The sequence below is a fragment of the Bacteroides sp. AM41-16 genome (assembly GCF_003603495.1).
GTDB lineage: Bacteria > Bacteroidota > Bacteroidia > Bacteroidales > Bacteroidaceae > Bacteroides > Bacteroides uniformis.
Genome location: NZ_QTNE01000009.1, coordinates 1 through 115,343 on the forward strand (window position 1 = coordinate 1; position 115,343 = coordinate 115,343).

Genomic DNA, 115,343 nt, shown 5'->3' on the forward strand with positions numbered 1-115,343 from the left:
AACGTAAAGCTGCTTAGCCATTATCTCAAATTTTAACGAACTATTGTTTATAAGCTTACCAACCAAGCCGAGCAAGACCGACAGCACTATACCATAAGGTAGAACGATAAGCGGCATTAGCAGCTTGAGCAGCAGCAGAAGTGGCAGTGGAAGGTATATAATGGCTAACCCCATTTGCCCGCTTCATGGAGAACATACCAACAGACATCGAATAAATCATCGGCGTTTTTTTCCAACAGACAGAAGCTGCATCATATGCTTGCTTCCATTCATCCAAGGCAACTTCATCCACAACGAGTTTTTCCATCATTTCTACGAAATCATAATAGCCTACATAATAAGACGATCCTACTTTACGCTGATCATAATCAAAGACCGATGACCGAAGAACTTCTCTATCTGCTGTCACTCCCGACAAAGCATTTGCTGTAGCAGCAGCTAAGTTCTCAAGCTCAGAAGATTTCAGCACATCTATAGCAGTGCCCATTGTCCAATTGCTATTACTTCCTATTTTTCCAGTATAAATTTCATCATAAGCAGCAAAAGTCCCAATAGCCATTTCTACCGCTGCACCTTTCTGAAATATAAATGGAAACATTCTATCATAGGCAGCACCAGGACCAGGATTCTCAGCAGGGAAACCAATATAGTAATCGCAACAATCACGCAACTCATACGCGACTTCCACCGACTGCATAAAGCAAGCATCAAACATAATAAAATCAAAATGAGGAGCGTTCTGTAATACTAACTTCAAGTCCTCAATATTCATATAATGCCCTCCTCCAGTCTTATCATTTCCTATCCAGCGAGTAGAAGGCAATGGAGTAGGTATCCATCCTTCCCCATGCGACCAATAAATCAAACCATAACTTTCCGCTTTATATAAAGAATTCCCAAACACATCATTGAATACCTCTTGCGTCTCAGCGACTCCGCACGAATTTCTATCTTCGTATTCTTTGACTATTGTTTCAACAACAGTACCACCTTTATTTTCAATTTCAATCAAACGAGGAAATCCCGTATCTATATACACCAATAAATGCATATCAGATGTATTATCAATTGAAGCCATCCCAGCTTTCAATTCCTCCAAATCCCCATCCGTAAAGCTAGCCAATGGATTTATACTATTATCCGCTGCCATATATACCAGCACAGTACGTTTCCCATCAACCGGAGGATCAGGTATCGGGTCATCACCACGACACGCCGACATGAACAAGGGGAAAACGAAGAAAAAAAGAAGATATAGTTTTGTTTTCATACTTGAAATCTTATTCCTGCGGTTTTGCAAATGTGAAAGCCTCAGGCTTCACCACCTGCAAAACCATATGCTTACTCTTTTTATACTTGCCTTTTACCTTTACAGCCTCTTTTTCCAACTTTTTCTTGTTTTCAGCGAAATAAATCATGCAAGTATAATCAGGTTTCTTCAGATTGTACTCCAGATAGTTCTTAAGCTGGTAAGTGTATAAATCACGTTTGGGCAAGAATCCATTCTTATCCAGCTCTACGCTGTCCAATACCTGGATGTCTGTATAATATACGATGGAGTCATTGAAAGAAGCCGCCACCCCAAAAGCATATACAGCCTTTTCCTTATCTTTCATTGTAAAAGCCGAACACAACGCAAAAACCAAAGCTACGGCACAAAGTATACGAACGTATTTCATTGAGTTATGAGTTATAAGTTATGAATTATCAATGGGGCAAAGATATAAAAAAAACCGCACGCCTACTAAAGACGTACGGTTTTTAATTCCTTCTATTTGTCGGAAACTGATATTTCTTATTTATCCCAAATAAGATTTGAGCAATTTACTACGATTACTTTGTCTTAATCTTCTGATTGCTTTTTCCTTAATCTGACGCACACGCTCACGGGTCAAGCCGAATTTGTCGCCGATTTCCTCTAATGTCATTTCCTGCTGTCCGATACCGAAAAACATCTGTATGATTTCTTTTTCCCTATCGGTTAACGTAGAAAGAGCTCTATCAATTTCCCTCGCAAGAGACTCGTTCACCAAAGAGCGGTCAGCCATAGGGGAGTCATCGTTGACCAGTACATCGAGCAAGCTGTTGTCCTCTCCTTCTACAAAAGGTGCGTCCACCGAAATGTGACGACCGGACACCTTCAGCGTATCAGAGATTTTGTCAACAGGGATTTCCAGTTCATCGGCAAGCTCTTCAGGAGACGGACGACGTTCGTTTTCCTGCTCGAACTTGGAGAAGGCCTTGCTGATTTTATTCAGCGAACCTACCTGGTTCAACGGAAGACGTACAATACGCGACTGCTCTGCCAAAGCCTGCAGAATGGACTGACGTATCCACCATACTGCATAACTGATGAACTTGAAACCACGTGTTTCATCGAACTTTTCGGCAGCCTTGATCAGTCCTAAATTACCCTCGTTAATCAAGTCGGGCAAACTCAAACCTTGGTTTTGGTACTGCTTGGCCACAGATACAACGAAACGCAGATTGGCACGTGTCAATTTCTCCAGTGCAACACGGTCACCCTTGCGGATGCGCTGAGCGAGCTCCACTTCCTCTTCAACAGTAATGAGGTCTTCGCGACCGATTTCCTGCAAATACTTGTCAAGAGAAGCGCTCTCTCTGTTAGTGATACTTTTTGTAATTTTAAGTTGTCTCATTCTTATAATACAGATTTGGGTTGCAAAGGTACGACAAATTATTTTGTTACAATAATTTCATCCCAACTTTTTCACCTTATTTATATCTTATCCTATATAACAAAAAGGATGCCGGTATGTATTGTACCGACACCCCCTTTTTCGCTATTGTTAGCTAATATTACAATCTTCTTACCTAACTATCCCTATTTTTTATTCTTGAGTCAAATCAACGGCATACATTGCACGTTTTCCTGACGGGAACATACCGGTGATGAACAAACCTTGCTCAGGAGACTTTCTTGCCTCTTTCATCGCCTTTTCCAAATCGTCTACCGTCTTCATCGGCACTCCGTTGGCTTTCAGAATGATGAAGCCCTTGCGGATACCTGCATCGGCCATCTTGCCATTGGTAACCCCGGTAACTTCCAGACCGTAACCCAGGTTCAACTGCTTCTTCAGCTCGGAAGATACGGGCTTGAAGGCTGCACCCAAGATTTCCATTCCGGCATCCTTCACTACCTTCGTAGTGCCTTGCTCATTCTTCAGCGTGATTTCGAATTCCTTTTCCTTCTTGTCACGAACCACTGTTACCTTCACTTTGTCGCCCGGACGGTGTTTTGCCAGCATTTCCTGCAAATCCGAGAACTTGTGAATCTTCTTGCCGTTCAATGCTATGATTACATCATTTTCCTTCAAGATGCCGGCAGCGGAACCACCTTCAACAACTTCGGCCACATAGATACCCTCTTTCACACCAAGTTCGTCGGCCTTCTTCTTCAGTTCTTCGGTCCAGCGTTCGTCCATCTGCAGGTCTGTGCTCAAATCACTACCCTTGATGCCAAGGAGCGCGCGCTGCACGGTACCAAACTGTTTCAAGTCGGCTACCACCTTTGTCATAATGCTGGTAGGGATGGCAAAACCATAGCCGGAATAAGCACCCGTGGGTGAGTAAAGCATGGCATTGATACCAACCAGCTCGCCTTTGGCATTCACCAACGCACCACCACTATTACCTTGGTTGATGGCAGCATCCGTCTGAATGAAAGACTGGATGTTTGCAGCTTGTCCATTGGAGGCAGAAGAGCCAATGGAACGGGCTTTTGCACTGACGATACCAGCTGTTACGGTAGAGTTCAGGTTGAACGGATTACCTACTGCCAATACCCATTCTCCCACCTTCAACTGGTCGGAGTCACCAACCGGAATTGTCGGAAAGTCATCCCCTTCAATCTTAATCAATGCCAAGTCCGTGCTGGGGTCAGTACCGATGATGCGTCCTTTCAGCTCACGGTCGTCATTCAGTTTCACAGTGATTTCATCAGCACCTTCCACCACGTGATTGTTCGTCACAATATATCCGTCTTTGGAGATGATGACACCCGAACCGAAACCTACACGCGGCTGGGTCTGTATCTGGCGCTGGCGTCCACGACCGTCTCCAAAGAAGAAGTCAAAAATATCCGGCTGTTCTTGTACCGTCTGGGTCTTACTCAACTGAGTGGCACGTATATGCACTACAGCATGGAGCGAACTCTCCGCTGCTTGTGTCAAATCCACTGGCTGGGCATCCGTTGCATGGAAAGCCGCCGGTAGCAGATTATTGGGGTTCTGTTGGAACAACTCGCTGAATGCGGCAGGCTTTTCCTTATTCAGCATCTTATAAGTGGTCAATCCAGCCACTCCAGAGCTCAGGAGCACGATAGCCGCAACTCCAAGGATGTTTTTTGTTGTCTGTTTCATACTATTCTTCCTATTCTTTAAATTGTTAATATTCAAGTTTCGTTTAACATTACGACGTTAAAATAACGACAAAAAACGTTCAGTTATTCCGCTTGTCACTCTTTTTTGTTCTCTTTTAACAGAGGATATTTAGGGCTTAACAGCGGTTAACGGCAAAGACTGACAAATTAGCATTTATGTACGATTGCTGACTGTTAAAGAACTGACAGATAGGGTATAAAAAGACGCATCACCCGTTGCGGCCGAAACGGATGATGCATTTGGGGTAAACAGATGATGCGTTTATACCAAACAGATGATGTGTTCGGGCTGAACGCATCATCTGTTTTTAGAGGGCAGATAGCACCTTAATAATTCAAGTAATCAATGTCCATGTGGTAGCCCCACTGCGGGAAGTAGAGGTTACCTCCCTCCCACTCCACCTCGCCACGCTGGAAGTCGACGGTCTCGCTGCGGGGATACTGCTTTTCGGGCTGTAGCGGCATGCCGTAATCAGTGTTCACAATCATGCGCCAAGAGTCTATACCACCCAGGAAGAAATATTCTTCGTCGGCATTGCGGGCAAAGGCAGGAATGCCGAATGACTGGTCGACAGGCACCCAACCCACACCCTCGAAGTAGACTTCTGCCCAATCGTGCAGATTCCATGCACGGGGATGCATCATGAAGCCGCTCTGGAAATGTGCGGGAATACCACTGATGCGGCAAAGCGTAATGAACAGCAGGCTGACTTGGCCACAGTCTCCGTGACGGTTGTCCAACACATATTCCGGGATATTCTCAATGGTGGAATATTCGCGTGCAGAAGCCCACGGGAAGTTGTCATTCACCCAACGGAAGATACGTTTGGCTTTCAGGTAGGGGTTGGTTTCACCGGCTGTCAATTTGGCAGCAAGTTCGCGCAAGCGCGGGGAAAAGACGATATGCTTCTCACGCTCGGCAGTATATTCCTTATAAAGGGCGGTCGTCGTATCATAGGGCTGCACATCTTCCGGCTTCAGATTATGCCATTCGCCGTTGGCGGTAAACTCAAAGGTTTCGGAGAATACGGTCGGTTCGCCTTCGACAGCACGTTTCTCCATGTACAATGTACTGTGACGGCACTCGGGCGACGAAAAGGTGTATTGCGGTTCGCTGGCCGAAATGAACTTGACATCCTGCTGCCGGGCCTGGTCCTGACGGGGATAGGGTAACCAGCAACGGATGATTTTCCCGGCAGGCACGGCATTGGTATCTACGGTCAACGTGTAGGTGACGCGCATGCGCTTCGGCGCAACAATGGCCTTGCCCTCTTTCTTCACAGCAGAAATGATTTCGGGCAGGTTCTCCATATTCACTTTCTCGCTGCCACTCGGCGAAGTGCCTTCCTTGGCTATCTTGATGTCATAGCAAGTGGAGTCCACACGAAACAGATTAGGTCCGGCATTGCGGAAATAGCGTTTCTCTCCATCCAGCATCATGCACTCCAAAGCTTTGGAGGCTTCCCACTGGCGCATCTGCTCATCGGTCACGTCGGGAATATACTTGCGGATATAGTCCTTCACCTGGGATTCCGTCATACAGAAATCCGTAAGCAGACGTTGGTACAGGTCGTCCTCCCAATTATAGGGCTTGCTCTCGGGCTTCGTGCTGCATGCAGAAGCCATCACAAACAGAGCGACGGTATACAATAGCTTTCTCATAACTTCACCACTCCAATACCCGGCAAATCGGGCAACGTTATCTTACCTTTCACAACCTCCATACCCTTGAAACGGTCGTTCGCAATCAGCAGACTACCGTCCAAGTCGGCAAAGTCCACTGCCGGAGAGAATTGGGAGGCAGCGGTAATGGCACAAGAGGTCTCGGTCATACATCCTACCATCACTTTCATGTCCAATGCACGTGCCAAAGTCACCATCTTCCAGGCTTCGCGCATGCCGGTACACTTCATCAGCTTGATGTTGATGCCCGTAAAGGCACCCTTCAAGCCTGCCACATCCTTCAGACGCTGAATGGACTCATCGGCAAATATGGGCAACGGGCTTTGCTGGGTGACCCATGCAATATCGTCCAGTTGTTCCTTGGGCATCGGTTGCTCTATCATGACAATTCCTTTTTCGTGCAGCCAATGTATCATATCGAGCGCATGATGTTTGTCCTTCCAACCCTGGTTGGCATCAATGGCAATCGGAAGGTCCGTCACCGAACGGATGGTCTCTATCATTTCCTTGTCGTTCTCCCGCCCCAGCTTCACTTTAAGGATATTGAACTGGTCGGCACACTCTTTCGTCTTTTCACGCACCACGTCGGCCGTATCAATACCGATGGTGAAAGTTGTAGAGGGAGTCTTTTCCTTGTCCAAACCCCATATCTTATACCAAGGGGCTTGCAACAGTTTGCCCACAAGGTCGTGCAAGGCGATGTCCACAGCAGTTTTAGCAGCGGAATCCCCTGCCGAGAGGCTGTCTATATAAGCCAGTATATCTTCCAGCTGAAAGGGGTCTGAGAATTGGCCGATAACATCCTGCACCTTCTTCAGAAAAGCCAGTACACTGTCCATCGTGCCTAATTCGTGTTGCAGGTACGGGGGCATGGAGGCTTCACCATAACCGATAATGCCATCATATTCTATCTCGACTTGAACGTCGGGAGTGGTAGTACGCGAGTAGGTGGCCACTGTAAAGACATGGCGCAATTTCAGTTCATAGGGGAAGAAACGCAGTTTCATTTTGGGGGTTACACCTGCCCTACTGTTCACGTTGAACAAGGAAGGAGCGTCATTTCCTCCGGCAAATACATGATTGATTGCCATGCCTGAGCCGAGTGCGGCAAAAGCGGCGGTTTTCAGGAAATCTCTTCTGTTTGACATAATTGTGTGTGTATTAAATGTGCCAATATGCTAATGGGCTAATGTGCCAATGGGCTGCGCTATGTATATGCTACGTTATGTTTGCACCGTCACGCCGCAGGTCATTGGCATATTGGCACATTAGCACATTATTACATTGAATAAAATGGATTCGTTTCCGTTGTATTGAGCGACGCCTCCTTATTTATATAAGGTAACACGCGCGTAGCGAACAACAGTCTACCGAGGTTGTATTCATCGAACAGCTCGTCGTCGAGGCTGAAGCTATTGACGCGCACATCGCCTTGCGAATGGATGAAACGCTTGTTGCCGATATACATGCCGACATGTACCACACGTTCCTTGCGTTCCGGCGTCGCCTTGCGCCCGAAGAAAATCAAATCGCCCGGCTGGAGGTTACTGAAATCAGGAGTGATATCGATATGCTCGCCCACGTATGCCTGCTGGGAAGCATCCCGCGGAATGATGATGTCGTGCATGAAAAGAACGGTGCGCATGAAGCCGCTACAATCCACCCCTTTGGAGGAAGTGCCAGCCCAAAGATAAGGGATGCCCATCATGCTATGCGCCGTGGCTATAATGCTGGCGGCATCCTGCTTCAAGGTGGCACGCCATTTCTTCTCAGGCATGGAGATGGATTTGGAGATATATCCCTGACGGCCGTCGGGATAAGCCACCTTATAAAAGGCACCTTTTGTCCCCTCCCACTTCAGGCGGTTTCCTGCAGCAACATCAGAGACGGTCTGCGATGCCTGGCTGGGCTGTGAGTAGACAAAGCCATAATGCGAAGTCACCACTATTTTCTCTGCATTGTTCCAAGCGGTCAGCTCTTCCCGCGTGACGGGATGTATGCCTACTCGGTGTACCCATGCAATGTAGTTGTCCGGTGTCTGGATACGGTACCAGCCGTCGCGCTGCAACACCCGCACCGGCATACCCATCAAGCCTTGCGTCATCATTTCTGAAGAGAAATCCGGGGCTACCCGAAGATTGCACACAGACACATTGACAATGCCATACGTCTTGCCTTCAAGTCCGGCCTCATCCGGAAGCACTTGCAGACAATCCATCACCGCATATCCTTTCTTTGCCAAACCATCCAGCAAAGCCGTCTTTGCCTCTGCCGAAGTGGTGACACCACGCAACATCACATTCTTTCCGGAGAAAGAGTAATCCACATCGAACAAAGCCACGCGCTTGTCCGGTGCAAACTTTTGTTTCAAACTGTCAGCGAGTTGCGCCACTTCTGCAGGTATTGTACGGTCACCCACTTCCGAAGCGACAGCAAAAAGCGGGATTAACAGAAATAAAGAAAAAAGAGAGGATAACTTTTTCATTGGCCAAAAGGATTTGGGGGTTATTACTAATAGCAAAGCTACGAATTTATTCCGAAATAGATACATGTTTTTAAGATAATTAAGGGTAAAGAATGAAGAATGAAGGATTCATCCGTACTGCATCCGCACACTGCACAACAAATTCTTCATCCTTCATTCTTCATTCTTCATTAATATTCCGTATCTTTGTACCCTATAAAGCAGTTGGTCGGTCTGTCGCTTGCGCCTCGTGCGTATGAGGAAAGTCCGGGCAACACAGAGCGTCCCACTTCCTAACAGAAAGCTGTCCGTGAGGGTAGAGTAACGTAGAAGAAAATAACCGCCGTCGCCCTTGGGCTACGGTAAGGGTGAGAAGGTGGGGTAAGAGCCTACCAGTCTTGTGGCGACACAAGGGCTGTGCGTCTTGGGAGTTGTAAGGTCATGTAAACCGACGTTATGAGAGTTGCTCGCTCCATGTCGGAGGGTAGACCGCTAAAGCTTGTATGGTGACATGCGGCTCAGATAAATGACAGACACTTCTTTAATGGAGAATGGATAATGAAGAATGGATAATTCCTAATTAGGCTTTTTCAGAAACAGAAGAACAGAACCCGGCTTACAGACTGACTGCTTTTTTATTGACAATGGATAATCGAGATAATAGCATGAACAAGCGTATTGCTGCCCTTTGGAAATTCCTCACCTACGACATCTGGCGTATTACGGAAGATGAAGTCACGCGAACGACCTTTTCCGTATACAATATCATCAAGACGATTTATCTTTGCATCAACCGCTTCACCAAAGACCGGATAGTAAACAAAGCCTCGGCGCTGACTTACAGTACGCTGCTTGCCATCGTGCCTATTCTTGCCATTTTGTTTGCCATAGCCCGCGGTTTCGGATTCGATAATCTGATGGAAAGCCAGATTGTCAACGGTTTCAGCGGTCCTACGGAAACCACGGAAGTCATCCTGCAATTCGTGAATTCGTATTTGTCTCAGACCAAGAGTGGAATATTCATCGGAGTGGGTCTGATTATGTTGCTGTGGACAGTCCTGAATCTAATCAACAATATGGAAATCACCTTCAACCGCATCTGGCAGGTGAAAAAGGCGCGCAGCATGTACCGCAAAATAACGGATTACTTCTCTATGCTTCTGCTGATGCCCATTCTGCTGGTGGTGTCCGGTGGTCTTTCCATCTTCATGAGTACGATGGTGAAGAACCTCGAAGACTTTACCCTGCTGGCTCCCGTCGGCAAGTTTATGGTGCGCCTCATCCCCTTCGTGCTGACCTGGTTCATGTTTACAGCACTGTACGTCTTTATGCCGAATACAAAGGTCAAGCTGAAACACGCACTCATATCCGGTATTCTGGCAGGTACGGCACACCAGGCATTCCAATTCCTTTACATCAGCAGCCAGTTGTGGGTTTCCCGTTACAATGCCATCTATGGTAGTTTTGCCGCCCTTCCGATGTTTCTGCTATGGTTGCAGGTATCCTGGACCATCTGCCTATTCGGTGCCGAACTGACCTACGCCGGACAGAATATCCGGAACTTCAGCTTCGACAAGGATGCGCGCAATATCAGCCGGCGCTACCGCGATTTTATCTCCATCCTGATAATGTCTCTCATAGCCAAGCGCTTTGAACAAGACGTCCAGCCCTATACAGCCGAAGAGATATCCGAAGAGTGCCAGATTCCCATCCGGCTGACACACGAAACCCTTTATGAATTGCAGGAAATCAACCTCCTACATGAAGTGGTGACCGATGAAAAGAGTGAAGACATCGCTTACCAGCCTTCCATGGATATCAACAAAATGAATGTGGCCCTCCTACTGGACAAACTGGACACGCACGGCTCAGAAGATTTCAAAATTGATAAGGAAAATGAATTCAACAACCAATGGGGAGCATTGCTGAAGGCACGGGAGGAATACTACAAGAATGCAAGCAAGGTGCTGCTGAAGGATTTGTAAGCACGCGGAAGTCTTTCCGGAAACTCCGTATCTGCTTTCTTTTTGATTATTTTTTAGACGCGGATGACGCGGATGGGAATATTAAAAAAATCCGCGTCATCTGCGTCATCTGTGTCTAAAAAGTAAATCACCGATATTTCTCAGGCTCCACGGCACGAGTCATATCATAGGCACGGTCACTCTGACGGGATGCCACTAATTGCAGGAAATCGTCCATAGTGCCGTTACCTTATTTATATTGTATCATGCGGCTGATGTACTTACCAATGATATCGAACTCCAGATTCACCACACTGCCCACTTTGAAAGCATGGAAATTGGTATGCTCAAAGGTGTAAGGAATAATGGCCACCTGGAAAGTATCGTCGGTGGGATTGCACACGGTCAGGCTGACACCATTGACAGTTACCGAGCCTTTGTCTACCGTGATGTAGCCGCGCTTTGCCATCTCCTTGTCAAAAGCATACCGGAAAGTAAAGTAATAGCTTCCTTCCGCATCCTTTATATCGATGCAAGTGGCAGTCTGGTCCACATGTCCTTGAACGATATGGCCATCCAGCCGGCCGTTCATCATCATACTACGCTCCACATTCACTTCATCTCCCACCTGCAACAAGCCAAGATTGGAACGGTCCAGCGTTTCCTTCATGGCCGTCACGGTATAGGTATCATCTGTCAGACTGACTACTGTAAGGCAAACACCGTTGTGAGACACACTTTGGTCTATTTTTAATTCACTGACGAATGAACACTTGAAAGTAAAATGTACATTCTCCTGGTCTTTGACCATCGCCACCAATGTGGCACATTCTTCTACTATTCCGGAAAACATGGTTCTATATACTTTTAGGTTATACACGATTTATTATTAATATGCGCAAAGATACAAAAAGCCCTTCGTATAGGTACAAAAAAAAGGAAGCTTTTCACAAAGCCTCCTTTTTCAGTTTTCAATAGGTATTAGTTTTTTTTTAAGGTAAAAAGATTGTTTTCAGGATAACGATGCAAATATAGGCGCTTTTCGTGATACTAACCAAATTAAAAAACATGTCTTATAACATCTTTTTGAGAAATCATTTAAGTTTATTATCATTTCAAAGCATTTTTCTACACCTGCAATCGTTTTCAATGGACAAATATAAGGCTATTTTCCATGAAACACTGAAATTATCCTAAAATTTTGTTTATTTCTTATCATTTAAGTAGTGTTCGTCTGTCCGCCCGCTATGTTTTAACACTTTTGCGTCGATAAAGAACACTATTTCTTCGGCAATATTCGTGATGTGGTCGCCGGAACGCTCCAACTTGCGGAACACGCTCACCAGGTTCAGACAAGAGAGTGCACTCTCCGGATGCCGGCTGATGTAGTCGGCAAGAATGGCAGTGGCCTCAGCATTGATTTCATCCAGCATATTGTCCTTGGCAAACACGGCGGTAGCCAGTTCCTGGCTCTCCTCCTGAAGCGCCTGTTTTGCCTGTTCGAGCATGGAGAGTACCTGGGCTATCATCTCTTCGAGACGGAGTTGCTTGACCAGCTCAGTATCCAAAGCAGGTTCATGGCAGTTGAGGGCAAAGCGGGCAATGCCCTCTGCAAAGTCGCCCAGACGCTCCAGGTTCGTATTGATTTTGAGCATGGCAAGCACAAAGCGCAGGTCGATGGCAACGGGGTTGTAAAGGGCAATGATGTCTTCCACGTCGCTGTCTATTTTCAGTTCGAAAGCATTGACACGACGTTCGCGCACCAATACCTGCTGGGCCAGTTCCCGGTCCAGCGTAAGCACGGCATCACCTGCACGGTCGAGCTGATTATATACCAGGGTCCACATTTCGTCTATTTCCTTTTTCAGCAAGACGAGTTCAGATTCGATAAACTTCACCATAATGTTTCTATTTTAAGATTACTTTTGTACAACTTATTTTGGCCTGTATGGAACAATCCGCTACCCGAAGCGTCCCGTGATGTAGTTCTGCGTCTCCACCTTATCGGGATTCGTAAATATCTTCCGGGTATCTCCAAACTCCACCATCTGCCCCATATAGAAGAAAGCCGTATTATCACTGACACGCGCTGCCTGTTGCATGTTGTGGGTAACGATGACGATAGTGTACTGCTTCTTCAACTCGTGGATAAGCTCTTCCACCTTGGCAGTGGAGATGGGGTCGAGGGCGGATGCCGGCTCATCCATCAGCAGGACTGAAGGAGACACCGCCATGGCACGGGCTATGCAGAGACGTTGCAGCTGACCGCCGGAGAGGGCGTAGGCGGAGACTTTCAGCTTGTCCTTCACCTCGTCCCAAAGGGCGGCGCCTTTCAGGGTTTCTTCCACCCGCTGACGGATGAAGGCGTTATCGGTGATGCCATTCACACGGAGTCCGTAGGCAACGTTCTCGAAGATGCTTTTTGGGAAAGGATTGGGCCGCTGGAACACCATGCCCACGTTCTTGCGGAGTTCGTCCACTTGCACTCCTTTTCCATAGATGTCTTGTCCGTCAATGCGTATCTCGCCGGTCAGACGGGTGTCGGGAATCAAATCGTTCATGCGGTTCAGCAGGCGCAGGAAGGTAGACTTTCCACAGCCCGAGGGACCGATGAAGGCTATCACAGACTTCTCCTCAATGTCCATGCTGATGCCTTTCAGGGCATGGAAATCGCCATACCAGAAGTTCACGTCACGGGTTTCTATCTTGTTCTTCATACCTATTGTATATGTTTTCAATTCGTCTTAATCTTCTTCTCAAAGTATTTCCGCAGGGCGTTTGCCAGCAGGTTCACCAGGAGGATAATGAGTATCAGCACTAGTGCCGTGCCGTAGGCAATGGGAAGCTGCGCTTCCATATCGGTGCCGCTGGTAGAGATGACGTAGAGGTGATAAGGAAGCGCCATGCACTGGTCGAAGATACTTGTAGGCAGCTGTGGCAGGAAGTAGGCGGCACAGGTGAAAAGGATGGGTGCCGTCTCGCCCGAAACACGCCCCAGCGCCAGAATCAGTCCGGTAATGATATTGGGCATCCCCATCGGCAGGATGACATGCCAGATGGTCTGAAGCTTGGTAGCTCCCAACGCGCGGCTTCCCTCGCGCATGCTGTCGGGGATGGCTTTCAGCGCTTCTTCCGTGGTGCGGATAACCAAAGGCAGACTTAGCAGACCCAGCGTCAACGAACCTGCCAGGATGCTGTCTCCAAAATCCATATAGTTGACAAACAGCGCCATGCCAAACAGACCGAACACGATGGAAGGGATGCCGCTCAGATTATTCGTCATCATCCGTATGAAGCGTACCACCCAGCCTTTCGGCACATACTCATTCATATAAATACCGCTCATCACTCCCACCGGAAAAGCAAATAAAGCACTGCCCGCCATCAAGCAGAACGTACCTACAATGGCAGGAAGGATTCCGCCGGCAGTCATACCGTTGGTAGGAGCCGTAGTGAGGAACTCCCAATCGATGACTCCTATACCTTTATATATAATGAAGCCGAGGATTGCAAAAAGAATCCCCACCACACTTAGGCTCAACAGACGGAACAAGCCGAATGCCACGTTTTGCGAAAGATGCTTTCTATTGACCATATCTACCTTCTTTTATTTTCGTCTTGGCGAAACTGCTTCCACCGTGAAGTTTATCAATAAACTGATGAAGAACAGCACGACACCCAGCAGGAACAATGCTTCGTAGTGAGCTCCGCCGGCAGGCGCTTCGCCTAGTTCGGCGGCAATCGTTGCCGGAATGGTGCGCAGCGGTTCCAGGATGGTATGGGGAATGACGGCGGCGTTGCCCGTCACCATCAGCACAGCCATCGTCTCGCCCACCGCACGGCCGATGCCCAACACCACTCCGGAGGTGATGCCCGAAATGGAGTAAGGAATCACCACCTTATATATAGTCTGCCATTGCGACGCTCCCAGCGCCAGACTGGCTTCGCGCATGGCACGGGGGCAATTTCTCATCGCATCTTCCGTCACCGTAATGATGGTGGGCAACGCCATAATGGCAAGCACAATGCTGCCCGCCAGCCCGCTCTCGCCTACCGGCAAGTTGAACACCTGCTGCAAAAACGGCACAATGACAATCAAGCCGAAAAAGCCGTAGACCACCGACGGTATGCCACTCAGCAACTCAATGATGGGCTTCAGCAGATTCCTTACCCGGGAATTGGCTACCTCCGACATATAGATTGCCACCGACAGACCAAACGGCAATGCAAAGAGGATGGCAAACAGACTGACCCACAGCGTCCCCGTAATGAGCGGCAAAAAGCCGAACTGCGCAGCAGGTGTTGCCGTGGGAAACCATTCGGCACCAGCAAAGACGTCCTTCACCGAAATGGTGTTGTCTTTCAGCAGATGCACCGAGTCTGGACGGACAATGAACTGCTGCGGTACAAAGGCTATAATGCCAGGCGTACGCTCCACCAGCTCCGTAATGCAGGCACCTGCATTTTCGTAGGAAGCACCCAACTGCTCTTCCGTATAATACAGTGTGATGTCCTCCAAACGGAAAAGGCGGATAGGAAGGTCCTCCCCTCCCACTTCGTTCCAGTTTGTCAGCTCTTCATCAAAGACATCCTTTATCTGTGCCGGAGTCAGTTCGCCCACCCGATTCTCCTTATTCAAAGCCAATACATACCCTTCTTCTATCACCTTGCTGCTGAACAAGCCTAGCGCTTCGGAAAAGAGGAACACGACGATAAGTACGATGGTAAGACTCGTCACAAAGCCGCTACAAGCCAGTATACCTTCTACAATCTTCTCAAAAATCTTTTTCATGTTGCCTATTGATTTCTGTATGCAAAGGAACGGACCGGATGTTAAGGTAGTGTGACTAACGTTTGAAAGAAATGTTTCAAAGGTGTTACAAAACTATTACAACGACTCAAAGCACATTCCATGTAACACATTTGTAATATCCATTACCTTAATTTGCATCATGTGTTTACCCTATTTGCACCATGTGTTTTATGAAGACAAGAAAATTACTCCTACTCCTCGCCCTAGCAGCTGCCACCACTGGCATGCAGGCGCAACGCATCAAAGGCAGCGACACCGTGCTCCCCATAGCGCAGCAGACCGCCGAACGCTTTATGACCCTGAACCCCTCTGCCCGTGTCACCGTGACCGGCGGCGGAACCGGTGTCGGTATTTCAGCCCTGCTGGACCAGACCACGGACATCGCCATGGCTTCCCGCGCCATCAAGTTCAGCGAAAAGATGAAGGCCAAAGCCGCCGGAGAAGACTTGGCAGAAGTTCCCATCGCCTACGATGCCCTTGCCGTAGTGGTCCACCCCTCCAACCCAGTGAAACAACTGACCCGCCAACAACTGGAAGATATCTTCCGGGGCAAAGTCACCAACTGGCAGCAAGTGGGCGGAGACGACCGCAAAATCGTAGTCTACTCCCGCGAGACTTCCTCCGGTACCTACGAGTTCTTCAAGGAAAGCGTACTGAAAAACAAGAACTACATGAGCAGCAGTCTCTCCATGCCTGCCACGGGAGCCATTATCCAATCCGTCAGCCAAACTCGCGGAGCCATCGGATATGTGGGTCTAGCCTATGTATCACCGCGTATCAAGACACTCGCCGTTTCATACGACGGGCAGCATTATGCCGCTCCCACGCTGGAGAATGCCATCAATAAGACTTATCCGATAGTACGCCCGCTATACTATTATTATAACCGAAAAAACGCCTCGGTCGTAGCCCCTCTGCTCGATTTCATCTTGTCTGCCGCAGGACAGAAAATCATCAAAGAGAGCGGATATATCCCGGTACATAAAGAATAAATCTTCATTCTTCATTCTTCATTCTTCATTTTTTTACCCTATCTTTGTCCCCACGATACGAAAATAGTAACATTATGGCAGAAATAAAGAGCGAAGAAACAAGCGAAAAAAAGAGCTTGAACTTCATTGAGCAAATAGTAGAAAACGATTTGAAAGAGGGTAAAAACGGGGGAAAAGTACAGACACGCTTCCCGCCCGAACCAAACGGTTACCTCCACATCGGACACGCCAAGGCCATCTGCCTTGATTTCGGTATTGCCGCCGCACACGGCGGTGTCTGCAACCTGCGTTTCGATGACACCAATCCCACCAAAGAAGATGTGGAATATGTAGAAGCCATCAAGGAAGACATCCAGTGGCTGGGCTACAAATGGGGTAACGAATATTACGCTTCCGACTATTTCCAGCAATTGTGGGACTTCGCTATCCGCCTCATCAAAGAGGGCAAGGCATACATCGACGAACAGACTTCCGAGCAGATTGCCGCCCAGAAAGGAACTCCCACCCAGCCCGGTGTGGAAAGTCCCTACCGCAACCGTCCTATCGAAGAAACACTGGACTTGTTCCAGAAAATGAACAGCGGCGAGATTGAGGAAGGTGCCATGGTGCTCCGCGCCAAGATAGACATGGCAAGCCCCAACATGCACTTCCGCGACCCTATCATCTACCGTGTAGTGAAGCATCCGCACCATCGCACGGGCACCACTTGGAAGGCTTATCCGATGTACGACTTCGCCCACGGGCAAAGCGACTTCTTCGAAGGCGTGACACACTCGCTCTGCACACTGGAGTTTGTGCCCCACCGTCCGCTCTACGACCTCTTCGTGGACTGGGTGAAGGAAGGCAAAGACCTCGACGATAACCGCCCCCATCAGTATGAGTTCAACAAACTGAACCTCAGCTATACGCTGATGAGCAAGCGCAACCTGCTGACTCTAGTCAAGGAAGGCTTGGTAAACGGTTGGGATGACCCCCGTATGCCGACTATCTGCGGTTTCCGCCGTAGGGGATACTCTCCGGAGTCCATTCATAAGTTCATCGACAAAATAGGATATACAACCTACGATGCGCTCAATGAATTCGCCCTGCTGGAAAGCGCCGTGCGCGAGGACTTGAACGACCGCGCCACCCGCGTATCTGCCGTACTGAATCCGGTGAAGCTTATCATCACTAACTATCCCGAAGGGCAAGTGGAAGAGATGGAAGCCGTCAACAACCCCGAGCATCCCGAAGAAGGCAACCACGTCATCGAATTCAGCCGCGAACTCTGGATGGAGCGCGACGACTTCATGGAAGATGCCCCAAAGAAATACTTCCGCATGACACCGGGACAAGAGGTACGTCTGAAGAACGCGTACATCGTGAAGTGTACCGGCTGCAAGAAGAACGACGCCGGTGAAATCACCGAAGTATATTGCGAATATGACCCTGATACCAAGAGCGGTCTGCCCGGAGCCAACCGTAAGGTGAAAGGCACCATCCATTGGGTAAGTTGTGCCCACTGCCTCGAAGCAGAAGTACGTCTCTACGACCGTCTGTGGAAAGTGGAGAACCCGCGCGATGAGCTTGCCGCCATCCGCGAAGCGAAGAACTGCGACGCACTGACAGCCATGAAAGAGATGATCAACCCCGACTCCCTGAATGTGCTGCCCTGCTGCTACATCGAGAAGTACGCTGCCGGCATGCAGCCCCTCTCCTACCTGCAGTTCCAACGTATCGGTTATTTTAATGTTGACAAAGATTCTACGCCAGAAAAAATGGTATTCAACCGTACTGTAGGTCTGAAAGACGTTTGGGGTAAAATCAATAAATAAGAATATGAGTAAAAAAAACCTGCTGTCCGGAAGAGACAAAGAACTGCAAGAAATGGCAGAACAATATGAAGCTGCCAAAGCAGAGAACAGAACCATCTATCTGGACGCAGACGACTTAGCCGACCTCGCAGACTGGTATGCCGTGCATCATAAATATGCCATGGCTACCGAGGTCGTAGAGTATGGCTTGGGAATACATCCGGATAATACGGCTCTGTTGGTGGAACAGGCATACTTGTTCCTCGACACCCAGCATAAAGAGCAAGCCAAAGATATATTGGAACGGATTGCCGAAGAATCTTCCGAAGTGAAAGTGCTGAAAGCCAACCTACTGTTGGGCGAAGGCAAAGAAGAAGAAGCAGAAGCGATACTCGACAGCATAGACGATAAGGACGACCTGGCCAATATCGTTGATGTATCCTATATGTACATCGACATGGGATTCCCGGAAAAAGCATTGACATGGCTGACGCGCGGACTCGAAAAATATGCCGAAGAAGAAGCCTACCTTGCCGTCACCGGCGATTGTTACTATGCCCAGGGACTGTTTGAAAAAGCCACCTTCTTCTTCAATAAGCTGATTGACAAGAATCCGTATTCGGCTCCTTACTGGTTTGGACTGGCCCGTTGCTACTTTGACCAGCAGATGTTCGACAAAGCAATCGAAGCATGCGACTATGCCACGGTGGCCGATGACGAGTTTGCCGATGCCTACCTGATGAAAGGACATTCCTTCTTCCAATTGGGAAATGAGGAAAGTGCCATGGAGAACTACCTGCAAGCCGAAAAGTTCCATCTCGTCTCCCACGGTTTCATCAACACCTTCATCGGCCTGAACAAAACCTCCAAAGGAGAGTGGAAAGAAGGATACGACTATCTGGAAAAAGCCATAACGGCCGAAGACAGCCATGACTTCGCCTTGCCTTCTCTTTATGCCAATGCAGCCCTATGCCTGCACAAGATGGGAAAGAAACGCAAAGCACACCAGTATTGTAAAAAAGCATACGACCTGGCACCCGAAGAGATAGACCCGTATCTGATTGAGGGGCGCATCTACATGGAAGAAGGTGAGTATGAGAAAGGTGTGAAGAGATGGGCCAAAGCCTTAGAGTATGCCCCCTATGCGGATACCTGGCACGAAATAGGCATGTGTAGCATGGAAATAGGACAACTGAGCTATGCCAAGCTGGCCTTTGAACATGTCAAAGAGATGGAGCCGGACTTTGAAGGTATCAACGAAAGGCTGACCTCTCTGTATATGCTGCTCAAAGACAAAGAGAACTTCATGAAGTACAACCAGCTGTGCGAACATCCGTTCAGGCTGGAAGAGTTGGATAGATTACAGCAGATACTACAAGAAGATAATCAGGAAGAGCTGGCTCTAGTGATGAAGAATATTTTCAATGCATTACAATAACAGTAATTATATACCACTAATCTAGCAAATGGAATCAGTAGCCTTTATCCAATGGTGTCTCGACCACCTCAATTACTGGACCATCACTTTATTGATGGCCATTGAAAGTTCGTTTATCCCCTTCCCTTCGGAAGTTGTAGTCCCTCCTGCCGCTTGGAAAGCCGCCAACAATGACAACATGAATATATATCTGGTGGTATTGTTTGCAACCATAGGGGCAAATATCGGAGCCTTGATAAACTACTATCTGGCAAAATGGCTGGGACGCCCCATCATTTACAAGTTTGCCAACAGCCGTTTCGGGCACATGTGCCTCATCGACGAAGCCAAAGTGCAGCATGCGGAGGAATACTTTGACAAGCATGGAGCCGTATCAACCTTTGTCGGCCGCCTGATACCTGCTGTTCGCCAGTTGATATCCATCCCTGCCGGTCTGGCACGCATGAAGCTGGGAACTTTCTTGCTGTACACCACCTTGGGTGCAGGCCTTTGGAATTCCATCCTGGCTTTTATCGGCTATTACTTGTCCACAGTACCCGGCATTGAGAACGAGGAACAGCTGCTTGCCAAAGTAACGGAATACAGCCATGAGATAGGTTATGTATTTATCGGCATCGGCGTACTCATCGTGGCATTCTTCATCTATAAAGGCATGAAGAAGAAATAAAAAAGAAAACGGTATGATAATAAAAAAGCGGTGGACAGCATGATAAATTCTGTCCACCGCTTTTTATTGCTTATCCCAAATCCAAACTTTCTACTTTACAGCTGCAATAGCTTTATCATAGTCAGGTTCTTGCGTAATTTCAGGTACCAATTCCGTATAGGCAATCTTACCATCTTTGCCGATAACCACTACCGAACGCGCCAGTAGACCTGCAAGCGGTCCGTCGGCCATGCGTACCCCGTAGTTTTCATCAAAATCGGAAAAACGGAAATCAGACAAAGGAATCACATTCTCAATACCCTCCGTTGTACAGAAACGTGCATGTGCAAAAGGCAAATCCTTGGAGATTGCCAACACTACCGTATCGGGCAGGCCGGCAGCCAGTTTGTTGAACTTACGTACAGAAGTAGCGCACACACCAGTGTCAAGGCTGGGGAAAATATTCAAAATAACATTCTTCCCGTTCAGTTCCTTCAAAGAGAATGAAGACAAATCTGTTTTTACCAATTCGAAATCGGGGGCAACAGAGCCCACCTTTATAAATTCACCGATAACCTTTACCGGTTGTCCTTTAAATTTTGTTGTAGCCATAGTTTTATCAAATTATATGTATACATAACAAATTACATACAGAAAAAGTTCACCCGAAACTTTTTTCCGGATAAACTGTTATTCTACAGACGAATTAATGATAATCACTTAAAAAATTAAATTCACATGAAAACTATTTTTGACGAACTTCAGCAGGAAGTAAAGAATTGGTGGATTTCACTCATTCTTGGTATTCTTTATGTAATAGTGGCTATAAGCCTGATGTTCTCCCCTCTCAGCGGGTATGCGGTATTGAGCATTCTGTTCAGCGTCTCCATGTTGTTCAGCGGTCTGCTGGAAATATCCTTTGCAGTAAGTAACCGTAGAAGGGTATCCAGTTGGGGATGGTATCTGGCTGGAGGCATCATCGACATGATTCTGGGATTCTACCTGATAGCCTACCCGATGCTCAGCATGGAAGTCATTCCATTCATCATTGCCTTCTGGCTGATGTTCCGCGGCTTCTCATCCGTAGGCTATGCCATGGACCTCAAAAGATACGGGACAAGAGACTGGGGATGGTATGTTGCTTTCGGTATTCTTGCCGTCATCTGCTCGCTCATCATCTTGTGGCAACCGGCAGTAGGCGCCCTTTACGCCGTGTACATGATTTCGTTTGCATTCCTGATTATAGGCTTCTTCCGTATCATGCTGTCATTCGAGCTGAAAAACCTGCACAAGCGCGGGAAAGAGTGGAAGGAAAAGAAAGAAGTATCAGCCGAATAAGTAGCCCACACGAAGCGTGTCAAAAGGAATCCCACCTTTGACACCTTCGTTTAGCTGAATTGCTCAATAGTGTCTCAGAAAACGGAACATCGTAGTCCGTGACACTCCCATCTGCCGGGCAAGCTCAGCACACGACTCTCCTCTTTGGTGCTCCCTCACAAGTTTCCTCTTGTTCGCATAGAGTATCTTCATTTTGGGTGTGTCCCCTTTCTTCCTGCCCAGATGTTTTCCTTCTTTCCTCCGTCGTTCCAAGGCTTCTTTGGTGCGCATGGAAATCAGATTACGCTCTATCTCGGCCATCAGTCCAAAAGCAAATCCCAGCACTTTGCTATTGATGTCATTCTGGAACACATACCCCTCTTTGGTACTGTACAGCACCACTCCCCTTTTGATGCAGGAGTTAAGAATGGTCATTATCTCCAGCAGTGTCCGGCTAAGCCGCGAAATCTCCGTTATAATCAAGGAGTCTCCCGGTTTCATCCGGTCCAACAAGCCCGCCAGTTTACGCTCTTTGCTACTCACTTTTCCGCTGACCGTCTCCATGTACCATCTGTCGATGCTCAACCCATTCTTCTCCGCAAAGCGTATAATTTCCTCGCGCTGATTCTCTAAAAACTGTTTTTCTGTACTTACTCTTAAATAAGCTACTACTGCCATAATTGATAAACGTTTATTGGTTATTATTCACCACCAAAGAACGGTTATTCAAGTAAGAGTGGCAACACACAACTATGACTCTCTATCACAGAGGATCACATTATGGACATCCCCCAAAGTCAGGGAAGACTTCTCGGTAACTATCTCAAATATGCCTATAAACAAAGAAAACAGCCCCACTGAAGCTGTTTTCTGAAATTAGTTCATAAAAAATTGATACTATGTAGTTTCATAGTATACTCTTCTTCATTTCATTCACTATGTATCTCACATCCTCATCCGTCACATAAGGACCACTCGGCAAGCAAAGACCACGTTTGAACAAGCCCTCACTGACACCATTCACATAGGCAGGATTAGCCGAATAAACCGGCTGAAGATGCATGGGCTTCCATAAGGGACGGCTCTCGATACCGGCTTTATCCAAGCAAACACGCATGGCCTCTACATTACGGTTAGGCTCACAAGAAGTATGGGCATTCACTGACTCATGCGTAACACCGGCGGCACCACCTACAGCACCTTTCACTGTCTCACGATAGGCATCCTCCTCACCTCTCACATGCAGATTCCCGTCAAGCAGTACCGTGTTCAGCCAATAATTACTATCATAGCGTCCGGAAGGATTCTCATGAAGCGTGATTCCCTCCACATCGGCCAACAACTTACGATACAGACCGCACAGATGCTTATGGTGCGCTATGTGCTCATCCACCACCGTCATCTGACCGCGGCCGATTCCCGCACAAATGTTACTCATCCTATAATTATAGCCTATACGCTCATGCTGGTAGTAGGGATAGGACTCACGGGCCTGGGTAGCATAGAACATTATCTCACGTTTGGACTCTTCATCAGGGCAAATCAAAGCACCGCCACCGCTGGTGGTTATCATCTTGTTGCCATTGAAAGAAAGCACACCATATTTGCCAAAAGTTCCGAGAACTTGCCCGTCAAACTTGCTTCCAAAGCCTTCGGCGGCATCCTCTATGACCGGAATATCATATTTATCTGCCACCGACATGATTTGGTCTATCTTGTAGGGCATCCCATACAAAGCCACCGGAACAATCGCTTTGGGTTTCCGCCCGGTCTTGTTGACACGATCCCTGATAGCCTGCTCCAGAAGTACCGAGTCCATGTTCCATGTATCAGCCTCAGAATCCACGAATACCGGAGTGGCACCGAGGTAGGTCACCGGATGGGAAGAGGCACAAAAGGTAAAGCTCTGTACTATCACTTCGTCACCCTGACTAACTCCGCAAGCAAGCAGGGCCAGATGTACAGCCGCAGTGCCCGCACTCAAAGCCACCACCTTTTTATTCTGCCCCACGAAGCGTTCCAAATCCTGCTCAAAGGCATTCACATTCGGACCGAGCGGAACCACCCAATTCGTATCGAAGGCTTCCTGTATGAAACCCATCTCCTTGCCGCTCATGTGGGCGAGGCAAAGATATATTCTTTTATCCATAAATATATGTGATTATTCTAATGATTCGATTTCCTCACATAATGAGAAATAAAAAGAAAAGAAAGGATTTTATAAATCCTTTCCAAGTACTGTATAAATAATGATTTTAATGTCATACCAAAAAGACCAATTATCCAAATATTCAATGTTTATCCGTACTTTATCCGGGAACAAGACCTCATCATTATACTTCTGAGGATCGTCTTGTTCCGCCAACAGTTCTTCTTCATTTCGGTATTTTAAACTGGCAGGCCCCGTAATGCCCGGCTTCAATAGAAGCATCCTCCTATCCTCTCCTTCCAGTTTATCAGCATACCCCGGCACATCCGGGCGAGGACCTACAAAGCTCATGTCACCTATCAGCACATTCCACAGTTCGGGCAATTCATCCAGCTTATATTTCCGCAATTTGGCTCCCAAAGGAGTAATGCGGCTTTCCCCTTTCACTGAAACAGAACTGCCGGAATGACTGACCATCATAGAACGAAATTTATACATGGTAAATAATTTACCGTACCGCCCCACTCTTTTCTGTTTGAAGATAACAGGACCACCAGGCATTTTTACACGAATCAAAATGCCAACAATAAGCAATACTAGGGATAAGAAGATTAGGCCGAAAAGGGAGGCTGCTCGGTCAAAAAGGAATTTAAAAAACATTATATCTACAAGAATCTATTCTTTCTTATTTATTTCTTTAGCAGGAATACCAACCACAATAGAGTTGTCCACAACCGATTTATTCACCAAGCTGCAGGCTCCTATCGCCACATTCTCCCCTACCACTACCCCATCTTCACTGCGAGCAATATTAGGAAATTGTCACATTATCCCCAATTTCTATTTTGTCGTAACACATATCATCCAAATAGCAGCACATTCTGATGAAAGTATGTTTAGCTATCTTATAACCACACCATCTATAGTATTGTACCCTTAGATTAGAAAAAGGGATTATTGGTATTAGTACTGCCGAAAGCCATTTCCTTATAGGCTTTGAGACAAGAGTAAGTAAAGAATAACAACAACAATGTGAAAGAATGGTAAATTCTCTTTATAAGTTTTTCTCCATAGCCAAGAGAAAAGCGTTTCTTTACGTATAATATCCATAACTCAAATCCTCTTCCACACCGCATTTATTGCATACCCACAAAAACAATAGGCAGCATACCATACAGACAAGTTTTCTATTTCCTGATATACTCGCCAAACGTCCTTCGCAGCTTTCCATTTCTTCGCAGTATTGGATGTGGAAACCAAACGATAACCAGCCAAAACATCTTTCAGACCATACGCTTTAAATCCACGTTTCATTATCAACAACCACAAAGCCATATCATGGCTGCTCTTTATTAAAGGCATCTTGAAATCACCAGTCTGTTTCCTATCAATTATTACTGTCAGGCAGCCAATAATCGTATTTCGCAGATATTGCTGATAACTTAACGATGAAGGAACTTTTACAATAATCCCCGTCTTTTCTCCATTTTCTTCCATTACATAATAATTAGAAAATGTAAAGGCATAAGAATATCGTTCCATAAAAGCCAGTTGCTTCTCCAGTTTATGTTCGTCCCACACATCATCGCTATCCAAAAAAGCAATATATTGTCCTTGCGCATGTTCCATAGCCACATTACGTGCCGCGGCCGCTCCTACATTTTTGTCCAACGGAAACAGTTTTATTCTTTCATCTATATCGGAATACCTGCGAGCTACCTCCACAGAATTGTCTTTTGAACAATCATCTGCAATCAGCAATTCCCAGTGGGAATATGTCTGTAACAACACAGAATTTATACTTTCACCTATAAAACGTGCAGCATTATATGACGGCATTATTATAGAAACTAAACCTTCTATCATAACCCTTATCCAATCTTCAAATAATCAATCCCTTCCAAATCCGAAGCACCGAACACATTCCTACCGTCTATCAGTACCGGGTTTTCCTTCATTGCCTTCTTTATCACTCCCCAACTGGGCATACGGAATTCTTTCCATTCTGTCACATGGAAAATGGCATCTGCATCAAGTACGGTATCATACATATTCTTACCATAAGAAATCACATCGCCAATACGACGTTTGCACTCCCCCATAGCAACCGGGTCATATGCACAAACTTTGCAACCGGCTTTCAACAATCTATCAATCAAGGTCAAAGACGGAGCTTCACGCATATCGTCCGTTTCTGGTTTGAAAGCAAGTCCCCAAATGGCAACTTTCTTACCTCTGATATTTCCGCCAAAATGCTTTTTAAATTTTTCAAACAAAATGTTCTTTTGATCTTCGTTGACAGTTTCTACAGCATTCAGCACACGCATATCATATCCATTTTTAGCTGCGGTCTTGATTAAAGCTTTCACATCCTTTGGGAAACAAGAGCCTCCATATCCACACCCTGGATAGAGAAACTTACTACCAATGCGACTATCCGTACCAATACCTTTGCGTACCATATTCACATCCGCTCCCACCAGTTCGCACAAATTCGCAATATCATTCATGAAGCTAATACGGGTTGCCAACATTGAATTAGCCGCATACTTAGTCATTTCAGCTGAAGGGATATCCATGAATATCACACGAAAATTGCTCAGTAACATCGGTTTGTAAAGGCGGGTCATCAACTCCTTGGCCTTTTCACTTTCTACACCTACTACTACACGGTCAGGCTTCATAAAATCATCGATAGCATTGCCTTCTTTCAAGAATTCCGGATTAGAAGCCACATCAAAATCAATCTGAACACCGCGCCTATCCAACTCTGTTTGAATTGCAGCCTTTACCTTTTTAGCAGTACCAACCGGTACAGTACTTTTAGTTACGACCACCAGATATTTATTCATGTGCTGACCTACTGTTTTTGCAACTTCCAATACATAACGTAAATCTGCACTACCATCTTCATCAGGAGGGGTACCCACCGCACTGAATACTACTTCTACATCATCCAATACGGATGCCAAATCTGTCGTAAAATGTAAGCGTCCAGCTTTCATATTACGTGACACCATGCTATCAAGATTAGGCTCATAGATAGGAATCTCCCCCCGTTTCAAGTTTTCTATCTTCTGTGTATTCACATCTACACACGTTACATTAGCACCCAATTCTGCAAAACAAGTGCCAGACACTAAGCCCACATAGCCGGTGCCTACAATTGCTATATTCATAAAAAAATTGTATTTATTACTACGCTTTAACCAACAGCAAATCAACAGTTAATCCGTTGTTCATTCCTACTCAAAAGATTACCATCATTATCTAAAATCACACCATAAAAATCAAAAATCGCACGAATTTGCTTGTCATTTTGATGTTCAAACCTATTAGTATGTGTTAAAGCCGAACCTTTATGAAAATACTGGTATAAAGCATCAAAAGAATAATCTGAATGATTTTTATATATAACATGTTTGGGAGTTTGCTTTAACATCCCACAAAACCAAAACCACACATCATCCGCTAACGGGCAAAGTGTCAAGAACTCTTCCTTCTTTATTACAAGAGAATCTAACGAATAAGGCGGATATAAAACAGCACCGACTCCACATGGAAATATCAAATTCTGCCCTAACGTGTCTATTTTATATTGACGCCAAGTTTCGTACCTACAGGCATATCCATCTTTTAAAAAAGGCTTACTACCGTTCAGACAACATATCGCATTAGGAGTTTTACTATTTATTTCAACTAAACGCTTGATTGTATCCCTTGTATAAAGAATATCATCATCTACAGTAATAATACTATCATTAGGATATTTAACTAAACAAGGAATCAACTTTGTATAAGACCTCATATCTTCGCAAAATAAAAACTCAACACCTTTTTTTTTCAAACTTACAAGTTTTTTAGGCAAATTTTCATCATTCCACTTTATCCCATCTAGGCAAAGAATAATACGATCTGGCTTTACAGTTTGCCTCAAAATAGAAACTAATGAATAGTAAACTACCGACTTTTCCACTCTTCTTCCATAAGAGGTCATAGATACAATCAATTTACTATTAATATTGGGATTAGGAGATAAAGATGGGATTACAAACACTTTACAATCTATAAGCCACTTATAAATATAGCCCAAAACTACGTTTTTGAGAACTTTTAAATTACTTAACATTATTAGTAGACATTTAGAGTTGCCGTTTCCACAAATCAAGAATTTTTGCAAATTCAAATTCTTGAGCTTTCAATATCGCATTCTTTCCCATTTTTTTACGAAGTGTTTCCGACTCCATAAGTTTTGACAATTGGAGTTCAAAACTTTCATTATTCAGCTCCTGAATTAAATAGCCATTATAGCCATTCTGCACAATATCACGAGGTCCACTAGGTACGTCATAGGCAATACAAGGAATCCCTGATTCACAAGCTTCTAACAAAACGAGGGAAAATGCTTCAATTCTAGAAGTTGTAACAAAAATAGAAGACTTTATATATTCACTTTGTATATTTTCAACAGGAGCATGAAGTCTTATTCGCCCTTGCATATTATTTTCTTTTATCAAAGCATTTAATCGCTTTTTCTCACCATCATCCTGACCATAAATATCTAACACCCAGTCATCATATTCAGATAAAACTCTTGCACAACTTTTTATCATTAAATCAAACCTTTTCCATTTTTCCAAACGTCCTACAGCTATAAGTCGTTTCATATTACATCGTGATTTAATTTCTGTAGTAAACGGTAAAGGATTGGGAATCTTTATCACATCTGTTGCATATTTCCTATATTGCTCCATATCCATAGAATTAATGCAGACAATTTTAAATTTATAGAGATTTGACAACATTATTTTACGCAAATAAAAAGGAGTTGGATGATAAAAACTTGTATGAATCCAAGCCATTAGTCTTTCATCATCTTTATTCCCAATAATTGATGTCAAAATTATAGCCATAGACGAGCATGCAATAAAACGGCAGATATCGGTTTGATGAAGGAAACACTGTAATTTCCTTAATATGGGAAAGTATTGCAATTTCCTCAAGACACTTAATTTTCTATTTTTAAATCCAAGATTCTCAATGGTAATTCTCTCATCAAACGGATAGAAGCTTTCTGCTTCATAAGGAGTTAAAATTGTTATTGAAAAAGAGTCACATAGTCCATTGGCAATCAAGGAAAGCATTCGCTCCCCTCCTCCAACATTTGACAAATCCCTTGCTGTAAAAAATACTATTTTTTGTTTCATATGACATTTGAAAAACTGACATTTAAAGGAAGAATCTCATTAGCAAAGAAAAAAATAGGACCTATCGAAAAACAGCTAATTTTTCCCTATTCAGATGTAAATAATAAAAAAGAATAATCATCATATGTTCTGGACAATACATAAAAGATAATCCTTTGGCATGAATAACCAATAGATAAGCAAGCACTATGTATTCAAATAAATGTTGTCTAATCTTATATCGCTTACTATAATTAGTCAACATACGCCAAGTAAGTACAACTGAATATATCAAAAAAGCTATACCACCATACAAAATCTGACGCAAATAACCTACATCTATTTTGCCATAATAGGTGCCATCCGGATTCGAAAATCTTCCATCTCCTAACAAATAAGTAAAAAAGCCAATAGAAATCTGCCACATTTCTGCAACTCTATCAGAGCTACTCGTACTGAAAGAACCACTATCTTTATAATTATAAAATATTTGAAATGCATAAGCGAATACAGATTCGTCTATTACTTCTTTTAATGACGATGGCAATGCTAGATACAAAATAGAGATTAATAAAATAGTAAATACGAAAATCTTAAATAATGACTTAAACTTATTTTTTTTAGACGACAAAAACAAATATCCCAATGCTGCAAAAAATCCAATAAAACCTGTTCTTCCCACAAACATATTCGCAGCAAAAAAAACAAAAAAAACACCTATCCATTTAATGTTAGAACTTTCAACATAAAATTTCATTACAAAAATTGAAATTAGTCCAAAACTTGTAGTCAAGCCGTAAAATTGATCTCCAGCAAGAGCTAAACCTCTAAAGGTTCCATAATTTAAATAACGATCTGTTATTTCCGTTACAGACTCAAATTGAAATTGTCTAACAATCTCCAATAAGGAAGGCGACACAAACGCTGCTAATATAACAACTGACTGAATTAAATAAATATAAACTATAAATTCTAATTGATATTCTCTATATTGTCGGGGCAATAATGCCCACAATAAAAAAATATCTACCATGCAAATAAAAAAACGAATTGTTCCGGAAAGCATGGAAAAATCCATTGTCATAAGACAGATTGGTATTAACCAAACAATTATATTATATATAATTGTTGAGTTTAACAGCTTTTGAAATACACTATTTTTCAGCATTGGCAACCTAATCAATGCTGAAGAAACACAAATACAAGAAATCAGCAATAAAATTGTCGCCAAATATCTTGTATTGATACCGTTGATTTGAAAACCAAAATGTAAAAAAAACAACAAGACTATATATAATAATAATAGTATGTGATTTTTCATACCAAATTAGAATTGTAATAGATTGGATTTTTTCCAAATACAAATCTCTTCATATATCGGACAAATGCACCAAATCCCAATTTAAATACATCTGCTGAGAAAACATAATAAAGTAAACTACCTAAACTGTACCTCTCTAAAGATAGATAACATGCTTCAATCACTCTAGGATTGCTGATTTTTTGCTTAATACTCTTAACAGTCCATACTTTTATAGGTGATTCGAACAAATCTTTAATTTCATCTTCAGACAAATACCTTTCAAGATATTTCCGTCTACAAGCCATAACAGATTTTATAGTTTGTAAATTATACGGTTGAGACACTTGTGCATCTGATATACGATACTTAACTAACGCCTCATCCAAGTTGGCAAATTTCCCTAAACTAATCATATTAATCCACATACAATAATCCTCTGCATTTTTATAGTCATAATCATATTGCAACTTATTCTTTACTATTATGTCCTTTCTCATCATCACAGTAGGATGAGCAAAACAAGTTGAAAAAGCGAGCATTTCTTTTAGGATTTTATCTTTAGTAGGAAATGACAATTTAACATATTTATTACTCTTTGTGCCAAAATACTCTATTTGAGCACCACATATAATAACTTCAGGATGTGAATCCAAATATGCCACCTGCTTTTCCAAACGTGTAGACATACATATATCATCCGCATCCATTCGAGCAATATATTTACATTGAGCTATAGAGAGCCCTCTATTTAAAGTATAAATCAGCCCTCTATTTTTATTATTCTTTAAATACTTAATTCTATCATCTTTAAATGATAAAATTATTTCTTCTGTTTTATCTACGGAACCATCATTAATAATATAAAGTTCCCAATCTTTATAGGTTTGATTAATAATACTCTGAATCGTTTCTGAAATTGTCGATTCAGCATTATACACAGGTAGCAAAATTGAAACTATTGCCATTATTCAATTATGTAAATCATTTTTCAGCCCAACAAGTTTATATCTTACATCAAAAATGTAGTAACAAAAAATAATAAGATTACATCAAAAACTGATTTGGGGAATTTTCAACAATCCTATAGCTATCTTAAAACTTTTATTTATAACTATCTCTTAAAACTTTTCAAAATATTTTTTGCAAAATCTACTGAATCTTTGAATTCTGGAAAGAATCTATACATAATCAGAAGTAAGATCGGAGATAAAAATAGTGTAATAATACCTACACTCAATAATCGTATCCACAGAATTTCTAGGGAAAAGCTACAAACAAAATCCGTTACATAGCAAGCAACAGCAATCATAACTAAATATCCAACTTGCTTCATAACAAACGTCATAAAACTTTTGCCTTTAAAATAATAATGAAACACAATCCAACCTCCATAACCATGACCTATTAAAATAATGGTAATAATGGTAGCTAACAGAATACCATTTACTCCCCAAAAGTAACCAAGAACAAAATTCAATATCAAATTAGCAATGGCCTCTATCAAAACTCTATATCTTCCATACCACCAAAGACCCGCAGCATCTTTATATAGTGCTACAACGTCAGCAAGACTCAATAATGTGAAGTATAAACAGACAAGTACAACAGACACTTGAGAAAACATCATATTTGGTCCCATCCATAGCTCCATAAAAGGCTGAAACATACAATAAAGAAAGCATGTTGCCCATCCACAAATAAACATGTTGAGTAAATACATGCAATTGAAATCTCGGAAATTCTTATCTACACTCTCACTAGCAACACTATTGCCGACCGTTGCTCGTATAGAATCTGGAATTTGATAAAGGATATTGTGAATAGATATCATAATATAGTAGTAATTACTATATATGGCTATCATATTCAAACCCAGAAACATCGATATCACTATACTGTCAAGTGAGTTACGCGATGTCGAACAGACTTTTTGAAGTGCAATACCTTTGGTGTGCTGAATAATAACTTTTTTGTCTTCTGCCGAGATTCTACCATCAGCCTCAATATAAGGGAAATGTATTTGTGCTTTTTTTCCGATTATGATGTTTTCGGTAATTGTAGAAAAAATAAATACTGCAACATAAATATAGTAGTCCTTCAAAAGCAGTAAGACCATAATCTGAACCGTATAAACACAGATATTCAGTACAGTATTTACATTGCTAATAACATCACTTCGCTGATAGGCTATAAGAAGAGCCTTTTTGTGAGCAAAAATAAAATAACTGATAGATGCATTACTCAAATACATAATGTACAGAATATACAAATTCATGCTGGCAGGCACATCCCCTTTGATGATGGTATGTATGAAAGGCAAGAAGCAAAGACCAATAGCTAAAATAGCAACACCAATATAGGCATAGATTTTTTTATAGACAGCCAAAAGAGCTTTAATCTTCAGCATATCTTTTTCAGCCACAGGTTTATACATGCTATAAACCAAAGCGCTACCAATACCAAGTTCAGAAAGATTAAGCACCATCAAGATTGATGAGAATAAACTTCCCAATCCAAGGTACTCACTTCCCAACACATATACTATAACAGTACGCGTGACAAATGGAAGAAAAATCAATACAATCTTATTGATAAATCCTGCAAAAATGTTTCTTATTCCATTTTTAATTCTTGAATCCATCTATAGATACATTTTTCAGAACAAACCATTTCCACCTGTCATATAGATAGTATCACCCATTATCATACTGCCGCAGTTACTACACATAAAAACAGCAAGATTTGCTACTTCTTTAGGATCAATATACCGTCCACAAGGTTGGCTTTCACAATTCATATTCGTTTCGTTTTCTACAACCATCATTGAGGTGAAAGTTTTACCAGGTGCGATTGCGTTAACCGTGATTCCGTAAGGAGCAAGTTGCTCAGCTAATCCTACAGTAAATCCTCGGATGGCCCATTTCGATAGCTGATATGCATTAAAAGCCGGTTTAAGTGCCGAAGAAGATGATATATTAAGGATATTCCCTTTTACGCCGTTTTCTATCATATACTTTGATACAGAACGACTTAAAAAATATACGCCCTTTACATTTATCTCCATAATCTTATCGTACTCTTTTTCGGACAAATCATAAAAACTGCACTTTTGAGTTACTCCTGCACTATTAACCAATATGCTAATTTTCATACCGGGGAATAAAGAGGCGGCTTTCTCAATAGACGCATTCATTTCTGCAGGCTTTGCTACGTCCATAATTATTCCTCTTAGATTTTCATGTTGTAAAGAGTCCAACGCTTTTAAGTTTAGTTTCCGACGACCCGGAAATTACAACCTTTGCTCCTGTTTTTAAAAATGCCCTAGCTATTTCAAGTCCTATACCGCTGGTTCCTCCGCTTACCAAAGCAAGCCTGCCCTCCAACAGTTTATTGTTGTACACTATTGAAGGTACAGCAAACTTTTCCTTTCTAACTAATAAGCAAAACAGCCTTTTTACGATTCTTCTTATAAAATTATTCATTACAATCTTAAATTACTAATTTTGTTTGTCAAATCATCTCCTAAAATTTTTCTGCCTATTCGTTTAGCATGTTTTACAATTTCCATAGTAACATCAATCTTAAGATTGCAAATTATTCGAAGTGACTCACTCTCGTCATTAGTATCTGTAAACACCTCCAACACAATTGACTCCTCAATTTCCTTTTTAGTAAATTGAGGAATAATTTGTAGCAATTCCTCCTTATTAGAAGCAGAGAAATACCTAAATCCAAGGTCTTGTGCGAAATGCATCAACAAACTTTGCGACTGGTCTCCATTATGACCAGCAGCTGCAATATAAGTATCTGCAAATTCTCCAAAACTTCCACCTGCCGAATATGGATTGCGAAACTGCTGTCCACGTCCGTTGTTCACTACTATCAAGCGAATATTATTTCCGATGTGACGGTTTCCCAAAGCATTCATATCATAGAAAAAAGCCAAGTCTCCAACCACTCCATAGTACACCTTGTTTGGATAAGCCAATGATGCCCCAACCAAACTGGAAACACAACCATCAATACCAAACCCACCAGTATTGCTATAACCTAACAAATATTTTGGACCTTGTGTGAAATTCCATGTTCTCAAACTATTCTGAATACCATAGTGAATAATGGAATTATCAGGAATATGTTTCAAAATCTGCCGACCTACCCAAACATTTGAAAAAGGGAGCTCGGGAATACGGCTTTCCAACTCTTCACGAATTTGTTTCCATTCTTCTATAAAAGTATTCACAGAACAGCCATTACGGTTTGTGTAATGTTCAAAGAACTCATATTCATTCATTTGAAACACATGCGTCATTCCGCCAAACGAGTCACGAATTTCACCATCAATATTTACTCTCCAAACCTCTTTGGGGCTAAGGTTTTCATAATCTGTTCCATGTATGTTTCCAATATATACCATTAAGTCCAAATTACTGCACGCTGGTCTATATTGCTTTTGGCAAGTTATAAGATTATGAAACACTTCATAGTCTCCGTGATAGTTTGATAAATGATCACATAATACCACTGCATTATTAAGTCTGCAAAACTTTTCAACTGCATTAAGAAGCTCCTCCGTCCATACAGAATGAGCACCAACAAAAATACCAATCTTACCTTTAGGTAAAGTAGGGAATGAATCAAACTTTGAAATTCGTTGAATTACTCGAACCTTAGGCAACTCTTTCGTCGTATATTTACCAGTGTAGCCGTTGGTAAGATTAATATGAACAGGACCTCCACCATCTTTTGAAAGTTCAAGGATTGCCTTATTAATCAATGTAGTGTAGCGATCTTCTTCCTGCTTGTTATGGAGAGTAGGAAGATGCAGGCTGTATCTAACGATATCCTTAGGTTGCACACTTCTATCGATCTGCTGAGGCGAATTCTGACCGACCCAAGCAATATCACGGCACGATGTTACTGCCAAAATCGGTAATTTGCGATAGTAAGCTTCAGTGAGTGCTGGCATATAGTTACGAGAGGCAGTAGCACCTGTGCAACTAATCACAACAGGTTCCTTACTTTCTTCTGCTAAACCACAAGCAATATATGCTGCGGAACGTTCATCTACAGACGAGTAAATTTCGAAATAAGAATCCTGTTGAGCACTTGCTACAAATGTAATATTTGCGACTCCAGGGCTGGCTACAATCTTTTTAATGCCATGTGCCTTAAGAAGAGCCAATAAAATCTGTACATTCTTATCGTCTGAATAAAACTTTTGCATAATTATATTTATCTGTTATTGTCAAACTTATACGCACTCCCATTTTGGCTATCACCAACATTTAGAAAATATCATATTTCCAAATCATAAATGCGCTATTTTTTTTAATTTGTGTAATATGTAGAACGGTCTGTAATACTTCGCAAAAACATGTTTATCTTGTATCTGCAAATCTTCTAGGAGCTTGCTGTAGAATAAAGGTTGTCTTCCATTTTGAAGTATTGTATATTGCAGATTTTTGCACCTGTAACATTTAGGAACAAGTGAGAACTGACATGTTATCATAAATTCTCTATACTTTTTGCATCGAACAGTTAAGAGATAATGATTGAATAAATCTGTATGTATTCCTTTACAAGGAGTAGAAATATCACATAATTCCATTCTGTTTTCTGAATATCCTGGCAATCTATCCAACGCAGAAGCTAAGTAAGCTAAAGATTCCCCTCTTTGCTTGTTTAGGATAGTATCTACTTTAGAATAATCAATATGTTGATTAAAGGAATCAACACCTCTGTAAATGCCTCCTGTTATCTGCAACCGCTCAAACAAATCGGTGATTCGCTTATATTGAGTGTTTCCGTTTCCACCTAACTGTTTTTGAAAAGTTATCAACTGTCGATGGAAAATAATCGATAGTACTGCCACATGGAAAGAGTCTGTAAAAACAAACTCTGCATTATGTATGCAAAAAAGCATCTGTTCAGGAGTCAGTTCATCAGTATTTGCAAATGAAGTATCCTCTGTTTGAGTACAATGCAAAACTATAGGCTTCAATCTTTTTGCATTGGCTGCTTCAATAGATATCTTAATGTTTTTCTGATTATTTGCCAGAAAAAAAATCAGAGCATACTTACCTTCTGTGACAAATGGTTCTTCTAACTTCTGCCAATGTTCAGAATCAAGCATTATAACTGGATCAAACACATTGTACACATCTTTTCTTCCTATAAGGTTACGTACAATTTCGCATCCTGTTCTTTCTCGAATAGAAAGACTTGCAAAACGACTAATTTGATACGCCATCTGTCTAGCTACTTCTCGATCTGCAATCTTAGATACACCGAGACTTGGAGCATAAGAAATCAGCTTGCGTGCATTGATTACAAAGTCTAGAAAGAAACGCCCATCATACCAATTTGGTCCCCAAATCTGGTCACTACCACACACAAATCCATCATACAAATTATTAAGTTCTGCAAAATCCTGATTGTAATGGCACTCTTTGGTATAAGCAAATTTATTTGTATAGAAAGAGCCAAAAGTTTCTTTCCTAAATTCAAACACTCGCCTTTTCTTTTGAAAAATATTTCTACATAGAGATATAAATTTTGATGAAATGACAGCAGAAATATCAGGTACATTCATAGGTGCGCTATTCAGCCTATGATAGTCAATCAAATCCACCTTATAGCCTTGTTGTTCTATAAGCGTTTTCAAAGCATAAGCCTGATATGCTGTTCCATAGTTCTCAGCATGGTGCCAAGTCATTAATGCGATTTTTTTCATTTATGATAGTCAGGTAAACTAACGTCCAAATATAATTTTATGAAGGGTGTGACATTCTTTTATTAAATTTCCAAATAACAAGGACAATAATATTATCAGAGCTGTAGGTATCGTTATAATAATAATATCAAGTACAAGACTATTATCGTTAGTAAACGATTGTACAAACCAAAGTGGTGTATTGATTATTAAAAAATAATGGAACACATAAATATATAATGAATTCCTACCTAAATAACCTAATGTGTTTGTTACAACATTGTGAGTATCCTCCAATCGATACATAATTGCTATGCACAAGTATAGATAAGATAGACTTAATAAAAAGCCGTATCCTGCAATGTTCAATCCCGTTCTGACAAGAATCATTTTACAAAATACTACAATTAGTGCTGCCGTAAGAAACAGCTCTGATTCAAACAATTTGTCTGTATAATCACACTTCTTCACAATCGTTGCTACAGCAAAGTATGGATAGTATGTACATAAATGGCCTATGCCAACAATCCCTCCTATTGCTGTATTTCCCCATAGTTCATTAATACTATAAAGACAAAGATATGTGAAAATTGTCAAAAGCACATCGAATGTTAGTTTATTGCCTTTTTTCTCGTGTTGCACTAAAAGTTTTAAGCTATGTAGTATAAACAATTCAAAAAGAGTAAGAAGAAACCAATAACCGCTTTTCATTGAACTGGTCAATAAAGTTTCAATTCCTTTTCCATTTGCAATTGTCAATGCGCCTCCAATTATTAAGAATGGAACAAGTAGCTGCCTAAACTTCTTGTATGAAAATGACATAACTTCTTTAAAATTTTGAGATTGGTTTGAAACCAAAATTCCACTCAAAAAGATAAACAGTGGCATATGAAATGATTGCAAGAGAATGAAGATGGGGTGAGTATATGCCATACTATTGTTTTTACCACAAATACAATGATAAACTACATGTCCTATAACAACAAAAATAATAGCTATACCCTTGCTATTATCTATGAATGCCAAACGGGGAGGCTATCTCTCCTAAATTCGTTGTACTCTTAAACTTCATACCTGACTTTATTAACAATCAACTATTTTGTTAAATATTTGACTATATTTGAAGATCTTAGAAATTGCGCATGCAAATCCATTAGTTCTTGTTGCACTTATAAAAACTGCTATCAGCTCTCCAGATTTTTTACTGACAATTTTTCTACATAGAGATATAAATTTTGATGAAACGATAGCAGAAATATTAGGCACATTCATAGGCGCGCCATTCAGCCTATGATAGTCAATCAAATCCATCTTGTAGCCTTGTTGTTCTATAAGCGTTTTCAAGGCATAAGCCCGATATGCTGTTCCATAGTTCTCAGCATGGTGCCAAGTCATTAATGCGATTTTTTCATTTACAAATTATCTACGAAGTACTGAAAAAGTTTTCTTCAATGCAGTCAACAAGCCATCTTTAAACAAATAATTGATGAAAGCATCAACGTACAAGCCTAGTTTTTCTCCCAATATCTTCACCAGTCTTCTACGCCTAATTAATTCAGCTTTTACATCATCTGACAACCAAGAGGCATCAGCATAATGAATACAGAAAAGTTCTGGATACTTTGTAATCTTGCCCGTATTGGCATCTGTAGAATAAAAGTATTGTTTAGGATAAATAGCAGTTCCATCTGCCAGCTCTTGATACTGATAATTCTCAATTAAACCATACTTCTCTTTCAAGATCCTTAATGCCGGAACGTCCAAAGGAGTTGTATCGTATGTTCCATCTAGCTTTATGAAAGAACGCTTGTGATAATCATCAAGCATATCCGCAATAAAGTCCGTTTTAGCTTCGGAACCAAAAACAGGCAAAGTCAAACCGTCTGTAGCAAAGCCAAAGAATGCTTTATGCTTTCGCAGAGGTTCAAAAGACCGCACCATTTCCATATCCGTATCAAGATAAATGCCACCCTCATTATATAATACATAAAATCTAACATAATCTGCAACAAAAGCCCATTTTTTCTGCAAATATGCTTCTGCTACATATCTACAAGAATTAATATCAAAATTATGTTCATTCCACTCTTTTATTGCATATTCGGGACAAAATTTTTTCCAAGACTCTATATATTTTTTTGTGCTTTCAGGTAATGGATTTTCCCCAAACCACATATAATGAATAATTTTAGGTATCATTTTTCATAGTTTTTTTAACATAATAATCTTGACGTTCTCTTATCTGATATATTTGAGTATAAAACTCTGTAAATCTATTTTCAATAGGGAGATACGACATATAATCTTCAAATAGAATAGACAAATATTCGTCATAACCTGAAGGTATTGGAAATAATTCGCCATTAATTTCGATATCAATACTCTTCTCAAAAATTCTTGATGGATATACTTCAAATTCTTTATCTCCCCAATTAGCCTCAAAGCAATATGACATAAAATAAGAACTTTTCAAAATATCACAATAATTGAATATTTGCGCTTCCTTATACACAATGTACCTCTCTGGTATTACCTTATATTGCAATCTATATAATTTTAATAAACTCCTTTTTATTTTTGAGCAACTGAAATCACCATTTGTATGTTGATGTGCATATTTTTGAATTCTAAAATTAGACCATTTTCTTGCTAATTTCAATAATGGTACTCGTTTTTCTTTCGTTTCAGGACAGCCTACAAGAAAAAAGACATCCACATGAATTGACATATATGTATATCCTTTCTTACAAATACGTAAACATTCTGCGGGATAATTCGGCATAATATCAGTATATACATAATAATAATTTTCTGATAGATTAGTCTTCAAAATCTGAAGCAAACGATCTCTATCTGATATTTTAATATGTATATCTACATCATAATCCCAAGGTATTGCCCCACGATCGCGAATAGCTCCCAACAATGTCCCATAAGCAAGATAATATGTTAATCCATTTTCACGAAACAATCTATTTATATAAGATAAAATATCCCATGTTTCGCTCTGATATTCAAAGAATTCATTATATATATCACTTATATATTTTTTCACTTCTACCAGAAACTCTTTTTTATCCATTATATAGTAAATTAAAGAGTTTTAAGAATGCTTATCAGTTTTAAATTATCCTCTCTTCCACGAATAGCCAAACGGACTAAATTACGTCCATTCATATTATTTTTCCGTCCGCAATCACTAACAATAACGTCATGCTCAATTAATTTTTGAACTAACTCTGTAGAGGTATATTTATCTATCACTTCACACAAAAAATAATTAGCTTGTGACGGGACAACATATAAGTAAGGAATTTTACATAATTCATAATAAAAGGACTCGCGTTCTACAACAAAATTCCGACAAGCCTTAATATAATCCTTCTCGTATTTACCAAAAATCTGCAAATAAAATTCAGCAAAAGAATTGATATTCCAAATAGGAACCTCTTTCTTCATACGTGCAATCAATTCTGTATTGGAAGTAGCAAATACTCCCAAACGTAGTCCAGGTACCCCATAAGATTTACTAATAGATTTCATCACCATCATATGAGGATTAGCCTCTAGTATTTCATTTGAGAGCAAGCTATTACTCACACCATCTGTAGTAAAATCAACAAAGCTTTCATCTACAATCAAATGAGTTTCTTGTTCTTTACACCATTGAGCTAAACGGAGAATATCAGACTTAGAAATAAAATTACCTGATGGATTATCTGGATTTATCAACAATAATAGTGCAATATGCTTATCTGCATAAAAAGCCATCAAGTCATCCGCTGTATAAGCAAAATCTTTGTTCTGTGGGACATAACCTACAATTTGTTCTGATTTCAATCTATTAGGATATTCATCAAATGTTGGATAAATGATTCCCACTTTATCGCTCACATAATCTTCCATTATAATCTTAATGAGTTCTGCCGCACCATTACCTAATACTATATAATCCTGTTTAATACCAAAATATTTACCTGCTAACAATGAGTTTACATACATTCCTGATGGATATCCAGCTAGTAAAACATCAAAGTTGGCTCGTAATTCATCCTTCATACGTTTAGTTGGGAAAAAAGGATTCACTAAATAACAATAGTCTAATAGTTGTGGAAAACGCCAAAATCCGCCATACCTTTTATGATACTTTTCATATTTCATTTTCTTCTCAGAAAAAATAACAGAAGCAATATCCAAGTCCTGCACATCATCTATCTCATACCACTTTTGTCCATTCAACGTCAAAGCCTTAAAATTACAATTATCTAATAGCGTAACAACACGCAGCACTTGTTCATAATATTCATTATTACCCAGTGACTTAGTGTAAGCTTCCAAAAATGGCACATAAGTATTAATAGAAAAATCTCTACTAAACTTATAAATATTCACAGTTTTATAATAGCTATCTATATGTTCATATTTGAATGCTTCCTTGGGTACAAAATTCACTATATTGTTCTCTTCATCAATATGAACCATTGTTCCATCCATCCAAGCCTCGTACTTATCAACTAAGGCAACATTAGGATTAGAATCATCAAGAATCATTGAAAATAGCGAATCATCAAAAATAAGATCACTTTCAATCAAAAGAGTATCATCTTCCACCAACTTTCGTTTAGCCAAAGCTAATGAATAAATATTATTAGTCTGCTGATAAATTGGATTATTTATATACTCTATTTTCAATTTTGTATCGTATCGTTTACCGATATATTCTTGCAATTTTTCCCCCTCGTATCCTACAACAATTACCACACGAGCCAAATTAACTGAACATAATTGCGTAAGTAAACGATCAATCAATGAAATTCCATTCACTGTCACCATACATTTTGTATTACCTTTGGTAAGTTCCCCCAATCGCTTACCCATACCAGCTGCTAAAATAATTGCTTGCATAGTCAAATTTTCAAATTATATTATAATTCTTTTAGAGAATAGATTAGTAAACAGTCAACACTCACTTTAGAGCATCTACCTTTGAAAGAGCACATAAATGTGCCCTAAGCCGAGTTTTGTAATTAATTAGTTTGAATTTAACATTGGCTTGTAGCCAAAGGATTTTGCCAGGAACCATGTTAACATAGTCCCTGCAACCGTTAAAGATATTTTTGAAAAAAATTTCGATGTAGTTCCAATAACCCCCACTTGGGATTTTTACCCGGTTCCGCATAATGAACTATCTCGTAACGCTCCTCTACAAGAAGGGTACGTAAGCTAACTTCTTGAGATTAATTATGACCGATCGAATCAAGACGAAGCGTATCATCATAATCATCTTTCTCTTTTTGTCAATCAGAATCACTTTTGTCACCCTTAGTTTTTACCTTTTGTCGTCTATCACCAAAACGCTCTTGATTGGCGTAATCAAGCTTCTTGAAGAGACTTTATCACGTTCTGCCGATTTGCGGAGCTTACGTTCTTCAGAAGATAGCTTAAATTCGCAGCGAAGGTAATAATTTCAGTTTTGAACCTTTTTTTGAGTACTTACAAAAGTTCTAGAATCCGATATTTATCCTCCTCACACATATCTCAAATTTTTCTGAACAGATTGCAGCAAATAAGTGCCATCTAACTGTTTACACTTTCGTAACAAATCTACACTGCAACCCAGCATAGTTTCCAGTTCCGATTTCAAACGGCCTAAAGTAAAAAGCCCCATAGGATCCGCTTCAAAATAAACATCAATCTCACTTGTTTCTTTTTGTTCGCTACGAGCAACAGAACCAAATATTCCCAGCCGCATAATATGATACTGCATCAAATAAGCCTTACCGTTACGCAATATATGCAAATATTCCTCCGTTGTCTTCATAATTATAAACTTTTTAATGAGACAAATGTAACTAATTCAACGCAAACAACATATATTCTTCCAATTTTTATTCCTCAACTTCCTCAAACGGATACGGATTCTCCTCAATATTCCTTAACTCCTTCACCGCCTCTACCTGTTCCGTAATCATAGCCTCCTTATCCCAACTATCTACAATAGTATGAGCCTCCTGAAGCAAAGACTCTTCATAAACCTCGCCATACGTATAAGCCAACAAGCGGACTTTGAGCAAAGAAGCCGGAAGCCGACCCAAAAGCTCACAAGCACGATTCAAGGCAATCTGTTTCTTTTGCTCCTTATCACCATTATCATAAATAGTAGCATTATACCCCATCAAGAGAGCCAAACATACATTAGCCTCCTCTTCGGTACCAGAACCTTGAACGGGGAAAAGGGAATCGGACAGAACAAGCACTTCCTTGTTCAATCGACAGAACGTATCGGAATAGACGGGAGTACCGTCCATGCCAAAACACATCAGCTCATGAGCAATACGCTGCAGCTCAAGAGCACGGGAAAGTAAAGAATTCATCTTCTTATTTGATTTTATATTTATAGACAGATGGAGGGAACCTCCTACAAGCTCAGGACGACAAAGACCTATTTATCTTTTATGATTTTCAAGTAGGATTTGGGGACTTTGATACTTGCAGTCAAAAGGTCCTTAATACGGATGACGACGTATGTTTTATTGGCTTCGATGGCAACCTCACCTTCAATACCGCTGAGTTCGCCTTTGATAACTTTTACTTTATGCCCAACAGTAAGAATTTCGCTATCAAGGCTGACACCGTCAGGATTCAGATCCATTACGAACATAAAGTCCTCCATTTGCTTATCCGGTACCACTAGCATGGAATGCGTAGAAAAGTCCTTCATATAAAAAAGGGGGACATTATAGATGTTGGATATATCGCAGGCTGTCTGCTTGGTGGAATGAACAAATACCAGATTGCGGATTACCGGAACTTCACTGCGTTTACGACGATACTTCAATTGAGAAATGACAAAACGCGTAGGGAGATAATAGTCAAGATCTAAATCCTCTTCCGATTTAAGTCGGTCCAGAGATTTCCGGACTGTAAATTCCTGCTTGTCACGGGTGCGGGCTGCAAACCAATATTTCTGTTGTTCAGTCACTTAGAAATTTTCTTTCGAATGAATCAGCTCAGTTCCGGGTGCGCTTCGCGGTTTGAACGAGACATTTTCCCACTCAAACCGTATTGTACACTTTTGCAATAATAATAAGCTATTAAAGAAGATATTAGACTCATAGAAGTGTCCAATAAACGTTCGTTTAATAAACGTCTATTTTTAAGAAAATAAGTAGAGGTATAAAAGTTAAAAAGGAACAGAACTTTAAGATGTTAAATATTAGACGTACAATGCTGCAATTCAATATATTAATATAAAACAAAAATCACTTTGGGAATATTTTTATTAAACATTTTGTTAGTTCAAAAAATACGGCTTATCTTTGCGTCCATTAAACGAACGTTTAAAAAACACCTCATCATTTCCAATATATCATTCTACATTCCAATATCTTACCCTCATAAATGCATTATTGAAGTTTCGCAAAGATGCCTGCTGATAAATGGGAATTTATCGCACAAAACGCAAGTGAAATAAAAGCCCACTTCCATAATCTATGGAGAGAGAGTGCAAGCCCGTGAATTTCTATTTAAAACACAAGCATTCCTTTGCTTTTCACCCTTTGTTTGTCCACTGTTGCATAGGGAATTAATAACGCCTAACGGCTATGAACAGCTCTGCTTATGGCCATCAAACGATTGCTTCATGGCCGTTAGCAGAGCTGTTCATAGCCGTTAGGCGTCACTAACTCCAAGGCTTTTACAGATGAAGTACGTAGCCCGCGCCTATTGCGCACAAGGTGCAAACGTATTGTACAGCAACTTAAAAGACATCAGACTCCACTATTCATAGTCGGGCAAACTCGAAAATGCAGGAAAACTACACTGACCGATTTATGTAACCCACGCGCGGTATTATATTAAAGAACAATAAGTTACGACAAAACTCAGACGTTTTCGGCAGGTGGAAGCAAATTTTGCTTCCACCTTTTCAGGTTGCTTCCACCGCAGAGTAAATGCCGATGGATAGGGAGATGCAGGAGGTGGGTGGAAGTGTGGAAGCAAAACAGATGCAAATTTATGTTTCAGCAACACGCCTCAAGTTTTAAAAAAGATGTAGTACAAAGGCATAAAACATAATAAGTGTTACAAATACACATTTTATGCCCCGACACTCTTGCAAATGTCGAAAAAGTCCGTACCTTTGCAATGTGTTTTTCATAGTATTAGATTTAAGGTTAACAAAGGTTGGAGTACAGCGGTACTCCTTTTTTTATGCCCATACGTACCGTCCCGGTTCTCCAATAAATTTTTCACGTAAAATGCAAGGCAACTTTTTATATCCATTTAGTTTTTGGCTATCTTTGCACTGCTTTCGGCGGGCATAGGCACGCATAAAGCAACTTAACTAACAATAAATCAATAATTAAAAACAGAAAATTATGGCAATGCATACATGGTTTGAATGTAAGATCCGTTACGAGAAAACAATGGAAAATGGAATGAACAAGAAGGTGACCGAACCGTACCTGGTGGATGCCCTCAGTTTTACGGAAGCGGAAGCACGCATCATCGAAGAGATGACGCCGTTCATTTCGGGAGAGTTCACCGTATCGGACATCAAACGTGCCAACTATAGCGAATTGTTCCCCAGCGAAGAGGAAGCTGCCGACCGCTGGTTTAAATGTAAACTGGTTTTCATCACACTGGACGAGAAAAGCGGTGCGGAAAAGAAAACCTCTACCCAGGTATTGGTGCAGGCTGCCGACCTGCGTGATGCAGTGAAGAAACTGGATGAGGGCATGAAAGGCACAATGGCCGACTATCAGATAGCATCTGTAGCGGAAACCGCCATTATGGATGTATATCCGTACAGTGCAGAGCCCGACGACAAACCGGAAGTTTAATTTAAGTGATGAGTTATAAGTTATGAATTATTATTGCGAGCCATAACTTATAACTCATAACTCATAACTCAAAAAAACGATGATTGCAGAGAATTTAAAACAAGTACTGAGCGAACTGCCTGAAAAGGTACGGCTGGTGGCTGTTTCCAAATTTCACCCCAACGAGGCGATAGAAGAAGCGTATCGTGCCGGCCAGCGTGTGTTCGGAGAAAGTAAGGTGCAGGAAATGACTGCCAAATACGAAAGTCTACCCAAAGACATAGAATGGCATTTCATCGGGCATCTGCAAACAAACAAAATAAAATATATCGTTCCTTACGTAGCGCTGATTCATGGCATAGACTCCTACAAGCTGTTGGCCGAAGTGGACAAGCAGGCTGCCAAAGCCGGAAAAACCGTCAACTGCCTACTGCAGTTGCACATTGCCCGGGAAGAGACCAAGTTTGGATTCAGCTTTGACGAATGCCGGGAAATGCTGGCAGCCGGTGAATGGAGAGAGCTCAAGCATATCCGGATATGCGGATTGATGGGCATGGCCACAAATACGGACAATGACGAACAAATCAAAACAGAGTTTTGTTCTTTAAATAGCTTCTTCAATGAAGTGAAAGCCAAGTGGTTTGCCGATGCAGAGTCATTCCGGGAACTGTCCATGGGGATGTCTCACGACTATCACGAGGCCATTGCAGCCGGGAGCACCTTGATACGTGTAGGAAGCAAGATTTTTGGAGAAAGAAACTATTAACCATAAAAAATCATTATCATGGCAACATTAGAAACTACTTTTGCAGGGCTGAAACTCAGAAACCCCATTATCGTCAGCAGCTCCGGACTGACAGACAGCGCCGCCAAGAATCAGAAACTATCTGAGGCCGGCGCAGGTGCCATTGTGCTAAAATCACTCTTTGAAGAGCAAATCATGATGGAGGCTGACTGGATGGGAGACCCGAACATGTACCCCGAAGGCAGTGACTACCTTGTAGGATATATCCGCGAACATAAGCTGGGTGAATATCTGAACCTGATTAAGGAAAGCAAAAAGGTTTGCAATATCCCCATCATAGCCAGCATCAACTGCTATCAGAATGCCGACTGGGTGGAATTTGCCGCCAAAATAGAAGAAGCCGGCGCAGACGCACTGGAAATCAATATCCTTGCACTGCAGACGGATGTACAATATGCTTACGGCAGTTTCGAGCAACGCCACATCGACATTCTGAGCCACATCAAGAAGACGGTCAAGATACCCGTCATCATGAAGCTGGGTGACAACCTGACCAATCCGATAGCTCTGATAGACCAGCTGTATGCCAACGGTGCCGCCGCAGTAGTGCTGTTCAACCGCTTCTACCAGCCGGACATCAACATTGAGAAAATGATACAAGTATCCGGCAACGTATTCAGCAATGAAGCCGATTTGTCCAAAGCCCTGCGCTGGATAGGCATCGCTTCGGCAGCCGTAAACAAACTCGATTATGCTGCTTCCGGTGGTATCCACTCGCCCGAAGGCGTTGTCAAGGCAATATTAGCAGGTGCTTCGGCCGTAGAGATATGCAGTGTGCTTTATCAGAATTCAGCTACCATCATTGAAGAATACATCCGCTTCCTCAACTTGTGGATGGACCGCAAAGGTATGGAAACCATCAGCCAGTTCAAAGGTATTCTGAACGTAAACGACCCGAAGGGAGTCAATACTTTCGAACGTACACAGTTCTTGAAATACTTCTCTTCACATGAATGAGACAAAAGGCTGACAAGAAGACAATAAAATTGAAAGGGTGATAACACTACAATGACGTTATCACCCTTTCATTTTATACTATACCGCTATCTTTTTATTTCTTCTTATCCAGCGCCTCAAAGCAGGAATTCTTGCTCACGAATTCCGGAACAATATCCTTCATGGCAGCAACAATTTTCATCTGGTCATAGGTGTAACTTACATCAATCAGCTTCTGGATACGCTCCTTCACCTCGTCATAGTCATACTCACGCACCGTGGCAATCATAATCTTCTCATGATAGGTGGGCTTTGTAAGCTCCTTCACATTCAAGAGTTCCTCGTAGAGCTTCTCGCCATGACGGAGACCGGTAAATTCAATCTTCACATCCGTACGTCCGGAAAGGCTGATCATACGCTTGGCAAGGTCCACAATCTTCACCGGCTTACCCATGTCGAAGATATAGATTTCACCGCCGTTGCCCATACTGCCGGCCTCAAGAACAAGGCGGCAAGCTTCGGGAATGGTCATGAAGTAACGGATTATCTCAGGATGGGTCACTGTCACCGGGCCGCCACGCTGAATCTGGTCGCGGAAACGGGGAATGACAGAACCGTTGGAACCCAGCACATTGCCGAAACGCGTAGTGATGAACTGAGTGGCATGGCCTCCCTCCTTCTGCAACTTCTTCGCAAGAGACTGCACATAAATCTCGCAAATACGCTTGGAACAGCCCATCACGTTTGTAGGGTTAACAGCCTTGTCCGTAGAAATCATCACAAACTTCTCGGCACCGTATTTCACGGCAAGATCGGCAACGGTGCGCGTGCCGAATACGTTCACCTGGATGGACTCGGAAACGTTGTCCTCCATCATCGGCACATGCTTGTAGGCGGCCGCATGGAAAATATACTGGGGCTTGAACTCCCTGAAGATATCCTCCATGCGCGTGGCATTGGAGATGTCGGCTATGATGGTCTCAGCATCGATGTCGCGCCAACGGTCCTGAAGTTCCAGACGGATGTCGTGCAGAGGAGTCTCGGCCTGGTCCACTAAAATAAGCTTATAGGGATTGAACGAAGCCACCTGGCGCATGATTTCGCTGCCGATGGAGCCGGCGGCGCCTGTAATCATCACACGCTTGCCCTCCAGATGAGAGGCAACCTTATGGATATCTATCTCGATAGGATTGCGCTGAAGCAGGTCCTCAATCTGAATTTCCTTCAACTGTGTGCGGCTCAGCGCCTGACCGTTCCACTCGCTCAAAGGAGGCGCGGTCATCAGTTTGATGTTGTGCACCAGCAGGCGGTCAGCCATGTCGGACTTCTTCAGTTCCTCCATCTTGGCAGGAGAAATGATGATGGTCTGCACATCGCGGTCGTTCAGCACATCAATCAGCGTATCATCGTTGGGGAACACCCTGACACCCATCATCACCTTGTTGATAAGCTCAGGTTCGTCCGCAATGAATCCGCGCAGACGGTAGTGGTTGCGCAGATTGACACGCAATGCCTTGGCAATGTTGACCCCGGCTTCCTTGGCACCGTAAATAAACACATTGGCACTGTGGGTGCCGTCGAAGTTCAGCGCCTCGAAGAAAGTCTTGACAATCACACGGGAGCATGCCATCATGGCAAAGCTGATGATATAGGACATGAACAGCACGCTGACCGGAGCCAGGTTAAACTCCAAATAGCTTTCCGTCAGGACGCTCGTTATCATCAGCAGTGCATACGACACCGTCAATGACACAAAAATGCGCATGATATCCACAAAGGAGGAAAAGCGCAACACATTGGAATACGTACGGAAAACACGGAAGAAAATCAAGTTGACAACAACCGTCCATAAAATGGTCTTGTCAATGGTAGAGGATTCCAAAAAAATGCTTCTGAAATCATATCGGAGAGCATAGGCCAACAGACTGGATATGACGATGATAAATACGTCAATTAATAGAATAGTCCATATCGGAAGCACTTTCGCGGAAAGATACCGATGAAAAAAATTTCGCTTCATTTTGCTTGACAGTTTTGTTTTAGGCGAGGCAAAGATACACTATTTTAGTCAAAACGGGCAAAAAATCGATAAAAAAATGTTATAATAATTATCTATCCTCTATAAAGAAACCATCCCGCCTTCCCCTGTTTTAGCAGCCGGAAAGCGGGATAGAAATAGTTTTACCCCGGAAAATGCGATATCCGCTACATCAGATTACTTGCCAACTCGCTCAACTGGCTACGTTCTCCTTTCACCAGATTGACATGGGCAAACAAGTTCTGGTCCCTCATACGGTCTATCATATAGACAAGTCCATTGGACTGACTGTCCAGATAGGGTTGGTCTATCTGCTGAATATCACCGGTAAACACCATTTTCGTGCCCTCACCGGCACGGGTGATGATGGTCTTAATCTCATGTGGAGTCAGGTTCTGGGCTTCATCAATAATACAGTAGGTTTCGCTCAAGCTGCGCCCGCGGATAAAGGCCAATGCCTCGATGACCAATTGTTCACTTTTTTGCATATCCTCCAAGCGTTTCACTTCAGAGGAATTGGCAGCGAACTGATGCTTGATTACATTCAAATTATCAAACAAAGGCTGCATGTAAGGAGCCACTTTCTCATTGGCATCACCGGGAAGGAATCCAAGGTCCTTATTGGATAGGGCTACGATGGGACGTGCCAGAAGAATCTGCTTGTAGTCGGTAAGTTTTCCCAATGCAGCGGCCAGTGCCAGCAGGGTCTTGCCGGTTCCCGCCTTACCAGTCAGGGCAACCAGCTTGATGTTCGGGTCATTCAGCACCTCAAAAGCAAAGCTCTGCTCAGCATTGCGCGGTTCAATGCCATAGTTCTTTGTCTTGTTGACCCGGCAAATCGAATGGGTAAAGGGATTATAACGTGCAAGCACACTGCTGCGGTCACTCTTCAGCACAAAGCATTCATTAGGACGAATGATGTCCTTAAAATCAAACTCGTTGATGTCCAGTCCTTCTTTGGAAGAATAAATGCGGTCTATCAGCGCAGGGTCAATACCCTCGAACACTTCATTCGACTTTTCGAATATATCCACATTGATTACCTTATCATTGATGTAGTCTTCGCACAGCAGACCGATGGAACGCGCCTTCATGCGCAGATTCACGTCTTTCGTGACAAGGATGGTTTTCATTTTAGGCTTTTTGGTGGAAAGCCAGTCCACTACCGACAGAATCTGATGGTCGGGGATGCGTTCGGGAAAGGAATCACGTACCCGGGGAGAGTCCACCATGCCTGCCACCACAAACAGACGGCCCAAGCCCTCTCCCAATGGCGCCCCTTTGGTGAACAGATTGTCATCGGTAATCAAATCTAGCTCACGGACGAACTCACGCGCATTGAAATTAATCTGCTCATTACCTTTCTTGAATTTGTCCAGTTCTTCAAGGACTACGATGGGAAGATAAATGTCATTCTCTTGAAAATTCTTCAAACAATTATAATCGTGAAGAATCACATTCGTATCAATCACAAAATTTTTCTTAGCTCCCATACACGTTAGATTTAAATTGTTAATACCTTTGCATAAGCTTAAGATAAGCTACACTGCAAGCAATTTCAAGCAAGCTTGATTGCGTTCGGTCTGCATTATCTTTGTCGCTTTTAAAGATAACAAATTAATAGGGAGAAAGGATTGCTTCTCCGTTAAATATTATAAAAGATGGATTATCAGGACACTTTAACTTACTTATATAACAGTGTGCCCATGTTTCAGCAAGTGGGCGGCTCAGCATACAAGGAAGGATTGGAAAACACTCTGACCCTGGACGCACACTTCGAACATCCCCACCGCAGTTTCCGCAGCATTCATGTGGCCGGTACCAATGGAAAGGGCTCCTGCTCGCATACGCTTGCCGCCATACTGCAAGAGGCAGGATACAGGGTCGGGCTCTATACCTCGCCCCATCTGGTGGATTTCCGGGAGCGCATCCGGATTAATGGACAGCCTATACCCGAGGAATACGTCATCCGTTTTGTAGAGCAGGAACGTGGCTTCTTCGAACCCCTCCATCCCTCTTTCTTTGAGCTGACCACTGCCATGGCCTTCCGCTACTTTGCCGATGAGAAGGTGGATGTAGCCGTAATCGAGGTGGGACTAGGCGGACGCCTGGACTGTACCAATATCATCCGTCCGGATGTATGCATCATCACCAACATCAGTTTTGACCATACCCAATTCCTGGGGGACACCTTAGCAAAAATCGCAGGAGAGAAGGCAGGAATCATCAAAAGCGGTATCCCCGTTGTAATCGGCGAGACCACTCCCGAAACGAAACCGGTATTTCTGGAAAAAGCACAGACAACGGGTGCTCCCATCTACTTTGCCGAGGAGAATGACCGTGAAGACTATCCCGGAATAGAATACGAACTGAAAGGACTCTACCAGCAGAAAAATGCCCGGACCATCCTCACCGCCCTCCCGCTACTGAAAGAAGCCGGCTACCGGCTGGACGGACAAGCAGTGCGCAGTGGCTTTGCCCGTGTGGTGGAACTGACGGGCTTGATGGGACGCTGGCAAAAACTGCAGGACTCGCCCACCCTGATTTGTGACACCGGCCACAATGTGGGAGGCATCACCTACATTACAGAACAACTGAAACAGCAGGCTTACCGCCAGCTACACATCATCATAGGCATGGTGAATGACAAGGATATACGGGGGGTACTGGCCCTGCTGCCCCGGGAAGCGACCTACTACTTCACCAAAGCCAGCGTGAAGCGAGCATTGCCCGAAAGCGAACTACAGGAGCTTGCCGAAGCAGCAGGTCTGGAAGGACATTGCTATCCTGATGTACCTGCCGCCGTGCGGGCTGCACAAGAAAAAAGCCTCCCGGAAGATTTCATCTTCGTGGGAGGCAGCAGTTTCATTGTGGCCGACTTGTTAGCGAACCGCGATGCACTCAATCTCTACTAAGGCATCTTTGGGCAGCGCCTTCACTGCCACAGCCGAACGTGCCGGGAAAGCACCGTCAAAATAAGTGGCATATACCTTGTTCATATCAGCGAACAAGGACATGTCTGCCAGGAAAACGGTTGTCTTCACAATATTCGCCATGCTCAGACCTGCCTCTTCCAGGATATGCTTTATATTCTCCAAGGACTGGCGGGCTTGCGCTTCCGCACCTTCAGCCATCACTCCGGTAGCTGCGTCAATAGGCAACTGACCTGATACAAATACCATTCCGCCGGCTTCGATAGCCTGGCTATAAGGGCCTATGGCGCCCGGTGCCTTCTGGCTGCAAATCACTTTCTTCATGATTGTCAAAGTTTGTTTTTATTAATAATCGAGTCTATTTTCCTTTTTTGAAATAAAAAAATCCGAAGTATATGCAGTATTCCGGAAATCCACGCATTTTATAAATAAAACAACGTAATTTCACTCATAACCTGTTATACCTAGACTTAACTCATTTAACACGGGGGAGTTCCCCAAAACAGAGGCTCTGCTTGCGAAAGCAGAGCCTTTATTCTATCCCATCCCTTTACTTGCAATGCTTCTCAATCAAAGCATCCACATTGGGGTCACCCAATTCCTTTGCCTTGGCAAAGCTGGCACAAGCTTCCTTATCCTTCTTCATCTGCAGCTGGGCGATACCCATCAGACGATAGGCCTCGGCATAGTTAGGGTCTTTCTCCAAGGCAGTCTTCAGCACATTCAACGCCTCCTCGTAACGTCCCACGCGAAGATTCACCACTGCCAGTTCGGCACGGTAGGTCAAATCCTCCGGATTCAGTTCGATGGCCTTCGCCATATCGTCCAGCGCACGCTGGTACTGCTTGGCCTTCAAGGCAGCCTGCTCACGGTAATAGTAGAACATGTCGTTCACTTTACCGTTCACGGCATTGTAATAGGCGTCATAATCCAACATGGCATTACGCGCCTGGTCTGCATTCATGCGGGCTTGGGCACGCTCCAGCAAGTAAGGGGCAGCTTCCTCCGTATAGGGCTGGGTAAAGCGGGCCACACAGCTGTCCATCAGAGCCAGTACCTCTTCGGCAGGCGCCTGCATCAATTCCTTGGTCTTGGCGGCACTGAAGAAGGTAGCCGGAGAGGCCAGAATGGTCTTGTTCACTTTATCATAGCTGGTAAATGCCGACGGATAGTCCTGCTTGGCAAACTGGATGTCACCCTCCAATTGGACATAAACCGGAAGCTCGTCAATGGCTATCGCTTTCCGTACCTCGCCCAGAGCTTTGTCGAGCGACCAATCCTTATAAACTTTCTCGGGCTTGCCCAATGCATAATTATAGATTATCTTGGCCCGGTTGTAATACACATCATCTTTCTTTGCAGCAACCTCCAAAGCCTTATCCATATCTGCGGCAACCTTATCCATGGAAACATCTTCACGGGACATGAACAGATGCTGGGAAGCACGGCGCAGATAACCGTCGGCACTGGCAGGATATTGTGCAATGAAATCATTCAGAGTCTCCATATACTTCTCCGGAGACAGTTGGGAAGAAGCCATGTAGAGGAATACCAAAGCCTGCTCTTCGGTATCGGGCAATGCCTTCTTGATACCGATGCCCTTCAATGACATATCTCCATAAGACAATGCGGAGATATTCTGCGACATGGCGAAATTGGCATCAATAGCATAGCAGATGGTAGCCGTGTCTTGTCCGGAGGACTTCTGCGCAAGGCCGAAGACCTGCCCGTCCACAGTCATCAGCGGACAACTCACCATCTTGTCCTTCAGACGCATATCGAGCGTATAATAGGAATAGTTGCCGGAAATCTTATCAGCTTCCTTTACTTTCCCGGCAGTGTAGGAACGGTCTTTCTGGGTGGAATAAGGCAGCAGATATACATCCGCACCGGCAGCCGGAGCCACAGCAGCCAAAGTGAGTGCCGTGACTTTCTTTCCGGGGATACCGACACGGAACTTGACAACATCGTACATGTCATCGGCCCCCATAATGGCCTCCACCGGCATCTGTGTCCCGTCCGAGCTCATCACAACGGCGCGCTGGGCACCTTTGAACAAGGTGTAGTCAGAAAGCGCAACGCCATCTTCAGTGACAAAAAAGCCGTTTCCAGTATTCAGTATCTTATCGTTCTGGTCGTAGGTCACCACCGAAAAAACGGCACGTTTGGCTTTGTCTACCCACTTCGGGGCTTGTGCCACACTCCACTGAGCCAATAAACAGAGAGTGAGCATCAACAGCAATTTCTTTTTCATATCTTAGTTGGTTCTTTGTTTTACCGCTTCATAAATCAAAATGCCGGCTGCAACGGAAACATTGAGGGACTCGATGGTTCCCAACATGGGAATCTTCACCCACTCGTCACACAACGCCAGGTTGTCATAGGACACCCCCTTGTCTTCGGCACCCATAATGATGCACATCGGACCGGTATAGTCGGCTTTGGTATAGTCGTAATCGCCTTTCTCCGTGGCTGCCACGATATGGAAACCACTATTCTTGAGGAATTGCAGGGTCTCTTTCAAGCTGTGTTCGCGGCAAACGGGCAAAGTGTGCAAGGCTCCTGCCGAGGTTTTCATGGCGTCTGCGTTGACTGATACACTGTTCCGTGCAGGGATAATCACGGCATCTACCGCCGCACACTCGCAAGTACGGGCAATGGCACCGAAATTGCGGACATCCGTGATGCCGTCGAGCATCACAAACAGAGGATTCTTGCCCTGCTCGAAAAGGAAAGGTACCAAGTCCTCCGTCTTCTGGTAAGTGACTGAAGAGATGAAGGCAATTACTCCCTGGTGATTCTTCCGCGTCACGCGGTTGATGCGTTCCACCGGAACGCGCTGTACCGGTATCAAAGTCCCTTTCAAGACAGCGAACAGCTCTTTTGACAAATCACTCTGAATGTCCTTCTTTACCAATATCTTGTCTATCTCTTTTCCTGCCTGAATGGCTTCTATCACGGCACGAACGCCGAAAATCATTTCACTGTTATCAACCATATATGGGTATTTACTATTTGACGATTTACTATTTACTATTTGATACTTCCAGCAATGCTCTGGCATTGTTCAGTGCGGCTTCGGTCAGCTTAGCACCACTCAGCATATGGGCTATTTCTTCCACACGTTCATCGTCGGTCAGACGACGGATGTGACTGTTTGTTTCCGTCTCGTTGTCCTGCTTGTACACCTTATAATGGGCGCATCCGCGGGCAGCAATCTGGGGCAGATGGGTGATACTGATTACCTGGCGGTCCTGCTCGCCCATCTCCTGCATGATATCCGCCATGCGGTCGGCTATCTCGCCGGAGACTCCGGTATCTATTTCGTCGAATACAATGGTAGGAAGCTTGACGGCACCGGCTATCATTGCTTTGATGGAGAGCATGACGCGGGCTATTTCACCACCCGAAGCAACGGAGGAGACGCTTTGCAATGCCCCGTTCTTATTCGCGGAAAACAAGAAGTTCACAGTATCCGCCCCGTGTATGCCCGGCTCTTTGCGGGCACCTATCTCTACCTGGAAACGGACATTGGGCATGCCCAACGGAACCAGCCGCGCAGCCATCTGCTTCTCCACTTCACGGGCAGCGGCAGTACGCGCCTTGGTGAGGACGGCAGCCTGCTTTTTCACCTTATTATATAAAGCGTCGCAACGCGCTTTCAGTTCCTCGATGTGCTCGTCGGACGAAGTGATAGCGGAGAGTTTGGCGGCGTATTCATCCGTCAACGCCAGAAGTTCACCGACAGTGGAAACGCGGTGCTTCTGTTGGAGCGTATAAATCAAGTTCAGACGTTCGTTCACTTCATCCAGACGTTCGGGGTTGAACTCTATTTCATCCTCCTTACCCGACACTTCCTGCGAAATATCCTTCAACTCGATATAAGTGCTTTCCATGCGTTCGGCAAGTTCCCCGGCAACCGGATAAACCCTCTGCAGGCCGAGCATCGTATTCAGGCATTCCTTCAGCCCGGACAACAAGCCTCCTTCGTCCGAGTAGAGCGTCTGCCCTACCCGATAGAGTCCGGCCTTTATCTCTTCCGCATGGCTCAGCGTATCTGCCTCTTGCTCCAGCTCCTCCTGCTCACCGGCAGACAAGTGTGCCTCTTCCAACTGTTCCAGTTGGAAACGGATATAGTCTTCGTCCGACTTATCCTGATTGGCACGGGCAACAAGGGCCTCCAAATCCTGCTGTGCCTGCTTCCATGCTCCGAAGATATGCTGGTAAGCAGACAAGGCCTCTTCGTTATGCGACAAGATGTCCAGTACATTCAACTGAAATCCTTCCTTGTTCAGCAATAGGTTCTGATGCTGGGAATGCACGTCAATCAGCTGTTCTCCCAACTCCTTCATCTGAACCAATGAAGCAGGCGTGTCATTGATGAATGCCCGGCTCTTGCCCGAAGCGGACACCTCGCGGCGCAGGATGCATTCTTCCTCGTACTCCAACTCATTCTCCTCAAAGAAAGGCTGCATACCGTAAGCGGAAATATCAAAACGGGCCTCGATAATGCACTTCGAAGCTCCTACACGAATGGCTTTCACATCGGCACGCTGTCCCAGCAGCAGACCGATGGCACCCAGAATAATGGATTTTCCAGCACCGGTCTCACCCGTTATCACCGAGAAACCGCTGCTGAAGCTGATATCGAGCTTTTCAATAAGCGCATAATTCTGTATGTAAAGCGAACGCAACATAAGGATATTGACGATTTACGATTTACTATTTACTATTTAAATCTTTCACCAGACGGTCTACGATGTCGGCAGCCACTTCGGCTTTGGACTTCAAGGGGTAGTCCGTCTTTCCCTGGTGGTCTATGATACTGATTTTATTGGTATCGCAACGAAAACCGGCTCCCTTGTCGTTCAGGGAGTTCAGCACGATGAAGTCCAGATTCTTGCGGTTGAGCTTGTCTTCCGCATTCATCTGCTCGTTATGAGTCTCAAGGGCAAAGCCTATGAGGAGGCGCCGTTGGTGCTCTGTATCGTTCTTCAGATTGCCTAAGAAAGCGGCTATGTCGCGGGTAGGTTTCAAGTTCAAACTCATCTCCCCGGTCTTTTCGCGCTTGATTTTCTCATCCGCCACTTGTTCGGGGGTGTAGTCTGCCACGGCAGCCGTCAAGATGGCGGCATCGGCATGGACAAAGGCGGCGGATGCAACCTCGAACATCTCCTGCGCCGACTCTACCGCATGGTACTGGTGCATCGGGAAGTAAGTGCCTTGCTGCACCGGACCGGCAATCAGTATCACCTTGGCCCCTCTGGCGGTACATTCATCTGCCAGGGCAAGTCCCATCTTGCCGGAAGAATAGTTGCCGATGAAGCGCACCGGGTCTATCTTCTCATAAGTAGGTCCTGCGGTTATCATCACTGTCTTGCCCACCAGGTCGCCCTCTTTGGCAGCAAAGTACATTTCCAGATGGCGGATGATATTCTCCGGCTCCTCCATACGGCCTTTCCCCACCAGATGACTGGCGAGTTCTCCCGTAGCAGGTTCTATGATGTGGTTTCCATAAGAGCGGAGTGTATCCAGATTCTTTTGGGTGGAAGGATGAGCATACATGTCCAGGTCCATGGCAGGCGCCACAAACACCGGAGCTTTGGCGGAGAGATAGGTGGTAATCAGCATATTGTCTGCCACGCCATTCGCCATCTTGCCGATGGTGGAAGCCGTAGCCGGAGCTATCAGCATGGCATCTGCCCACAGACCGAGGTCCACATGGCTGTTCCAGGTGCCATCGCGTTGGGCAAAGAACTCACTGATAACCGGTTTGCTGGTCAGGGCAGAGAGCGTGATAGGGGTAATAAATTCTTTTCCGGCAGGCGTAATGACCACCTGCACCTCTGCACCACGCTTAATCAGTCCGCGAATAATATAGCATGCTTTATAGGCGGCAATGCTGCCCGTAATGCCCAATACTATTTTCTTCCCTTTCAGTATATTTGCCATTTATTTCTGAGTCATTTCACGCAGACGTATCTTGGTCAGCGTGGCTTTGGTATTCAGGGTAAAATCACTGTTCAGAATCCAGCTGTAATAGCCGGGGTCGCGCTTCAAGACATCGGATACCGACATGCCTTTGTACTTGCCAAAATTGAATACTTCCACACCTTTATCGTCGTAGACCATACGGCCGGCAAAGTCCACATTCTTGTTGAAGCTGGAATAGTCGGCAAGGAAAGCCACGTCATTCTGCAACTCCGGATAGCGGTCCAACTGAGACATCAGCACCTCGTAAGTGGCACGTGTATCAGCCTCTGCCGTATGGGCGTCTTCCAGATTCTTGCCGCAATAGAATTTATAGGCAGCAGACAGCGTGCGTTGCTCCATCTTGTGGAAAATGACCTGCACGTCCACAAACTTGCGGCGGCTCATGTCAATGTCCACACCGGCACGAAGGAACTCTTCCGCCAGGACGGGGATATCAAAACGGTTGGAGTTGAAGCCCGCCAAGTCGCATCCTTCAATGTCATTGGCAATGTTGCGCGCCACTTCCTTGAATGTGGGGCAGTCGGCTATATCGGCATCGTAGATGCCATGAACGGCAGATGCTTCGGCAGGAATGGGCATTTCGGGGTTGATACGCATGGTTTTGGACTCCTCATTCCCGTTGGGATATACCTTGAGGTAACAAATTTCGACAATTCGGTCTGAGTTGATATTGGTACCCGTAGTCTCCAAATCAAAAAAGACTATCGGATTTTTCAGATTCAATTTCATTGTTTTTTCGTTTTATAAGCTCTGGCTATGAGCTATAAATTATAAGTTTAACTTACAAGCCACGAGCTACAAGTACCGTGCGGCATAATTGCGCAGCCACTTGTAGCTCGTAGCTCATAATCCGATTGCTAATATTCATCAGTCATTCAGCATCATCGGCATCAGCAGCATCAGCAAGTCTTCGTTCTCTTCCTGCTCTACCGGAATAATGACACCTGCACGTGAAGGATCTGCCAGTTCGATAACGATTTCATCGGCAGAAATGTTATTCAGAATGTCAATCAGGAAAGTGGACTTGAAACCGATGCTCATCGGATTGCCCGCATATTGGCAAACCAGTGTTTCTTCGGCCGATGTAGAGAAGTCGATGTCCTGTGCGGAGATGACAATCAGATTCTCCTGCATACGGAGCTTGATAAGGCTGCTTGCCTGCGAAGAGAAGATGGACACGCGGCGCAAAGCACCGAGCAGTTGCAGGCGGTCTACCGTCACTTTATAAGGGTTGTTCTGCGGAATCACAGAGTTGTAGTTGGGATAGCGACCTTCGATAAGACGGCACACCATGCGGTAGCTTTCCAGTGTGAACACAGCGTTGCGTTCGTCGAACTCGATAGTCACCATGCCTTGCTCTTTCGGCAGCAGATTCTTCATCAGCGAAGCCGGCTTCTTGGGCAGGATAAAGGCGGCACGTTCGTTACCTTTGGCGGCCAGTGTCTTGCAGCGCACCAGCTTATGACCGTCTGATGCCACCATCGTGATGTCCTCCGTTGTGATATCGAAATAGATACCGTTCATCACGGGACGAAGCTCGTCATCAGCCGTAGCAAACACGGCACGGTTGATACCACCCAGCAACACTTGTGCATCCATTTCCACACGTACGGCATTGTCACCCAACATGGCAGACTGCGGGAACTCGTCCGCATTCTGCCCCATCAGGCTGTATTTACCGTTCTGATACTGTACCGTGATTTCAAGGGAATCCGTATTGATTTCAAAAGTCAACGGTTGTTCGGGAATTTCCTTCAAAGCGTCCAAAAGGGTTTTGGCTGTGACGGCAAAACGGCCGTCCATATCACTTTCATTCACTTCGACCGTAGTGACCATCGTCGTTTCACTGTCGGAAACAGTTGCAGACAAGGTTCCGTCTTGCAGTTCAAAGAGGAAACAATCCAAAATAGGCAACGCATTCTTCGAATTAATCACACGGCTGATAGCCTGCAAATGACTGGAGAGCGCAGTACTCGAAACGATAAATTTCATATCTTCTGTATATTTAAGTTTTTTATTTTGCTAACGTCTTAGAAACCGTTTTTATCTTTTTCAAACTGACGGACAAAGTTAAAAAAAGAATTCCCTACGACAAAGAAATAGCAAGAAAAAACAGCCGAATATTCGTCTCATATTCCTAAAAAATTGTAACTTCGCCGCATCATTTAAAAAGAAAACAATGGAATTTACAGGAAAAATCATCGCTATACTCCAGCCCAGAGGCGGAGTTTCCAAGTCAGGTAACGAATGGAAATCACAAGAATATGTGATTGAAGACCATGGCCAATATCCGCGCAAAATGTGTTTTGACGTATTTGGAGCGGACAAAATCGAACAGTTCAATATTCAGATGGGCGAAGAGCTGACAGTATCTTTTGATGTAGACGCACGCCAATGGCAAGACCGTTGGTTCAACAGTATTCGCGCATGGAAGGTAGAACGCGTAAGCACTGCCGCACCCGCTCCGGGCGCTCCCGTTCCGCCGCCGGCTCCCACTGCCGCACCGGAATTCCTCGCAGGGGATGCAAAGGATGACCTGCCGTTCTAAGAATATGTTATAATTCACCACAGATTGCACAGATTAACACAGTTCATTCTAGAATTTTGATAATCAAGATTTTTTAGCTGTTTTAATCTGTGCAATCTGTGGTGAGTGTGTATTTTGACTTTCCTCGTGCTTATTTTCCCTCAGCACTCTACAGAATGACCGATTAATCACCCTTTATAAAGCAATACGATATTCGGATAAACCACCCCTTCTGTACAAGTGAATTGTACTGCAAGCATGAAATGACGGAAGAAGTTGGATTGACGGAAGAAGAAGTTCGGTATCAGACGCACATACGTTTCAGGCTGGCTCAGCATCATCTCCATATCCACCATCATCACAAAATTATATATGGGTGAAAGACTGCCTATACCCTCTTCGTACACCGGTGTTCCGTCTAACACATCTCCACTCTCCACCGCCTCAATATAGGCCGAAAGGCTCAGTGCATCGGGAGCCAGCAACAGACTACCCCGATAGAAACAGGCAAAGGTATAAAGGGCAGACTCCGTGATGCCCGTCAGCTGGGTGAGCAGCGTGTTACGGGGCAACACATATTTAGGGAACTTCCTTGCTTTGGGATACAACGAATTATTTGAAACCACCTTCGGCATAAGCGGAGCGTCCTCTTCCTTGGGGGTACTGTAAAGCAGAGACTGCAAGCGGCGTTCCGCTGCCAGTTCATCCTTGAGAGGGATACACATCACGGCGCAAGGCAGCTTGTCCAACGTGTCTTTAGACTGGAACAAGCAAGACATCACGCTCTCGCCCGCATGCTCATTCAAGTAAGCAATCCACTCCTCGTCGCGCTGCTTGATATAGTCTGAATAGGTGGCCTTGGCATACTCCTGACTGGCAGTAAAGCCAAACCAGGAATTTCTGTCAGACATTGCCCAGCGATCGTAAAAGAAAGTGGAAGACGGAAGCAGAGCCCCGGAAAATCCGTCCTCTACCGGCTGCTGCACCCGCAAGGCATTGATAAACGTCTGTGTGGAATCCGACCCATGGCTGATGCCGGAGCAATAAATGGCATCTTCATTGAACTTCATGTCAAACTCCGCCCAACTGCCCAGCTGCGTCTGCGAACGGATACCGTCCGTAGGCTTCCCCATATCCACTCCTTTCATACGCACATAGACCGTGGCAGCCACGTTACTCTGCTTGCCCGCGTACATAGTGCGGAAAGAAGGGAGGTTCATCAGGGACTTTTTGCTGCGCCGCGCATCAATCACATGTTCTATCAAACGCTTCTGGAAACTTACAACCAGAAAATCGGGAGTGAAGTAGGCAGCCAGGAAACGACCGTCTGCCATGGGATAGATACGTATCTCCTCTCCCTTGTAATCGAAATACTTGGAAGGAAACGAACTGGAGCAGTACTTCTCCACAAAAGATTCCACCAACTCATAATCACCCGAACCCAAACTGCAATACAATACTTGGTTCATCGGTGTATCCGGCTCGTGAAAGCTAATCAGCATCTTGTTCATCTGTTTACTCAGTCCATGCGGAGTATCCTCCACCAAAGTATACAAATACTTCTTCAAGTAAACAAAAAGCTCCGATACGTATAGAAAATGATTGTCTTTGCTGCAATTCAGTTCATTGATATCCTCCACGAGGTCTGCCATACGGTCGGTTTCGAGTATGGCTGTGGCATCTTGCGGCACCAAAGTATAAAGATTGAAATCCTGCCGGTTCTCCACCGAATTCAACCGCAGGAAAGAATACACACCAAAACCGGTACATAGCAGCACTATGGACACAACGACAGCTATCTGTATGAGGAGTCGGAGTTTCATGGCATTTATTCATCAACTTTTGGCAAAAATAGCATTTTCTACTAATAAAACAAAACAAATGTTTCAAAAAGTTTAGAAATCTATTTCAAGTCCATCGTAGGCAAAGTGTACATGGGGTGGCAGCTGCTTTTCGATATCGGCATGAAGCCCTGCATGATGGCTCATATGGATGAAATAGGTCTCTTTGGCACCAATACGTCCGGCAGCCTCCAACGCCTCCGAAATACTCTGGTGCGTAGGATGCGGCTTTGGCCGTAAAGCATTCATTACCAAAACGTCCAAGCCCTTCAATTGTTCATAAGATTCCTCAGGCATCATGTGCATATCCGTGATATATCCCAGCCGGCCGCCAATGCGGTAGCCCAGGATGGGAAGCCTGCCGTGCATCACCCGTAAAGGCAGCACTTCCGTCCGGTTGATGTGGAACACCTGCCCCGCCTCCACTTCCTGCAGATAGATACGCGGAACTCCCGGATATACCTTATCGACAAAGCAGTAAGGCATCCTTGCCCGCAGATGGGCAGCAGTGTAGGCATCGGAATAGATAGGAATATCGGCAAAACGACCGAACGGGCGCAAATCATCCAGACCACCCACATGGTCATAGTGTTCGTGTGTCACCAGTACGCCGTCTATCTTCTCAAAAGAAGAAGCACGCAGCATCTGTTCCCTGAAGTCAGGACCACAATCTATCAATATCACCGCATCATCCGTATGCAGCAGGGATGACGCACGCAAGCGGTTGTCCCGCGGGTCAGTGGAAGTGCAGACCGGACAAGTACAGCCTATCTCAGGCACACCGGTCGAAGTTCCACTTCCTAATATTCTGAGTTTTCCCATTGACTAAATCAAATAAATTTCTAAAATCAGGTTATATACAACAATGTTTGGGTGTGTCAAAACTCTCTTACTATTTTATCAAACAAACTTCCGGGTGAATATCAATGCCGAATTTCTCGCGGACAGAAGCCCGCACGGCATCCGAAAGAGCGACAATATCCGCTCCCGTGGCACCACCCGAGTTCACCAGCACCAACGCCTGCCGGCCGTGCACCGCAGCAGGCCCCAGCGCCTTGCCTTTCCAGCCACACCGGTCTATCATCCAGGCAGCCGGTATCTTTACCCGACCGGCATCCACATCATAGTGGGGCATGTCCGGATATTCCCGTTGCAAAGACTCGAACTGCCGACGCGGCACGATGGGGTTCATAAAAAAACTACCCGCATTGCCCAGCACCTTCGGGTCGGGCAACTTGCTTTGACGGATGTCTATAATCACGCGGCGCAAAATTTCCAGATTCAGCACCGGATATTTCTCCAGCTCCTGCCGGATAGTACCGTAATCCAATGTATAATGTTCCCGTTTACCCAGGCAGAAGTTCACGTAAGTCACAAACACGGTCTTCATCTCCGGTTGCTTAAACAAGCTCTTTCTGTAGGAGTAGCCGCATTCGTCCACCCCGTAGATACGCTTCTCCCTTGCCATGTTTATGGTTTCCACGGATGTTATCAGGTCCTTTACTTCCACACCATAGGCACCGATATTCTGTACTGCGCTCGCCCCCACCTCACCCGGTATCAGCGAAAGGTTCTCGGCACCATACCAATGCCGCTCCACACAGTAGGCCACAAAATCGTCCCATACCACACCGGCGCCCACACGCACCGACACGTGCTCCTCATCCTCTGACGTCACCTCCAGGCCACCGATACGTGAATGCAGTACCGTGCCTTCATAATCCTTAATAAAGAGCAGGTTGCTCCCTCCACCGATATGCAGCCAGGGCGCAACGACCTGTCCTGCTGCAATCAGCCCCCGCAGTTCATCCTCCGAACCGTATTCCAGAAATCTTGCAGCAGTAACGTCAATTCCAAATGTATTGGGTATCTTCCTCAAACCTTTCCTCCTTTATTTTAAATGCTCGTGTCTTCATATTTGTACAGCTCCCATCCCTTACTGCGTTTGCGGAAATAGAAGATATTGGAGTATCCGTTGCCTATGCCATTTACCTTCAGTATTTTGGTATCCGACAAGTCCTCATTCTTCTGTCCGTAATTGATATTAGACAATCTGTCAGTAGGCATTACCGGACGAAAGGCATACCACTGGTCCACATCCAAAGTAGTTTCCAGAATAGAAAACTCGTCATCAGGGTCTATGGTGATGAATTGTAGCGGATGCCTGATATGCTTGCTCTGATAGACACTGTCCGTCACAAAACGGGTATAGAATTCCACGAAGTCCTCATTTTCACCTTTCTCCATCTCGCGCAGGTTAATGGCCTCAAGCATCCACATTCCCCGCTTCCGCTCAAAATAATAACGCTTCACCATACGCGTTTTCAAGAAAATCCACTCCACTTGCACCGATGTCAGCGTAGTATCGCCCACCATGTCCATATCCTCTTCCTTATCAAAAAGCAAGGTGTAATAGTTCTGCTTGGTAAACAGATAATCATGCTTCCAAAACTCTTCCTCTATCTTTGACGGCGTGTCACGATTGTAATAGGGCAAAGGAAATACCGTCCTCTGCCTTTGCAGGGCATCATCCGAAGCATAATTGAAGATAAAATCATCAAACAGCTCGTCTGCCTCCATCGGCTTCGGTTCTTCCTTCACTTCTGCTTCCAGCAGCGTATCGGCCTTGTGACCGGCCGAATCCACCATTTCCGTAATGGTAGCAAAGGGATCCATTTTCGCCTTTTTGTTTCCGCACGAAATCAAAAAGGTGAACAACAAAAATCCCAATAAAAGTTTTTTCATTCTTTACGGACCGCTTACGGTCACTTGTTTAATTTAGCTCTTAATTTCTCAAGCATGTCTACGGTCATGGACTCCAGGTCGTACTGCGGCATCCAGTCCCATTCCTCGCGTGCACAAGAGTCATCCAGAGAGTCGGGCCAGCTGTCGGCAATGGCCTGCTTCAGCGGATCAATCTCGTATGCCATCTCAAAATCAGGCATATGCTTCTTAATTTCCTGATAAATCTGTTCCGGGTCAAAACTCATGGAGGCGATGTTGAAAGCGTTGCGGTGCTTCAGCCTTGCCGGTGCCGCTTCCATCAGCGAGATGGCCGCGTTCAGTGCGTCGGGCATATACATCATATCCATATACGTGCCGGCCTTCACCGGACATACGAATTTTTCTCCCTTCACGGCAGAGTAGAAAATATCCACCGCATAGTCCGTAGTGCCGCCACCCGGAGGGGTCACGTTCGAAATGATTCCCGGAAAACGTACCGAGCGTGTATCCACACCATATTTTGTATAGTAATAGTCACTCAACAATTCAGTCGTCACTTTTGTCACCCCATACATGGTACGCGGACGCTGGATAGTGTCCTGCGGTGTCTTCACATGAGGCGTAGCTTCGCCGAACGAACCGATGGAACTCGGAGTAAACACGGCACAATTGTACTCACGTGCCACTTCCAGTACATTCCACAACCCGTCGATACCGATTTTCCAAGCCATGGCCGGACGGCTTTCGGCAACTACCGAGAGCAAGGCAGCCAGGTTGTAGATAGTATCAATCTTGAACTGACGTGCCACCACCTCGATGGACTGACGGTCTGTCACGTCGGCAATGGCCGAAGGGCCGGATGCTTTCAATTCTCCCTTGGGCATAGCACTCGGAATGTATCCTGCCACAACATGGTCATCGCCATAACGTTTGCGCAACTCCAGCGTGAGTTCCGACCCAATCTGTCCGGTAGCTCCAATTACCAAAATATTCTTCATACGAGTTATTTATAAGGTTTCGTTATTATATATGGTGCAAATATACATACTTTTTTTTCATATTTCTGCCATATTGATATTGTTTATTCCAAGAAAAATGATGTTCTTTGTGGGAAATGTAATGACAACGTATTACCTAAAAAATAAAATGCTATGTACGGTAAAATGAAAGACCATCTCAGCAAGACACTTGCTGAAATAAAAGAAGCCGGACTCTACAAGGAAGAGCGACTGATTGAGAGTGCACAACAAGCTGCCATCAGCGTAAAAGGCAAAGAGGTGCTGAACTTCTGTGCCAACAATTACCTGGGACTGTCCAACCACCCGCGGCTGATTGCCGCCGCCCAGCAGATTATGGAACGCCGCGGATACGGCATGTCGTCCGTACGCTTCATCTGCGGAACGCAGGACATCCACAAGGAACTGGAAGCAGCCATCTCCGACTACTTCAAGACTGAAGACACCATTCTCTACGCCGCTTGTTTCGACGCCAATGGCGGTGTGTTCGAGCCCCTCTTCACCGAGGAAGACGCCATCATCTCGGACTCCCTGAACCATGCTTCCATCATTGACGGCGTACGCCTCTGCAAAGCCAAACGCTATCGCTACGCCAATGCCGACATGACCGACCTGGAAAGATGCCTGCAGGAAGCCCAGGCACAGCGTTTCCGTATCGTGGTTACAGACGGGGTATTTTCCATGGACGGCAACGTTGCCCCGATGGACCGGATTTGCGACCTTGCCGAGAAATACGACGCGCTGGTCATGGTGGACGAATCACACTCCGCCGGCGTGGTAGGCCCTACGGGACACGGCGTAAGCGAACAATACGGCACCTACGGACGCGTGGACATCTATACCGGAACCTTGGGCAAAGCCTTTGGCGGCGCTTTGGGAGGATTCACTACCGGACGCAAGGAAATCATCGACCTGCTGCGCCAACGCAGCCGTCCGTACCTCTTCTCCAACTCATTGGCTCCGGGCATCATCGGCGCCAGCCTCGAGGTATTCAAGATGCTCAAAGAGAGCAATGCCCTGCATGACAAACTGCTGGAAAACGTGAACTACTTCCGCGACAAGATGACCGCCGCCGGTTTCGACATCAAGCCGACACAAAGCGCCATCTGCGCCGTCATGCTGTATGATGCCAAACTCTCCCAGATTTATGCCACCCGCATGCAGGAAGAAGGCATCTACGTCACCGGCTTCTACTACCCCGTAGTGCCCAAAGACCAGGCACGCATCCGCGTACAAATCTCTGCCGGACACGAAAAGGAGCATCTGGACAAATGTATCGCTGCATTTATTAAGGTGGGGAAAGAGCTGGGAGTGCTGAAATGAGTGATGAGTTATAAGTTATTTGCTTGTGCTTTCCCTTGCGGATATAAGCCCTTCATCAACAAATAACTCACAACTTATAACTCATAACTAAAAAAAATCCCGCGACTAAAATTAGCCGCGGGATTTTTTTTAGTTTCTCTCTTATCTACGTTCTCCCAGTTTTGAGTCAACGAAGAAGATTCCGGCATCACCGGCTTTCTTTATCATATCTACAATGCCGTCGGCAGTAGCTTCTTCTTCTACCTGCTCGCGCACGAATCCCCAAAGGAAGTCTTGTGTAGCCTTATCTTTTTCGGCAGAGGCAACATCTACCAATTCATCAATCATTTTGGAAACACGGCGTTCGTGCTGGGCTACCTGCTCGAACACTTCCAGTGGAGTACCGAAGTCATTGGGAACAACATCAATCTTGTCCAGTTTGGCCTTACCGCCACGCTTGATGATATAAGAAGCCATTTCACAAGCATGAGCTTTTTCTTCAGAAGCCTGCTTCTTCAACCAGGAAGCCATGCCGTTATAACCTTCTTTCTCCATATAGAAAGACATTGCCAGATAAAGGTTGGAAGACCACATCTCAGCCGTAATCTGCTCATTAATTGCATTCTGTAATTTTTCTGTAATCATAATCGTATTTATTTAAATTGAAATCATTACAAAAGTAACAAGAAACCTTAAAAGTTGTTCACGCAATAACATTTTTTATATAAAAACAGAAGCCTTGGTATAATAAATGCTTCGCCATTCATGCAACGCATCTCCAGCCTCTCTATACCAGCTCGTCCGACGTATATCCTTGAGGCAGCTCACGGCAGTTATAGCCCGAAGCCATAATTTCGCCATAAGCCCCTGCCGAACGGAGGGCGATAAGGTCGCCACGCTTCACCCCATTCAAATCAATAGCCTTACCGAATACATCAGAAGACTCACAGATGGGCCCTACGACATCATAAGCCTGAACCGGCGCATCCGAAGTGATATTCTCTATCTTATGGAACGCTTGGTAGAGTGCCGGACGAATCAAATCCGTCATGCCGGCATCCAGAATGGCAAACTGCTTGTTGGTGCCCTGCTTCACATAAAGCACCTGCGAAATCAATGAACCGCATTGTCCCACTACCGCACGTCCCAGCTCGAAGTGGAGCGTCTGGTGGGGACGGAGTTTCAGATGGCTGTTGTAAGTCTCGAAGTAGCTTTTGAAGTCGGGTATCGGCTGACGGTTGGGGTGACCGTAGTCAATGCCGAGTCCGCCCCCCACATTGACGTGCTCGATGCGGATATGGCGAGCTTCCAGCTTATCCTGCAATTCGTTGACGCGGTTACACAAAGCCACGAAATCGCCCATATCCAATATTTGGGAACCGATGTGGAAATGCAGTCCGATGAATCTCAGGTTCTTCATATTCTGCGCAATGTCTATCACATGGTCCATATCCTGCATGCTGATACCAAACTTGTTTTCGGCCAGCCCAGTGGTAATATTGGCATGGGTATGGGCACCTACATTGGGATTGATACGGAAAGCCACATTGGCCACCTTACCTTTAGCGGCAGCCAGCTCGTTGATAATCTCCAGCTCGGGGACAGACTCCACATTAAAGCAGAAAATGTCATAATCCAGCCCCAGATTGATTTCCCAATCAGCCTTGCCCACCCCTGCAAAAACAATCTTGCCAGTGGGAAAACCTGCCTTGATGGCTGCACGGATTTCACCGCCACTTACACAGTCGGCACCCAAGCCGTTCTCGCGGATAATGGCAAGCACCTTGGGATTGGCATTGGCCTTCACAGCATAATGCACCGAATAGTTGCCATATCGGGCAGCTTCCGTACGGATGCACGAAAGTGTGTCGCGCAAGACCTTTGTGTCGTAGTAATAGAAGGGAGTACGCAATTCGCGGAATTTATGGATAGGGAATGTTCCTTTCATATAATAATCGTAATCTTTGTTTAGTTTAAAAAAAGGAAGATGAAAGAGGTGTCTACAAATAATTTTTCAGACGCAGATGACGCAGATTACACAAATAGGAAGCAAAAAGAATCTGCGTCATCTGTGTAATCTGCGTCTGAAAAATATCAAGAGTTATTCCTCATTGAACAGCGCATCACTGAGTGACTGCAACGCTGCCTTCTTGTCGCACTCGCGGATGAGGAAAGAAATATTATAGTTGCTACCACCGAAAGAAATCATACGTACCGGTATGTCGCGCATGGCATCCAATGCCTTGGCTTCGAAACCGACGTTTTCCCATTCGAGGTCGCCCACCACGCAGATGATGCACATGTCCTTGTCCACCGTCACTGTGCCATACTTCTTCAAGTCATCCAGAATTTCATTGAGATGCTTCACATTATCGATAGATACGGACACACCCACTTCTGAAGTACAAATCATATCGATGGAAGTCTGGTAGCTCTCGAATATCTCGAAAACCTTACGCAAGAATCCGTGAGCAAGCAACATGCGGCTGGATTTTATCTTGATGGCCGTAATGTTGTCCTTGGCAGCCACCGCCTTAATCTTACCCTTCTCCGTATCATTGGAAATCAGCGTACCCGGAGCAGTGGGGTCCATCGTATTGAGCAGACGGACGGGGATATTGGCATACTTGGCAGGCTGGATGCAGGTAGGGTGCAGAATCTTGGCACCGAAGTATGCCAGCTCGGCGGCCTCTTCGAAATGCAGATGACGCACCGGCGCAGTCTTGTCCACAATACGGGGGTCGTTGTTGTGCATGCCGTCGATATCCGTCCAAATCTGGATTTCGGAAGCGTTGATGGCAGCACCAATCAGCGAAGCCGTATAGTCGCTTCCGCCACGCTGCAGATTGTCTATCTCGCCGTAGGCGTTGCGGCAGATGTACCCCTGAGTGATATAAATCTCAGCATCCGGATGCAGTTCCAGCTGAACCTGGAGCTTGTCCTTGATATAGACCGGATCGGGCTCGGCATTCTTGTCCGTACGCATGTATTCTAAAGCCGGAAGCAACACAGACTTCACGCCGCATTCCTGCAGATAGTAGTTCATCATGGCGGTGGAAATCAACTCGCCCTGAGCCAACACCACTTTCTCCTCAAACAGAGTGAAGAGGTCTTTGGTATAAGAACGGATATAGTCAAAATGTGATTTGATGAGTTCCAGGCCTTTCTGTTTATACTCCGGAGTAGCAAAGAGTTCATCAATGTGCTGGCGATATTTACTTTCCAGCTTGTTGATAATCTCGTTGGCACCTTCCGGATTCTTCTTGTACAGATAGTCCGAAATCTCAACCAATGTGTTTGTGGTACCCGACATGGCAGAGAGAACCACAATCTTACGTTCACCATCGGTAATCAATTTGGCCACTTCCTTCATTCGCTGAGCCGAACCTACTGAAGTACCTCCAAACTTTAAAACTTTCATTTTCGTTCCTGTATTAATTAGTTTATAGTTACAAGCTACGAGCTACAAGTAGGCAGCTGCGGAGCTTTATCGTTAATTTCTGTTCTTTATAAGAATCAGTAGTTAGAGATAACTACTTAACTACTAATCATTGGTTATTGCAGGGGCGTATTCTGCTGTAACATCAGTCATCAGATGGTCTGCGCACCGGTACACCTTGCCGGGAAACTCTCGCAGCAGCTGCAGGTTGTGCGTGGTCATCACCACCAGTGCGCCGGCTTCACTGATGCCGTGCAGAAGTTCTGCAATGGCATGTCCGGTTTCCGAATCCAGGTTTCCGGTAGGCTCATCCGCAAGGATTATCTCCGGAGAGTTGAGCACTGCACGCGCAATCACAATGCGCTGTTGCTCACCACCCGACAGTTCATTCGGCAGCTTATATCCTTTGTTGCTCATCCCCACCAGGTTCAACACCTCTTCTATTTTGTCCTTAATCTCCCCTTTGCTCTTCCAACCGGTAGCACGGAGAACAAATTCAAGGTTATCGTACACCGTACGGTCTGTCAGCAACTGGAAGTCCTGGAATACGATTCCCAGCTTGCGGCGCAACTGCGGGATGTGCTTACGCTTAATATGGAGCATGTCATACCCCAATACTTCAGCCTCGCCCGATGCAATATCCAGTTCGCCATAGAAAGTCTTGAGCAGGCTCGTCTTGCCGGAGCCCACTTTACCTACCAGGTACACGAACTCCCCTTTGTGAAGTTCCAAATTCACATCGTTCAGTACGCACAACTCCTGCTGGTGTATCTCTACGTCCGTATATCTTATCAGCGCCTCGCCCACCCCCATTTTAATTATTAATTTTTAATTACTTAATGTTTCTTCCACGTCGCACTGTGACGTTCCTCCAATTCACGCGCAAGGTCTTCAATGCGGTATCCTTTGGATGTGAGCAGCACGATGAGGTGATACAACAAATCAGCTCCTTCATAAATCAGGCGTTCGTCCGTACCGTTGCAAGCCTCAATGACGGTTTCCACAGCCTCTTCGCCTACCTTCTGTGCCATTTTGTTGATACCGGACTGGAAAAGACTGGTCGTATAGGAACCTTCGGGCATTTCATCATAACGCTTACAGATGAAATCCTGAAGAAGCTTTAGAAACATAACCGGCTGTTCGTTCTTCTCACCCCAGCAAGTATCTGTACCGGTATGGCAAACCGGGCCTACGGGATGTACCTGCACCAGTAACGTATCCCGGTCACAGTCTTCCTTCATGGAAACCACATTCAGGAAGTTGCCACTCTCCTCGCCTTTCGTCCAAAGACGGTTCTTGGTACGGCTGAAGAAAGTCACCTTTCCAGTTTCCACTGTCTTGTCATAAGCCTCCTTGTTCATGAAGCCAAGCATCAGCACCTTAGCGGTATCTGCATCTTGTATAATCGCCGGAACGAGTCCGTTCATCTTGTCAAAATCCATTCTATTTACGATTTAGCTATTTACTATTTACGATTGATATTACTTTAAGTGACTGGAGACTTATGATTTGCTTGAGTAATCCCAATCGTAAATCGTAAATCGTCCAATCGTAAACTCACCTTCATCTTCTCATCGCAATTCCTTGGGCACAAAGATACGATTTTAATTCGGGAATTTTGATTTCTCCGAAATGAAAAACACTGGCTGCCAGGGCAGCATCTGCTTTTCCCTGCAAAAAGACGTCACGAAAATGTTCTTTGGCACCTGCCCCTCCCGATGCAATGATGGGGATGGACAATCCGTCGGCAAGGCTGGAAAGCGCTTCATTGGCATAACCGGTCTTGACACCGTCGTGATTCATGCTGGTGAACAATATCTCGCCCGCACCACGTTCCTGGGCTTCTTTTGTCCACGCAAACAGTTCCTTATCCGTTTCCACACGACCACCGTTCAAGTAGCACCGCCATCCCTTCTCTGTCTGTTTGGCATCAACTGCCAGTACACAAACCTGAGAACCGAAGTTCTTCGCAATCTCGTCTATCAATCCGGGACGGCGGATAGCTGAGGAATTGATGGAGATTTTATCGGCACCTGCATTCAGTAGCCTATCCACGTCACCCAGTTCATGAATGCCTCCACCTACAGTAAAAGGAATGCTGATATTCGCAGCTATGCGTTTCACCAATTCAGTGAAAGTCTTACGGCCTTCAAAACTGGCTGTGATGTCGAGAAAAACCAGTTCGTCGGCACCCTGCTCACTATAAGCACGCGCCAGTTCTACCGGGTCGCCGGCCTGGCGGAGGTTCACGAAATTGGTACCTTTCACTGTCTGCCCATCTTTAATGTCGAGGCAAGAAATGATTCTTTTTGCTAACACGGCGGTTTGAGTTATGAGTTATAAGTGATTAATTTTCAATTTTCACCTTTCAACTAACAAAGTTTTCCAGTTCTTTGAAGGTGATGCGGCCTTCGTACAGAGCCTTACCGAAAATAACGGCAGGTATGCCGACAACTTCCAAATGGCGTATATCATCGGCACAGCTTACGCCTCCACTGGCTATCAGATAGAGTTCAGGATGGTGCTCCAGTATCTCCTTATACAACGCTATCGATGGTCCTTGCAGCATTCCGTCACAACTGATATCAGTACAGATAACCTTACGGACCCCCTTCTCTACATAGTCTTTCAAGAACGGAAACAGTTCGCAGCCACTCTCATCCTTCCAACCATTGACGGCTATTTTATGCTCTTTCACATCAGCGCCAAGAATAATTTTCTCGGAACCATACATTTGAAGCCATTTGCAGAACAATTCGGGATTCTTCACAGCAATGCTGCCACCGGTCACCATCTGCGCACCGTTCTCAAAAGCTATCACCAAATCTTCATCACTCTTCACCCCACCTCCAAAATCAATAATAAGAGACGTACGCACAGCTATCTGTTCCAACGTACGGTAGTTTACCACATGATGGGAAGCCGCACCGTCCAAATCGACCACATGAAGTCTGCGGATACCATGAGCCTCCAGCTCCAGGGCCACTTCCACGGGATTTTCGTTGTACACCTTCTTGCTGTCATAATCGCCTTGGGAAAGGCGTACACATTTTCCGTCAATAATGTCAATAGCGGGAATCAGTTCTATCATTTTATTTACAATTTGACGATTTACAGTTCCAGGAAATTCCGCAAAATACGCTCTCCCACACTTCCACTCTTTTCCGGATGGAACTGTGTGGCGTAGTAATTGCCTTTATGCAAAGCGGCACTGAACGGATGAATGTAATCCGTCACGGCTGCCGTACAACCATTGACTGGCACATAGAAACTATGTACGAAATAAACAAACTCTTCTTTAGTAAAGCCTTTAAAAAGTCCGCTATTCGTCCGGGCAATGGTATTCCATCCCATATGAGGTACTTTATCCTCGTGCCTCTGCGAAATGAAACGTTTCACATCAGTATCAAAAATACCCAGGCAATCCACATCCCCCTCTTCAGAGTGGCGGCACATCAACTGCATGCCCAGGCAAATGCCCAATACCGGCTGGCGTAACTCCTTTATCAGCCTATCCATACCACCGGCACGCAAAAAGTCCATAGTGGTTTCTGCCTCTCCCACACCGGGAAAGATAACCTTATCGGCAGCACGTAGCACAGCCTCATCCGCCGTAATCACTGCCTCTACTCCCAGACGCTTCAAAGCATAATCCACCGAACGGATATTGCCTGCATTATATTTGACAACTGCAACTTTCATTTTTTTTAATTGAGAATTGACCATTGAAAGGTAATAATTGAAAGGTAATGACAAGTTCCCCACCATCAACTATCAATTATCAACTATCAACTAATTAAATATTACCGTTTTGTTCTTATATGCCAACACCTTGCGTTCAATATGCTTCTGAACAGCACGAGAAAGCACAATCTTTTCCAAGTCCTTACCCTTGTTCACCAAATCCTGCACAGTGTCCTTGTGTGTAATACGCACCACATCCTGCTCTATGATGGGACCGGCATCCAACTCTGTGGTAACATAGTGGCTGGTAGCTCCAATAATCTTCACTCCACGTTCAAACGCAGCATGATAGGGCTTCGCTCCCACAAATGCCGGAAGGAAAGAGTGATGGATATTGATTATCCTATTGGGATAAGCGTTTATCATTTGCTCGGAAATGACCTGCATGTAGCGCGCCAGCACTATGAAAGTTATCTTATGCTTTGCCAGTAACTCCATTTCCTTCTTCTCTTGTTCCTCCTTTGTCTCTTTGGTAATGGGGAAAAGATGGAAAGGAATACCGAAACGCTCGGCCACGTGCTGCAAATCGGGATGATTGCTTATAATAAGAGGTATCTCCACATTCCACTCACCAGCGGTGTAACGCGCCAACAAGTCGAACAAGCAATGGGACATCTTTGAAACAAAGATAGCCATACGCGGTTTTGTATCGGAGAAATAGAGACGGAAATTCATCTCATATTTCTGTGCATACAAAGTGGCAAAATAATCCTCAATCTTTTCCTGAGGCACCAGAAAATCTTTCAATTCCCATTCAATACGCATAAAAAAGATATTCTCTACATGGTCTACATACTGATCCAGATAGATAATATTACCTTTATTCACCGTTATAAAGTCTGTTACTTCTGCCAATATGCCTGGTTTGTCAGGGCAGTGTAGCAACAGTTTGGCTGTTTTCATCATCCTAAAATGTTTTTTATCATTTTTCAAATTACAACATTCTCGTTTTGAGTTCGCAAAAATAACGATTTATTGCAAAACAACGAACTTTTCGAGCAAGAAGTTTAAAACAAGCTCCGAAATGTTTCGTTTTCTCCAGGAAAGGTTTTCATATCAAGAATAAAACAGTGCATAAACGTATTTCTAAACAGTTGTTAAATTTACTTTTTTCTTATTTTTCCAATCTTCTCAATATGAGGATATAAAGCAAATACAGCACAAAACGCTTGGAAAAAAGTTCGCCATAGCTATTGCAGATATCAAAGAAATGCCTACCTTTGCAACCGCAATCAAGAGAGATAGCAACGAAAGAATGAAATAATGGTGCGTTAGTTCAGTTGGTTAGAATACATGCCTGTCACGCATGGGGTCACGGGTTCGAGTCCCGTACGCACCGCGAAAGCAAATAGCAAATTAAAGCAAAGCTCTGAAATTCAAGGATTTCAGAGCTTTTTCTTTTTCTCGCTCCGGCAAAAATGGGGACCCGAAATATCCGGTGCATAAGCAATTTTCGAGTTTCAGCTTTCTCAGACTTACATCACAAGAATAAGAAACTGAGCAGCAATGAATGGGCAGACCGTCCTCCGGATAGGGACAAAACTGGAAGAAGGTATAGGCAGAATCCACGTATGTCCCATGCTTTTTATTATGAAGGTTCATGTAAACCCTCGTCCCACGCACGTGGGCTCGACAGTTCACGCAGGCAAACCGGCGAGCACACATGCGTGGGACGAAGTTTTGTAATAAGGTTTCGGGAATTATGCGCCAAGCTTCTCTGCATTACACACAGGACATGAAGGGAAAAAATGCCCATATACGGGGAGCAAAAGCCATACTTCCGGCACTATAGACAACGGAGTTCGCCCCTTAATCACCATATTTGCACGAAGAAAACGGAAAATAAGCCCGAAATAGACATTAACAAATGTTATTTATTATAAACGAAAAACAGAAAAAAACACGTGGTTAAATTCTTGCTGTCAGATAGTTAAAGCCGAATATGAGAAGAAAAAGTAGTGCTGGCAAAAATGATGATTTTTAAAATCGGGGTCTGACTTACGAACTACAACTGCATGTGTAAAATAGGATATTCTTTACCTTCTCCGTCCAAATCGGACCTTTTGTATACGCTAAAGCCTATATATTTATAAAAACCGACAGCTTGAATATTCTGCTCGTTCACATCGACTTTCGTTACCTGCAAATGATTTATGGCATAAGTAACCAGTTTTTCCCCAATTCCTGTGCCTCAATAATTATTGGTAATAAACAACATTTCAAGATTTCCTTCTGCAATTCTCATAAATCCGATTAAGATTCCCTCCTGTTCAAACCCGAATAGAATGACATACTGAAAATATACCGGAAGCTGTTCCTTATAGTATAGAAAATCTTCTTCTTTAAGAAAATCATGTGTACTCAATACTGCACTTTCCCAAATTTCTATCAAACGTGGATAATCCGTAACTTTAATTTTTCTAATCATAATTGTAATTGCTATTTAAAACCGCAAAGTTCGGAACTTATACATTCAATACACTGAACCCAAGTTAAAAAATACGTTTACGGATTTTGCTTAGTACTTGTGACATGATACCCAAATAAGAAGCTATATCTTTGAGTGGTATATAGTTTAATGTAATGCCATATCCTTCAATCATCTCTGTAGATAATACTATTCAGGAGAATATTTAATCAAGTCGATATTTCTTTTCAAGAGTTTACTCAGTAGTATAGCATTCAAATCTTCAAATACAGTTTTTACCTTAGGAATAGCAGTATACAGTTCATCTACTCGCTTCTTGTCTATTCGGTAAATAACGCTATCTACAATTGTCTGCACATTAAATGCAGATCTTGTTTGTAAGGTAAAAGATATGTTCGACATTGAAAACGTACCTTCTTTACAAAACCAAAAAATTTACTCTTCCCCTTTATGATTCAAAAGCCAACAACGCAACATCCCATCAAAAACGAAATAACTATATCTTTCTATTTCTCCTTCCTTAATCAAAAATGTATCTTTACTAATCAATATCCGCTCAAAATATTGGTCAAATGACTTAGATTCCTCCAAATTAAAAATATTGATGCTAAAATTAAATCCTTTAAGTAATTTTTCTAAAAAGCATAATATTTACAGACTATAGTTTTCATCAGTTTTGATAGCCGATTTTTATTCCAGAATACCGAAACGAACCAAGGCGTTCCGGACACCATTCTCATCCACCGCCTCCGTTATATAATCGGCAACGCTTTTCACAGCCTCGGAAGCTCCTCCCATAGCTATTCCCATCCCGGCTGCACGAATCATGGAAATATCATTCCCGCCATCACCAAAAGCGATGGTTCTTGAAACATCAAATCCATAATAGGAAGCAAACTCATTGATACCCATAGCCTTGTTTACTCCCGCCACATTGACATCCGCGAAGAAAGGGTTCCATCTGGAAACAGAAAGTCCGGGAAGTTGTGCCATTACTTCTTTTTCCATTTCTTCATCACAATATATGCATAACTGACAACATTCGCCTCCCATAAACTCTTTTTCGATGTCTGCCACCGGCGGTGTAGGGTGATTGACCAGCCTGGCCAATTCGATGACGGTCGGGTTGAGTTCGTTGACAAAAATACCTTTATTCGTTTCGATAGCCAGAGCAAACCCATAATGTTGAGCCAATACCAGTACCCTCTGAAAATCCTTTTCGGGAATCTGTTTACGAGATATAGGAGTGCCATCTCTCAGTACACAATCGGACCCATTCAAAGCTATCACTGCATCGTATGGAATCTCTTCAAGTTCGTGAAGATCGGTAAACGCCCTCCCAGTTGCTATTATGATTTTTATACCGGATTCATGAACTTGCTGCAACGCTTCGATAGCCGACTGCGGAACGCGGTGAGTGTCGAAACTCACCAATGTTCCGTCTACATCTAAAAATATAGCTTTGGTCTCCATTATAAAATATTTTGGTCTAATAAATTCATTCTATCTGCATCATCTCAATTTTGTGAATATCTATATTCATTCGGTGCAACTCCCGTTGCTTTCTTAAACACCAGACTGAAATATTGCACACTCGGATAGCCCAGCCGACGCGCTACGGCAGCAGGTGTATTACCGCCTTCCGATAACATTTTCTTGGCCGTGTACAAGCATTTGAACTGGAAGTATTCAGCCAATGTCTTACCCGTCTCAAACCTCAGCAAATCATCAAAGTAAGCCGTCGAAAGATTCAGTTTTTCGGCACAGCATCCGGAAGTGGGCAGCTTCCCCTCCTGCAACTTTCCGGAAGTGATATACTCGTCCAATATCCCTTCCATTTTCCCCAGAATCATCTTGTTCTTATTCTCACGGGTGATGAATTGCCGCTCATAGTAACGTGAGCAATAATCCAGCAGCAATTCGATGTGACGGGACAGGATGGTATTGCTATGCGTATCAATGGAATGATGAAGTTCATCATCAATATTCTCAAGGCAACACGTCACTTTGGCCGTTTCGCGCTGTGACAGATGCAACGCCTCCTCCTTGCGGTAGAAAAAGAAAGTATAGTTGTCGATATGATTCTTTAACGTAGTACAAAGCAATAAATCGGGATGAAATGCCAGCAGCCAACCTTTGTCCGGAAGCGTATTGTTCTTGTTCATCCGGAATATCTCGCCGGGAGTAAGAAATACCATCGTAGCATTGGAATAATCATAATATTTCCGTCCGCAGCAGTCACAATCCCCTTCACAGTCCTCAATCAGTAGGATGGCATAGAATTCAAACTTCACAGCATCCTGATACACATTAGGATTTTCCAGATTAATAATGCTTACCTGAGGATGCAACGTTTTACATCCCAGGCACCGGTTACATTCACATACGGTCTTTATGTCCAATGTATTGTCTTTCATCACCTATAAAGTCATTCTCATTATTGTAACTTCAGATATATAAAATCTTAAGGATATGTTTTCCACACCTTCACAATATACCAATTACAAAATTAGAGGAAAATCCAGACATCTTCACTACCCTTATTACGGATTATATAACCTTAGTTACTGTTTTTATATCTGGCTACGTGACTTCATCTCCAGATACTTGTTTATCACGTCCACAGAAAGATTTTCCGGTGTAGTCAGTACAGAACTGATGCCGTGCTGCTTCAAGGTGGAGACTATCAGCCGTTTCTCGAATACAAATTTCTCGGCAATGACATGGCGGTAATACCCTTCCGTATCCCTCGCAGGAGTGGCGACGTACTCTTTCAGAGCGGCATCTTCGAAGAAGATGACCAGCAACCGGTGCTGGCGGTTCAACTGCTGCAAATAAGCCAACTGGCGATTCAAGCTGCCGATGCCGGAAAAATTGGTATACAGCACCAAAAGACTGCGTTTGTTGACGCGCTTGTTCAAATGTACGCACAATGAGGAAAAGTCGGTCTCCCCAAAAGTAGTCTGCTGGCTGTAAAGGTTCTCCAATAACGCCTGCATTTGTCCGGGCTGTCGGGAGGCGGGGATAAATGTATCAAAGTGCTCATTAAACGTTACCAGTCCGGCTTTATCCTCCTTCCGCATGACAACGTACGAAAGAACCAGGGAGGCATTAATAGCATAGTCCAGCAAGGTCATCCCGCGAAATGCCTGCTGCATAATCCGCCCCTTGTCTATCACGTTATAGATTTGCTGGGAACGCTCGTCTTGATAGACATTTACCATAAGTTCGTGCCTCCGGGCGCTTGCTTTCCAGTTTATCGTGCGGTAATCGTCGCCTTTCACATACTCCTTTATCTGTTCGAACTCCGTATGATGCCCCACCCTGCGGATACGTTTGATGCCCAATTCCGTCAAGTTGTCGCTGATAGCAAGCAACTCATACCGATGGAGCATCAGATAGGACGGATATACCTTGACATCCAGCGGAGCATCGCAAGTATATCTGCGGGAAAGCAATCCCATTCTGCCTGCCACAAACACCCGAATCCGTCCGAAAGAGTAAATCCCCCGCCGCGTAGGACGCAGATGATACGTAATCGTCCTGCCCTCATTCGCCTGGAGCCTCATCCGGAAATCAATATTCCGCAACTGGAATGCAAAAGGAATCTCATCCACCACTTCCACAGCCACCGGATGCGGATAACTGCTCTCCACACGTATGTTCACGGTGTTTTCATCTCCGTTGGAGAAGCGGGTAGCACACTGGCGGAATGCCCGGATGCCGCGAATGCGATAGAGCATCACCCCATCCACCAGCGCCGACACCGCCAAAACAAAAAGCGCCCACTGCCCGATTGCAAAGAATGGAGCAAAGACGTACCCGATACCCGTCAGCAGGACTATCAGAACAAGAGCAATATAGAATCGGCGGCCCAGTCTCACTTCGGCACTTCCACCTTATCAATCAGACGTTGCGTCACCTTTACCGGCGAATAGCCTTCCATCTCGGCTTCCGCTGTCAATATCAAGCGATGCTGAAGCACATACGGAGCAACGAACTTAATATCCTCCGGTGTCACAAAGTCACGTCCCTGCAACAGTGCATATGCCTTGGAGGCCTGCATCATTGCCACGGACGCACGCGGAGAAGCTCCTAAATATACAGCCTTGCTGGTACGCGTCTGCTGTACAATCAACGCGATGTACTGAAGCAGCGTGCGGTCTACAAACACGTGTTCTATCAGCCTGCGCAACGAAAGCAGTTCTTCTTTTGTGAGCACGGGCGCCAGGCTCTCCAACTTCACCAACGAAGCATTGGCGTGGTGGCGCTCCAGGATGTCCACCTCCTCCTCCAATGAGGGATATCCCATGGTTATTTTCATCAGGAAGCGGTCCAGTTGCGCTTCAGGTAACTTATAAGTCCCCTCCTGCTCCACCGGATTCTGGGTTGCCAGAATCGTATAGAGTTCTCCCATCTGATGCGTGGTACCGTCAATGCTGACCTGCCGTTCTTCCATAACCTCGAACAAGGCTGCCTGCGTCTTGGCGGGAGCGCGGTTTATCTCGTCCACCAGCACGAGGTCGGCAAACACCGGTCCTTGATGAAAGTCAAAGTCATTGGTTTTCATGTTGAAGACCGTAGTACCCAACACATCACTCGGCATCAAGTCCGGAGTAAACTGAATGCGGCTGAAGTCCGCCTTAATCAAGCGTGCCACCAGACGGGCAAGCAGTGTCTTTGCCACCCCCGGCACTCCCTCCAGCAACACATGGCCGTTTGCCAGGACAGCCGTCAGTACCAGGTCCACTATCTGCTCCTGCCCCACTATGACCGTAGCAATCCGGTCCTTCAACGCTTGTATCTTCTCGGAAAAGAGAGTCAAGTCCACCCGTTTTTCTGTGTTCTCTTCCATAAATATCTTCTTTATATATGATTGATTATTTCATTCATTTTATCGACAAGCCGTTTCATCTCCTTCTCAGAGATGCTGCGCCCTCCGTACACCACCGGCCTCACCTCGCGGATGAACGCGGCTATTTCCCCCGCTTCCATACCCGTCTTCCGGGCAATCCTGCCGAAAGAGCGCTCATCCTCTGCCACTTCCTCCACATCCACTTGTATTTCCCTCCTCAGTTCCTCCGCAAAATAGAGATATTTCTTGCGGACTAAGTCAGCATGGTCCTTCTTCTGATAATAAAGAGTACCTATCAACTCTGCAAACTCCAAAGACTTATTTTCCGGTTCGCGGATAACCGGAATGGCGCGCTGCTTCCTGCGGGCTGTAAATATCATAAAGAGCAGGATGGAAACCATACTCAAGTACAATGCCCAGCGAAGCGGCGGCTGCGAAAGGAAATAGCGAAAAGGAGACATCTGTACCTGGGCTGTTTCTTTCATATAGCCTTCGGTACGGACAATGGGAAATCCACCCATCTGGGACAATATACGAAAAAGATAAGCCGCATTCTTCCCATCCAGCACACCATAGTTCGTAAAAAGCAGGGGAGTGGAAGCCAGTATAACTTCCCCCTTTCCCCAAGAAACCGACATGGCAACCGGATGAGCAGCTTCTCCGGTAACAGTTTTTTCCGCCAACACTTTACTAGAAATGGAATCTGCAAAGAAATAAGACTGACAAAGTTGGGGATAGAAACAGAAAGTCTGCTGCGGATAAACCGCCGAATCCCCCACCCAGCACAAACTGTCTTTCGAAAGCAATGCAGTGGCATATTTTTTCAAAGCCGACGGACTGAAATAGGAATAGCTGCACTCAAATCCCAGCGTATCTTTCAAAATACGGCTGAAAGAGCTCCCCACCAGCATAATCCGGTCTCCCCGTCCCGCCATCTTCAACATCGCCTCCACATCTACATCCGTCAAATGCAGGTTATCGGTAACAACCAGTATTCCGCGGCGGAGCGTCGTATCTTCCTGCTCCAGTTCATAAAAAGTCTTTCTCGACAACGAATATCCCTTCGGCAACGATGAAGACAGCAGGCTATCGAACACGGCACAGCCGAACGGTTGCTTGTCATAATGGCTGAACGTAGGGTTCCAGACAAACTTCTTTGGCAGACGGCACTCTATCGCAAACATCAACACCAGAAAAACAATGATACCGGCTATAAACCAATGGTTCCCCTTCATGCCGCCCCTCCTTTCTCCACTTCTTTCTGCAAATCCCGCATCGCATGGAACAAAGTTTCGGTCGCTTCAAAATTTCCGTAACGTACTCGTAGAAAATGGTTGGTCATTTGGCGGAAAGCTGGCAGACGGACTTCATAGATATATTGTGTTGGCGTTTTATATAACTGCCAGTCTATACGTTTTCCATCGCTGAGCTGTTTCAGCGTCTGCAGATAGAGCAAACGCACCGCCTCCCGATAATCCGTCCGGGCAAGCGCATCGGCAATTCTTTCCGCAAAATCCACTCCATAGATGGTGTCCTCCCCCACTGTATAGGGCAGGGTACTCTTGCGCGAACGCATGAACAGTTCCGGACGCTTCTTGTACACAAACCAAATGACCAATACCAGGATAAGAACGGCAATGCATATCAATACGACCTCCGAATATTCTGCCACCAACGTATTCCCGAATATCTTGTCCAGCAGCTTGCCGAACCATCTGCTGAACCACTCAAGTACATTAATTTCGGGAGCTATCAACTCACGACTGTAAGCAAACGCCGGGTCAGACTGCCAAGCGGCAACCTGTGCAGTATCACAAACCAGTGTATCAGCCGGAGCCATATTCATAGTCCGTTATCAGAGTTTATCAAAATTGTCAATATCACTCTCCACCATCACATAATCTATCTTTTCCGAAGCATGACCGTATTGATAAGCCAGTCCCAGCAATGAGAAAATCATGGACATATAAACGCCGAATGCCTGGACCACCGCCAGCAGATAAAGCACAAAGCTATAGGCTGCCGATACAGTGGCACCGCCACCTGCATCAGTCATTGCAAAGATATATTTCACAATAGTCCCGATATACCATGGAATCATCGTCACTCCCTGCAAGATGGCGGCGATGAATCCCATAACAATGGAAATCAGTACGATACCTCCCCAGGTAGCGAAACCCAGTCGGTAGGCCTTCTTCAAGGCATCTATGATATAGATATCTTCGAACAGATAGACTGGAGCCCAAATAGCAAGTGGCACAGACACCACCACAACGAGCAGAACGAACAAGAACGCAATCGCCATGAACGGAATGACGGTGGCTATAAAACCAACAATAAGCCCTACAAACAGCACCAAAAGCACACCGACAATCATTATCAGAAATACCCTTCTGACATTACCGAACAACAAGGGCTTCAGCATCCCTAACGTCACTCCCTCCAAGCGTTTTTCCCGTTCATTGTAAGTACGGACCAATGCGTAGACCAAAGAGGTCAGCATGACAGTTCCTAGCAGATAGAGAACGGCATACAGACTGTAATAAGTCACCAGTGCCATGATGGACGCTCCGACAACAGAAGAGTCGAACGAGCCTCCGGTCATATCACCCAGAGCCATTGTACCGCTCATCAGCCCGTTCAAGCTCAGTCCCTGAAGCAGACAAAGCGGCAACATCAGATATGTGGTGAATTTCATCAACGGCTTCCAATTCTCTTTGATAAAATCAAAGGTAGCAGTTAGTTTCTCTCCAAAAGAACGTTGTACATACAGTGCGATTTTAGGTTTCTGTGCTTCCATGCTTCTTTCTGTTAGGTAAATAAATATAATAAAAAAAGATAAACGACAAAGAGAGTAGAATAAAGCCGAACCTCAAAGCATCCGGAAGTTCGGTATGGCGGGTAACGAATCCTTCTATAAATCCTGCCATGATGAATACGGGTACCGTACCCACCACTATTTTCAGTCCTTTTTTGGCTCCCCGTTTGAAAGATTCCAGCCTTGAATAGGTTCCGGGAAAGAGCCATCCGTTGCCCAGGGCAAGACCGGCGGCACCGGCTACAATAATCGCCCAGATTTCGAGTGTCCCGTGCAGCCAAATGGCAAGGAAGGACTCCCAAAGCAAGTCGTGCTGATAAAAGAAGGTTTGGAAAGCCCCTATCATGATACCATTGTTAAGGAGCATGTATCCGGTGCCAAAACTGGTCAGCAACCCCATGGCAAAGCAGTTGAAGGAGACCATGATATTGTTCAGCGTGATACTCAGAAACATGGGGAACTCGGAGGAACCGTTATATACAGCCATAGGTTCACCATTAGCGATATTGTTCAAAGTCATATCCACATAGGAGTTTCCTAAAATCAAACGCACAAAATCGGGGTCTCCGGCAGCGGATACCACTCCTATCAATGCGCTGACCACAAATATAATGAAGGAAGCCACCAGCTCACGGCGTGCATCGTGCATGGCCGAAGGCACTTCACGGGTCCAGTAGGTGATAATTCTTGACCATTTCTCGCGCTTGTTTCTATAAATGCGGTTGTGCAATGCCGAGGCAAGATTGTTCAGATAGATAGTGATGCGGGAAGCGGGGAAATGCGTTTGGGCAAAAGCCAGATCTGCCGTAAGCTCCGTATATGCGTCGGCAAGTTCATCGGGAGACAGACTTTCCGCCTGCTCCACCATTGTTTCTGCTCGTTTCCATTTTTCGATGTTCTGCCGGATAAACGTCACTTCTTTCATACCCCATGACTATTTCAGAGAAGTTTTGTCTGAAATAGGTAACAAAAATAAGAGAATAATGATATATTTGCAATGAAATACTAAAAATGTTTTATCAGGAATGGCAGAATCTACAATTATCACCGGACAATTTGTCCGCATCAGTCAAACGCCTGCCAGTATCGGTGAGCGGCTCATTGCACTGGCCATAGATTATATTCTGCTCGGATTCTATGTATTTTCTACTTTGGCCTTGTTTTCACGGATTCATCTACCCTCTGATTTCACGATGCTTTTCTTTTTTACCATTGTCTACCTACCAGTCTTGCTTTATGCATTTCTCTGCGAAATGTTCAACCAGGGACAAAGTTTCGGCAAGCGGCTGATGAACATTCGTGTCGTAAAGGCAGACGGCTCCACGCCCGGCATAGGCTCGTACCTGCTCCGATGGCTTCTCTTCCCTATCGACGGACCGGTGACCGGTGGTCTGGGACTTCTGGTCGTCCTTTTGACCAAAAACAGCCAGCGAATGGGAGACCTTGCCGCCGGCACCATGGTAATCAAGGAAAAGAATTACCGCAAGATACACGTCAGCCTCGATGAGTTCGACTACCTGACCAAAGACTACCGACCTACCTATCCACAAGCTTCCGACTTGTCATTGGAGCAAATCAACGTCATTACCCGGACCCTGCAATCGGGTAAAAAAGACCGTACACGCCGCATTGCCTCCCTTGCGAAAAAAGTGCAGGAACTTCTCTCCATCACTCCTCATGACAGTAACCCGGAAAACTTTCTTCAGACCATTCTCCGGGATTACCAGTATTATGCCTTGGAAGAAATTTAATACGAACTTCCAACAAAACCAAAGAAGTGTTAAGTCTTACGCTTATTTAAGATTCAAGCTGCATCTTTTTGGCTTTTCATTTGTTAATCAACCAGAAGGTCTTAACTAAATAACAAAGAACAATTATGAAACGAATCATTACATTAATCACACTGGTGTTGGTAAGTGCATCGACCCTGATGTATGCACAGAGTAGCAGCGAAACACGCCAAGCAGAGCGTAAAGCCCAACGCGAAGCCCAGAAAGCACGCGAAAAAGCAGAAAATGAAAGGAACTATGCCATTGCCGTCCAGGCATTGAAAGAGGGCAAGTTTGTATTGGAAGCAGACCAGCTGGTGTTCAAGAGAGGACGGAGCGCATTTGTTTCATCGACAACAAACTTCGTTCTGATGGACGGTGAACACGCATCCGTACAAATAGCTGCCAACAATGCCCTTGCAGGCCCCAACGGAATAGGCGGCATCACAGTGGACGGCAGCAGAAAGGAAATGAAAATCACGACCGACAAAAAGGGAAACGTGAATTGCAGCTTCAGCGTACAAGGCATCGGAATATCCGCACAAGTGTATATCACACTGACCAACGGCGGCAATAATGCATCGGCAAGAATCAGCCCGAACTTCAATTCGAATACCCTGACGCTGAACGGAGTCCTGGTTCCATTGTCCCAGTCAAACGTTTACAAAGGGCGGGCTTTATAAAACACCCCTTTTGTCCGTACAAAGTATAAAGAAAAGAAGATATTCATATCGTGTTCGCAGGATACGAATATCGTGTAGACACGATATTAACAGAATGCGATACAAGGAATTAATAAACTGTTATACAGAATATTAATTCCTTGCATCGTACATAAAGGGAGCTAACAGAATGTGGACATTTATTCTTTTATCTGTTGACACGTTGGGCAATAATATACCGAACCACCCATATAAGCCTCTTTTATGATGGTACTGCCACAACGGAGACAAGGATTCTTCCATGTTTTGGCAGAAAGAATGGTTTTGTAACCTCCGGCGTTGCCATAAAGATCTGTTTGCGTATCGCGTCCGCCCTCGAACGTCATATCCACCAATGTTTCTTTTAGAGCATTAAAAAGAACGTCTTTCTGATTATCCGACAGAAGTAGCACTTTCTGTTTGGGATTTATCCGTGCATTGAACAGAATATCCTGCGTTACGCCGTTACCTACACCGGGAATACGCTGATTGGTTGCTAATAGAGCTTTAGCAGAGAGGGTCTTCTTTGCTTCGGCAACGAGTTTCTCAAATTCCGCTTCGGTGTATTTATCGCTCAACGGCGAAATGCTTTCCCGACTCAATTTATAGTACTTATTGTCGATATAGCTATCAGGATAAACATTGATAAAACCATACATTACAACCGTGAAGACAAGGAATGAATCATCATTAAACGTCAGCAACAACTGGTAATTGGCAGGAATCTTATCTCCCGCATTGTAATAACGGACACTGACTCCGTCGCCTATATTCATGATCACATTATCCGAAAGATTGAAATTGACAAACATGCCATATCCTTCGGATGAAAGGATGGTTTTGCCTACGAGCAGTTTACCATACTCCGACGGATTGCCGTTATAGAACGTAAACTTATGCGGTTTGGTGGCATTGAATACCTGCGTGATTGTTTTACCGCTCAAGGCGTTGTTCACTTGTTTGCTCAGGGTGATAACTTCGGGTAATTCCAACATATTATCTTACTTTTATTTTCGATAGGGATATATATTTCCGTTAATAACTCGTCAATAGCTAATCAATATCGTTCATTATTTTAACCGGACCACTTCCCCTATAATAGGCATCAACACGTTCAAAGAGTCTTTCTCTTTCAGATTCATGGCATTCTTCAACGGTTCGTCCCAGCGGTGTCTAGCCAAAGCATATTTGGAATGATGGACAGTCAGAATCTTTTCCGCATTCAAGTCCCTGGCCACTTGTCCCAAATATTGGGGCATGGTATGGATATATTTCCAATCTTCGTTATACTGCCCATTCTCCAATATGGCAAGGTCAATGCCAGGATATTGCTTGCCTATTTCGGCAAAATGCGTATCATATCCACTATCACCGCCCATATAAATCTTCTGCGAAGGGGTTTCGATAAGGAAAGAGGCCCATAGTGCCTGATTCGCTTTCAACGAGCGGCCCGAAAAATGCCGGGCGGGCAAGCAATGAAGCAGAAATCCCTTATCCAGTACAGTATCTTCAAACCAATCCAGCTCAACCAGGGATGATTTCTCAAATCCCCAATACTCGAAATGTTCACCTACCCCCAAAGGACAGACCACCTTATCTACCCGATTTTTCAGCTGCATCACCGTTTCATAATCCAGATGATCCCAATGGTCATGTGATATCACCAGATAGTCAATCTCCGGCATATCGGCAGGCTTGTAGGCATCCGCCCCCTTGAACGGCTTGTTTACAAACGAAACCGGAGAAGCCCCACAAAATACGGGGTCTACCAGTATACGCTTTCCGTCTATCTGGATAAAATAGGATGAATGTCCGAACCATACCAATACATTCTCGTCCTTGCTTATCTTGCTGAGGTCCGTCTTTATAACCGGAATCTCTTTTTCAGGACGTAAATCGGTTTCTTGCTTAAACAAGAATCCCCAGAAAGCTCCCAAACGTCCCTTTTGGGAAGTCATCATCATCGTACTGTGCAGATTCCGGAATTCTCCGTCTTTGTAATGAGGCGACTTCTTAATCCTCTCCAACCGTTCTCCTTGAGGAGCCCTCCCGAAACTCGGCTGATTGACAAAAACGAATCCCACTATGACCGCAACAGCCACAATACCCACTATAATGCCAACTATCATACGTACTCTTTTCGTTTTTAATGAATTCATATTCAATGAGGCTACATTTACAGCTGCAAATATAGTCGAATTGTTATTAAATCACTATCTTCGCGCCCAATTTACGGAATCAATACAATAAAGCAATAAAAAGCCAACAAAGAAATGAACACACACAGTCTATGTTGCATCGGTTATATTACCCAAGATAAAGTCGTAACCCCTAAAAATACCATATATATGCCGGGAGGCACCTCCTTCTACTTCGCACATGCCATCAAGCACTTGAATGCTAACGATTTTTTATTGGTAACAGCTTTGGCTGATACTGACATGGGCATTGTGGAAGACATTCGGAAAGAAGGTATTTCCGTCAAAGCCTTGCACAGCACACATTCCGTCTGTTTCGAGAATATTTATGGAGAAAACCAGAACGAACGTACACAACGTGTCACGGCAAAAGCAGACCCTTTCACCGTGGAAGGTTTGAAAGATACCGATGCACGGATTATCCACTTGGGCAGTCTGCTTGCCGACGACTTCTCTTTGGAGGTCATCAAGTTCTTGTCCGGAAAGGGACTCCTCTCGGTAGATGTGCAGGGATTTCTCCGCAAAGTGGATAATGAAAAAGTGCTGGCAGTAGACTGGCCGGAAAAGAAAGAAGCATTGAAGTATATCCATATTCTGAAAGCCAACGAAGCTGAAATGGAAGTACTGACCGGATGCAGTGAACCGCACGAAGCCGCATTGCTGATTGCAGACTGGGGCGTCAAGGAAGTGCTGCTGACCCTGGGAGATAAAGGTTCGCTGATATATGCCCAAGGAGAATTTCACGAAATCCCCGCCTATCCTGCCCTTCAGATTACAGATGCAACAGGATGTGGAGACACCTATATGGTGGGGTATCTGTATATGCGCAACAAAGGTGCATCCCACCGGGAAGCGGGATGCTTTGCTGCCGCCATGTGCACCATAAAACTACAATCACACGGGCCATTCTGCGGAACGGAAGAAGCGATAAATAACGTGATAAAAGGATAAAGTGATAGGGTGATATAACACCCTACCATCTTTATTTATAATCCGAATTTTTTCAAATCATCTTCCACACTACCGATACCTGCGATATGAAACATATCAACCAGTACCTTCACAACATTCGGAGAAAGGAAAGCGGGCAATGTGGGGCCTAAGTGAATATCCTTCACCCCGAGACTCAGTAATGCCAACAATACAATAACCGCCTTCTGTTCGTACCATGCTATGTTGTAGACAATGGGAAGTTCGTTGATGTCATTCAGCCGGAATACTTCTTTCAGCTTCATGGCTATCACGGCCAGTGAATAACTGTCATTGCACTGTCCGGCATCCAATACACGGGGAATGCCGTTGATGTCTCCCAAACCAAGTTTATTATAGCGGTATTTGGCACAACCTGCGGTCAGGATAACGGTATCTTGCGGCAAGGCTTTGGCAAACTCCGTATAGTAATCGCGGCTCTTCATACGTCCGTCACAGCCTGCCATTACGATAAAGCGGCGTATGGCTCCGGTCTTCACGGCATCTACCACCTTGTCTGCCAGTTGCAGTACCTGGTTATGGGCAAAACCACCGATAATCTCTCCATGCTCTATCTCCACCGGCGGCTGGCATTGTTTGGCAATCTCTATGATTTCAGAGAAGTCTTTCCTGCCTTCCGCATCCTTATCAATATACTTGCAACCCGGATAACCGGTAGAGTTGGTGATGAACATACGCTCTTTATACACTGCATTAGCCAAAGGAGGAACGATGCAGTTGGTGGTAAACAGAATCGGTCCGTTGAAGGAAGTGAATTCTTCACGCTGTTTCCACCAGGCATTGCCATAGTTGCCTACAAAATGAGAATATTTCTTGAAAGCAGGATAATAGTGGGCAGGCAGCATTTCACCATGTGTATAGACGTCTATCCCCGTACCTTCTGTCTGTCTCAATAATTCTTCCATATCCTTCAAGTCATGGCCGCTAATCAAAATTCCCGGACGATTCTTCACACCGATATTCACCTTTGTAATTTCGGGATTACCGTAAGTACCGGTATTGGCAGCATCCAGTAGAGCCATTGTCTTTACTCCGAACTCACCAGCTTCGAGAACCAGCTTCACCCATTCCTCTGCCGATAGAGACTCAACCGCAATGGTAGCCAGTGCACGCTGCATGAAAACATGAACTGTATCATCATTGAATCCCAAGCGCATAGCATGCTCCAGATAAGCTGCCATACCTTTCAAACCATAGACAAGCAATTCTTTCAACGAACGGAGGTCTTCATTCTGTTCACGCAGAACACCTACTGTCTTCGCTTTCTCGGCATAGTCGTCACGCGTTCCCTGCCAAGTCAGTTCATCTACTTGGGGTAGGAACACTTTGTTGTGCTTGGCCTCTTGAATCAATCCATTACGCAAAGCAAGTCCCCTATCCACCCGTTTCAAGATGCTTTCATCATCGAAATTCGCATTCGTGATAGTACAAAACAAAGCATCCGTCACAAAAATATTCACTTCTTCAGAGACTGGAGAATCTGCCTTGCGTAATGTATCGGCAACAACAGAGATACCCCTGACTACAAACAGTAACAAGTCCATAGCTTGAGCCGTATGACTTTCTTTTCCACATACACCTTTCAATATACAGCCGGTTCCTTTGGCTGTCTCCTGACATTGATAACAAAACATGTTTGGTTCCATATTCCTATTCATTTAAAAGTTTGCATAATCTTTTGATAAGATAAGCAGCACCTCAGCAATAAAAATAAGCAGGCTTATGTTCTATTGCATTCGATTTGCATTATCTTTGTGCAAAGATGAGAGTTCTACAACGCACAAACTGTCACGAATGTTACATCGAATCACAAAAAAGTAAAAAAAGAATGGAAATCCATACATTATTGGAAATGCCTCCTTTCCAAGACATAACAGAAGAAGAGTTATTATCCCTCATCCTGGCACCCGAACATGCACACAGGCAATACAAACCTGCTGACTTCATTGCCATGCAGGGAGAAGCATATCGTTCTCTATTCATATTGTGCAACGGCAGTGTGCGTACCCAAATGGTCAGTGCGGAGGGGAAGCAACTCACCATCGAAACGCTGAAAGCCCCGCAACTGCTTGCCCCGGCTTTTGTCTTTGCCTCCGAAAACCGCTTCCCGGTAAATATCGAAGCTAAAGAGAAATGTGAGATACTCGTTATAAACAAGAACATTTTCCTGGAATTCCTGCATCAACACCCCGCTGTGATGCGCAACTTTCTGCAACTGGTATCGGACAGAACCCTATTTCTCTCCAAAAAGCTAAATGCCTTTGCCCTACAAAGTCTGAAATCGCGTATACTGAACTATCTACGCATGCATGGCACGATACTCAACCAGCAGGAAGTGGCACAAATACTGGGAGTGGCGCGTCCCTCGCTGGCACGTGCCTTATCGGAACTGGCAAGCGAAGGGTGCATCCGAATGGAAGAGAAGGAAATGCGGATAAATGCAGTCTCCGCCCAAAAGTATTTATAAAAAACGTCCGCACTTATATATTATTCTTACCTTTGTCCAAGAATAAAAAGCTATGGAAAAGATTCTACTGGATGAAAAGTACGAACAGTTGTTGTTCCAAATCCCTCTACTAAGGGATTTGCCACATAATATCAAGCAATCGCTGCTTGAGAAACTGGAATATTCAGTCTATTCTATAGACAAGAAAGATATAGTTGCCCGGCAAGGCACCCCCTGCAAGAAGCTATATATACTATTGGAAGGTAAATTGCGTGTAGATATTATAGACGGTCTGGGCAATAAAGTTATGGTAGAATACATCGTTGCCCCCCGGGCCTTTGCCACTCCCCATCTCTTCGGCAGCAACACCACACTGCCGGCAACTTTTACTGCCATTGAAGACTGTATCCTATTCACTGCCACCAAAGAATCCACCTTCAAGCTTATCAGCCAGGATCCCAAAGTGCTGCACAACTTCCTTTGCATAACGGGAAATTGCAATGCCTGCACGGTTTCGCGATTAAAAACCCTTTCCCGCAAAACAGTCCGCGAAAGGTTTGTCGTCTATCTGTTTGAAAACAGAATTTCCAACTCTACCAGCATCACCATTGCGCATACCCAATCTGAGCTGGCAGAATACCTCAATGTAACCCGCCCGGCACTTTCAAAGGAAATCAATAAGATGACCAAAGAAGGTATTATCCTAATGACGGGTAAGAAAATTGAGGTATTGAATGAAGCAGCTCTGAAAGAGTATATCTAAACTACCATTTTACAAACAAGATTCTCGGATTGATGTTGACAGATACCCAGCCCCAATCCTGCCAGCGTTTATGGTCGCCGCCTTTCACCACGTCCATAGACTTCGTACCCCGCATAATGGAGTAACCGGCAGAAAGCTTCACGTCCTTCATCACATTCCAGTCAAGCAGATAGTCTATCTCCGAACCCAATCCCTTTTTTACATCATCCAGCTTGGCAGCAGTAGCAAAATAGTGATAATTCAATTGCATACTCACCTGCTTGGATGTCTTGAAGTTAACACCCAACTGGGCATCCTGCAAACCGGGAGCGACTCCCTGCCAGGCAGAAGCATAGAAATAATCCATCGCTCCATAGAACTTATGATGTGTTCCGTAAAGGGGATCGAAAGCCTTGAACTTGTCACCCTCCCCGTCACTTCCACTCAGATAATCATAACCCAAGCTCACACTCCATTGCTTGTCTATGGCATAGGCAGCCTTCACGCTTGCCATAAAGGCAGATACACTCTGCGCATTCTTGTTCTTTCCGGTCTGGTAATAGAAAGCAGCCTGCACGGGCAGCCAGTTTCCCGATTCCGGTTGATAAGTCACGTAAGTACCAAACGTCTGCAAATAGCGGGTACGGGAGGTCTCGGTCTCCGCATCACCGGTTTCCAGCCCCAGATTCATGAACAATAAAGAGACATCAAGATTGGAAGCTTGCGCCGCATAATGATACCAAAGGGTCTGCATATTCTTGTAAGGTTGCGCGCCGTCATAATAATAGGTACCTCCTTTTGACTTTTCCTTGTTTTGGTTGAAGGCAAGAATGAAATGCAGTTGGTGGGCATTCTTGGCATAGCCCAGCTTCAAGGCATCATGATAGCGACCTGCGACATTCCAGTCCAGTCCTCCTAAAATACGTTCGTCATCATAAGACAAGGTCTGGCGTCCCAGTTGTGCAAAAAAACCGGCACCGAAATCGAGCTTTGCCCATGCTTCGTTCATGATGAAACGCCCGTTAGTATCTATCTGCGGGTCTTGTCCCCACACCCCTACATGCTGGGCGGAAATCTTCATGCTCAAGTCCGAGCGTTTGTACTCCATGGAAAGGCGTGCACGGTTGTTGATGAATGCAGCTGCTTTGTCTCCCTCGAAACGTGGGAACTGTGCACCGTTACGGTATTCTGCACGGGGTCTGATTTGCATCGACATGGTGAATTCGTTCTCTTTCTCCGCACTTTGCGCCCACAACATTCCGGGCAACAGCCATAAGCCTAATGCCAAATAAACTATCTTCATAAGTATTTTAATTTAAGTTATACGTATGTACACTCACTCCTTGTGCCGAGGGCAAATAATTGATGCCGTACCAGCACATTTGCAACAGCAGAAAAGATACAAGCAGGCCGACCAATGCCTTGCGATGTGCCGCGGGACGCCCCAGACGGAAATGGATATATGCCAGATAGGAAAACCAGGTAGCCGCCGCCCAAGTCTCTTTAGGGTCCCATGCCCAATAGTGTCCCCAAGCAGCTTTTGCCCAGACGGCACCGGACAGCATACCCAGCGTCATGAAAGCAAGCCCTACATAAGTCAAGTTATCGCACAGAGCCATCTCATGCCTTTCAATCCCCTTCTTCTTGAACCACAGCAGGTAGACAGCCATCACCGTAGCGGCACCCAGCATGGCGTAGGCAAACATATAAACAATGACATGAGGAGTGAACCACGGGCTCTGCAAGGCGGGCATCAAAGTCTTATTGTGTATTTCGGGCTTGAATATATTGATGCAGACAAACACCAGTGACAAAATGGTACTGAAACCGAGAATCCATTTATACTTCCAACGGCCGTAAGTGATGATTCCCGCCAACGGAAGAAAAAACGAATACCACAGACGGGTCTCTCCCATCGTCCGCATCGGAGGACGTTCCAAAGAAATCCACATACCGACAATGAAACTGAAAAAGACAACCAGTCCCAGGCAGGTAAAGGTATATACCACTGCCGGGCGTTTTCCACGCCATGCAGCGAAAGCTCCCCATCCCCAGAAGAGTAAAGCGACAATGGCAAACAGAGCAAAATAATCCCAACTCATACCGTCTCCTCCTTTCTTTCTTCTTTTCCTTTTGGTGCATTGACAAACAAGCAGACTGCTCCCAGCACCATCATTATAATGCCGGCATATACAGCCGGGAGCCAGGGGTCGCGCACCAGTTCAAAGACACTGACATCACTCCACCGTCCCTTCGTCTCGTCATAGCTCAATTGATAAATATTCCACCCGGATATCTTCAACGGACGATTCACCTCGATAGTGTCTTCCACCACATCTCCCGCCTGCGTATAAACCGTAACAGCAGACACAAACCGTTGCGGCTCACGTTCGGGCATCACCAGACTGGTCTGCTCCGACAAACGCAATGCCTTATAGGGGAACATGAAGCTGCCGCAACTCACCCATCCCTCCTTCGACTGTCCGGAGGCGGTGTTCACCGCTTTCAGATAAACGGCATAGGCAGCTCCCATCGAATGGAATTCAGTAAACTTTAAGGTATCTTCCGTAGCCACGGAGGCAGCCATAGGAATGGTTTGAAAAATGGAGATGTCCCAATCCAGCAATTTTCCCCGTTCCACCTTCTCTTCCAGCAACAAATGTTCCGGCATATCCTTCGGCAGTGCCTGCCCCGTCTCATTGTCTATCAGCATCAGTTTGGGAGGATACTCGTGTATAGTAAATTCTTTCAGCTCAACAGCAAGCGGAAGTTCCGTCAGCTTGCCGCCCTCATCTATGGCACGCCATTCGGTCTTGCCCAATTGGGTAATCATTTTAAGACGCTGCATATCCGCATTGCCCAGCGTTGCCGTCAGAAGGGCAACAAACAAGCCGGCATGATTCAGCAGAAAAGGAATCTTACGCACATTGAAGGGGATAGCGGCACGGAGAATAGTCATCCCTAAGACAGCAACCAGCCAGACATAAAGTAACACAAACGGCCAAAAAGAAAGCATTTTCGAAAAGCCGATGACATCTGCCGAAGGATGGGTGGAGGGAACCTGCCGTACCAACCCCATAATGACAGTGATAGCCGCCACACAGACCAGGGAAGAAACTGCAGCCGTATAATGACTGAGCCATCCGAAACAATACACCCGTTTGCGAAGCCCATGCATCCCTGCCAGCAACAGCAAGAACAGCACCAGAACAATGATATTGACCGGCCATGCAAACAAGCCCCAACGAATGCCTCCAACGCTCCACTGTAACAGCAAGCCCGTGACAAACAGTCCTGCCCCACAGATAAAACCTTCCTTATACCCCCACGGTTTCTTCCACATCTTCTGATTTATGATTTGACGATGTACAAATTTATTTTAGTGCTAACCGGTTGTTAGCTTTCGCTTTTTCCAGCCAAGCCGGTGCTGTAGTCTTCAGGAAATTGTCCTTTGCAGCTCTTTCGGCATCCATATCGAGCCCGATATATTCCTGCGCCTTGTCTTTGGTGGAGATATCCGGCATAGGAACATTGTCTGTATATCCATGCTTCGCCAGCACCTTGGAGATAGCCAAACGCGCCTGCATGGCTCTATCCAACCCATGAGACAAGACACGCTGGATTTCTTGCGGTGCGTGGAAAGAGCCGCCGTGAGATGCCACACCGAAGTCCCAACGCCATTGTGCCTGACGAATCAGCGCCAACACATCTTTCATCTGCTCTTCCGTAGCTCCCTTATCCCAAGCAAATTTAGCTTCGATATGGGCTTTGGCAAGTTCCTGCTCCAAGCGGTTACGGATTTCATTGGCCTTGCGCTGGCGTTCGTAGACGTTGTTGCGCAAAGTTTCCTCACTTTCGCGGTGGCAGGTTTGGCAGGTACGGTCTATCATAGCCAACGGACTCTGTATATGGTGGTCGCTGAACTTCACGCCACCTTCACTCTTATAAGGCATGTGGCAGTCCGCACACGATACGCCACGCTGGCCGTGAATCCCCATCTGGGCTATTTCAAAATCGGGGTGCTGCGCTTTCAGGATAGGGGTACGGCTCAACTTGTGTATATAGTCGTAGAAACCAGCCTCATCATAATAGGCTTCCATGTCTTCCACCGTAAAACCTTTGTCCCAGGGGAAAGTCAGGTACTTGCCGTCGCCCTTGAAGTAATACTCCACATGGCACTGCGCACATACCAGTGAACGCATCTCCTGCGGAGTGGCCTTGGTAATATCCTTGCCTTGGCGTTCAAAAGCCTCTATCAAAGCCGGACGGCTGATATGCAGGTTCATGTTTTCCGGTTCGTGGCAGTCGGCACAACCAATCGGGTTTACAATTTCATCGCCCAAAGCGCCCCACTTATTGTTATAGAAAGCATCCACACCGATAGCTTCCATCATGCGGGGCACATCGGGGCTCTTGCAAGTCCAGCAAGTAGAAGGCTGCGGGCCATCCGTAGCAGTGGCAGGCGCACCGGTACGAAGAGTTGCCGTAATGTCCTCGATGGCATGCATATGTCCGCGCGGAGTGGAATAGTCCTTGGAGAAGGCATATCCCGCCCAGAGCACTACCATCTCGGGACGCTGTTCCAATACATCCACAGCCACATTTCCATTGAATTCACTCTGGAAGTCGGTCTTGGCAGTTTCAGTCCATGTCTGATACTCACGGGGGAAATCACTCTTAAAGACTTCGTTGCGTGCCTCAATTCCCTCAATCACTGTTTTGCGGTTATTGAATACACTTGCCAGCTCGGCCCTGCGCTCCATCAAGGCAGAAACACATAGCCCCAAGACAAATACAACGACCATTGAACCACCGAACAACAGCCATCCTTGCCACGATTTTAATCTCTTTTCCATATCTATGAAGATTTATTGTTATTATTCCTTTATCAGTTTCTGCAACCACTCCGGCACGGGAGATTCCGGATAGGGTACCAATGCAGCGGGTGTAGACGAAAGACTGTTCATTCCACCATGAGGCACGTCGCGGTGGCAATCCCAGCATGCCTTTCCGTCGCCGGTGAGGGTCATCATGTAGTCTATTTTACCAGCATCCACAAACTCGTTGGTCAGTTGCGTATGGCAACGGATGCAATTATTCATAATGACCTGCGCACTTGCTGCCTCGGCTTGGATAGCCTGCGGTTCGCTTTTAGTGAGAAAGGCACCCACGTGCTTCATGCCGTCCATGCCTTTGAAAGCCCATTTCTTTACTATATTCTCATGAGGGACATGGCAATCGTTACAAGTGGCATCCCGGCTGTGGGAACTGTGCATCCAGGTTGCATAATAAGGAGCCATGATGTGGCAGTTGACACATGCCGCAGGGTCATCTCCCAGATAAGTGTGCGCCCGGAGAAGATACATAAACAAGCCTCCGCCGCCGACGAGGACACCGCATACAATGAGTGCCGTTACTTTCCATCTGTAGGACGGAAATAGTTTACTTATGATTGGTAACTTCGCCATAAAATGAATATTTTCAGCAAAAATAGGCAGTTACAATCTAAAAAAGTGTAATCATGATTACATTTTTCCATTTATTTTTCAGTATTTTTAATAAAGCATTCATTCTCCAGACATACCTATATGAAAACGTCCACAAAACACGCGCGCCTGCGCATCTTGTGGACATCTTCATCCTTTTATAAAACTGCCTGCTTTTTCTAAGCAACTTTCTTTAATTGTATGTTCGCTTTCCTACTGCCCTTCCGAATCAATCTGCGAATCCAAAGATAATAGCCCGTCAGCGGCAAGCTGGCCCCTACCAAAGCGGCAAGGAAACTCAATATGCGGGTGGTCAGCCCTCCCCAACTGCCTACATGAACGGAGAATATCCAGCCACGGATTTTTCCTGAAGCGTCGGCATCCTTATATAAGGTAGCCCCGGTGATTTCACCGCTACGGGGATTGAACGTATAGCGGTCGGCAGCACGCTGGTTGCCCAACCGATTGAAAGAAACCGTAGCAGAGCCTTTGAACACGGTAATCTGTTTATAATCAGGATTGAGTTCCTTCAGTTCTTCGTAAACCTTCTGCCAGCTTGTAAAAGGAGAGAAAGAATTTCTTTCACGATGCTCACCTCCCGGTCTGCCACCAGACCGGCCTTGAGCCCGTTCTCCTCCCTGGGCAGCAGTTTGTGCCGAAGCACCATGTCCTCCACCCCCTTGCGTGGTTTCCACTCCGAAAACTTTGTAGAAGCCGGTGCGGTACCAGGAGAAAGACCATGACAGTCCCGTAAGCGCCATTACCAACAGAAGAACCAGCGTGTACATACCGCCTGCCACATGCAGGTCATAGCAGAACCGACGCCAACCCTTACCGGAAACAATCTTCAAACTGTTCTTCAAAGCCTTTTTTGTACGGGGCCACCAGATGACAATGCCCGATATCAGGACAAAGACAAACATCAGCGTGGCAGTGCCCACAATCATTTTCCCCCAGAAGATGCCTCCATCGGGCTTCATGCTGTCCAGCAACCAGCGATGCAGGCGGAACATGGTCGTGAAAAACGGCGCACGCTCATACTTGCCCTTTATCTCACCCGTATACTGGTCTACATAGACGGAAGCACGACGAGGTTTGGAAAGGTTCACCTGCCAGGCACGCTCCGGAGCAGACGAGGCTGTGACACCCGTCACAGAAACACTATCCGGCAGAGTAGCGGCCACTTTTTCGGCCACCTTGCCCATGGGAAGCGGTGCCGGCCCGACTTTCTCCACATAGTAGAGGTCGCGGTGGCAGAGCTCCATCACCTCCGTCTCGAATACCAGCATGGCTCCGGAAAAACAGATAAGGGTAATCAGTAGCCCGAAGGGGACTGAAAGCCATAAATGTATCTTACGAAAAACTTTCTTCATAGGAGCTTTATTCCAGTTTACCTACACCGTTCAGTTGGGTTGCATTGACAACCAGACCTTTGGTAGCTGTTGCATTGGCAGGGTCTACCTTATAGATGGCAGGATAGCCGGAAGAGGTAGTGACTGCCACATATGCGTTGCCATTTTCCATGTACGGGGTATTACCAAAGCCGGAGACATCGCTTGGAAGGCCGTTCACATAAGTCAAAGCTCCAGTGGAGGCATTGAAGACGGCAAGTTGGTTGGCAACCTTGTCTGATGCCGTAATTGCCTTATCATACATCAGCAGCAGGAAATAATTACCTGAAATATACCAAGTCCGCAAGAAAGAGGCGCCATTGGCTTTCTCTTCAAGATTATAGTAATAAGCGGCATCAAATTCTTCTGCTTTGGTATCGATGCGTACAACTCCAGCAGGCAATGTAGTCTGCTGACGCGAATCACTCATGGTCTTGGCATAGCTCGGAGAAAATACATATACATAGCCGTCGTCGGCAAGCCAGTTCATCTGGTAGTACTGTGAACGGTTACGTCCGGCAGCATAACTGATTTTGTCTGTAGTGATGACCTTATGAGAATTCAGTGTCTGATCACCAAAGATAGCGATATGGCATTCATTAGGATACTGGGTCCATTGCAATTCGTCCTTCTCATAGGCACCGCTACCCTGCCCGCCGGATTCTGTCTTTATTAAATCCTCATTACCGGAAAGCACCCACTTGTAACTACCGTCTTCGTTCTTCTGCATGCAACCATACTGGCTAAGCCCCATGGGAATGGCTGCTGCATAAACCTTACTGCCCACTTGTTCTATACCGGCCAGTGTTACGTATTCACCATTTTCAAGGAAATTTTCGGCAAGAAATGGAGTATCCTTTGTTACCGAGTTCTTTGTATAAGTCTGTTTCTCGACATCCAGATAGGAAATCAAAAAAGATTGGGGAGTATATCCATTTGCATCATTCAGTTCCGTAGGGCCGTCGCCGGTAGAAGTCGTCATTATAAATTGGTCATAATAGCCGTAGGTAGTGAAACGATTGACGTTATACTCCTGGCTACGTTTTTCCAGTTCACCGTTTGTATTCATAATGAACGACTGGGTAGTGCCTGCATTTCCCTGGTGATAGTTCAAGGCATACAGATATTTGTTTCCGTAGAACACCCAGTAAGTAGCCCCATCGTTCACAAGGCCATTGCCGGCAGCAGTAATTTCACCGCTTTCCAGTGACTCGGCTGTCAGCAGGACAGGAACGGAGCTACCTGAAACTGTAGCCGTGGCAGCTATCACATAGTTACCCTTTGAACCGGAACCGGAGCCGGAACCCGGTTCGTCTGTGTCTGTACAAGAAATTAAAGCCATTCCGGTCATTGCCATTGCAAAGAGGCCGGACAAAAGATAATTCTTCTTCATTTGTTCTTCTTATTAATTACACCTATTAAAACCATTATATTTATTAATCACCAAAATGTACACGTATCTTGCCATAGAACGCACGCCCGGCTTTCTGAAGGCTGAAGTTGTCGTACAAATCCTCGTTCGTGAAGTTGCGGCATTCAAACGAGATATTATAGCGGCCATTCTTCAGACTATAGCTCAATGTCAGGTTATGGGAGAACTGGTCGGGTACCATGAAATCCTTGTTCTTGCTACCGATGGCCTGCGAATAGTAGGAGAAGCTGTGCATGTACTGGTTGTCGTAAGTCACGGACAGTATATTCCCTTTCTTCCAGAGGTCGCGCCAATAGAAGTTTACGTCAAAATCAGCAAACTGATAGGGCACATTGGGAATGCGTGCCTTGTAACCGAGATTTTCCACAGAGTTGCCGGTACTGCCGATTTGCATCTTCTCATTGTCACGCACATTCATCTGCGTGAAGTTGCCGCCCACACTCAGCCAGCGTCCGAAGCCATAGCGTGCCGATACATTGTATCCCTTCGTCAGCACCTTGCCGTAGTTGGTATAAGTGGCCCCTTCTTTTCCTCCGCTCAAGTCCTGGATATTACGCTGGATATAATCCTTCGTATTGCGGTATACCACACCGCCTTCCACGTAGACAGAATGTTTTCCAAAACTCCGGGAATAACTCAGGTTCAAGTTGATGTTGTCACTTTTCTCGGGACGGATGCCGATGTCTCCACTCTCCAGGTCTTCGTCACCAAACATCTCTTCGATAGTGGGCAGGCGGTAAGCTTTTTCATAAGAGAGCTTCGCCTGCAAGCCGGGTAGGATGAAGTAGGTTCCGGCAGCACCATATCCCCAAGAGTCTACCGTACGGCTGGTGCGTACATAATTACTACCGGTATCATCCTCGGCCATAGGTCCTGCCACATACTGGCGGTAGTATTTGCCGAATGCCGAGAAGTTCCACTTTTCGGAAGGCATCAGGCGGTATGACAAACCGGAGATATTCTTGCGGGTCTGCTTGGCAATGGCATCCGTCTGTTCTTCCACCGCCAACAGTGAAGTATTATCACGCTGGAATGCACTCAACACATGATTGAAAGTCAGCATGTGGACTCTGGCAATGCGGTAATTCAAGGTCAATGTACCGTTCCAATTGTCATTATCGGCACGGGAATACTGGCGGGACTGTTCGCCGGGACTGTTCAGCGGATGTTTCTCACCAAGCCAGTTGTATTCATAGCGGGCAGTATCCACATTCGTAGTGGCATTGCGATTGTAGTTGGCTGTCAACACCATATCCAGCCCCTTGATTATCAAGTTGCGTTTGCTGTATTCCATCGAAGGCATTAGTGAATGGCCGAAGCGGTGCTTTTCTCCGAAGACTGTCTTCTGGCGTACACCGGTCTGTATGTCCTTGTACATGTGCGAATAGGTGAAACCGAACATCAGCCGGTCTGCCCAACTTTTGTCCACAATACCCGCTTTGGCCACAATGGCTTCGTTGTGGTAAGTATCATTGAAACGCTTCACGCGCACCTTCTCACTTTCGTTGAAACTGCCCGTCTCAAAATCCTTTACCGGCGCATCTACATGATAATCGTTGTCCGAGTAGTTTTGAAAGGCATTGATTTCATAGCTGAAACCGTTCTTGAAAGTCTGTCCGAAGTTAACGTATGAGCGGTGGGTATTGAACGAGCCGTAAGAATAAGAAGCATCCAGGAACCAGTTCCGGCGTTTCTTGTTGGTAACAATATTGATGACACCGCCAATGGCATCCGTACCGAAGCCCACGGGAACTACACCCTTATATACCTCTATACGGTCGGCAAAGCTCACCGGAATATTGTTCAGGCTGAAGGAGCTTCCCACACCTTCCTGCGGCACACCGTCAATGAACACCTTGACGTGCTTTCCGCTAAAACCGTCCAGCATCAACTGCATGTCCGAACCTACCCCACCCGACTCACGGAGTTTCATGCCCGGAGCCTTGGTCAAGGCATCGCTCAGATTCTTCGTGGTGTTCTGGAGTTCCTTTGTATCGACTGCCACAGCATTGAATGCCGACCTCTTCACCCGGCTTACTCCGGTAGAAACGATAGTCACCTCGTCCAGCTGTTGCGTTTCGGGAGCGATGGTTATGTTCAGCTTCATCCGCTCATCATTGACCAGTTTCACCTTTTTCTCCACCTTTGTATAACCTACGGCAGACACCACCAGCGTATAGTCGCCGGCAGGCGCCTTGATGTGATAGAGGCCTTCCTGATTCGTGGTTCCTCCATAACTCGTCCCTTTCAGATAAACAGTCGCAAAATCCACCGTTTCTTTTTCCGTAGAAATGATTCTACCCGAAATCATCCCTCCTCTCCTCTGCGCATGTACAGACAGAGAAGCCAACAGAAGGAAAAACAGCAGCGAGAATTTAAGTGTATATGCTTTCAATTTTATAATAATTATAATGTTGTTAGTAAACCGGTGCAAAGGTCATTATTAACAGCCAGCTGTGCAATCACTTATTGTAGGTAATTATATGGAGTGGATTTATCGTATATATCATATTATGCAATCACCATTGATAGGTATTATCAATAATAAATCTAAAAAAAGAGGAGCCGGGAAATGAAAAACCCCTATTTATAGGTATTGCCCAATATGCCTTTTTGTACGACCTTTGCTGCAAATTAAAACAAGACAACGGACAATAAATTATTAAAGTTTAAGTATGAAAATTGAAAAGATTGTAGCCCGTGAAATCCTTGATTCACGCGGCAATCCCACAGTAGAAGTGGACGTTATTCTGGAATGTGGTGTTATGGGACGCGCAGCAGTGCCTTCCGGTGCTTCTACCGGCGAGCACGAAGCGCTGGAACTTCGCGATGGCGACAAGCAACGCTACGGTGGTAAAGGTACACTAAAAGCAGTAGAAAACGTCAACAAGATAATCGCACCGGCACTGATTGGCTGGTCGTCACTGGAACAGCGTACCATCGACCACAAGATGCTTGAGTTGGACGGCACGCCTACCAAATCCAAGCTGGGTGCCAACGCCATTCTGGGTGTCTCACTGGCAGTAGCCAAAGCCGCCGCCAATTATCTCGATATACCTTTATACAGATATATCGGTGGAGTAAATACCTACGTAATGCCGGTCCCGATGATGAATATCATCAATGGAGGTTCACACAGCGACGCTCCTATCGCTTTCCAAGAATTTATGATTCGGCCGGTAGGCGCCTCTTCCTTCCGTGAAGGCCTGCGCATGGGAGCCGAAGTATTCCACGCCTTGAAAAAAGTGTTGCACGACCGCGGCCTCAGCACTGCCGTAGGTGACGAAGGCGGTTTTGCACCGGCACTGGCAGGAACAGAAGATGCGCTGGACTCCATCATGAGCGCCATCAAGGCTGCCGGCTACGAACCGGGCAAGGATGTGAAAATCGGTATGGACTGTGCCTCATCCGAGTTCTTTAAGAACGGTATCTATGACTACTCCATCTTTGAAGGCGAAAATGGTAAAAAACGTACTGCCGACGAACAAATAGCTTACTTGGAAGATTTGATTAATAACTACCCGATTGACTCCATCGAGGATGGCATGAGCGAAAACGACTGGGAAGGCTGGAAGAAGTTGACCGAACGCATCGGCAACCGTTGCCAGCTGGTTGGCGACGACCTGTTCGTGACTAACGTGGAATTCCTTGAAAAAGGTATTGCCATGGGCTGCGCCAATTCCATCCTTATCAAAGTCAATCAAATCGGTTCACTCAGTGAAACGCTGGATGCTATCGAAATGGCACACCGCCACGGTTATACCACAGTGACTTCTCACCGTTCCGGCGAAACCGAGGACGCCACCATTGCAGACATTGCCGTTGCCACCAACAGCGGACAAATCAAGACCGGTTCTCTGAGCCGCTCCGACCGCATGGCGAAGTACAACCAACTATTGCGCATCGAAGAAGAACTGGGTAACCTTGCTGTCTATGGCTACAAAAGAATAAAATAACCCTTTGTAGTGAATAAGTCATAAAGAGGGAATAGCGTCTTTGGGAAAAGGCGCTATTTTTATTAAAGAATCGTCTATATCTTTGCAAAAGTCATCCCCTACTATCCTCTATAGGAAAGATTCTTTCCAAGATGGTAGCAGGTTAATGTTTCATTGACTAAAGACTATTCGTCCGACAGTCGTTACATTATCGTCCGACATATGTTTAATTATCGTCCGATAGCTGTTGGACGATAATTAAACATATGTCGGACGAATAGTTTTTAGTAAGCAAGAATATAAAATATAGCGGCGCAACAATCATTTGCTCCCAAAGCCTCCCTTTATTATTTACGGAGGCCTTCAAAAACAGTCCTCATTCACGGTTCATCAAACGATGCTCTGCCATCTGCTCGAACTTCGTGCCGGGACGTCCGTAATTGGCATACGGATAAATGGAGATGCCTCCGCGCGGGGTGAAGATACCCGTCACCTCAATATACTTAGGGTTCATCAAATGAATGAGGTCTTTCATTATGATGTTCACGCAATCCTCGTGGAAAGCACCATGATTGCGGAAGCTGAACAAGTAGAGTTTCAAACTCTTGCTCTCTACCATCTTGACATCGGGGATATAGCAAATACGGATTTCTGCAAAGTCCGGTTGCCCCGTGATGGGACAGAGGCTGGTGAATTCGGGGCAGTTGAAACGCACCCAGTAGTCATTGCCGGGATGCTTGTTATCAAATGCCTCCAATACTTCGGGGGCATAGTCCTGACGGTATTCTGTCTTTCTCCCCAAAAGGGAAAGTTGGTCTTTCAATTCTGTCATAGCCATATATTTTTAGTGATACAAGTGTGCCTCATTTAGTAGAAGCCAAAAACTTTTCCAATCCTTCTCTGCGCAACGTGCATGCCGGGCAGTGTCCACAACCATCTCCCGGGATACCGTTATAACAAGTCAGCGTTTCGTGACGTATAAGTTCGAGCACTCCAAGCTCGTCTGCCAGCGCCCAGGTCTCCGCTTTGTCAATCCACATCAGTGGTGTGTGCAGTACGAATTGCTCGTCCATAGCCAGGTTCAGCGTCACGTTAAGCGACTTGATGAAAGCATCCCGGCAATCGGGATAACCGCTGAAATCGGTCTGCGACACCCCCGTCACAATATGATTAATCCCCCGCTCGCGGGCGTAAACGGCGGCTATACTCAGGAAAAACAGATTGCGTCCCGGCACAAAAGTATTCGGAAAGCTGTCTGCCGGCTTCTCCTGGTCCATCTCCATGCCGGCATCTGTCAATGAGTTATGTCCCAGCCGGCCGATAAAGGAAACATCCATTACTTCGAACTCCACACCTGCCTTACGGGCAATGGCCCTCGCCAAGTCCACTTCCTTCTGATGTTTCTGTCCATACAGAAAACTCAGCGCATACACTTTCTTAAATTCACGTTTTGCCCAAAAGAGGCAAGTGGTCGAGTCCTGCCCGCCACTGAATACCACCAAAGCAGTGTCCCTATTCATCTTGTTAAAAGCCTCTCCCCTTGCCCTCCCCCGTAGGGAGGGAAACAGAGAGGGCATTGCTAATTATTTGTTTGACATAATAACTGATTTCCCCTCACTACGGGTAAGGGGCTTTAAATATCGCCTATTTTCCATACTTTATAGGAGATGCCTTCATCATAGACATCACTACCGTCTATCCGCTTAATAGCTTTTACCACACGGATAGTCACAGGCAGTATCAATACCTCGTACATGGACTTCAGCAGAATCTGGATACACATCATCACCAGCAACTCCCGCCATGCAATGATTCCTCCGAACGCCACCGGAAAGAAAATCAACGAGTCTGCCGTCTCACCAACCACCGTCGACCAAATGGCACGTGCGGAGAAATTACGCCCGTTGCTTGCCAGTTTCATGCGGCTCATTACGTAGGCATTCAGAAAAGAGCCCACCAAGAATGCCGTCAGACTGGCTATGACAATACGGGGCGCCATTCCAAAAACAAAATTGAAATGCGCGGCACCATCCCAGAAAGGGGCGGCAGGCAACGCCACGGCTATCAGTCCCAGCATTACCACAAAAAAGTTCATGGCAAAACCGCTCCAGATAATCAGGCGGGCTTTACGAAAGCCCCAAACCTCGGCAATGCAATCGTTGATAATATAAGAAATCGGGAAGACCAGCAATCCGGCTGTTACGGTAATACCAAAAACCTGGATAACTTTAGTCTCAAGAAGATTGGCTGCAATCAGGCATACATTGAACAGAATGCCCAGCAACATAAAAGGTACAGATACTTTTTGTTTCATACTCCTGTTTTTTACGTGGTGTTCTAGAATACACGACCGCTATTCACGGCATCATACATTTTAAATCCGGTTGCAAAGGTACAACAAGTTTTGCAAATGAACAAACAACATATATTTTAACTAAAACTCAAGCAAGACAAAGCTCCTTTTTTTTATTCGAAGTAATTACAGACAGTGCATATTTAGTTAACGAGACTTAAATAAGATTTCCCAAACCAAGAATATTATTTACAATAGTTTTAAAAAACATAAACCAATAGCATAAAAATCAATATATTAACTGATTTTAGCACAAAATCAAAAACATGCAACCAAGTTTGCTCTCAAACAAGATTTCATTCACGCAAATTTCTTAAGCAAATAAAATAATGGACAACATATTTTAATACATACGATTCTATATTTTAAATAATGAAAATTAGGATTATATTTGATAACAACAATCCGGAAGCTCTGGAAAGCACATTGATATTAACCAAGAATATACCATATTATATATAGTAACCTTAGAAAAACAATGAATGCCTATGATTTACCCGAAAGCCCCAAGACACTATTAGTGTCATCTTCTATTCAACCTATTTATTTTGAGATCCATTAGCTTAAACAAAAAACATCTATTATGAATGAAAATCGTAAACGAGGAACATCGAACAACAAAATCCTCACAGCAATTGCCATCGCCTCCCTATTTATAGGAAGCAGCAAAATCATGGCAATAGAGACCTACTCGGAAAATTCATTCGGAGTGACAGAACAGATGCAGGCACAAACAGCCCGCGGTATTGTTGTCGACCAGAATGGAGAGCCTATCATCGGAGCAAGTATCTTGGAAAAAGGTACTACCAATGGAGTTACCACCGACTTATACGGTAAATTCTCGCTAAACGTAAAAAGAGGTGCCACCCTGGTCATTTCCTACATCGGTTATAAGACGCAGGAAGCCAAAGCAGATGCCAACATGAAAATCACCCTTACAGAAGATTCCGAACTACTGGATGAAGTAGTTGTTGTCGGTTACGGTGTACAGAAAAAGAAACTTGTCACCGGCGCCACTGTACAAGTGAAAGGAGAAGACATAGCCAAGCTGAACACTGTGGATGCCCTGGGCGCTTTGCAGAGCCAGTCACCGGGTGTCAACATCACGCAAAACAACGGCTTCCTGGGTTCGGGCTTTAAGGTGAATATCCGCGGTATCGGTACTACCGGAACCTTCTCCCCGCTTTATGTGGTAGATGGAGTTGCCAACGGTAGCATCGACGGGCTGAACCCGAGTGACATTGAATCTTTGGACGTCTTGAAGGATGCCGCTTCCGCCGCCATCTATGGTGCGCGTGCTGCCAACGGCGTTATCCTGATTACCACCAAACGAGGTAAAACCGGCGTTGCCGAAGTCAGTTACGATGGCTATGTCGGTGTGCAGAACCTCTACAAAATCCCTACTATCCTCAATGCCCAAGAGTACATGATGATGCAGGATGAAGGCCGTGTAATGGACGGATTGAGTCCGTACAACTGGGCGACCTATATTCCGGAAAGGGATTTGCAGGCCATACAGAACGGAACATGGAAAGGGACAAACTGGCTGAAGGAAGTGCTGAATGAAGATGCGTTGGTACAGAACCACGCAGTCAACATCACCGGAGGAACAGACCGTTCCAGATATGCCATAGGTATTTCATACACCAACCAAGAAGCTACCATGGGAGTTCCCGGCGAATTTCCAGAAATGAACCGCTACAACTTCCGCGTCAACTCGGACCACGTAGTCATGAAAAAAGGCAATCTTGACTTCTTGAAAGTGGGCGAAACCATCAACTACAAATATTCGCAAACGCAAGGTTCATTCGGAACCGGCGGCATTTATTGGAACGGAGTGCACAATATGCTCATCATGAGCCCGTTGATGCACCCTTACAATTCAGACGGGGGCTACTACCTCTATGCAGACCAGGAAAAGGATAACTACAAATGGGATATCTCCAACGGAGCCAATAAAAACCCGATAGCTTATCTGGACTACTATATGAACCAGAACCTAAGCAAGTCCCATTACATGCAGAGCAGCTTCTATGCAGAACTGCAACCCATCAAGAACCTGCGTATCAAGAGCCAGTTCGGTTACATCATGGGAGCCTCCAGTTATCGTTCCTATTTGCCGAGATTCGATTATCTGAGTGCGTCACTCAACAACGCAGAAGACAAGGTTACCCAATCCATGTCTATGTATAACCGTTGGTCATGGGACAATACAGCCAACTACATCTTCAATATCGATGACCACAACATCGACGTCCTGGTAGGTCAGAGTATTGAAAAATGGGGTATGGGAGAAGAAATGAGCGGTTCAGCCATAGGCTCAAACTTCTATGATTTCAAGCACGCTTATTTGTCCAATGTTCCATTGACCGCCAACAGTGTGTCCTCCTTGACTGGCAAGCCTAACGGGGAAGGTTCCATCGCCTCCTTCTTCGGACGTGTCAACTACAACTATCAGGAGAAATACATGGCTTCTGTCATCATGCGTGCGGACGGTTCCTCCACTTTTGCCCGCGGACACCGCTGGGGATACTTCCCTTCAGTATCCGCCGGATGGGTTATCAGCAACGAGTCCTTCATGTCAGGAATCAAATGGCTGGACTTCTTAAAGCTGCGTGCTTCCTGGGGGCAAAACGGTAACTGTAATGTATCTACTTTCCAATATCTTTCACTGATAACTTCCAACAATGGATATGGCGGTTATACGTTCGGCGACTCCATGGACCTCATCAGTACCGGTTCATACGCCTACCGACTGACCAACCCGGACCTTACCTGGGAAACACAGGAGCAATTGAATTTCGGTATCGATGCACGCTTCTTGAACAACCGCCTGGGCTTTGAATTCGACTGGTATAACAAAAATACCAGAGACTGGCTGGTTACGGCTCCGGTACTCTCTTCCTTCGGTGCCAATGCAGTGTCCGTCAATGGCGGTAATGTAAAAAACACGGGTATTGAAGTAGGACTCCACTGGAACGACAACATCGGAAAGGATTTCCAATATGGAGCCAACCTGACCCTTGCTCACAACAAGAATGAAGTGACCAAGATTGCCAACAAAGACGGAATCATCCACGGTAGCGGCAGCGTTCTGTGGGAAGGAGCCGAAGAGTGCTTCCGTGCTGAAGTAGGCAAACCCATCGGCTACTTCTACGGCTACAAGAGTAACGGCATATTCCAGAACCAGGAACAGATAGACAACTACAAAGGTCCGAAACTGAACGGCGACAAGACACAGCCGGGTGACGTAATCTGGGCAGACACCGACAATAGCGGTACGCTCGATGCCAATGACCGTACTATGATAGGTAACCCGAATCCCGACCTGACAATGGGACTTTCCCTGAATGCCAGCTGGAAGGCCATTGACTTCTCAATCACTACTTACGGCGCATTCGGCCAGCAGATTCTGAAGTGTTATCGTGACTTCTCCTCCTCACCCTTGAATAACTATACAGCAGAGATATTCCAACGCTGGCACGGCGAAGGTACGTCCGACAAGTTCCCGAGACTGTCCAGCGCTTCCAGCTCCAACTGGAACAGAGTATCAGACATTTATATCGAAGATGGAGACTATCTCAAGATAAAGAACATCACTGTGGGGTTCGACTTCAAGAAAGCATTCAAAAAGTTACCGGTACAACAGCTGCGTCTGTATCTGACCGCACAGAACCTCTTTACCTTCACCGGCTATTCCGGTATGGACCCGGAAATCGGTTACGGCGGCGACGATTATGGTTGGGCATCAGGCATCGACCTGGGCTACTACCCCAGTGCACGTACCTATATGATAGGCTTAAATGTAAAATTCTAATTAACCGAAGAAATTATGAAAAAGATATTATTCATAGCATCAGCAATACTGATTCTTCTTTCAGGATGCGAAAACTTCCTCGATTCGGAACTTCTGACCGAAAAGACAACCGCCAACTTCCCGGAGACAGAAAAGGATGCCCAAGAGATGGTGACGGCCATATACGCCCATCTGTTGTTTGAAAGTCCTGAAACCTCTTCCCAGTATTACATTGCCCAGTTGGCAGGTGACGACTGTCTGGGAGGCAACCTCTCCTACTCCAACAACTGTGCCACCAACTTCCTTATGTACAGTGGCAATCTGAATACATTTGCCGGCATCTGGGACCGTTGCTACACCCTTATCAACCGTGCCAACAATGCCATCAACACAATGGAGAATGTGAAATCATGGTCCAGCGAGAGCGAACGTAACCGACTTTTCGGTGAGTCCTACTTCCTGCGTGCCATGGCTTATTATGAGCTGGCACAAGTCTTTGGCGGAGTTCCTTTACGCACCACACTGGAAAGTACCAACCTGCCGCGTGCATCCGTAGACGAAATCTACACCCAGATTGCAGCCGACTTGAAAAACGCTATCGAAATGATGCCGGCAAAGATTTATCCGAAAGGCTCAGACATGACCGGACACGCTACAAAATATGCTGCCGAAGCCATGATGGCACGTGTATTCCTTTTCTATACCGGACGCTACGAAAAAAACGAACTCCCCAACGGAACTACCAAAGAGGAGGTCATCTCTTGGATAGATGACTGTGTAAACAACTCCGGTCATAAACTGGTGTCCGACCAACGCAACATCTGGGCCTACACCAACGATGCTACCGAAGACAATACCGAAGGGTTCCGTTACCAATACGTTATCAACCATAACCTGAAATGGGAAGGAAACAGTTCCGACGAAACTTTATTCGCCAACAAACATAACCTGAAATCCGACTGGACCTATACCTGGTTCTCCAACACATGCGCGCAATTCTATTCACCGTCTGCCGACAACTATTCCAACAAAGACAGTTATCCCTTCGGCACCGGTTGGGGAGCTGGCCCCGTATCTCCGGCTATGGTCAACGAATGGAAAGACTGGGCCGCCAAGCAGACCTATACGGACGGTTACAAGGAGGATCCCCGTCTGACCGGTTCCATATGGTCGTACAAAGCACTTGATCCGAATGTTGCCGGCAATGTGCTGATGGACTGCACCATGGACGAGGGTGAACCGGAATATACCGTATCCTATCGTTACTATGAACAAACCGGCTATTTCCAGAAAAAATACATCAATATCAATTCCTACAATGAAGGCAAAATCGAACCTTTCGGCAAGCAGATGTTCCCCGGAATATCTTCGCAGACATCCCAACAGCTACTCCAAATTGCCGACTTGATTCATATCCGTTTTGCCGACGTCCTGCTCATGCAGTCCGAGCTGAAACAAGACGCTACGGGTCTGAACAAGGTACGTGCCCGCTCCCACTTGGCTCCGGTGGCCTACTCCCTGGAAGCCATCAAGCAGGAACGCCGCTGGGAACTTGCATTCGAGTCCATCCGCTGGTGGGATATCCTTCGCTGGTCGGGTCCTTCGCTTGAGGAAGCCGGTGACATACTCAACAAACAGACCGGGTTCAATATAATAAATGCCGCTACGGTGGTACCGATGGTAAAATTCGACTATAAGAAACGCCTACAAGCAACCCAAGGCTACTGGCCCATTCCGCAAGACGAAATCGACATCTCCAATGGAGTCCTTGAGCAGAATCCAGGCTGGGATGCATCTGCCCAGTTCTCGGATTGGAACAATATGTAAGAGTATTAACCTATAAATAAAGACAATATGAAAGTAACAAAAATATTGATAGCAATGCTTGCTTCAGCCTTCATCGTTACTGCATGCGATCCTATCGAAGACGAAGACTTGCGAGACAAATATGTGACTGATGCCGGTACACCCATAACCAAAGAGGCATTACAAGCCGCCATATCCATTACCCAACCCTTCCCCAACCAAGACGGAGTAGTGGAAGGCGACCAGTATATAGCCCTGAAAAACTCCCGCCCGGACATTGGCGGTTCATGGCACATAGAATGGGGGGGCGAAGGAAGTAAACAAAGTAAGACTCTGGTCACGGACAACGCTACGGTCATCATGGAGTCCAATGCGGACTATTCCATCTACTATATGGGCATTTCCGCCAATCAGATTATCAAGACAGATCCGGTTGTAGTGACTGTGACCAATGTATTCGACGATTGGTCCACTTACTTCACCGGTGCAACCGACAAGAGTGACAAATCTGCCAAGAAGACCTGGAAATTCCGTGAAGTCAGCTGGGGTTCCGTCTGCAATATGGGGGCTCATGGAGGCTGGAAATATACCAGTGCAGGCTATACTCCCGAATCAAATTTTGCCTGGTGGGCCAATGTCACTGCCGCCGAAGCGGGAGACCAGTCCATGGTATTCGAATTCGACGGAAACAAGATGAAAACCTATGATGCCAGCGGAAACCTGAAGGCAGAAGGTACTTTCTCCTTCACACACGAAAAACCGGAAGACGGAGTACTGGGTGAACTGATAACAAGTATCCCCACCATCGGAGGAAATTATGACGACAACGGACAAAGCGTAGGCAGCAACAAATTTTGGCTGCTGACACTGGATGAGAACTATATCACAATCTATCATCCCGGCAAGTATAGCGGTGGTGTGGATTGGGACGACAGCGGCTGGTATGCTTATTTCAAGACTGAAGCAGAAACCGATTCTGAATAATATGCACTCTCTATGAAAAGGAAACTGCTATTTATAATAGCTACTGTCTTTCTAGTAGCCGCATGTCACAATGACGACTACATGCCCGGACTGCCAGCTCCGGGAAATGAAGACAACGAGACCGAAATGGCCGAGCAGGTTGCAGGCCGGGTTGCATTGGGCTACGTCACTTATTATGGCACATCCATACCCGATGCCAAATACCTGACCCACATAAACTACGCTTT

102 protein-coding genes, 1 tRNA gene, 1 other RNA gene and 4 pseudogenes (1 of these 108 running past the window's edge) are annotated in these 115,343 nt (G+C 45.1%); 24 read left to right on the top strand and 84 right to left on the bottom strand.

The window, feature by feature from the left end:
• Positions 1–55: 55 nt before the first annotated feature.
• The 7 genes from DW896_RS09690 to DW896_RS09720 all read right to left on the bottom strand — a co-directional run bounded on the left by DW896_RS09690 (position 56) and on the right by DW896_RS09720 (position 8,570).
• Positions 56–1,270, bottom strand: coding sequence for a clostripain-related cysteine peptidase (locus DW896_RS09690; RefSeq protein WP_005831277.1), 1,215 nt, complete (start codon positions 1,268–1,270; stop codon positions 56–58).
• Positions 1,271–1,280: 10 nt separating this feature from the next.
• A complete protein-coding gene (locus tag DW896_RS09695; RefSeq protein WP_119993162.1) occupies positions 1,281–1,679 on the bottom strand; it encodes a hypothetical protein in 399 nt (132 codons plus the stop codon).
• Positions 1,680–1,799: 120 nt separating this feature from the next.
• Positions 1,800–2,660, bottom strand: coding sequence for an RNA polymerase sigma factor RpoD/SigA (locus DW896_RS09700; RefSeq protein ID WP_002561589.1), 861 nt, complete (start codon positions 2,658–2,660; stop codon positions 1,800–1,802).
• A gap of 192 nt (positions 2,661–2,852) precedes the next feature.
• Positions 2,853–4,382: a Do family serine endopeptidase gene (locus DW896_RS09705; protein WP_005831283.1), complete on the bottom strand. Its 1,530-nt coding sequence runs from the start codon at positions 4,380–4,382 to the stop codon at positions 2,853–2,855.
• Between the two features lie 347 nt (positions 4,383–4,729).
• Positions 4,730–6,064, bottom strand: a complete 1,335-nt coding sequence (locus DW896_RS09710; protein ID WP_005831285.1) for a transglutaminase family protein — start codon at positions 6,062–6,064, stop codon at positions 4,730–4,732.
• Positions 6,061–7,233: a dipeptide epimerase gene (locus DW896_RS09715; RefSeq protein ID WP_008664809.1), complete on the bottom strand. Its 1,173-nt coding sequence runs from the start codon at positions 7,231–7,233 to the stop codon at positions 6,061–6,063. Before DW896_RS09715 ends, DW896_RS09710 begins: the two co-directional genes overlap by 4 nt.
• A gap of 131 nt (positions 7,234–7,364) precedes the next feature.
• Positions 7,365–8,570, bottom strand: a complete 1,206-nt coding sequence (locus DW896_RS09720; RefSeq protein ID WP_117601281.1) for an NlpC/P60 family protein — start codon at positions 8,568–8,570, stop codon at positions 7,365–7,367.
• Positions 8,571–8,770: 200 nt separating this feature from the next.
• Between DW896_RS09720 and rnpB the strand changes: the two genes are divergently transcribed.
• Positions 8,771–9,184: RNase P RNA component class A (rnpB, locus tag DW896_RS09725), an RNA gene on the top strand.
• Positions 9,185–9,214: 30 nt separating this feature from the next.
• Positions 9,215–10,534, top strand: a complete 1,320-nt coding sequence (locus DW896_RS09730) for a YihY/virulence factor BrkB family protein (protein ID WP_117601282.1) — start codon at positions 9,215–9,217, stop codon at positions 10,532–10,534.
• 136 nt (positions 10,535–10,670) lie between these two features.
• On the opposite strand, the pseudogene DW896_RS09735 reads toward DW896_RS09730, so the two are convergent.
• The 6 genes and pseudogenes from DW896_RS09735 to pstC form a co-directional block, all read right to left on the bottom strand.
• Positions 10,671–10,751, bottom strand: a pseudogene (locus DW896_RS09735) (NAD(P)H nitroreductase); the annotation flags it as partial.
• A 12-nt stretch (positions 10,752–10,763) separates the two neighbouring features.
• A complete protein-coding gene (locus DW896_RS09740) occupies positions 10,764–11,366 on the bottom strand; it encodes a riboflavin synthase (protein WP_005832292.1) in 603 nt (200 codons plus the stop codon).
• A 352-nt stretch (positions 11,367–11,718) separates the two neighbouring features.
• Positions 11,719–12,414, bottom strand: a complete 696-nt coding sequence (phoU, locus tag DW896_RS09745; RefSeq protein ID WP_005832294.1) for a phosphate signaling complex protein PhoU — start codon at positions 12,412–12,414, stop codon at positions 11,719–11,721.
• Positions 12,415–12,474: 60 nt separating this feature from the next.
• Positions 12,475–13,230 carry a phosphate ABC transporter ATP-binding protein PstB gene (gene pstB, locus DW896_RS09750; protein WP_117601283.1) on the bottom strand — a complete coding sequence of 252 codons (756 nt, stop codon included), beginning with the start codon at positions 13,228–13,230 and terminating at the stop codon, positions 12,475–12,477.
• A gap of 17 nt (positions 13,231–13,247) precedes the next feature.
• Positions 13,248–14,108, bottom strand: a complete 861-nt coding sequence (pstA, locus tag DW896_RS09755; RefSeq protein ID WP_022401248.1) for a phosphate ABC transporter permease PstA — start codon at positions 14,106–14,108, stop codon at positions 13,248–13,250.
• A 12-nt stretch (positions 14,109–14,120) separates the two neighbouring features.
• Positions 14,121–15,305: a phosphate ABC transporter permease subunit PstC gene (gene pstC / locus DW896_RS09760; RefSeq protein WP_119962141.1), complete on the bottom strand. Its 1,185-nt coding sequence runs from the start codon at positions 15,303–15,305 to the stop codon at positions 14,121–14,123.
• 191 nt (positions 15,306–15,496) lie between these two features.
• Here pstC and DW896_RS09765 point away from each other — a divergent pair, with 191 nt between their 5' ends.
• The 4 genes from DW896_RS09765 to DW896_RS09780 all read left to right on the top strand — a co-directional run bounded on the left by DW896_RS09765 (position 15,497) and on the right by DW896_RS09780 (position 20,216).
• Complete coding sequence (locus tag DW896_RS09765) at positions 15,497–16,318, top strand: PstS family phosphate ABC transporter substrate-binding protein (protein WP_035448809.1); 822 nt, start codon at positions 15,497–15,499, stop codon at positions 16,316–16,318.
• Positions 16,319–16,392: 74 nt separating this feature from the next.
• Entirely contained in the window at positions 16,393–18,132 is a 1,740-nt protein-coding gene (locus DW896_RS09770) for a glutamine--tRNA ligase/YqeY domain fusion protein (protein ID WP_005832304.1), read from the top strand.
• Positions 18,133–18,136: 4 nt separating this feature from the next.
• Positions 18,137–19,549: a tetratricopeptide repeat protein gene (locus DW896_RS09775; protein WP_057089505.1), complete on the top strand. Its 1,413-nt coding sequence runs from the start codon at positions 18,137–18,139 to the stop codon at positions 19,547–19,549.
• Between the two features lie 28 nt (positions 19,550–19,577).
• Positions 19,578–20,216, top strand: a complete 639-nt coding sequence (locus DW896_RS09780) for a DedA family protein (RefSeq protein WP_005831315.1) — start codon at positions 19,578–19,580, stop codon at positions 20,214–20,216.
• Between the two features lie 90 nt (positions 20,217–20,306).
• Here DW896_RS09780 and tpx read toward each other — a convergent pair whose 3' ends face one another.
• Positions 20,307–20,807 carry a thiol peroxidase gene (gene tpx, locus DW896_RS09785; protein WP_005831317.1) on the bottom strand — a complete coding sequence of 167 codons (501 nt, stop codon included), beginning with the start codon at positions 20,805–20,807 and terminating at the stop codon, positions 20,307–20,309.
• A 126-nt stretch (positions 20,808–20,933) separates the two neighbouring features.
• Between tpx and DW896_RS09790 the strand changes: the two genes are divergently transcribed.
• Positions 20,934–21,533, top strand: a complete 600-nt coding sequence (locus tag DW896_RS09790; protein ID WP_005831320.1) for an HdeD family acid-resistance protein — start codon at positions 20,934–20,936, stop codon at positions 21,531–21,533.
• Between the two features lie 63 nt (positions 21,534–21,596).
• Here DW896_RS09790 and DW896_RS09795 read toward each other — a convergent pair whose 3' ends face one another.
• The 23 genes and pseudogenes from DW896_RS09795 to DW896_RS09915 all read right to left on the bottom strand — a co-directional run bounded on the left by DW896_RS09795 (position 21,597) and on the right by DW896_RS09915 (position 43,847).
• Entirely contained in the window at positions 21,597–22,190 is a 594-nt protein-coding gene (locus DW896_RS09795) for a master DNA invertase Mpi family serine-type recombinase (protein ID WP_057089503.1), read from the bottom strand.
• A 229-nt stretch (positions 22,191–22,419) separates the two neighbouring features.
• Positions 22,420–23,661 (bottom strand): DegT/DnrJ/EryC1/StrS aminotransferase family protein, encoded by a 1,242-nt coding sequence (locus DW896_RS09800; RefSeq protein ID WP_119993165.1) that lies wholly within the window; start codon positions 23,659–23,661, stop codon positions 22,420–22,422.
• Between the two features lie 69 nt (positions 23,662–23,730).
• On the bottom strand, positions 23,731–24,321 hold the full coding sequence (locus DW896_RS09805) for a sugar transferase (RefSeq protein ID WP_117963174.1): 591 nt from the start codon (positions 24,319–24,321) through the stop codon (positions 23,731–23,733).
• A 453-nt stretch (positions 24,322–24,774) separates the two neighbouring features.
• The gene (locus DW896_RS09815) at positions 24,775–25,527 is read right to left on the bottom strand and encodes a glycosyltransferase family 2 protein (protein ID WP_117963176.1); all 753 of its coding nucleotides are present in this window, start codon (positions 25,525–25,527) and stop codon (positions 24,775–24,777) included.
• A 5-nt stretch (positions 25,528–25,532) separates the two neighbouring features.
• On the bottom strand, positions 25,533–26,840 hold the full coding sequence (locus tag DW896_RS09820; RefSeq protein WP_117963178.1) for a UDP-glucose/GDP-mannose dehydrogenase family protein: 1,308 nt from the start codon (positions 26,838–26,840) through the stop codon (positions 25,533–25,535).
• A gap of 41 nt (positions 26,841–26,881) precedes the next feature.
• Positions 26,882–27,790: a glycosyltransferase family A protein gene (locus DW896_RS09825; protein WP_117963180.1), complete on the bottom strand. Its 909-nt coding sequence runs from the start codon at positions 27,788–27,790 to the stop codon at positions 26,882–26,884.
• Positions 27,791–27,803: 13 nt separating this feature from the next.
• Entirely contained in the window at positions 27,804–28,868 is a 1,065-nt protein-coding gene (locus DW896_RS09830; protein ID WP_117963182.1) for a glycosyltransferase family 4 protein, read from the bottom strand.
• A 61-nt stretch (positions 28,869–28,929) separates the two neighbouring features.
• The gene (locus tag DW896_RS09835; protein WP_117963184.1) at positions 28,930–30,168 is read right to left on the bottom strand and encodes a hypothetical protein; all 1,239 of its coding nucleotides are present in this window, start codon (positions 30,166–30,168) and stop codon (positions 28,930–28,932) included.
• Complete coding sequence (locus DW896_RS09840) at positions 30,165–31,115, bottom strand: glycosyltransferase (RefSeq protein WP_117963186.1); 951 nt, start codon at positions 31,113–31,115, stop codon at positions 30,165–30,167. Before DW896_RS09840 ends, DW896_RS09835 begins: the two co-directional genes overlap by 4 nt.
• A 146-nt stretch (positions 31,116–31,261) precedes the next feature.
• Positions 31,262–32,791 (bottom strand): lipopolysaccharide biosynthesis protein, encoded by a 1,530-nt coding sequence (locus DW896_RS09845; RefSeq protein ID WP_117963188.1) that lies wholly within the window; start codon positions 32,789–32,791, stop codon positions 31,262–31,264.
• 15 nt (positions 32,792–32,806) lie between these two features.
• Positions 32,807–33,406 (bottom strand): SDR family NAD(P)-dependent oxidoreductase, encoded by a 600-nt coding sequence (locus tag DW896_RS09850; protein WP_256373156.1) that lies wholly within the window; start codon positions 33,404–33,406, stop codon positions 32,807–32,809.
• Entirely contained in the window at positions 33,387–33,632 is a 246-nt protein-coding gene (locus DW896_RS21825; protein ID WP_119993169.1) for an SDR family NAD(P)-dependent oxidoreductase, read from the bottom strand. The genes DW896_RS09850 and DW896_RS21825 overlap by 20 nt, the downstream gene beginning before the upstream one ends.
• Positions 33,632–35,377 (bottom strand): thiamine pyrophosphate-binding protein, encoded by a 1,746-nt coding sequence (locus DW896_RS09860; RefSeq protein WP_117963192.1) that lies wholly within the window; start codon positions 35,375–35,377, stop codon positions 33,632–33,634. Before DW896_RS09860 ends, DW896_RS21825 begins: the two co-directional genes overlap by 1 nt.
• 84 nt (positions 35,378–35,461) lie before the next feature.
• Positions 35,462–36,886, bottom strand: coding sequence for a polysaccharide pyruvyl transferase family protein (locus DW896_RS09865; protein ID WP_117963194.1), 1,425 nt, complete (start codon positions 36,884–36,886; stop codon positions 35,462–35,464).
• An 18-nt stretch (positions 36,887–36,904) separates the two neighbouring features.
• A complete protein-coding gene (locus DW896_RS09870; protein ID WP_119993171.1) occupies positions 36,905–37,891 on the bottom strand; it encodes an acyltransferase in 987 nt (328 codons plus the stop codon).
• Positions 37,892–37,948: 57 nt separating this feature from the next.
• Positions 37,949–38,260: a hypothetical protein gene (locus tag DW896_RS09875; protein WP_117963257.1), complete on the bottom strand. Its 312-nt coding sequence runs from the start codon at positions 38,258–38,260 to the stop codon at positions 37,949–37,951.
• Positions 38,261–38,284: 24 nt separating this feature from the next.
• Complete coding sequence (locus DW896_RS09880; protein ID WP_117963259.1) at positions 38,285–39,064, bottom strand: glycosyltransferase family 32 protein; 780 nt, start codon at positions 39,062–39,064, stop codon at positions 38,285–38,287.
• Positions 39,054–39,947: a phosphorylcholine transferase LicD gene (locus DW896_RS09885; RefSeq protein WP_119993174.1), complete on the bottom strand. Its 894-nt coding sequence runs from the start codon at positions 39,945–39,947 to the stop codon at positions 39,054–39,056. The genes DW896_RS09880 and DW896_RS09885 overlap by 11 nt, the downstream gene beginning before the upstream one ends.
• A gap of 11 nt (positions 39,948–39,958) precedes the next feature.
• On the bottom strand, positions 39,959–41,770 hold the full coding sequence (locus DW896_RS09890; RefSeq protein WP_117963263.1) for an aminotransferase class I/II-fold pyridoxal phosphate-dependent enzyme: 1,812 nt from the start codon (positions 41,768–41,770) through the stop codon (positions 39,959–39,961).
• A 242-nt stretch (positions 41,771–42,012) separates the two neighbouring features.
• A pseudogene (locus tag DW896_RS21670) lies at positions 42,013–42,299 on the bottom strand (IS66 family transposase); the annotation flags it as partial.
• Positions 42,300–42,392: 93 nt separating this feature from the next.
• A complete protein-coding gene (locus DW896_RS09905; RefSeq protein ID WP_119993176.1) occupies positions 42,393–42,686 on the bottom strand; it encodes a nucleotidyltransferase family protein in 294 nt (97 codons plus the stop codon).
• A gap of 67 nt (positions 42,687–42,753) precedes the next feature.
• Positions 42,754–43,239, bottom strand: a complete 486-nt coding sequence (locus DW896_RS09910; RefSeq protein ID WP_119993178.1) for a UpxZ family transcription anti-terminator antagonist — start codon at positions 43,237–43,239, stop codon at positions 42,754–42,756.
• Between the two features lie 68 nt (positions 43,240–43,307).
• Positions 43,308–43,847 (bottom strand): UpxY family transcription antiterminator, encoded by a 540-nt coding sequence (locus tag DW896_RS09915; RefSeq protein WP_117963271.1) that lies wholly within the window; start codon positions 43,845–43,847, stop codon positions 43,308–43,310.
• A gap of 1,396 nt (positions 43,848–45,243) precedes the next feature.
• Between DW896_RS09915 and DW896_RS09925 the strand changes: the two genes are divergently transcribed.
• The 3 genes from DW896_RS09925 to DW896_RS09935 all read left to right on the top strand — a co-directional run bounded on the left by DW896_RS09925 (position 45,244) and on the right by DW896_RS09935 (position 47,449).
• Complete coding sequence (locus tag DW896_RS09925; protein ID WP_005831367.1) at positions 45,244–45,708, top strand: DUF4494 domain-containing protein; 465 nt, start codon at positions 45,244–45,246, stop codon at positions 45,706–45,708.
• Positions 45,709–45,787: 79 nt separating this feature from the next.
• Positions 45,788–46,453 (top strand): YggS family pyridoxal phosphate-dependent enzyme, encoded by a 666-nt coding sequence (locus DW896_RS09930; protein WP_057256432.1) that lies wholly within the window; start codon positions 45,788–45,790, stop codon positions 46,451–46,453.
• Between the two features lie 18 nt (positions 46,454–46,471).
• Complete coding sequence (locus DW896_RS09935; protein ID WP_117652580.1) at positions 46,472–47,449, top strand: dihydroorotate dehydrogenase-like protein; 978 nt, start codon at positions 46,472–46,474, stop codon at positions 47,447–47,449.
• A gap of 94 nt (positions 47,450–47,543) precedes the next feature.
• Here the strand turns inward: DW896_RS09935 and DW896_RS09940 are convergent, their stop codons facing one another.
• Together DW896_RS09940 and DW896_RS09945 are read right to left on the bottom strand one after the other, a co-directional pair.
• Positions 47,544–49,448, bottom strand: a complete 1,905-nt coding sequence (locus tag DW896_RS09940; RefSeq protein ID WP_005831372.1) for a nucleoside-diphosphate sugar epimerase/dehydratase — start codon at positions 49,446–49,448, stop codon at positions 47,544–47,546.
• Between the two features lie 185 nt (positions 49,449–49,633).
• Positions 49,634–50,959 (bottom strand): PhoH family protein, encoded by a 1,326-nt coding sequence (locus DW896_RS09945; RefSeq protein ID WP_005832353.1) that lies wholly within the window; start codon positions 50,957–50,959, stop codon positions 49,634–49,636.
• 168 nt (positions 50,960–51,127) lie between these two features.
• Between DW896_RS09945 and DW896_RS09950 the strand changes: the two genes are divergently transcribed.
• On the top strand, positions 51,128–52,381 hold the full coding sequence (locus tag DW896_RS09950) for a folylpolyglutamate synthase/dihydrofolate synthase family protein (protein WP_035448828.1): 1,254 nt from the start codon (positions 51,128–51,130) through the stop codon (positions 52,379–52,381).
• Here the strand turns inward: DW896_RS09950 and DW896_RS09955 are convergent.
• The 7 genes from DW896_RS09955 to dnaN all read right to left on the bottom strand — a co-directional run bounded on the left by DW896_RS09955 (position 52,349) and on the right by dnaN (position 60,385).
• Positions 52,349–52,723 carry a RidA family protein gene (locus DW896_RS09955; RefSeq protein ID WP_035448830.1) on the bottom strand — a complete coding sequence of 125 codons (375 nt, stop codon included), beginning with the start codon at positions 52,721–52,723 and terminating at the stop codon, positions 52,349–52,351. The genes DW896_RS09950 and DW896_RS09955 overlap by 33 nt on opposite strands.
• A gap of 226 nt (positions 52,724–52,949) precedes the next feature.
• Positions 52,950–54,653, bottom strand: coding sequence for a tetratricopeptide repeat protein (locus DW896_RS09960; protein ID WP_119993180.1), 1,704 nt, complete (start codon positions 54,651–54,653; stop codon positions 52,950–52,952).
• Between the two features lie 3 nt (positions 54,654–54,656).
• Entirely contained in the window at positions 54,657–55,397 is a 741-nt protein-coding gene (rlmB, locus tag DW896_RS09965) for a 23S rRNA (guanosine(2251)-2'-O)-methyltransferase RlmB (RefSeq protein ID WP_005831382.1), read from the bottom strand.
• 28 nt (positions 55,398–55,425) lie between these two features.
• Positions 55,426–57,096 (bottom strand): DNA repair protein RecN, encoded by a 1,671-nt coding sequence (gene recN / locus DW896_RS09970; RefSeq protein WP_119993183.1) that lies wholly within the window; start codon positions 57,094–57,096, stop codon positions 55,426–55,428.
• Positions 57,097–57,121: 25 nt separating this feature from the next.
• Positions 57,122–58,351 carry a bifunctional phosphopantothenoylcysteine decarboxylase/phosphopantothenate--cysteine ligase CoaBC gene (gene coaBC / locus DW896_RS09975; RefSeq protein WP_119993185.1) on the bottom strand — a complete coding sequence of 410 codons (1,230 nt, stop codon included), beginning with the start codon at positions 58,349–58,351 and terminating at the stop codon, positions 57,122–57,124.
• Positions 58,352–59,122, bottom strand: coding sequence for a 3'-5' exonuclease (locus DW896_RS09980; protein ID WP_005831385.1), 771 nt, complete (start codon positions 59,120–59,122; stop codon positions 58,352–58,354).
• Between the two features lie 138 nt (positions 59,123–59,260).
• Positions 59,261–60,385: a DNA polymerase III subunit beta gene (gene dnaN / locus DW896_RS09985; RefSeq protein ID WP_005831387.1), complete on the bottom strand. Its 1,125-nt coding sequence runs from the start codon at positions 60,383–60,385 to the stop codon at positions 59,261–59,263.
• Between the two features lie 187 nt (positions 60,386–60,572).
• On the opposite strand from dnaN, the gene DW896_RS09990 reads away from it, so the two are divergent.
• Positions 60,573–60,941 (top strand): DUF3127 domain-containing protein, encoded by a 369-nt coding sequence (locus DW896_RS09990; RefSeq protein ID WP_005831391.1) that lies wholly within the window; start codon positions 60,573–60,575, stop codon positions 60,939–60,941.
• Positions 60,942–61,108: 167 nt separating this feature from the next.
• On the opposite strand, the gene DW896_RS09995 is transcribed toward DW896_RS09990, so the two are convergent.
• The 5 genes from DW896_RS09995 to DW896_RS10015 all read right to left on the bottom strand — a co-directional run bounded on the left by DW896_RS09995 (position 61,109) and on the right by DW896_RS10015 (position 66,483).
• Positions 61,109–62,743 (bottom strand): DUF3352 domain-containing protein, encoded by a 1,635-nt coding sequence (locus tag DW896_RS09995; protein ID WP_005831393.1) that lies wholly within the window; start codon positions 62,741–62,743, stop codon positions 61,109–61,111.
• Positions 62,744–62,815: 72 nt separating this feature from the next.
• Positions 62,816–63,583, bottom strand: coding sequence for an MBL fold metallo-hydrolase (locus DW896_RS10000; protein WP_005832365.1), 768 nt, complete (start codon positions 63,581–63,583; stop codon positions 62,816–62,818).
• Between the two features lie 70 nt (positions 63,584–63,653).
• A complete protein-coding gene (gene murB, locus DW896_RS10005) occupies positions 63,654–64,640 on the bottom strand; it encodes a UDP-N-acetylmuramate dehydrogenase (protein ID WP_117703168.1) in 987 nt (328 codons plus the stop codon).
• Between the two features lie 17 nt (positions 64,641–64,657).
• Positions 64,658–65,506 (bottom strand): DUF4348 domain-containing protein, encoded by an 849-nt coding sequence (locus tag DW896_RS10010; RefSeq protein ID WP_005831399.1) that lies wholly within the window; start codon positions 65,504–65,506, stop codon positions 64,658–64,660.
• Between the two features lie 20 nt (positions 65,507–65,526).
• Complete coding sequence (locus DW896_RS10015; RefSeq protein ID WP_005831407.1) at positions 65,527–66,483, bottom strand: NAD-dependent epimerase/dehydratase family protein; 957 nt, start codon at positions 66,481–66,483, stop codon at positions 65,527–65,529.
• Positions 66,484–66,636: 153 nt separating this feature from the next.
• Between DW896_RS10015 and kbl the strand changes: the two genes are divergently transcribed.
• The gene (gene kbl, locus DW896_RS10020; RefSeq protein ID WP_119993188.1) at positions 66,637–67,824 is read left to right on the top strand and encodes a glycine C-acetyltransferase; all 1,188 of its coding nucleotides are present in this window, start codon (positions 66,637–66,639) and stop codon (positions 67,822–67,824) included.
• Between the two features lie 141 nt (positions 67,825–67,965).
• Here the strand turns inward: kbl and DW896_RS10025 are convergent, their stop codons facing one another.
• The 9 genes from DW896_RS10025 to purU form a co-directional block, all read right to left on the bottom strand.
• Entirely contained in the window at positions 67,966–68,448 is a 483-nt protein-coding gene (locus DW896_RS10025; protein WP_005831414.1) for a ferritin, read from the bottom strand.
• Positions 68,449–68,590: 142 nt separating this feature from the next.
• The gene (lysA, locus tag DW896_RS10030) at positions 68,591–69,751 is read right to left on the bottom strand and encodes a diaminopimelate decarboxylase (RefSeq protein WP_005831416.1); all 1,161 of its coding nucleotides are present in this window, start codon (positions 69,749–69,751) and stop codon (positions 68,591–68,593) included.
• Positions 69,752–69,904: 153 nt separating this feature from the next.
• The gene (locus tag DW896_RS10035; protein WP_005831418.1) at positions 69,905–71,224 is read right to left on the bottom strand and encodes an aspartate kinase; all 1,320 of its coding nucleotides are present in this window, start codon (positions 71,222–71,224) and stop codon (positions 69,905–69,907) included.
• A gap of 123 nt (positions 71,225–71,347) precedes the next feature.
• Positions 71,348–72,055 carry a cell division ATP-binding protein FtsE gene (locus DW896_RS10040; protein ID WP_005831420.1) on the bottom strand — a complete coding sequence of 236 codons (708 nt, stop codon included), beginning with the start codon at positions 72,053–72,055 and terminating at the stop codon, positions 71,348–71,350.
• Between the two features lie 23 nt (positions 72,056–72,078).
• Positions 72,079–72,684 (bottom strand): bifunctional phosphoribosyl-AMP cyclohydrolase/phosphoribosyl-ATP diphosphatase HisIE, encoded by a 606-nt coding sequence (gene hisIE, locus DW896_RS10045; RefSeq protein ID WP_009038209.1) that lies wholly within the window; start codon positions 72,682–72,684, stop codon positions 72,079–72,081.
• Between the two features lie 121 nt (positions 72,685–72,805).
• On the bottom strand, positions 72,806–73,561 hold the full coding sequence (gene hisF / locus DW896_RS10050; protein WP_005831425.1) for an imidazole glycerol phosphate synthase subunit HisF: 756 nt from the start codon (positions 73,559–73,561) through the stop codon (positions 72,806–72,808).
• Between the two features lie 49 nt (positions 73,562–73,610).
• Positions 73,611–74,333: a 1-(5-phosphoribosyl)-5-[(5-phosphoribosylamino)methylideneamino]imidazole-4-carboxamide isomerase gene (gene hisA / locus DW896_RS10055; RefSeq protein ID WP_005831427.1), complete on the bottom strand. Its 723-nt coding sequence runs from the start codon at positions 74,331–74,333 to the stop codon at positions 73,611–73,613.
• A gap of 20 nt (positions 74,334–74,353) precedes the next feature.
• Positions 74,354–74,944, bottom strand: coding sequence for an imidazole glycerol phosphate synthase subunit HisH (gene hisH / locus DW896_RS10060; RefSeq protein WP_119993190.1), 591 nt, complete (start codon positions 74,942–74,944; stop codon positions 74,354–74,356).
• A gap of 90 nt (positions 74,945–75,034) precedes the next feature.
• Complete coding sequence (purU, locus tag DW896_RS10065) at positions 75,035–75,892, bottom strand: formyltetrahydrofolate deformylase (protein ID WP_005831431.1); 858 nt, start codon at positions 75,890–75,892, stop codon at positions 75,035–75,037.
• 359 nt (positions 75,893–76,251) lie between these two features.
• On the opposite strand from purU, the gene DW896_RS10070 reads away from it, so the two are divergent.
• A tRNA-Asp gene (locus tag DW896_RS10070) sits at positions 76,252–76,325 on the top strand.
• Between the two features lie 666 nt (positions 76,326–76,991).
• Here DW896_RS10070 and DW896_RS10080 read toward each other — a convergent pair.
• From DW896_RS10080 to DW896_RS10125, 10 genes and pseudogenes are all read right to left on the bottom strand, one after another.
• Positions 76,992–77,414, bottom strand: a pseudogene (locus DW896_RS10080) (GNAT family N-acetyltransferase).
• Positions 77,415–77,478: 64 nt separating this feature from the next.
• Positions 77,479–78,065: pseudogene (locus DW896_RS21675) on the bottom strand (Crp/Fnr family transcriptional regulator).
• 39 nt (positions 78,066–78,104) lie between these two features.
• A complete protein-coding gene (locus DW896_RS10090) occupies positions 78,105–78,887 on the bottom strand; it encodes a Cof-type HAD-IIB family hydrolase (protein WP_009038203.1) in 783 nt (260 codons plus the stop codon).
• 44 nt (positions 78,888–78,931) lie between these two features.
• Positions 78,932–79,831 carry an AraC family transcriptional regulator gene (locus tag DW896_RS10095; protein WP_119993193.1) on the bottom strand — a complete coding sequence of 300 codons (900 nt, stop codon included), beginning with the start codon at positions 79,829–79,831 and terminating at the stop codon, positions 78,932–78,934.
• Between the two features lie 156 nt (positions 79,832–79,987).
• Entirely contained in the window at positions 79,988–81,298 is a 1,311-nt protein-coding gene (locus tag DW896_RS10100) for a DUF58 domain-containing protein (RefSeq protein WP_005832388.1), read from the bottom strand.
• On the bottom strand, positions 81,295–82,269 hold the full coding sequence (locus tag DW896_RS10105) for a MoxR family ATPase (RefSeq protein ID WP_005832389.1): 975 nt from the start codon (positions 82,267–82,269) through the stop codon (positions 81,295–81,297). The genes DW896_RS10100 and DW896_RS10105 overlap by 4 nt, the downstream gene beginning before the upstream one ends.
• Before the next feature lie 11 nt (positions 82,270–82,280).
• A complete protein-coding gene (locus DW896_RS10110; protein ID WP_005832391.1) occupies positions 82,281–83,504 on the bottom strand; it encodes a DUF4350 domain-containing protein in 1,224 nt (407 codons plus the stop codon).
• Entirely contained in the window at positions 83,501–84,115 is a 615-nt protein-coding gene (locus DW896_RS10115) for a DUF4129 domain-containing protein (protein ID WP_009038199.1), read from the bottom strand. The genes DW896_RS10110 and DW896_RS10115 overlap by 4 nt, the downstream gene beginning before the upstream one ends.
• A 9-nt stretch (positions 84,116–84,124) precedes the next feature.
• On the bottom strand, positions 84,125–85,069 hold the full coding sequence (locus DW896_RS10120) for a hypothetical protein (RefSeq protein ID WP_009038198.1): 945 nt from the start codon (positions 85,067–85,069) through the stop codon (positions 84,125–84,127).
• Complete coding sequence (locus DW896_RS10125; RefSeq protein WP_005832397.1) at positions 85,050–86,012, bottom strand: stage II sporulation protein M; 963 nt, start codon at positions 86,010–86,012, stop codon at positions 85,050–85,052. Before DW896_RS10125 ends, DW896_RS10120 begins: the two co-directional genes overlap by 20 nt.
• Positions 86,013–86,112: 100 nt before the next feature.
• On the opposite strand from DW896_RS10125, the gene DW896_RS10130 reads away from it, so the two are divergent.
• Together DW896_RS10130 and DW896_RS10135 are read left to right on the top strand one after the other, a co-directional pair.
• On the top strand, positions 86,113–86,838 hold the full coding sequence (locus DW896_RS10130; RefSeq protein WP_005832400.1) for an RDD family protein: 726 nt from the start codon (positions 86,113–86,115) through the stop codon (positions 86,836–86,838).
• Positions 86,839–86,963: 125 nt separating this feature from the next.
• A complete protein-coding gene (locus tag DW896_RS10135; protein WP_008664890.1) occupies positions 86,964–87,539 on the top strand; it encodes a DUF4251 domain-containing protein in 576 nt (191 codons plus the stop codon).
• A gap of 179 nt (positions 87,540–87,718) precedes the next feature.
• On the opposite strand, the gene DW896_RS10140 is transcribed toward DW896_RS10135, so the two are convergent.
• Positions 87,719–88,552 carry a DNA-formamidopyrimidine glycosylase family protein gene (locus DW896_RS10140; protein ID WP_005832407.1) on the bottom strand — a complete coding sequence of 278 codons (834 nt, stop codon included), beginning with the start codon at positions 88,550–88,552 and terminating at the stop codon, positions 87,719–87,721.
• A 75-nt stretch (positions 88,553–88,627) separates the two neighbouring features.
• Positions 88,628–89,716 (bottom strand): MBL fold metallo-hydrolase, encoded by a 1,089-nt coding sequence (locus DW896_RS10145; RefSeq protein WP_305000171.1) that lies wholly within the window; start codon positions 89,714–89,716, stop codon positions 88,628–88,630.
• A 114-nt stretch (positions 89,717–89,830) separates the two neighbouring features.
• Between DW896_RS10145 and DW896_RS10150 the strand changes: the two genes are divergently transcribed.
• Positions 89,831–90,706, top strand: coding sequence for a PfkB family carbohydrate kinase (locus DW896_RS10150; protein WP_005832412.1), 876 nt, complete (start codon positions 89,831–89,833; stop codon positions 90,704–90,706).
• A 35-nt stretch (positions 90,707–90,741) separates the two neighbouring features.
• On the opposite strand, the gene hcp is transcribed toward DW896_RS10150, so the two are convergent.
• Positions 90,742–92,391, bottom strand: a complete 1,650-nt coding sequence (gene hcp, locus DW896_RS10155; protein WP_005832415.1) for a hydroxylamine reductase — start codon at positions 92,389–92,391, stop codon at positions 90,742–90,744.
• Positions 92,392–92,573: 182 nt separating this feature from the next.
• On the opposite strand from hcp, the gene DW896_RS10160 reads away from it, so the two are divergent.
• Complete coding sequence (locus DW896_RS10160; RefSeq protein WP_005832417.1) at positions 92,574–93,212, top strand: Crp/Fnr family transcriptional regulator; 639 nt, start codon at positions 92,574–92,576, stop codon at positions 93,210–93,212.
• Positions 93,213–93,264: 52 nt separating this feature from the next.
• The gene (locus DW896_RS10165; protein WP_005832420.1) at positions 93,265–93,954 is read left to right on the top strand and encodes a Crp/Fnr family transcriptional regulator; all 690 of its coding nucleotides are present in this window, start codon (positions 93,265–93,267) and stop codon (positions 93,952–93,954) included.
• Position 93,955: 1 nt separating this feature from the next.
• Here the strand turns inward: DW896_RS10165 and DW896_RS10170 are convergent, their stop codons facing one another.
• From DW896_RS10170 to DW896_RS10205, 8 genes are all read right to left on the bottom strand, one after another.
• Positions 93,956–95,236, bottom strand: coding sequence for an alginate export family protein (locus DW896_RS10170; RefSeq protein WP_119993195.1), 1,281 nt, complete (start codon positions 95,234–95,236; stop codon positions 93,956–93,958).
• A gap of 7 nt (positions 95,237–95,243) precedes the next feature.
• A complete protein-coding gene (locus DW896_RS10175; RefSeq protein WP_005831481.1) occupies positions 95,244–96,035 on the bottom strand; it encodes a cytochrome c biogenesis protein in 792 nt (263 codons plus the stop codon).
• Entirely contained in the window at positions 96,032–97,276 is a 1,245-nt protein-coding gene (locus DW896_RS10180; RefSeq protein WP_098032807.1) for a cytochrome c biogenesis protein ResB, read from the bottom strand. The genes DW896_RS10175 and DW896_RS10180 overlap by 4 nt, the downstream gene beginning before the upstream one ends.
• Positions 97,277–97,307: 31 nt before the next feature.
• The gene (gene nrfA / locus DW896_RS10185; protein ID WP_005831485.1) at positions 97,308–98,789 is read right to left on the bottom strand and encodes an ammonia-forming cytochrome c nitrite reductase; all 1,482 of its coding nucleotides are present in this window, start codon (positions 98,787–98,789) and stop codon (positions 97,308–97,310) included.
• A 21-nt stretch (positions 98,790–98,810) separates the two neighbouring features.
• The gene (nrfH, locus tag DW896_RS10190; RefSeq protein WP_061412181.1) at positions 98,811–99,401 is read right to left on the bottom strand and encodes a cytochrome c nitrite reductase small subunit; all 591 of its coding nucleotides are present in this window, start codon (positions 99,399–99,401) and stop codon (positions 98,811–98,813) included.
• Between the two features lie 197 nt (positions 99,402–99,598).
• Complete coding sequence (locus DW896_RS10195) at positions 99,599–100,792, bottom strand: PepSY domain-containing protein (RefSeq protein WP_022402016.1); 1,194 nt, start codon at positions 100,790–100,792, stop codon at positions 99,599–99,601.
• Between the two features lie 7 nt (positions 100,793–100,799).
• On the bottom strand, positions 100,800–102,203 hold the full coding sequence (locus DW896_RS10200; RefSeq protein WP_005832438.1) for a DUF4374 domain-containing protein: 1,404 nt from the start codon (positions 102,201–102,203) through the stop codon (positions 100,800–100,802).
• 43 nt (positions 102,204–102,246) lie between these two features.
• Positions 102,247–104,553 carry a TonB-dependent receptor gene (locus DW896_RS10205; RefSeq protein ID WP_227186626.1) on the bottom strand — a complete coding sequence of 769 codons (2,307 nt, stop codon included), beginning with the start codon at positions 104,551–104,553 and terminating at the stop codon, positions 102,247–102,249.
• Between the two features lie 364 nt (positions 104,554–104,917).
• Between DW896_RS10205 and eno the strand changes: the two genes are divergently transcribed.
• A complete protein-coding gene (gene eno, locus DW896_RS10210; protein ID WP_005831501.1) occupies positions 104,918–106,198 on the top strand; it encodes a phosphopyruvate hydratase in 1,281 nt (426 codons plus the stop codon).
• Between the two features lie 355 nt (positions 106,199–106,553).
• Here the strand turns inward: eno and queF are convergent, their stop codons facing one another.
• From queF to DW896_RS10225, 3 genes are all read right to left on the bottom strand, one after another.
• Complete coding sequence (queF, locus tag DW896_RS10215) at positions 106,554–107,009, bottom strand: preQ(1) synthase (protein ID WP_008664917.1); 456 nt, start codon at positions 107,007–107,009, stop codon at positions 106,554–106,556.
• Between the two features lie 31 nt (positions 107,010–107,040).
• Positions 107,041–107,697 carry a 7-cyano-7-deazaguanine synthase QueC gene (gene queC / locus DW896_RS10220; RefSeq protein WP_005831503.1) on the bottom strand — a complete coding sequence of 219 codons (657 nt, stop codon included), beginning with the start codon at positions 107,695–107,697 and terminating at the stop codon, positions 107,041–107,043.
• 113 nt (positions 107,698–107,810) lie between these two features.
• On the bottom strand, positions 107,811–108,491 hold the full coding sequence (locus tag DW896_RS10225) for a queuosine precursor transporter (RefSeq protein ID WP_005831504.1): 681 nt from the start codon (positions 108,489–108,491) through the stop codon (positions 107,811–107,813).
• A 622-nt stretch (positions 108,492–109,113) separates the two neighbouring features.
• Here DW896_RS10225 and DW896_RS10230 point away from each other — a divergent pair.
• The 4 genes in view from DW896_RS10230 to DW896_RS10245 are tightly spaced (at most 27 nt apart) and all read left to right on the top strand, a layout consistent with a single transcriptional unit that may run on beyond the window.
• Entirely contained in the window at positions 109,114–112,347 is a 3,234-nt protein-coding gene (locus DW896_RS10230; RefSeq protein ID WP_057089051.1) for a TonB-dependent receptor, read from the top strand.
• 15 nt (positions 112,348–112,362) lie between these two features.
• Complete coding sequence (locus DW896_RS10235; RefSeq protein ID WP_022402014.1) at positions 112,363–114,153, top strand: RagB/SusD family nutrient uptake outer membrane protein; 1,791 nt, start codon at positions 112,363–112,365, stop codon at positions 114,151–114,153.
• A 27-nt stretch (positions 114,154–114,180) separates the two neighbouring features.
• On the top strand, positions 114,181–115,116 hold the full coding sequence (locus DW896_RS10240; protein ID WP_016274291.1) for a hypothetical protein: 936 nt from the start codon (positions 114,181–114,183) through the stop codon (positions 115,114–115,116).
• A gap of 12 nt (positions 115,117–115,128) precedes the next feature.
• A protein-coding gene (locus DW896_RS10245) for a glycosyl hydrolase family 18 protein (RefSeq protein ID WP_016274290.1) crosses the window boundary here: on the top strand, positions 115,129–115,343 show its 5' portion. Its footprint extends 913 nt past the window's final position; only the first 215 of its 1,128 coding nucleotides appear in the window; the start codon lies at positions 115,129–115,131; the stop codon falls past the right edge of the window.

Bases quoted from the DNA above. Each gene is read 5' to 3' on its own strand.
- DW896_RS09880 (WP_117963259.1), bottom strand. From the start codon at position 39,064: ATGATACCTAAAATTATTCATTATATGTGGTTTGGGGAAAATCCATTA.
- DW896_RS09950 (WP_035448828.1), top strand. From the start codon at position 51,128: ATGGATTATCAGGACACTTTAACTTACTTATATAACAGTGTGCCCATG.
- DW896_RS09780 (WP_005831315.1), top strand. From the start codon at position 19,578: ATGGAATCAGTAGCCTTTATCCAATGGTGTCTCGACCACCTCAATTAC.
- DW896_RS10125 (WP_005832397.1), bottom strand. From the start codon at position 86,012: ATGAAAGAAGTGACGTTTATCCGGCAGAACATCGAAAAATGGAAACGA.
- DW896_RS10130 (WP_005832400.1), top strand. From the start codon at position 86,113: ATGGCAGAATCTACAATTATCACCGGACAATTTGTCCGCATCAGTCAA.
- DW896_RS09955 (WP_035448830.1), bottom strand. From the start codon at position 52,723: ATGAAGAAAGTGATTTGCAGCCAGAAGGCACCGGGCGCCATAGGCCCT.
- hisIE (WP_009038209.1), bottom strand. From the start codon at position 72,684: ATGGATTTTGACAAGATGAACGGACTCGTTCCGGCGATTATACAAGAT.
- DW896_RS09730 (WP_117601282.1), top strand. From the start codon at position 9,215: ATGAACAAGCGTATTGCTGCCCTTTGGAAATTCCTCACCTACGACATC.
- DW896_RS09775 (WP_057089505.1), top strand. From the start codon at position 18,137: ATGAGTAAAAAAAACCTGCTGTCCGGAAGAGACAAAGAACTGCAAGAA.
- DW896_RS09960 (WP_119993180.1), bottom strand. From the start codon at position 54,653: ATGAAAAAGAAATTGCTGTTGATGCTCACTCTCTGTTTATTGGCTCAG.
- DW896_RS09805 (WP_117963174.1), bottom strand. From the start codon at position 24,321: ATGTTTTTTAAATTCCTTTTTGACCGAGCAGCCTCCCTTTTCGGCCTA.
- DW896_RS10040 (WP_005831420.1), bottom strand. From the start codon at position 72,055: ATGGGGGTGGGCGAGGCGCTGATAAGATATACGGACGTAGAGATACAC.
- DW896_RS09820 (WP_117963178.1), bottom strand. From the start codon at position 26,840: ATGAATATAGCAATTGTAGGCACCGGCTATGTGGGCTTAGTGTCTGGC.
- DW896_RS09690 (WP_005831277.1), bottom strand. From the start codon at position 1,270: ATGAAAACAAAACTATATCTTCTTTTTTTCTTCGTTTTCCCCTTGTTC.
- hisA (WP_005831427.1), bottom strand. From the start codon at position 74,333: ATGATAGAACTGATTCCCGCTATTGACATTATTGACGGAAAATGTGTA.
- rlmB (WP_005831382.1), bottom strand. From the start codon at position 55,397: ATGGTTGATAACAGTGAAATGATTTTCGGCGTTCGTGCCGTGATAGAA.
- DW896_RS09910 (WP_119993178.1), bottom strand. From the start codon at position 43,239: ATGAATTCTTTACTTTCCCGTGCTCTTGAGCTGCAGCGTATTGCTCAT.
- DW896_RS10145 (WP_305000171.1), bottom strand. From the start codon at position 89,716: ATGAATTCATTAAAAACGAAAAGAGTACGTATGATAGTTGGCATTATA.
- coaBC (WP_119993185.1), bottom strand. From the start codon at position 58,351: ATGGCAAATATACTGAAAGGGAAGAAAATAGTATTGGGCATTACGGGC.
- DW896_RS21825 (WP_119993169.1), bottom strand. From the start codon at position 33,632: ATGAATAATTTTATAAGAAGAATCGTAAAAAGGCTGTTTTGCTTATTA.
- hcp (WP_005832415.1), bottom strand. From the start codon at position 92,391: ATGGAACCAAACATGTTTTGTTATCAATGTCAGGAGACAGCCAAAGGA.
- DW896_RS09720 (WP_117601281.1), bottom strand. From the start codon at position 8,570: ATGAAAAAGTTATCCTCTCTTTTTTCTTTATTTCTGTTAATCCCGCTT.
- pstB (WP_117601283.1), bottom strand. From the start codon at position 13,230: ATGAAGAACAAGATAGAAACCCGTGACGTGAACTTCTGGTATGGCGAT.
- DW896_RS09830 (WP_117963182.1), bottom strand. From the start codon at position 28,868: ATGAAACAAAAAATAGTATTTTTTACAGCAAGGGATTTGTCAAATGTT.
- DW896_RS10115 (WP_009038199.1), bottom strand. From the start codon at position 84,115: ATGAATATGGCTCCGGCTGATACACTGGTTTGTGATACTGCACAGGTT.
- DW896_RS10175 (WP_005831481.1), bottom strand. From the start codon at position 96,035: ATGAGTTGGGATTATTTTGCTCTGTTTGCCATTGTCGCTTTACTCTTC.
- queC (WP_005831503.1), bottom strand. From the start codon at position 107,697: ATGAATAGGGACACTGCTTTGGTGGTATTCAGTGGCGGGCAGGACTCG.
- phoU (WP_005832294.1), bottom strand. From the start codon at position 12,414: ATGGTGAAGTTTATCGAATCTGAACTCGTCTTGCTGAAAAAGGAAATA.
- DW896_RS09995 (WP_005831393.1), bottom strand. From the start codon at position 62,743: ATGAAACTCCGACTCCTCATACAGATAGCTGTCGTTGTGTCCATAGTG.
- DW896_RS09905 (WP_119993176.1), bottom strand. From the start codon at position 42,686: ATGAAGACAACGGAGGAATATTTGCATATATTGCGTAACGGTAAGGCT.
- DW896_RS10110 (WP_005832391.1), bottom strand. From the start codon at position 83,504: ATGAAGGGGAACCATTGGTTTATAGCCGGTATCATTGTTTTTCTGGTG.
- DW896_RS09815 (WP_117963176.1), bottom strand. From the start codon at position 25,527: ATGATAGAAGGTTTAGTTTCTATAATAATGCCGTCATATAATGCTGCA.
- DW896_RS09865 (WP_117963194.1), bottom strand. From the start codon at position 36,886: ATGAAAAAAATCGCATTAATGACTTGGCACCATGCTGAGAACTATGGA.
- DW896_RS09840 (WP_117963186.1), bottom strand. From the start codon at position 31,115: ATGGCAATAGTTTCAATTTTGCTACCTGTGTATAATGCTGAATCGACA.
- DW896_RS09990 (WP_005831391.1), top strand. From the start codon at position 60,573: ATGGAATTTACAGGAAAAATCATCGCTATACTCCAGCCCAGAGGCGGA.
- dnaN (WP_005831387.1), bottom strand. From the start codon at position 60,385: ATGAAATTTATCGTTTCGAGTACTGCGCTCTCCAGTCATTTGCAGGCT.
- DW896_RS09790 (WP_005831320.1), top strand. From the start codon at position 20,934: ATGAAAACTATTTTTGACGAACTTCAGCAGGAAGTAAAGAATTGGTGG.
- DW896_RS09715 (WP_008664809.1), bottom strand. From the start codon at position 7,233: ATGTCAAACAGAAGAGATTTCCTGAAAACCGCCGCTTTTGCCGCACTC.
- DW896_RS09705 (WP_005831283.1), bottom strand. From the start codon at position 4,382: ATGAAACAGACAACAAAAAACATCCTTGGAGTTGCGGCTATCGTGCTC.
- DW896_RS10105 (WP_005832389.1), bottom strand. From the start codon at position 82,269: ATGGAAGAGAACACAGAAAAACGGGTGGACTTGACTCTCTTTTCCGAG.
- lysA (WP_005831416.1), bottom strand. From the start codon at position 69,751: ATGAAAGGAACATTCCCTATCCATAAATTCCGCGAATTGCGTACTCCC.
- DW896_RS09795 (WP_057089503.1), bottom strand. From the start codon at position 22,190: ATGGCAGTAGTAGCTTATTTAAGAGTAAGTACAGAAAAACAGTTTTTA.
- nrfH (WP_061412181.1), bottom strand. From the start codon at position 99,401: ATGGCGAAGTTACCAATCATAAGTAAACTATTTCCGTCCTACAGATGG.
- DW896_RS10135 (WP_008664890.1), top strand. From the start codon at position 86,964: ATGAAACGAATCATTACATTAATCACACTGGTGTTGGTAAGTGCATCG.
- tpx (WP_005831317.1), bottom strand. From the start codon at position 20,807: ATGGCTACAACAAAATTTAAAGGACAACCGGTAAAGGTTATCGGTGAA.
- DW896_RS10170 (WP_119993195.1), bottom strand. From the start codon at position 95,236: ATGAAGATAGTTTATTTGGCATTAGGCTTATGGCTGTTGCCCGGAATG.
- DW896_RS10230 (WP_057089051.1), top strand. From the start codon at position 109,114: ATGAATGAAAATCGTAAACGAGGAACATCGAACAACAAAATCCTCACA.
- queF (WP_008664917.1), bottom strand. From the start codon at position 107,009: ATGACAGAATTGAAAGACCAACTTTCCCTTTTGGGGAGAAAGACAGAA.
- DW896_RS10225 (WP_005831504.1), bottom strand. From the start codon at position 108,491: ATGAAACAAAAAGTATCTGTACCTTTTATGTTGCTGGGCATTCTGTTC.
- DW896_RS10010 (WP_005831399.1), bottom strand. From the start codon at position 65,506: ATGAAAAAACTTTTATTGGGATTTTTGTTGTTCACCTTTTTGATTTCG.
- nrfA (WP_005831485.1), bottom strand. From the start codon at position 98,789: ATGGAAAAGAGATTAAAATCGTGGCAAGGATGGCTGTTGTTCGGTGGT.
- DW896_RS10165 (WP_005832420.1), top strand. From the start codon at position 93,265: ATGGAAAAGATTCTACTGGATGAAAAGTACGAACAGTTGTTGTTCCAA.
- DW896_RS10000 (WP_005832365.1), bottom strand. From the start codon at position 63,583: ATGGGAAAACTCAGAATATTAGGAAGTGGAACTTCGACCGGTGTGCCT.
- DW896_RS10035 (WP_005831418.1), bottom strand. From the start codon at position 71,224: ATGAAAGTTTTAAAGTTTGGAGGTACTTCAGTAGGTTCGGCTCAGCGA.
- kbl (WP_119993188.1), top strand. From the start codon at position 66,637: ATGTACGGTAAAATGAAAGACCATCTCAGCAAGACACTTGCTGAAATA.
- DW896_RS09885 (WP_119993174.1), bottom strand. From the start codon at position 39,947: ATGGATAAAAAAGAGTTTCTGGTAGAAGTGAAAAAATATATAAGTGAT.
- DW896_RS09765 (WP_035448809.1), top strand. From the start codon at position 15,497: ATGAAGACAAGAAAATTACTCCTACTCCTCGCCCTAGCAGCTGCCACC.
- DW896_RS10160 (WP_005832417.1), top strand. From the start codon at position 92,574: ATGGAAATCCATACATTATTGGAAATGCCTCCTTTCCAAGACATAACA.
- DW896_RS09980 (WP_005831385.1), bottom strand. From the start codon at position 59,122: ATGAAATTGAATCTGAAAAATCCGATAGTCTTTTTTGATTTGGAGACT.
- DW896_RS09890 (WP_117963263.1), bottom strand. From the start codon at position 41,770: ATGCAAGCAATTATTTTAGCAGCTGGTATGGGTAAGCGATTGGGGGAA.
- DW896_RS09875 (WP_117963257.1), bottom strand. From the start codon at position 38,260: ATGACTTGGCACCATGCTGAGAACTATGGAACAGCATATCGGGCTTAT.
- DW896_RS10180 (WP_098032807.1), bottom strand. From the start codon at position 97,276: ATGTGGAAGAAACCGTGGGGGTATAAGGAAGGTTTTATCTGTGGGGCA.
- DW896_RS09710 (WP_005831285.1), bottom strand. From the start codon at position 6,064: ATGAGAAAGCTATTGTATACCGTCGCTCTGTTTGTGATGGCTTCTGCA.
- DW896_RS10140 (WP_005832407.1), bottom strand. From the start codon at position 88,552: ATGTTGGAATTACCCGAAGTTATCACCCTGAGCAAACAAGTGAACAAC.
- DW896_RS09800 (WP_119993165.1), bottom strand. From the start codon at position 23,661: ATGGATAAAAGAATATATCTTTGCCTCGCCCACATGAGCGGCAAGGAG.
- DW896_RS09945 (WP_005832353.1), bottom strand. From the start codon at position 50,959: ATGGGAGCTAAGAAAAATTTTGTGATTGATACGAATGTGATTCTTCAC.
- DW896_RS09770 (WP_005832304.1), top strand. From the start codon at position 16,393: ATGGCAGAAATAAAGAGCGAAGAAACAAGCGAAAAAAAGAGCTTGAAC.
- eno (WP_005831501.1), top strand. From the start codon at position 104,918: ATGAAAATTGAAAAGATTGTAGCCCGTGAAATCCTTGATTCACGCGGC.
- DW896_RS10025 (WP_005831414.1), bottom strand. From the start codon at position 68,448: ATGATTACAGAAAAATTACAGAATGCAATTAATGAGCAGATTACGGCT.
- DW896_RS10015 (WP_005831407.1), bottom strand. From the start codon at position 66,483: ATGAAGAATATTTTGGTAATTGGAGCTACCGGACAGATTGGGTCGGAA.
- DW896_RS10095 (WP_119993193.1), bottom strand. From the start codon at position 79,831: ATGAAAGACAATACATTGGACATAAAGACCGTATGTGAATGTAACCGG.
- DW896_RS10120 (WP_009038198.1), bottom strand. From the start codon at position 85,069: ATGGAAGCACAGAAACCTAAAATCGCACTGTATGTACAACGTTCTTTT.
- DW896_RS10235 (WP_022402014.1), top strand. From the start codon at position 112,363: ATGAAAAAGATATTATTCATAGCATCAGCAATACTGATTCTTCTTTCA.
- purU (WP_005831431.1), bottom strand. From the start codon at position 75,892: ATGATGAAAACAGCCAAACTGTTGCTACACTGCCCTGACAAACCAGGC.
- DW896_RS09695 (WP_119993162.1), bottom strand. From the start codon at position 1,679: ATGAAATACGTTCGTATACTTTGTGCCGTAGCTTTGGTTTTTGCGTTG.
- DW896_RS09925 (WP_005831367.1), top strand. From the start codon at position 45,244: ATGGCAATGCATACATGGTTTGAATGTAAGATCCGTTACGAGAAAACA.
- DW896_RS10240 (WP_016274291.1), top strand. From the start codon at position 114,181: ATGAAAGTAACAAAAATATTGATAGCAATGCTTGCTTCAGCCTTCATC.
- DW896_RS10200 (WP_005832438.1), bottom strand. From the start codon at position 102,203: ATGAAGAAGAATTATCTTTTGTCCGGCCTCTTTGCAATGGCAATGACC.
- recN (WP_119993183.1), bottom strand. From the start codon at position 57,096: ATGTTGCGTTCGCTTTACATACAGAATTATGCGCTTATTGAAAAGCTC.
- DW896_RS09940 (WP_005831372.1), bottom strand. From the start codon at position 49,448: ATGAAGCGAAATTTTTTTCATCGGTATCTTTCCGCGAAAGTGCTTCCG.
- pstA (WP_022401248.1), bottom strand. From the start codon at position 14,108: ATGGTCAATAGAAAGCATCTTTCGCAAAACGTGGCATTCGGCTTGTTC.
- DW896_RS09930 (WP_057256432.1), top strand. From the start codon at position 45,788: ATGATTGCAGAGAATTTAAAACAAGTACTGAGCGAACTGCCTGAAAAG.
- DW896_RS10205 (WP_227186626.1), bottom strand. From the start codon at position 104,553: ATGATTTCGGGTAGAATCATTTCTACGGAAAAAGAAACGGTGGATTTT.
- DW896_RS10090 (WP_009038203.1), bottom strand. From the start codon at position 78,887: ATGGAGACCAAAGCTATATTTTTAGATGTAGACGGAACATTGGTGAGT.
- DW896_RS09740 (WP_005832292.1), bottom strand. From the start codon at position 11,366: ATGTTTTCCGGAATAGTAGAAGAATGTGCCACATTGGTGGCGATGGTC.
- hisH (WP_119993190.1), bottom strand. From the start codon at position 74,944: ATGAAAGTTGCAGTTGTCAAATATAATGCAGGCAATATCCGTTCGGTG.
- DW896_RS09860 (WP_117963192.1), bottom strand. From the start codon at position 35,377: ATGCAAAAGTTTTATTCAGACGATAAGAATGTACAGATTTTATTGGCT.
- DW896_RS09845 (WP_117963188.1), bottom strand. From the start codon at position 32,791: ATGGATTCAAGAATTAAAAATGGAATAAGAAACATTTTTGCAGGATTT.
- DW896_RS10150 (WP_005832412.1), top strand. From the start codon at position 89,831: ATGAACACACACAGTCTATGTTGCATCGGTTATATTACCCAAGATAAA.
- DW896_RS09835 (WP_117963184.1), bottom strand. From the start codon at position 30,168: ATGAAAAATCACATACTATTATTATTATATATAGTCTTGTTGTTTTTT.
- DW896_RS10195 (WP_022402016.1), bottom strand. From the start codon at position 100,792: ATGAAGAAAGTTTTTCGTAAGATACATTTATGGCTTTCAGTCCCCTTC.
- DW896_RS09935 (WP_117652580.1), top strand. From the start codon at position 46,472: ATGGCAACATTAGAAACTACTTTTGCAGGGCTGAAACTCAGAAACCCC.
- DW896_RS09700 (WP_002561589.1), bottom strand. From the start codon at position 2,660: ATGAGACAACTTAAAATTACAAAAAGTATCACTAACAGAGAGAGCGCT.
- DW896_RS09825 (WP_117963180.1), bottom strand. From the start codon at position 27,790: ATGTTAAGTAATTTAAAAGTTCTCAAAAACGTAGTTTTGGGCTATATT.
- pstC (WP_119962141.1), bottom strand. From the start codon at position 15,305: ATGAAAAAGATTTTTGAGAAGATTGTAGAAGGTATACTGGCTTGTAGC.